A 115,343-nucleotide genomic window follows, 5' to 3' on the forward strand; every position below is an offset into this window, starting at 1 on the left:
ACAGGTAATTTCGATATTTTTTAAAACTTATTTTCTAAACCACCTTATCATCAAATTCATCACTTAAAGCAACCAACTTAATCACAAGTAACTGTTTTTCAACAAGTTTCTATCTGCATCACCGCCGATGGATGTGCATTATAGAGGATTATTAACCCTTTGCAATACCTTTCTCATATTCTATTATTCAAGCGGTCACTTTTTGTGCTTTTTCGCCATATTTCTATATTATTTGACCAATTTTACATTGATAATAGGTTATCGCTTCTGTATTAAAATATATCTCTATCCAACTGCATATTATAGATAGCCTGGCTAGCGGTTAAGGAATTATATGAATTATTCTAATTTACTATTATCGAGCTTATTAACTGTTGGTATTTATACATCAGCACACGCTCAAGAAAATCTTACTGAAGGATCTACCGCGAGTTCGGAAGATGTCGCTTCGACAGAGGCTCAGCAGAGCCGCCCCCGCTCACAAATTATTAAAGACTTGAAAGGTCTAAAAGCTAAAGATTTAAAAATCAATGCAAACGCTGCTCAACCTGACACAGTAAAAGATCCATTACAGTCATTAAACCGCCCGATTTATTCTTTTAATGACATGCTAGATCGCAATTTTTTACGTCCCGTTGCAGTTCAATATAACGAAAAAACACCAGAAGATGTTCGCGGCTCTTATCGCCAGTTCCGCAAAAACCTGGGTGAGCCATGGAATGCTGTTAACCAACTCATTCAAGGTCGCCCTGGTCGCGCAGTAAAAACCCTAGGCCGATTTACTGTAAACACCTTAACAACTTTAGGTTTAGCTGACCCTGCTAGTCGCTTAGGGCTTCCACCTGAAGACGAAAGTTTTGGCGTAACTCTTGGTTACTATGGTGTTCCTTCAGGACCCTTCCTAATGCTACCTTTCTTTGGCCCAAGTACTTTACGTGATGGTTTAGGCTTAGCTGTAGACTCTCAAGCTCGTCCACAAAAGTATATTATGGATAACCAAGATGGTTTGTATTGGTCAACCAACGTCTTACAAGCTGTTGATACACGTGCCCAGTATTTAGATTTGGATCAAACGATACAAGGCGATCAATATGCGATGATTCGCGATTTGTATCTTCAACGTAAGGCGTTCCAGATTGCCGAGAAAAAGGGTAATTCAGCAGACGTATCTTTCATCGATGATGACGAATCTGAAGATGCTCCAGATGATAGCCAACCTAAAAGCAAGAAATAATTAAAGAAGAAATCAAGGTATTGTATCTACTATATAGAAAGGCAATACCTTGATTTTGATTATACATCCTCTATGATGGATAAAATGATCTTGAAAAAGGACAATCATATCTTCTATGTATTTTATTAAACCGACACGCTCTATCCCTTTCTTAGAGCAAGCTCTGGAATCACTTCCAGACTTACAAGTCATTCACATAGATGATCTCGATTTATACGATCCAACAATTATCGCAATTGCTGATGTACAAGATTTCCTGACTTATAAATGGCGTTTACCTACCATTGTGATTGCTTTCGAACATGAAGGTAGTGCATTAGCTCAGGCATGGGAGGCAGGTGCTCTTGCTGGATGGGTATGGAACCAGTTACCTCAAGATCTGAATAAAGCATTAACAAGAATTGATGCTCAATATAAACGCAATCAAGATAGTCGCGACTTACCTTCGGCAGCAGAATTACAAAAACGTTTACTACCGAATCCTATTGATTTATTAAATTATGAAGTTGAAACTTTTTTCCAACCTTCCGCATATCTATCAGGTGACTGGTATGACTATTGGAAATTAAACGATAAAGAAGTTTTATTTTATCTTGCAGATGTATCAGGACACGGTGTAACAAGCAGTTTATTAACTTCTTGGATGGCCGCCTTTCATGGCCGTTCAAAAACACCCCGACAGTTGATCAAAAAATTAAATGGAATGCTCGTTCAAGAAAATATTGAAAAACATATTACGATCGTGGTCGGTATTTTAAATCTTGAAACGCATAATCTTCGCTGGTCTAGTGCAGGTCACTACCCTCCTCCAATTATTTTTGAACCTAATCAACCCCCCAAAATTTTAACGACTAGTAGTTTCCCTTTGGGTTTAACAGATGAATTGGAAGTTGAAGAACATGTTTGCACATTAAATCGTCATGCGCGTTTTATTGTTTGCTCAGATGGAGCACTAGAACCATTTGATGGCGGATTGAATGATCAGTTTCAACAATTGGTCCAACATTTGCAAAATCAATCATTCCAAGCCCCTGATCATGTTGCTGATGACATCGCGATTTTTAGTCTTTGTCGAATGAATTAATTTAAAAATCAATCAATTAAAAAATATACGACTTAAGGACTCTTGAGTCTGAGATGGCACTATGTGATAATTTTTCTATCCTTCTCTGAAAATGGCATTTATATGTCAACAGGTCATGTTGAATATGCAAGCTTAAATGGAACGCATATTTTCAAACTTATTGGTGAAGTGCGAGCCCATTCTTGTATAAGTCTAGACAAACTTTTAAACAGAATTGAACAGCAAGAGAATGTTGTTGGTGCAATCGTTGATTTAACCCAAACAACATTTATTGATAGTACTGTATTAGGCATCTTAGCTAAGCTAGGCTTAAAACTGAAACAGACTCATCATATTCAAGCTGTGATGCTATCTACCAATCCAGATATCACAACCTTAGCCAACAGCATGGGGCTAGGGCAGGTTTTTGTCATTTTGAATTATTGTGGCGATCCTAACGTTTGTACTTTGACGCTAACGGATGAACACATTACTCATAATGCAATGCTAAGAACCGTGCTGGATGCACACAAGACATTGATGAAACTTAATGCAAACAATCAGAATATGTTTGAGCCACTTGTTAAGCAATTGCAGAAAGAACAAGACACGCTTGAACAAGTATCTGATAAGCAAAATGCCTAAATTTTATTGCTAATCTGGATTTGTATATGACTCTTGTTTCAGTTGTTCAAATGAATTCTCAAGATGACATTGAAAGCAACTTTCAAATAATCGAGTCATTGATTCAGCAAAGCAAAGCTCAAAATGCCAGCTTAATTGTTTTTCCAGAAAACTTTGTATGTTTCGCTGCTGGTAAACAGCGTGAAACAGCTGAGCAATTTGAATCAATTCAGCAAAGACTTGAGAAACTTGCGCATCAATATCAAATTTGGATTGTTGCTGGCACTTTACCGTGCCCATTTCGTCCAGATGGTTCTATCATACAAGATGGCCGTGTGCGCACAGTAAGCTTATGTATTAGTCCAGAAAGGACAGAAGCACGTTACGACAAAATACATTTATTTGATGTTCAAGTTGGCGATGCTGTCGGTGGATATCAAGAATCTCGCTTCTTTGAACCTGGAACAGACGTTGTAGTCACATCTACCCCTTTTGGCAATATCGGGCTAATGGTATGTTATGACTTGCGTTTTCCTGAGTTAGCTTTAACCTTGAGACAACAAGGTGCTCATCTATTGACTGCACCAGCAGCATTTACCTATACAACAGGGCAAATGCACTGGCAGCTTTTATTACAAGCACGTGCGATGGATAGTCAATGTTATGTTTTAGGGGCAGCACAGCAAGGTTGGCATGGAGAAAAACGTCAAACTTGGGGACATGCAGGAGCAACTGATAGCCGTGGACAAGTTTTAAGTATGATTGAACATGAAGGTAATGGTTTAATTACTGTACCTTTTGATTTAACTGCTCAAGAGCTTGTCCGTACATCAATGCCTTTAATGACGCATCGTAAATTAATTCACTATTAAAAGCTTAATTATTCATGTGGAAATATTTAATTAGCATTTTTTGCTTAGGGGCAAATATTCACTGTTATGCAGCTGAGTTTGGTGCAACGAATCATTTTGTTTCTCCAAATTTGCAGCTGAAACAAGATGTTCTTCCACCAACTCCAAAAAACATTCCTCTGCCTGCTTTTGGTCAGCGGATTATTGGTTGGGGAACGGGTGCTGAAGGCGCAAGACAACGTTTAGAAAATATTCAACCTGCTGATGTTTCTATGATTAAAAAACAAGGAACAACTTTAGAAATGATTACAGCTTGGCAAGATTTCTATGAACAAGAGCAACAACGTAATGAAAATAACCCAACTGCAAAATATCGTGCTCGTTTAATGAAGAAAATTGCCGATCTCTGGTAACTGTTCCAAATTCATATTTTCAAGTCATAGGGTAATTTTTCGATTACTCTTTTTTTTGCGTTATCTCATTTTTATCAATAGCTCAGAATTATGAGCATTTAAGAAATTAAACATAAAGCGATATACTACAAAAGCATCTATTAGTTTTCTGAGAAATATATGGACCAAGACTGTCAAAATTTAAAGCTTGAGAATCAGTTATGTTTCCTCATTTATTCAACAAATTTAGCTCTGAATCAGCTTTATAGAAAACTTTTGACTCCATTAGGCATTACTTATCCTCAATATTTGGTAATGTTAGTTCTATGGGAAAAAGATGAGATTACCGTTTCAGAGATTGGCAACAAACTATTTTTAGAATCATCGACCTTAACTCCCATTTTAAAAAAGTTAGAAGCAATTCAACTCGTAAATCGCACTCGTTCAAAAGAAGATGAACGTCAAGTAATTATTACACTAAGTGAAAAAGGTAAAGAACTTAAGCAACAAGCTGTGAATATTCCAGCTCATATTTTGGAAGCAAGTTCTTGTGACATGACCACCCTACTTAGTTTGAAAGATCAACTAACACAACTTCGTACAAATATAGCCAAATAATCATCAATTTTTTTACAAATTTGGCTTGTTAAAATAATTAAGTTGTGTACGATATATTTGTATTCAATTTAATTTAGGAATAATAAGATGTCTTTAGAAAAAGTTGTATATCGTGCAAAAGCTAAAGCAACTGGTGGCCGTGATGGTCGTGCAACGTCTTCAGACGGCGTATTAGACGTACAACTCGGTGTACCTAAAGAAATGGGCGGAGCTGGTGGTGCTGTAACTAACCCAGAACAATTATTTGCAGCTGGTTACTCAGCGTGCTTTTTGGGTGCTTTAAAGTTTGTTGCAAACCGCGATAAATTTAATATTAGCAAAGATGCTTATGTTGAAGGCGAAGTCGGTATTGGTCCAATTCCTACAGGTTTTAGTATTGAAGTAACGTTAAATGTTTACTTAATCGGTATGGACCGTGAAGAAGCTGAAAAATTAGTGGAGGCAGCTCATATTGTTTGTCCATATTCAAATGCGACTCGCAATAATATTGATGTGACTTTTAATATTGTGACTGAATAAGTTTTGATATTTCAAAAATGCCCGAATCAAATCGGGCATTTTTTATATCTTCCAAATTATGCTTCACTTGCCTCATTGGTTACTCGAAGCACTTCTTCAAGTGTAGTTTTACCCGAAAGCACTTTACGCAAGCCATCATCACGAATTGAACCTGAATACTGACGAGCATGGTTTTCTAATTCATATTCAGCGGCATTGCCATGAATAAGGCGACGCATAGGTTCATCAACAGGTACAATTTCATAAATAGCCGTACGACCATTAAACCCTAAATGTGAGCAATGATCACACCCTTTGGCTTCAGGTAACTTTAAAGCTGGCTCATGCGAGATATGTTGAAAAACCTGCTTTTCAAAAGTATCGGCTTCACGCCATGTCATACAATGTGGACATAAAGTACGAACCAAACGTTGAGCAACCACCCCAATTAAAGAGCTTGATAATAAGAAGGGTTCAATCCCCATATCTTTAAGCCGAGTAACCGCTCCAATAGCAGTGTTGGTATGTAGTGTAGATAAAACCAAATGACCTGTTAACGAGGCTTGTACTGCAATTTCAGCAGTTTCTAAGTCACGAATCTCGCCCACCATCACCACATCAGGATCTTGACGTAACATTGCTTTTAAAGCACGAGCAAATGTCATATCCACTTTGGTATTCACTTGGGTTTGACCAATACCTTCGAGTTGATATTCGATAGGATCCTCGGCAGTTAAGATATTTCGGGTATTGTCATTTAGATCAGATAGAGCTGCATATAAAGTTGTTGTTTTACCTGAACCCGTAGGCCCTGTGACTAAAATAATGCCGTGTGGACGATGTACCAATTGCGTTAAACGTTCATAATCATTTGACATTAAGCCCAAGTGAGTCATATTGAGTCGACCCGCTTGTTTATCGAGTAAACGCATAACAACCCTTTCACCATGTGACGATGGCAAAGTTGAAACACGGACATCAACTTCACGGCCAGCAAGACGTAAAGAAATACGTCCATCTTGCGGTACACGCTTTTCAGCAATATCGAGTTTCGCCATAACTTTAATACGTGAAACAAGTAATGGAGCTAGTTCACGGCGTGGCTGTACAATTTCACGCAATTGACCATCTACCCGTAAACGAACAGATAATTTCTTTTCGAAAGCTTCAATATGAATATCTGAAGCCCCTACCCGAATTGCCTCTGAAAGTAATGCATTGATCAGACGGACAATAGGCGCGTCATCTTCTTGATCCATTAAGTCTTCTGTTTCAGGAACTTGATCGGCAAGACTCAATAAATCTGGATGATCTTCTAAACCAGCCGCAACTTGTTGCGACTCCCCAGTGTCGCCTGCGTAACTCGTACTTAATAGACTATTAAACTCTTGTTCAGTACATAACTGATAATGTGCAGGCTTCCCCAAAATTCGTCTTGCTTCCTGCAATGCAATTTTTTCTGTATTTTGACGTCTAACAATAAAAACTTGATCACCGTCATAACGAAATAAAACACCATGACGCTTGGCAAAACTATATGGAACTTGTATTTGTTTCAATATTTGCATCACAATTTATAATGATGAGTAAGATGATTTTGAGTGTACTCTAAGCAGATTACAGCGTGAAGTCTGTTTAACAACTCGGTAGAGGAATTTTACGTCTTGTTTGAAAATAATGAATATCAGCCTCGCCCCCAAAATTCTTTAAAATGGTGGGGTGAACAGCACTTTGAAATTAACCAATCCAAAGCATGGCAATTTGGTTCAATGCTCTTTCGTTTAACGCGTGGCATAAAAGAATGGCGTATCGAATATTATCGTCCTTCTCTTCAAGATGATAATGAGCAAGATTGGCATCCAGTTGCCGACCCACATTTTGCTTTTCCACATAATGTTCAAGTCGAACGTTATATGTTTCGAAAGACCAATTCAGAATTTTTACTGATGCCACGTCTGGCAGATCGTTCTGTGGTTATTAAACCTGTTGATCCGATTTATATTCCAGCAGGTCAGCGAGGAACTCTTTATATTAGTACGCCTCTCTGGATTGCTGGTTTAGTTGAAAGTCAGCATGAGCCTTTATTTGAAATTCCTGTAATTCAGCCTAAAGATACATGGTTTGGGCCTAATGCGCAGCAAGGTGAAATTTGCTATGCAACCTCTGTTGATGGACGTACTGATTTAAACTTGTTAACACCACGTGCGTTTCGTGCAGTTACACCCATTGATTTTCACAATACCAGTAACCATCAATTACGCTTTGATCGTATGAATGTACCAGTAACTGCACTACCTCTTTTTTATAGTGAAAGTACTGGTCGTTTATGGACTTCTCAAATTAAAGTTTATTATGAGGGCTCTGACCGTCCTGCCCGTATTCGTATTGAAAACCGTACACCACCTCTTGCTGGTGAAGTGACTTATGTTCATCCCCCGCGGTCACCTGGTGGTGCACTATTTAATATGTTTGATTCATTCTTTTAAGGGGGTTATATGGCTGATACAAGTATTCCGAAAGAAATCGCTTATAGTCTCAAAAGTATATTTACCAATATTAATACCGAACGTATTAGTGAAATTTTAGTCGGTGTTGTGCTTTGCTTTATTGGTTTTGTTCTTGCACGCATTATTTCAAATACATTTATTAGAACTATTGGCTCACGCTTTAATGCTCATCAACGTTTAGTGTGGCGTCGTGGTATTTTTTATTTTATTTTCTTACTCTTCATTATGACGAGTTTGAAAGAGGCAGGATTTAAACTTAGTGTATTCCTTGGAGCGGCAGGGATTTTAACAGTAGCACTTGGTTTTGCTTCACAAACATCAGCCAGTAACTTAATTAGTGGTCTATTTTTGATTGGGGAAGGTTCATTTGAAGTCGGTGATACCATTCAAATTACCCTCATTCGTGGCAATACCATCGAAGGTGAAGTCATTTCAATTGACCTACTCTCGGTTAAGCTACTCACGCTCGACAATGTTTATATTCGTTTGCCGAATGAACAACTTATTCGTGCGCCTGTACACAACTTATCTAAATATCCGATACGGCGTATTCCAATTACACTCGCCATTAACTTTCACGAAGACATTATTAAAGTTCGCGAAGTGTTACTAAATGTGGCAGCGAATTATCCACTCGTATTAGATGACCCAAAACCTGCGGTAACTGTAACTGCATTTAGGGAATCATCGATTGAGCTTTTATTTGCAATGTGGTGCCGCCAAGAAAATTCTTTAAAAGTTCGAGATGAAATGCAAGAACGTATCCGAAATGGCTTTTTAGATAACCAAATTGAAATTCCTGTTCCTAAAATGGGATTAATTGATCGTCCATCTACTGTTTTTGCTGAAGATGATATTGATCAATACAGCAACCAGAAAGAGTTAAAACGAGAGCCTAAAGCTTAGGCTCTTGATTCTTCTGCACAGAGGATGATGGTGGTAATGGTGCAAGATAAGCAATTATCAACATTACCCCACCTGCTCCAATAAATGAAATAACTCGAGTTAATGTTGCACTTTGCGATAGATCAAGCAAAATCAACTTTAATACAACAATCCCTAAAAGTGCTGCACCTACAAACCAGAGTTGACGAATCATTTTCCGACTAGAGTATGTGGTCAATACAAATGCCAAAATAACCCAAAGTAGTGTCAGGCTTAATTGGACTATTCCATTTGTCCAAATTGCCACGCTCCATAGTGGTGTAGCCCAGTAGTGGTGCAAGCCCCGAACGACCACACTACTGAACACTAACAGTCCCACTAAAATTGTTGTAATTTTAAAAGTCCACTCCAGTGACTTATCTTGATCAAAATCATGTTGATAAATAATAAAGAGTAGGCCTGCAAATCCCGTAATTGAAAGTAAGTCAGTTAAGTTAAATAAAGGAACAAAATATAGGTACTCGGCAGAATGAATATCAACACTCACCGCAAGCAACCACAATAAGCTCAAACACCACACCGGAATTTGATGCAACAACGTCGCTTTATGAGCTTTATATGCCCAAAGTGAATACCCCCCTGGAACAAAAGCCAAAGCCACAATTGGCATTTGCGGAAAAATAGCCACACCCACTATCGCTAATACTAACCAGCTTAAACCAGCCCAGACTTTTAAGTAGCTAGATTCCCCCGACTGCGGTTGAGCGATAATAAATAAACCACTAAGAAGAATAGTACTAACAAGGAAAGTAATTTGCTGTAATGAATCTACCCATTTAAACAACGTAAAAACTTGACTTGTAAAGGCTTCACCCAAAATTAGTAACAGTAACAGACTAATTAAAAGTAACTGTAAACTTTCCCATTGGACGCGAAGCTTATAATGAATAACTGCACTAAATATTGCGATTAGGGCTATGGCAAACATCAAATATGGGCTTAAGGCATGATGATGCCATGCCATTATTTCTACACCTGCTACAGCACCCGCATACATACCTAGACATAAGAAAATGCCGCTAAACATGCTTGCACTGAAATAGCGTTGTTCTTTACTGTTGTATTGCAGTAAATAAAAGGCCGAAATGAATTGAGCAATTGCATAAATGCTAGTGCTTAGCGTTGGAAACTCTTCATTTGCCCAAACCTGATAAAACAGTGCAAGTGAGCTAAGTAAAACTAAAATCACCCCAATATATCGGCTTAAACGGTAGCGTTCAGTTACTCCCCATACAATGAGGGCCGTACCTTGAGCAACCCAACCAATAGCAGTCCAATGTGCCCCTTTCGCGAGTGGAAAAATTAAGGCAAAAAAAGCAACGGAAAGAATGAAAAAGCTTTTGGCAAGAACTGAAAGTTCTGGATGGGATTTTTTAATCCAATAAGTTAATACCGCATAAGTACCCGCTAATACAGCAGCACCAATCGTCAAAGCTTGGGTCGACTCATGAACTAAATAGGCATGAAGCGTAAAGCCTAATACAGGAACACTAAAAATAAGACCAACATCTAACAGTGGAGGTAAACGAATACCTACTTGTTTATCATGTTCTGAAACCCGCGATATATTTTGGCTATAACGAACACTTAACCAAATAAACAAAGCAATATGACACCATAAGATCCAGTCTAATGTGTCAAACTTTGCGGGTTCTGCATAAAATGCGATTGCACTACCACCAATAAACATTGTGGCAAAGAAAGCAATCTGATTTAGGATTTTCCAAGGCTGAATAAAATTAACAGCAGCCACTGCAAGATTAATGACGAAGTAATAACTAAATAGGCAAATCACATCTGGGCGATATTGCGGAATAACTAAAGGTGCCGCATAAGCCATACCGAGTGCTAATATTGCCAAATAAATTGCTTGTTGTTTTAAGCTCAGGAATACTGTAATTGCTAATAAAATAGCAAATAAAATACTCGCTGTAGTGAGATTAGCAATCACACCAAAATGATGTGAGAACACCAGCGTCAAAAATACAACTGCAAGTCCTACACCCTGCAATGCCACAGCAAAAAGTTGATTTTTCTTTTGCAAGGTATACCCAAATGCTGTTAACACAGCTCCAGCAATTGCAATAAAACCAAGTTTTACACCTAAGCTTAACTGCCAGTGCTCACTTGCAAAACGTAATAACAACACTACTCCAACCATCAGCACAGCAACAGCAACTCTTAAGATTGGATTACCATGAACCATCCAATCGACTGCTGGTTGCCACCATGCGCTTTGTACATGAGCTATTTGTTGTTCTTGATTTAAAGCTATTGTTTCAGGTAGAGCTGGCTTGACTGGCTCAACGATATTTTTTGGATCAACTTGCTCTATCGCTGGAGTTATAGCTTCTGTTTGTAGAGTATCGTTTACACGAACAGTTTGTTTTGCTGACTCAAGGAACAATAGACGAGTATGAAATGCACTAATGATTTGAATCAAACATAATAATAAAACCAGTAATGCCCCACCAGCAATCCACATCCAATGATTAATATAAGCAACTAATGCAACCAAGGCGGCTGCATAAATTACTGTTCTTTGTATGTGTATAGAATAAAGTGGCGTTTTCTGCTGAGAAAACTGTTGTTCTAAATGAATTAAACGCTGATGCAAATTTGATAAAAATTGAACTAATATGACAGTGAGCGCAATAGATAAAGCAACAACGGCGCTTTGAAATTTAAAACCAATTGAAATGGCTAAAAACAAAGTCAAAGCGATCAAAACGACGATCATTCCCTGTTTGTCTTTTTTATACATGGGCTTAGCAATATAACAGCTTCATTACATGTCATATTACTTCAAGCCAATACAAGCGTATATTTATTCATACAAAATACTGCAAAAATCATAATCCTGCATTCATAGCCATTTTCACGTAAAATACCCCTAATTCAAATTAAGGAATTGTTCAATGCCACCATTTGTCTTGGTTGATGGGTCCTATTTTTTATTTCGTGCATATCATGCATTACCACCATTGACGACCTCTACAGGGTTACATACCAATGCAATACGTGGGGCAATTTCTGCCATTCAAAAATTAATGCGCCGTATGCAGCCAACACATATGGCTGTCATTTTTGATACGCCTGAGCCAACTTTCCGTCATAAGCTTTCACCTATTTATAAAGGTGATCGCCCAACCATGCCTGAAGAGCTATCTCAACAAATTCCATATTTGCATGCATTGATTAAAGCTCAAGGGATTCCTTTATATAGTCTTCCGGGTGCTGAAGCAGATGACATTATCGGTACACTTGCTAAACGTGCCGTACTCGAGGGCCATCATGTCCTTATCTCAACTGGAGATAAAGACATGGCTCAGCTCGTCAATGACCATGTAAAATTAGAAGATAGCTTTAAAGACCGTGTAATGGACAGCGACGGCGTATTTGAGAAGTTTGGCGTTTGGCCAAATCAGATTATCGACTATTTAACGCTAATGGGCGATGCATCTGACGGTATTATGGGCGTGCCTGGCGTGGGCGCAAAAACAGCAGCCAAGTTACTGACTGAATACGGCACATTGGACAATATCATTGCCAATGCTGATCAACTTAAAGGCAAGATTAGCCAAAATATTAAAGATAATTTAGATAATATTAAGCTTGATCACCAGTTAGCTAGCATTGTCTGTGATCTTCCTTTAGAACTCGACTGGCATGAATTAAAGCTTACTGATCCAAACGTAGAGGCTTTGCGTAATCTATACACTGAGCTTGAGTTTAGAAACCAATTACAATCGCTTGATCATCCAAACAACCCAAATAGTTCAAGCTACAAACAGCAAGCTTCACAGACTATTGTTCAAAATGAAGTTAAACCTGCTGAAACGATAGAAACCGAAGATCAAGCCAGCTTAACTAGTCAAGATGACCAGCTTGGAACTGCAAATTATCATACTGTTTTAACTCAAGAAGCTTGGGATCAACTCTGGCAACGCATGCAAAATGCTGATCATTTTGCTATTGATACAGAGACCACAAGTCTTGATTACCGTATTGCAGAAATGGTCGGTTTTTCAATCGCCTTTGATGCACAAGATGCCTACTATGTGCCTTTAGCGCATAACTATGAAAATGCACCACAACAACTGAACCGTGAACAAATTCTAGCTCAAATTAAGCCTGTGCTAGAAAATGAAGCAGTTAAAAAAATCGGTCATCACCTTAAATATGACGCCCATATTTTTGCAAACCACGGTATAGAGCTTAAAGGCTGGTATTTCGATAGCATGCTGGCATCGTATGTACTAAATGCAGCTGCTACTCGTCATGGTATGGATGATGTTGCTCGTGTCTACTTAAGTCACTTAACCACGACTTTTGAACAAATTGCTGGTAAAGGTGCTAAACAGAAGACTTTTAATCAAATTGAGATTGAAGTTGCTGCTCATTATGCAGCCGAAGATGCACATGTGACCTATCGTTTATATGAAGTCCTTTCAAATAAACTTAAAGCACATCCTGAGCTAGAAAATATTTTATATAACATTGAAATGCCAGTTGCCCGAATTTTGTCAGGCATGGAAGAAGATGGTATTCGTTTAGATCATGCTTTCTTAGACAAATTAAGTGTCGAGTTTGCAAAAACCATGGAAGGCCTTGAAAATCAGGCTATGGAAATTGCAGATGAAACTTTTAATATTGCTTCACCTAAGCAAGTAGGCGAAATCCTATTTGATAAATTAGGAATCAAAGGTGGTAAAAAAACTGCAACTGGACAATACAGCACCAGTGAAAGTGTTTTAGAAAAAATTGAACATCCTTTAGCGGAAATTATTCTAGAACATCGTGGGTTAGCAAAGCTAAAAAGTACCTATACTGACCGTTTAGTTGAGCAATCTCATAACGATACCCATCGCGTACATACGAGTTATCATCAAGCACTCACAGCGACAGGCCGTCTCTCCTCTTCTGATCCTAACTTACAGAATATTCCAATTCGTAGACAAATTGGCCGTCAAATTCGTAAGGCATTCATTGCACCAGAAGGACGAGTTCTATTGGCTGCCGATTACTCACAAATTGAACTTCGTTTAATGGCTCATTTTTCTCAAGATGAAGCATTGGTACACGCGTTCCAACATGGTCAAGACGTTCACCGTCGTACGGCAGCAGAAGTATTGGGTATTGCAATTGAAGATGTGACTAATGACCAACGCCGCCAAGCGAAAGCAGTTAACTTTGGTCTACTGTATGGTATGTCTGAGTTTGGCTTAATTCGTCAATTAGGCTTCACACGTCAAGAATCGCAAAATTATATTAAGCAATATTTCCAGCGCTATCCTGGCATTTATGAATATATGCAACGCACACGTCAGGTTGCATCAGAGCAAGGCTTTGTGGAAACCATTTTAGGTCGTCGTCTATATACACCAGATATTGATGCAAGAAATGTGATGGTACGTAAGGCTGCTGAACGTGCTGCAATTAATGCGCCTTTACAAGGTAGTGCGGCTGATATTATTAAACTTGCAATGATTGAAGTTGATAAAATCTTGCCAAAAGATCAAGCCAAACTACTACTTCAAGTACACGATGAATTAGTATTTGAAGCTAATCAAAATATTGCTGAGGAACTTTCAAAACAAATCGCAAAAGTCATGGAATCTGTTGTAGAAATTTCCGTGCCTTTAGTGGTTGAAGTAGGACAAGGACAAAACTGGGATGATGCCCATTAATTAATAGAAATAAAAAAGGGCTGTGAAATACAGCCCTTTTTATTGAGTTAGCTTAAAGACCAGTTAAGAGAACTTTAGCAACTTCATTCATTAAAATTTCGGCAATATACAGTGCCAAAAATGCCAAAATTGGCGATAAGTCAATCATTCCCATATTAGGCAATAAACGACGGAATGGCGCCAGTAATGGTTCAGCTAAATCTTGAATCACTTCAATATAAGGTGAACGAGATTGAGTGAACATAACCACCCAACTCAAAATGATTGTCGCAAAAATCAAATAACGGCAGAAACGAATCAAATCTTGAATCATGGTCACAAATGTCAGAATCACTAAATGAATCGGACTATTTGGCATTGAGCCAGAAAGATACATTACACCGAAAATTTTCAGTAAATATAAAATAATTAAAAGAACTAATGCGGCTAAATTGAATCGGCCTTTTGCGACCGTTGGAAAAATTCGGCCAAAAATATCAACAATTTTCGTCGCTTTTACTGTCGATAAAACCACAGGATTATAAGGACTTACTGCCGCCAATTGCATTAAAAAACGGAAAAAGACCAATAAAATCGCGACATTAATTAAAATTCCAAAAATTAGCGCAGAATTTGCACCCATAGTTGTCTTATCCTATTTAAGCTATTTTGCACTGTCACTCAGTTCTTGAGCCAACTCTTGACTACGCTTCTGTGCAGCAGCCAATGCAGATTGAATATTTTGGGAGATTTGTGCACGGTCAAAAACTTCAAGTGCAGCTTGTGTCGTACCATTTGGTGATGTCACATTCTTACGAAGTTCAGATGGAGTATTTGAACTCGTAATTGCCATTTGAGCTGCACCTAATGCCGTTTGAAGAGTTAAAGCAGTAGCAACTTTTTCATCAAGTCCTAAATTTTTACCAGCACGGATCATACTTTCCATGAGATAGAAAAAATATGCAGGACCTGAGCCAGAAACCGCTGTTACCGCATCAATTTGAGCTTCGGAGTTTACCCAAATTGTTAAGCCTGTGGCTGCTAAAATTTGACTCGTTAATTCACGATCCGCAGAACCCACCACATCATTTGCATAGATACCATGCGCACCAGTTTGAACGAGGGCTGGCGTATTTGGCATAACGCGAACAATTCGGTTGCTATCAATTAAGTTTGATATCGTTTGAATTTCAGCACCAGCAATAATTGATATAACCAATTTATCTGATAAAAATCCTTTTAGAGGACGCAAAACAGTTGCCAAAACTTGTGGTTTTACTGCCAATACAACGACATCAGCATTTTTAATTGCAGCCACATTATCTTGTGTTACATGAACTTCTTTTTCTTGTAATAAATGGCGGATTTGTTCAACTGGATCTGAAACGGTAATACGTGTTGGCGGTAAACCTCTTGAAATCAGGCCACCAATCAAGGCTTGGGCCATATTACCACCACCAATAAAACAGATATTACTATTTACTGCACTTGTCATAACCATATTCGCCATTTACCAGATCACAAGAATGAGAAATTAAATCTGGTTGCCATCCTCCTTGCTCACAATACGGAGACTGAGCCAACCAAAATCCTTTCGGTGTAAAAACCCCAAGCATAACATTATCTATGACTAATATTTGAATTGTATGACGAAGCCAAGGCAAAATATGTGCTTCTTGAATTGCTTTTTTTAACGGCCATTGCCCAACACGACCATATAAATGGACTTTTTCACCGCCTTGACGTCGAATTATTTTCAATTCTTTATTTAGTAAAGAATGACTCAAACCAATTTCTTTAGACAGAATATGAAAAAGTCCAGAAGCCCCCTGCCATTTTTCTTCTAATTTAAATACATGCTCGAGTTCAGCTTCAACCGGATTTAATGTTTCGGCAAGAAAATCTTGCTTACTTAATCTATAAAGGTAATTTTGATAACGAACATAGTAAAACTGATTCCAGTGCAAAGCGGCTTGTGCATCAGACTTTGAATTAATTACTTCACTCTTTAACCGCTCAACCATTTCAAATGCAGGCCGATATTGTCCATCACCTTTCATCCAAACAGAAAGTAATTGACGCTGACGTGCAGATGTCAACTCTAGTAATTTAGTTAAATCTAAACACTCAGCCGTGCCACAATGTTTTAAATCAACTTTTAAAACTTCTTCTAAAATTTCAGAAGCATCTTGCATGAGATAACTGGTTCGGCTTAAAGCCTGCTGCATTTTCGGAAATCGATTTTGTAAGAATGGCCAAAGCTCTTCACGTGACCATGCCCGATCATAATGAATATCATAATTTGTAGGATCATTTACATACTCAATTTCAAGTTGAGCGGTCCAAGCAGCAATTTGTTCACGAGTTAAATCTAAAAAAGGACGCCAAATCGCCATATCTACACGATAATCAATAGACTGCATAGCAGCAAGTCCATCAACACCAGCTCCCGACAACAATCTTAATATAACTGTTTCGGCTTGATCTTGTTGATGGTGTGCAAGCACTAAAGTTTCATTAGGTTGTAAATGCTGTAGATAAGCTTGATAACGTGCCTGACGTGCTTGAGCTTCCAAATTACCATCAGTAACTTGGACTTTTTGAATAATATAAGGGATATTTAAACTTATTGCTTGATTGGCAACTAGTTTCGACCATTCTGCACTTTGTTCTTGCAGTTGATGATCAATGTGAATTACTCGGATCTTTTGAGGGAAAATTTGAGACATCAAATGTAGCAGCAGCATTGAATCCATGCCGCCACTACATCCAATAAGAAAAGAGCTATTCTCTGAAAACTCTTGAGACTGCTTTAAGACGCTATGCCTAAATTTTCGCTGCCAAACTTCATTAAACGTTGATAACGTGCTTCGCATCGTTCATTTGCATCCATTGGTAGCAATTCATCTAAAGCTTGCTTCAAAACTACTTTTAGATTTTGCATAACACGCTCAGGGTCTAAATGAGCCCCTTCGCCTTCATCTACTACATATTCAACAATACCTAAAGATTGCAGCTTATCTGCTGTCAAACCTAAAGCTTCACTTGCTTGAGCCGCTTTTTCAGCAGTCTTCCACAAAATAGATGCACAGCCTTCTGGTGAAATAACAGAATAAATACTATGAGATAGCATAATTACTCGGTCAGCAACACCAATACCTAAAGCACCACCAGAACCGCCTTCACCGAGTACTGTTGCAACTACAGGAACTTTCAAACTTGAAAGTTGAGCAAGACTCGTTGCAATTGCTTCAGCTTGTCCACGCTCTTCAGCACCAACACCTGGGTAAGCGCCCATAGTATCAATAAATGTAAAGACTGGAAGATTAAAACGCTCAGCCATATCTAATAAACGCTGAGATTTACGGTAACCTTCTGGGTTCGCCATACCAAAGTTGTGCTTTAATTTTTCACGGGTACTACGACCACGGTGTTGTCCAATGACCATCACAGGTTGACCGTCAAAACGAGCAAGACCACCTACCATCGCACCATCGTCACCAAACAAACGATCACCATGCAAGGCATCAAACTCTGTAAAGATTTCACCGACATAATCTAGAAATTGCGGACGATCAGGATGACGTGCAATTTGAACCGTTGTCCACGCTTTGGACTGAGTAGCTTTTTTCATAGGTCGAATATTATCCCTTTAATCGATAAATTTTTCCGACTGAATATTCAATTCAATGTCCCAATGCTTAAACTGCTCTTGCTCATCATGCAAGTCGGCAACTAACAATGGCCATTGTTTGGCATCACCAGAAACACTAAGCTGCCATTGTTGATCATTTATGATGGTTAATTCAATGGCAGGAAGCATCTGATCACTGCGACTATGATTGAGTAAAACTGCAAGGCGAAGTAATAAACTTAGGTAAAGTAATTTATTACCGCCAGCCTTCAAAACTTCATTTTTTACATCATTACGTAATTTACGTCGATGGTGAGCAACTAAATGTGAAAGATGATTTTGATCAATTTGTGAGAAACCAGGAATATCAGAATGCTGTAATAAATAAGCACCATGACGATGATATCCACCGTGACTAATTGCTAAACCAATTTCATGCAAATAGGCTGCTCTACGTAGTAAGTCACTGTCTTCACTGGTTAAATTAAGTGATTTTGCAACACCATCAAATAAATGTTGGGCTGTATTTACGACACGTTCTGCTTGTTTAGGATCGGCGTTATAGCGCCCCATCAAGGCCTGTACACTACGATCCCGAATATCTTCATGCTTGAAACGACCTAACAGGTCATACATGACTCCTTCACGTAATGCACCATCAGAATATGCCAAACGTTCAATTTCTAAAACTTCGAAAACTGCGTACAAAATTGCCAATCCGGCTGGCAAAACTGCTCGTCGATCTTCTCGTAAACCTTCAAAATCAATTTCAGAAATATTTTTGAACTTAAGTAGTTTATCTTTAAGTTTATATAGGCCTTCTCGAGTGACATTTTCTTGCTCGTCACTTAACCCCATATTCACCATAATTTGACGGCAAGCTTTAATCGTTCCACTTGAGCCAACAACAGTATCCCAACCTTCCATCTTATAAGTCGTTGCGATTGCTGAAAGTTCTTTGCGGGCAGCAACTACAGCTTTATCAAATGCTTTTTGTGTGATTTCGCCATCAGCGAAATAAGCTTTTGTATACGCCACACATCCCATTTGTAATGATTCGGTATAAATTGGCTCAAACTCTTCGCCAATAATAAACTCGGTAGATCCCCCACCAATATCTACAACTAAACGACGTCCGCCATTAGCCATCGTGTGAGATACACCAAGATAAATCAAACGAGCTTCTTCACGACCCGCAATAATTTCAATAGGCTTAGGTAAAATTTCGGCCGCTTTTTGAATAAATTCATGACCATTTTTAGCTTGACGCAAAGCGTTCGTTGCCACAATTCTTAAACGATTGGGTTGAACCGAACTTAAACGTCCAACGAAACGAGCTAAACATGCTAATCCACGTTGTTGCGCTGCTTCTGTTAGGTTTTTATTTTCATCCAGACCAGCTGCAAGCTGTACTTTCTCTGACATTGAAGCCACTTTTTTAACTTCACCGTGATCTACCCGTGCAATCGCAAGGTGAAAACTGTTCGACCCCATATCTATGGCAGCAAGTAATTCTTCATCAATCAGAAAGTCAGACATTATTGAACTAAACCCATAACAATTCACGCCTAGAGTAATTCACAAGAATGCAATTGAAAAGCCATTTTCATCAACATTTATTAGCCATCGATATTTTTCTATTTGTTAAACGATTGTACAAGCCGATGATGAATATCGTGAGCATCCATTAGACAAATTTAGTTAAGCCTTGAATAATAGCATCAAACCCTTACATTGAACTAAGTAGCTATGTAATACTGATAGAGATTATATCCTCACACAGTGATAGCACTTTTTTCTAAAAATTGGAGCCGTACCATGTCTGCGACTATTGTAAATACAACTGATGATAACTTCCAAGCAGATGTCCTTGATGCTGAAACACCTGTACTTGTTGACTTCTGGGCAGGTTGGTGTGCGCCTTGTAAAGCCATTGCACCTGTTCTTGAAGATTTATCAAGTGAATATGCTGGTAAAGTAAAAATCGTTAAAGTTGACGTGACTTCTTGTGAAGATACTGCAGTAAAATACAATATCCGTAATATTCCTGCTCTATTACTTTTCAAAAATGGTGAAGTAGTAGCTCAACAAATCGGTGCTGTACCTCGTTCTAAACTCGTTAGCTTTATTGACGAAAACGTTTAAAACGAAACGTTATAGATGAAAATACGCTATACCTATATAGCGTATTTTTTTCGGCTATAAATTGACAAATTAGCTGATCTCACTTATATTGCATGCTCAAGAGGCACTGAAGGGAATCGTCTTCTGTCCGGCTTCTTACAAGACACAAACATAAAGATCGCCACTCGGCAACAGAAATTGTTTTTTCACATTTCTCTTCGAAACAGTTAATCAGACTTCTGAATTGTTATTGTGTAAATACAATTGCGATACTCTTTTTTGTATGCGAGCGATTTTTCTTCTTTTAAACCACACTCTACTCTTTCCTAATTCTGACCCTTATGAATTTAACTGAACTCAAGAAAAAACCAATCGGCGAACTAATTAAAATTGCTGAATTTATGGGCCTTGAAGGTATGGCTCGTAACCGAAAGCAAGATATTATCTTTGCCATCTTGAAACGCCATGCAATGAATGGCGAAGAAATTTTTGGTGACGGCGTTCTTGAAATTCTCTCTGATGGTTTTGGTTTTTTGCGCTCTGCCGCAGGTTCGTATTTAGCAGGTCCGGATGATATTTATGTGAGTCCTTCACAAATCCGACGCTTTAACTTGCGTACAGGTGATACCATCACAGGTACTATTCGCCCTCCAAAAGAAGGTGAGCGTTATTTTGCGTTGCTCAAAGTTAATCAAATTAACTATGACACGCCAGAAAATTCTCGAAATAAAATTTTATTTGAAAACTTAACTCCTCTTTTCCCAACCGAACAATTGGTTATGGAACTAGGTAATGGTACGACTGAAGACTTAACTGCTCGTGTTGTCGACTTAGTTGCCCCAATTGGTAAAGGTCAACGTTCAATTATTGTTGCACCGCCAAAAGCGGGTAAAACAATGTTACTTCAAAACATTGCGCAATCTATTGTTAGAAACAATCCGGAAGTATTCCTTATTGTTCTACTTATTGATGAGCGTCCAGAAGAAGTAACTGAAATGGAGCGTACTGTACGCGGTGAAGTTGTTGCCTCAACATTTGATGAAGCACCTGCCCGTCACGTACAAGTTGCAGAAATGGTGATTGAAAAAGCAAAACGTCTTGTTGAACATAAAAAAGATGTTGTGATTTTGCTTGACTCTATTACACGTTTAGCTCGTGCATACAACACTGTAATTCCTTCATCTGGCAAGGTACTAACAGGTGGTGTAGATGCTCACGCATTAGAACGTCCTAAACGTTTCTTTGGTGCTGCCCGTAACATCGAAGAAGGTGGTTCTTTAACGATCATTTCTACTGCGCTTATTGAAACTGGCAGTAAAATGGACGATGTAATTTACGAAGAATTCAAAGGTACTGGTAACCAAGAAATTACACTTGATCGCCGTATTGCTGAAAAACGTGTCTTCCCTGCCATGAATATCAAAAAGTCTGGCACACGTCGCGAAGAACGTTTAATGGATGAAGATAAATTACGTAAAGTCTGGATTCTCCGCAAACTTCTTCACCCTATGGATGAGTTGGCTGCTATGGAATTCTTACTTGATCGTATGAAAGAAACTAAAACAAATGATGATTTCTTTGATCAAATGAAACGTAAAGCTTCAACTTAATCAATTTTACTATCATTGAGAAAAGCTACTCTATTGAGTAGCTTTTTTATTTGGTTGACAAGCTTTACACAAAAATACATTTTGTTGTTTTCTATGTAAGAATATATTTAAGTTTTTGAAAACAAATATTTTTAGTATAAAAAAATTAGGTTTTTTAGTAGCTTACTTATACCTTTTCCAATATGTTTAATCTAATTGATTGTTTTTTTCTGTTAAAAAACAGCCTGTTTTTTCGTTTTTTCTACGCTTTTTTGACAGGTGACAGTAGTATTTCAACATTCGCAGTGATAGCATAGCGGCAGACCAGTTAGACTGCTCCATGCGTTGTTACCTAGCTACGTTTAGGAATAATAAAAGCAAAACAGCCTAACTTAGGTTTTTTTAATCTCAAATTTTTTTTGTGAGAGTGATGCCATGTTATTCAAAAAATTCGCTGTTGCTGCTGCTGTTGCCGCTACTTTAGCTTTCGTTGGTTGTTCTAAGAAAGAAGAAGCTCCAGCTGCTGCTGCTGCATCTGAAGCTGTAGCTGCTGCTTCTGAAGCTACTGCTGCTGCTTCTGAAGCTGCTGTTGCTGTTGACGCTGCTGCTTCTGAAACTGCTGCTGCTTCTGACGCTGCTGCTTCTGCTTCTGACGCTGCTGCTGCTGCTACTGACGCTGCTGCTTCTGCTGCACACTAATCTATACTCTAGATTAGATAAAAAAGAGGACTTTATGTCCTCTTTTTTTATGCTTAAATTTTATAATTTAAACAATAGCTACGTTATATATTATTTAAATAATATTTATCACCTATAAAATATACTTTATTCCAAACCATTAAAAATTATAAATAAAAAAAAGCAGATCAATCGATCTGCTCATTTCCAACACGTTGTCTAAATTTCTGACCTGCTCTAAAGGTCACTACTCGGCGAGCAGAAATTGGAATTTCTTCGCCTGTTTTAGGATTGCGTCCTGGACGTTCGCGTTTATCTCTAAGTTCGAAATTACCAAAACCAGAAAGCTTAACCTGCTCACCCGCAATCAGCGCTTGGCTAATTTCGTCAAAGAACAACTCGACCATTTGTTTTGCTTCACGGCGATTTAAGCTGGTTAACTCACTTAAATGATCAGCCATGTCTGCTTTAGTTAGTGCTGTCATGAGGCCCTCAATGTCGCTTGATAAGTGTTTTCCAACACTTGGATTATATTGTCCATACCAGATTTAATTTCAGCATCTTCAAGCGTACGTGAAGGATGTTGCCATAGTAGTGCAAACGCTAATGAACGTTTACCTTCTTCGACACCCTGCCCCGTATACACATCGAATAACCAAGTAGAGTCTAAAAGCTCTCCACCAGTTTTTTCGATTAACTGCTGAATATCTCTAACATTTATATTATCAGAGATTAAAAGCGCAATATCACGTCTAACCGAAGGAAAACGTGATAATTCTGTAAAATTAGATACATAAGATTGCAAAACTGCTGCCTGATCAAGCTCAGCAACCCAAGTTGTGCTCAAATCGAGCTCATTTTCTAAAGATGGGTGCAAACGGCCTAGGTAACCAATTGATTTACCATCAACTAAAATTTCAGCTGATTGTCCCGGATGTAACCAAGCACGCTCTGAGCGTACATATTCAACTTTGACACGTCCAGCAGCTAAAACTTCTTCTACTTCACCTTTGAAGTCGAAGAAATCCATTGGCTGTAGCTTAGCATGCCATGATTCTGGTTCACGAGAACCTACAGCAATTAAAGCTAATGTCGGGATTTGCTTTAAGTCTTGAATAGTCGTAGCATTTTGATAATCAAAACGTAAGCCCAACTCAAAGAAACGCACACGGCTTTGCTGACGGTTTAAATTATATTGTACACAAGGAATTAAGCTAGAAAGCAAAGTGCTACGCATTACTGCCAAATCACTTGAGATTGGATTTGTAAGCATTAATGGATTTACTTGTGGGTTCAATTGCTTTTCAAGTTTTGCATCAGCAAAGCTAAAACTAATTGCTTCTTGGTAGCCCAAAGTAACTACTGTTTGGCGTAACTGTGCAATTTCAAAACGATCTTGGTACTTAGCAAGCTGAACATCCATGCTTGGTAGACTAATCTGGATATTGTCATAACCATCAATACGTGCAACTTCCTCAATCAAATCTTGATAAATTGCCATATCGTAACGATGTGATGGAGGAATAACGCTCCACTCACCTTCAGCTTTAACAGTTACTTTACAACCTAGTCGAGTTAAAGCATCTGTGATGAACTCAGCAGCAACTTGATATCCCAATAATTGGTCTACTTGAGCTTGCTTAAGTTCGATCGCTTCACGTTTTGGAAGTAAATCCGTTTTTTCAGCTACAGTGATAGGACCAAACTCACCACCCGCTAATTCTTTAATGAGCTGAGAAGCACGATTCATCGCAATTAATGGCAATTCAAAATCTACACCGCGTTCATAACGTTGCGAAGAATCTGTATGTAAACCAAAACGGCGAGCACGCCCAGCAATCGCAAGTGGAGCGAAGAATGCGCTCTCCAAGAAGATATCAGCTGTATCATCAGTTACACTTGATGCTAGACCGCCCATAATACCAGCGATTGCTAATGCTTTCTGGTCATCTGCAATCACCATTATATCTTCTTGCAACTCAACTTCTTGATCATTCAAAAGTTGTAACTTTTCTTGTGGCTTAGCATGGCGAACGTGCACAGTTCCTTCGATTTTAGATAAATCGAAAGCATGCATTGGCTGACCCAATTCCATAAGGACGTAGTTCGTTACATCAACCAAAATACTGTGAGTACGAATTCCTGAACGTGCTAAAGCTTGTTCCATCCACTCTGGAGTCGCAGCTTTTACATTCACGTTTTTAACTACACGTCCTAAGTAGCGTGGAGCACCATCCGTGCTAATCACTACTTTTTTCTCATCAGTGATTGTCGCATCAACTGATTTGATTTCAGGCTCATTCATTTGCAGTTGGTTAATTACCGCAATCTCACGTGCGATACCACGGATACTGAAACAGTCACCACGGTTTGGTGTAATACTGATATCGATGACGTTATCATCAAGTTTCAAATATTCACGAATGTTTACCCCTACTGGAGCATCGGCAGGTAATTCAAGTAAACCATCGATTTTATCTTCAAGGTCAATTTCAGAAGCACCGCACAGCATACCTTGTGACTCAACGCCACGAAGCTTACCTTTTTTGATTTTAAAATCACCTGGTAATACTGCACCAATAGTTGCTACAGGTGCTTTCATTCCAACACGAACGTTAGGAGCACCACATACAATTTGCAGCGGTTCACCTGAACCAATATTCACTGTTGTGACTCGTAGACGGTCTGCATCTGGATGTTGTTCAACTGTTAGAACTTCACCAACCACAACCCCAGTAAATGGCTTAGCAACAGGCGCTAGTTCATCTACCTCAAGACCAAGCATAGTCAACTGATCAGATAATGTATCACTATCAATGGCTGGGTTAATCCATGTGCGTAACCAATTTTCGCTAATCTTCATCTTTATAAACCTTATTTAATCCTGAAAAAATGTTAGGCAAATTGGCGTAAGAAACGCACATCATTTTGATAGAACATACGTAAGTCATTGATGCCATAACGCAACATTGCAAAACGCTCTACCCCTAAACCAAAAGCAAAGCCTTTGTATTTATCAGGATCAATACCCGCAGCACGCAATACATTTGGATGTACCATGCCACAGCCTAATACTTCTAACCAACGTCCACGCTCATCCATGATATCCACTTCTGCACTAGGCTCTGTAAATGGGAAATATGATGGGCGGAAACGTACTTTTAAATCTTTCTCAAAAAATTCATTCAGTAGGTTAATTAATAAACCTTTTAATTCAGCAAAGCTGGTGTTCTCAGCAACGTACAAGCCTTCGATTTGATGGAACATTGGCGAATGCGTTTGGTCTGAGTCACAGCGATATACACGGCCCGGACATACAATACGAATTGGCGGCTGGCTTGTTTCCATGGTACGAATTTGCACACCAGAAGTATGCGTACGCAACAAATGGTTTGCATCGAAATAGAAAGTATCGTGCATGGCACGTGCAGGATGGTGCCCAGGAATATTTAATGCTTCAAAGTTATGATAGTCATCTTCAACTTCCGGTCCTGTTGCAACTGTAAAACCAGCTTTAGTAAAGAACTGGCAAATACGTTCTTGTACTTGAGTAACAGGATGAACTGTACCAATGCGCTGTCCACGACCTGGTAAAGTAATATCAATGGTCTCATTTGCTAGTTTTTGCGCTAGCGCAGCTTGTTGTAATGCCGTTTGACGCTCAGTTAAAGCGCTATTAATTGTTTCTCGAACAGCATGAATCGCAGCACCTTGTACTTTGCGTTCTTCAGGGTCCATTTTCCCTAATGCTTTCGATTGTTCTGCAAGCTGGCTTTTTTTCCCTGTAAATTGCACACGCACCTGATCAAGTGCAACAAGGTCTTGAGCTGCTGCAATGGCAGCAAGCGCTTCTGTGGTCAGGGCTTCCAGTGACATATTAACTCTCAAAGCAACAAATTTAAAAATATAATAAAACACTGCATTCTAACAGTTTTTCACCGTATTGATGAAGTTTATCCATCATGAAAAATGTATTAGGCAACAAAAAGATAAAACGTATAAAATAATACTATCGTCAATGAGATCAATTATTATGGCGCTCAATCAGATTTGGAAACAACAACTTACACTTGTGACCTACGGTAATGAATACCTTCGCCAGAATTTAAGCTTCAACCAATGGCGACAACATCATATTTTTGACCAACATAGTTTTCAGTTTCGTGACTTAATTTCACAGCATTTACTTGCTCAACATTTCCAAGTTTGGCTAGAAGCACTCAAAAAACAGGGAACAACCCAAATCTCTCTTCACTTATCAACCATCTTAAATGAAGAGCAGAATCCAAATAATAATGTAGAACTTTTACCTTATACCCATTTTATTGTGAGCCATCAAAATAATAAAAAAATCGCATGGATTTTTGGCCATGAGCTTGCCGAATGGTATAGCAGCGATAACGAGTTTGAACCACCTTTAAATCAGCGTAGTGATTTACGCTTAGAAACTTTCTGGCGTTTTGAGCTGAACGAAAAATTATCTAAGAAAGTTGATGCTGACTTAAAATCACCTCAATGGGATGAAATTGCTGACTTTATGGAAACTGAGTTATTTCGAAGTAAGTATGCAGCAGGTTTTGCAGAACCAGAATTTCAGAAAAAATATTTTGATGGATCAAATGATCGAATCTCTATAGATAAACAACCAACTCTTGCCCTTATTCCTGAAAACTACCCAGCAGATTGTGCACACCAACTCCTCTACCGCACCCAAGCTTTATCAGATTATTTGGAGCAAAAGAAACGCGCCGCAAATGATCCTTTAGGGGAAGACTTAGACCAAGAACAAATTATTAACTTAAGAAATTTTACCCATAAAACTGATGATCTATTCGCAAAGCTGATTGTGAAAGCAGCAAATCATTATCAAACAGCTCAATTAAAACCTGTTGAGAAACCCTCTCCTTTTGATGCAACAAATGAGTCCGTAACTCATTTAAAAGCACCTCATCATAAAACTGGTGGAACAGGTGTAATCAAGCTCATTATTTTAACCGTTATTATTTGTGCCTTAGCTTATTATTTTGGGCTTTAATCTTGATTAAAGTTCCCATTGATAAAGCAACTCTGTTATTCCGAAGCCGAACTCTGGTAGTTCGGCTTCACCAATTAACTTTGCTCCTATTTTTTCATAGAAGAAGCGACTCGGATTTTTATTAAAAACATCTAAACGAATAAAAGCATAACCTTGATTTAAAGCGCATTGATAGAACTTTTGGAATAACTCACGGCCTATGCCTTGCTTTTGAACTTCTTTTAAAAGATAAAAAGCAAGAATTTCAGCAATATTACTTTCTGGGTTTAAATAACCATCAAGAAAGCCTTTTACTACTCCATTTTCAGTATAGATAAATAACTTATGATCAGAACTTCTGCTTATCTCTTTCCATAACTGTTCTTTATCTAGTGCGTTAAGCTCATCTAATATTTCTTGCTTAACCATACCGGTATAGGTTTCTTTCCAAGCTTGCACATGTACTTCTGCAATAGATAATGCATCCTTAAATGAGGCTATACGAATATCTGTGTCATTTAATGGTTTCAATTCACTCCCCTCACGTCACTACTTTTTAGAATGAAGTATTGATTAGTCTCACACGTACCTACTCAGTTAAAAACTGCTCTCGAACATGCATTAAAGCAAATCCCAACAAATTTAGACCTTGCCATAGAGATGGATCTTCGATATCTGGATGGTCTTGAGCCATACCAATACCCCAAATTTTATCGACAGGAGATGCTTCAACCAAAATACGGTCTTTCGTTGCCAATAAGAATTTTTTCAATTCAGGATGCTGTGAAAATTTAGCAAAATTCGCCTGCACCACGATGTCAAAACGATTTTCTTGCCATATCTGTTCATCATAATTACGCACTTTACGGCCGAGTTGCTTCGCTTCATTCGGATGTTTAACCTGCAAAATTCGTGCAAAAATTTCTTCATCATTAAATAATTTTGCTTTTTGCGCCATCATATAGTGCTCAGCAGTAAAGTACTCGACACCTTCTACCTTAAATTGCGCTGAGAACCACTGGCTAAAACAGCTTTTATCAACAAGGTCAGCTTGTTTAGGAGTATGTCCCCAGAAATATAAGTATTTATACTGGTGACCTTGCTGCACTTTTTGAATTAAATCATTTAGAAATTTTTCGTCTTTCATCATTTATCTCTGATTATTTTATCTTTTAAAAATAGAACCGCTAAAAATAAAAAAGACCGCTAAAAAGCGGTCTTTCTTTGAATCTCTAAGCTTATGCAGCTAATGCGCCTTTAGCTTTTTCAGCTAAAGCAGCAAATGCTACTGCATCATGCATAGCGATGTCAGCTAATACGCGACGGTCGATGATCACTTGAGCTTTTTTCAAGCCATCGATCATACGGCTGTAAGACAAACCGTTTTGACGAGCACCAGCATTGATACGCGCAATCCATAGAGCACGGAATTGACGTTTCTTTTGACGGCGGTCACGGTAAGCGTATTGACCAGCTTTGATTACCGCTTGGAACGCTACGCGGTAAACGCGTGAACGAGCACCATAGTAACCTTTAGCGCGAGCAAGAATTTTTTTGTGACGACGATGAGCCACTACACCACGTTTTACACGAGCCATTTATAATCTCCTTAGATGTATGGGCACATACGACGAACTGAATTCATGTCAGAAACATGAACCATTACACAGCCGCGTAATTGACGGATACGTTTAGCAGATTTTTTGGTCAAGATGTGGCGCTTGAACGCTTGTTTACGCTTAAAACCGTTTGCAGTCGCTTTGAAGCGTTTAGCTGCACCACGGCGAGTTTTTAACTTAGCCATAGTAACCTCTTTTAGGCACCTGTTCGGCGCGATCGCACCATTGCAAAATCGACCTGCAGGTAAGGAAGCGCGTATTTTATAGCATGCTGACTAAAATTAAAACTACTCTTAGCATTTTTTTGGATTACCAACTTAACAAACTAAAAAATTCATATCATTTTTTTAGAAGGTAGTCATTGCTAATAAATTCAGCATCGTGGCTTATTTCACTCTATAATATGTTCAAATTATCAACATACGATATTTCAAATGCAGAAACATGATGCATTCGCTGCACTGCGCTATAGAGATTTCTCTATTGTTACCATTAATCAATTTTGCTTAACGTTAGCAATTTTGATTCAAGAAATTATTGTTGCTTATTCACTTTATCAAATTACCAAAGACCCTCTAACTTTAGGCTTAATTGGATTAGCAGAAGCCATTCCATTTATTGCCCTATCGCTTTGGGGTGGCTATTTTGCTGATAAATTTAATAAACAGGTCATTATGAAAATCTGTTTATTTTTCTCAGTGCCTCTACCTTTAGTTTTGTGGCTGTTGTTTCATTTACATGGTTTAGGCCATATCAGCGTAAATTTCCTTTCTTGGGGTATTTATGCAGTGATTTTTGGCTTAGGTACCATACGTGGTTTTTACAATCCCTCTGCCACATCATTGAAACCATTCTTAATTCCACGCGAACTTTATGCCAATGGCGCAACATGGACAACGATTGGTTGGCAAAGTGGCGTGATTATTGGGCCTATGCTAGGTGGGTTTATGCTTGCTTACTTAGGCAGAGAAACCAGTCTTTTTAGTGTTGCAGCCCTACTTAGCATCTGTTTTATTCTCATTAATTTATTACAAAAAAGAAGCTTTCCTAAAATTGAAACTACCAATGTATTAGAAAGCTTAGGTGATGGTTTCCGCTTTATATGGAAAACCAAAATAGTTCTCTGGGCTATTTCTCTAGACCTTGCCTCTGTTTTATTTGGAGGTGTGATTGCCCTATTGCCTATCTTTGCAGAAGATATTTTAAAAGTGGGACCAGAAGGCTTAGGTTATTTACGTGCAGCCCCATCTATTGGTGCCCTCATTACCATGATTGCTTTGACTCGTTTTCCTCCAAATCAACACGCATGGCGTAACATGCTATTAGCAGTTGCCGGGTTTGGTGTATTTACGATCCTTTTCGCTTTCTCAAACAATATGTGGTTATCCCTATTTGCACTGGCGATGACAGGTGCTTGTGACAGTATTTCAGTTGTGGTTAGACAAACCATTTTGCAAATTTTCCCGCCAGAAAATATGCGTGGTCGCGTTGCGGCTGTAAATGGAATGTTCGTTTCATCTAGTAATGAATTGGGTGCATTTGAATCAGGCCTAGCAGCTAAATATTTGGGAACGATTGCCGCGACTATTTTTGGTGGTTGTATGACACTTGCAGTGGTCACGTTCTGTTGGTTAAAAACCAACGACCTATTTAAAGTCGACATTACCAAAAGCTCAGAAGACTAATTAAATCCTTTTAATAAAAGCATCTTCGGATGCTTTTACTTTAAATAAAGTCTGTAATTACCCAATAAATGAAAATATAACGCCCAGCCTTAGCAATAAGAACCGTAAATAAAAAACGCCAAAAATTTTCTTTGAATAAGCCAGCAACCAAAGTAATAGGGTCACCAATCACAGGTGTCCAACTTAAAAGCAGCGAATAAAAGCCATACTTATGATAAAAACGTTGAGCTTGTTCTAAACGTTTTTCAGAAACTGGGAACCATTTTTTATGTTTAAACTGTTCTATTTTTAAACCAAGCCACCAGTTCACACATGAACCGAGTACATTTCCGAAAGTAGCAATCGAAATAAGAAGAAATGCAGAATGTTGATTTTTTAATAATAAAGCAGCGAGTACAGCTTCTGATTGTAGCGGTAATAATGTAGCCGCCCCAAAAGCACTCAAAAAAAGTAAAAAGTAACTTAGCATATTAAATTAAAACCAAACTACCTTTCACTTTATTCATTACCTATCAAGTAAAATTAGATAACTTTAATTGATAATGCTTTTTGTACAGCTGGACGTGCTGTTAAGCGAACAATGTATTCTTGTACATATGGGTAATCCTCTAATTGAATACCTTGCCATTCATAGCGCAAAATCCAAGGTAAAATTGCCATATCCGCAATTGAGTATTCGCCTGCAACAAACTTTTGCCCTATAAGCTGTTTGTTTAATACACCATATAGACGTTTAGTTTCATTCAAATAACGCTCTATGGCGTAAGGAATTTTCTCTGGTGCAAAGCGATTGAAGTGATGATTTTGTCCTAACATCGGGCCTAAACCACCCATTTGCCACATGAGCCATTGTTCTACTTCAACTCGCTCTTGCTCGTCAGTTGGATAGAACAAGCCAGTTTTTCGACCTAAATATTGTAAGATTGCCCCTGATTCAAATACTGAAATTGGCTCACCACGTGGACCATCCTGATCAACAATTGCAGGAATTTTATTATTTGGAGAGATTCTCAGGAAGTCGGGTTGAAATTGATCATTTTCTAAAATATTAATTGGATAAAGAGTGTAATCCAGTCCCATTTCTTCTAAGGCAATTGTGATTTTATGTCCATTGGGTGTACCCCAATAATATAGATCAATCATTCTATTTTCCTATTCATCGTTATCATGACTGCGTCTTGCGTTATATCATGTTTTGGGTAATACAATAATATTTCCAACACCAAAAAACACATAAAATTTGAGAATAACTTTGGTTCAAAAAGTTATTAAATCGCACTTTAAAGGAACTAAACCACAAAATGACAAGCAAAAAAAAGCACTGCTTTTGCAGTGCTTTTTTTGAGTATTACTTTTTCTTTTTAGGTCCAAGTAACATACCCATTTGTCGACCTTCCATTTTCGGAGCTTGCTCTACAACCCCAAACTCAGCTACATCTGCTTCAATTTTTTGTAATTGAGCTAAACCAAGTTGTTGGTGAGCCATTTCACGACCACGGAAACGTAAGGTGATTTTGACTTTGTTGCCTTCTTCAAGGAACTTCAAAATAGCACGAAGCTTAACTTGATAATCACCTACATCAGTTGCTGGGCGTAGTTTGATTTCCTTCACTTGCACTTGATGCTGTTTTTTCTTGGCATCTTTTTGCTTCTGTTTCAGGTCAAACAAGTGCTTGTTGTAATCCATGATTTTACAAACAGGCGGCTCAGCGTTTGCGACAATCTCAACAAGGTCAAGATCTGCATCCTCAGCAGCACGCAGTGCTTCATTTAATGAAACAATTCCTTTTTGCTCACCATCAGCAGCGACGAGGCGTACTTCTTTTGCACGGATCTCATCGTTAATTGCTGGACGGTTACTCTTTGCACCTTGTTGTTGGTTACGGTCAGGCTGTTTAATCTTTCTTACTCCACAATATACCGGCCACGTTCGGCGACGGCAGATTTCACTAAGTCAATGAAAGCATCCACTGACATAGTACCTAAATTTTTTCCTGAGCGAGTACGTACATTCACTGTACCTTCTTCAACTTCTCGATCACCAAGAACTAACAGGTAAGGAATGCGCTCTAGAGTACGCTCACGAATCTTAAATCCGATTTTTTCATTTCTCAAGTCAGAAATAGCGCGAAGGCCATTTTCCTTGAGTTTTGCCACAACTTGCTCACTTGCTTCAGCTTGAGCATCGGTAATGTTCATGACACATGCTTGTACAGGTGATAACCAAGGCGGCATAAAACCAGCGTAGTGTTCAATTAGTATACCAATAAAACGCTCAAAACTACCAAGAATTGCACGGTGCAACATTACAGGCTGATCACGTTCATTTTCTTCAGTTACATAAGAAGCGTCTAAACGAACTGGCAAGTTGAAGTCACACTGAATGGTACCACATTGCCATACACGACCAAGACAGTCTTTTAAAGAGAACTCAATCTTTGGACCATAGAATGCGCCTTCACCCGGCTGCAACTCCCATTTAAGACCAGCTTCATCTAAAGCATCTGCTAAAGATTTTTCAGCTAAATCCCAAAGTGCGTCATCACCTACACGCTTTTCCGGACGAGTAGACAACTTCATTTGAACTTCTTCAAAGCCAAAGTCTTTATAAACATCTAAAGTGAGTTTAATAAAGTCTGCAACCTCTTTTCCGATCTGTTCTTTAGTACAGAAGATATGTGCATCATCTTGGGTAAAGCCACGAACACGCATAATACCGTGTAAAGAACCAGATGGTTCATTACGGTGACAAGAACCAAACTCAGCTAAACGAATTGGTAAATCACGGTAAGATTTCAAGCCTTGGTTGAACACTTGAACGTGACAAGGACAGTTCATTGGTTTTACAGCATAGTTACGACTTTCTGAATGAGTCGTAAACATATTTTCTGCATAGTTTGCTGCATGGCCAGATTTCTCCCAAAGCGTAAAGTCTACGATTTGTGGAGTTTTAATTTCTTGGTAACCATTATCTTGCTGAACTTTACGCATGTACTGCTCTAGTACTTGATAAATAGTCCAACCGTTTGCATGCCAGAACACCATACCCGGTGCTTCTTCTTGCATATGGAACAAGTCTAACGCTTTACCAATTTTACGATGGTCACGCTTTTCAGCTTCTTCAATACGCTTGATATAAGCTGCTAACTGTTTTTTATCAGCCCAAGCAGTACCATAAATACGTTGAAGCTGTTCATTCTTCGCATCACCACGCCAGTAAGCGCCAGAGATTTTTGTAAGTTTGAATGATTTTAAAAATTTAGTATTTGGTACGTGCGGACCACGACACATATCTAAATAATCTTGATGGTAGTACAAGCCCATTTGTGTTTCTTCAGGCATGTCTGCAATCAAGCGTAATTTATATTCTTCACCGCGTGCAGTAAATTCAGCAATGACTTCATCACGTGGCGTCATTTTTTTAACAACATCGTAATCTTGGTCGATGAGCTTTTTCATACGCTCTTCGATCGCTGCCATGTCATCTAATGTGAAAGGACGTGGCATCCAGATATCGTAATAAAAACCTTCTTCGATGACTGGACCAATCACCATTTTAGCTTCAGGGAAAAGCTGCTTTACAGCATGCCCTACAAGGTGTGCACAAGAATGGCGAATGATCTCAAGACCTTCTTCATCTTTTGGAGTGATAATTTGTAAGGTCGAGTCTTCGGTAATTAAGTCACATGCATCAACTAGGCGATCATTTACTCGTCCAGCAACGGTGTTTTTTGCTAAACCAGGCCCAATACTTTGAGCGACTTCCATAACAGATACAGGGTGATCAAAACTTTTTTGATCGCCATTTGGCAATGTGATAATTGGCATAAAAAAATCCTTAAGGAGTGATGCCCTATACGAAGGAGCATTTCACCGCGAGATTATGATCGAGGCGAACCTCAAAATATAAAAACGGTGTAAATCAAAATTAAAAACCAGAAAGATTTTACACTTGTTCACGCCAAGTGAAAACCTTTGTGCTCATAAAATCATAAATAGATGTTGATTATACCGTAAACAGCAATAAGTGACTTTCGTAAGTGTTTCTCATAAATTTTAAGAAATACATAAATAGGATAATTATTCATCAGAACTGATTTAACATGATGGAAATAGCATTTGTGCTCATTTTCTGACTGAGGGGTATTTCTGTTTAAGACTAAAGCATTAATGCTTTGATTAATATTAAGTCATATTTTCAAAGAATGAATTAAAAAATAGAACATGGAGTTGTTTCACATGGTTAGTGCATACGATGAATTACCACGTACACAAGCAAACTTTGTTGCGTTATCCCCTTTGCGGTATTTAGAACGGGCAGCTTATATATATCCAGATCAGGCTTCGATTATTCATGGCAACCGTCAAATTTCGTGGAAAGAAACTTATCAGCGTTGTCGGCAATTTGCCTCTCAGCTTCAACAATTAGGTATTACTAAAAATGATACTGTTTCTGTATTATTGCCCAATATACCCGCAATGATCGAAGCACATTTTGCTGTACCTATGGCTGGTGCTGTTCTTAATACATTAAATACTCGTTTAGATGCTAAAACCATCGCCTTTATGCTAGAGCATGCTGAAACTAAAGTACTTTTAGTTGACCCAGAGTTTGTTAATTTAGCCAGAGAAGCCCTCTCACTGATTCCTAACCAACGTATTATTGTGATTGATGTAGCTGATGAAGAATATGAGGGAGAAAATCAATTTCTTGGTTCATTTGAATATGAAGAATGGATTGCTCAAGGTGATGCTAATTTTGAATGGCATTTGCCGCAAGATGAGTGGGATGCGATTAGCTTAAATTACACCTCTGGGACAACAGGCAACCCTAAGGGAGTGGTTTATCACCACCGTGGGGCTTACTTAAATGCAGCGAGCAATATTCTAGCCTGTGGCATGAAACCTCGAGCCGTTTATTTATGGACGCTTCCTCTGTTCCATTGTAATGGCTGGTGCTTTGCATGGAGTATTGCAGCCAGTGGTGGAACCAATATTTGCTTACGCAAAGTTGACCCTGAACTGGCTATGCAGCTTATTGCAAAACATAAAGTTGATTATTTCTGCGGTGCTCCAATTGTGCTGTCCATGATTATTAATCTACCTAAAGAAAAACAGCCGAACTTAGAACATCATGTAGAAGTTATGGTTGCGGGAGCAGCACCTCCTGTCGCCGTGATTGAAGGTATGCGAAATATTGGAATTAATGTAAACCACGTTTATGGTTTAACTGAAACTTATGGACCATCCGCGCTTTGTGCCTCTCAAGCAGGATGGAGCGATCTTTCTATTACAGAGCAAGCACAACTACATTCACGTCAGGGCGTGCCTTACCCACTTCAGGACAGTATGCGAGTGCTAGACCCTGAAACGATGCAACCTGTACCAAATGACGGTGAAACCATGGGAGAAATTATGTTCCGTGGCAATATTGTGATGAAGGGATATTTAAAAAATCCAAAAGCAACTGAAGAGGCATTTGCAGGTGGTTGGTTCCACACTGGAGATTTGGCAGTTTGTCATCCAGATGGTTATGCAAAAATTACGGATCGTTCCAAAGATATTATTATTTCCGGTGGAGAGAATATTTCATCTTTAGAAGTTGAGGACGTCTTATATAAGCATCCCGCAGTTTTAACAGCTGCTGTTGTGGCAAAACCCGATGAACGTTGGCAAGAAGTACCATGTGCATTTATTGAATTAAAAACAGGTGCTACAGCAACTCCTGAAGAAATTATTGCACACTGTCAAAAAGAGCTTGCTCGCTTTAAAGTTCCTAAGGATGTGGTCATTACTGAAATACCAAAAACCTCAACAGGCAAATTACAAAAATTTATCTTGCGTGAATGGGCAAAGGAGCGCGTTTAAATATTTTCAAATAAAAAAGCGACGTATTGAACGTCGCTTTTTTTTATTTGAAAGGTATTAGCCTTGATCTGACAATAAAGCAATTTGTTGCACGTAGTTAATAAACTTCTTTTTAGATGCTTCAAGATCTGCTTCTGCAACTTGCTGAGTTTTATCACGGTTAATTCTTAACACATGTTGACGCAAAGTATGACGCTCTGATGCATTATAAATTTTGCTAAACTCATTGATTGCAGGATCACCCTGTTCAATCATACGATCTACCCAACGCATAAGTTGAGCTTGCTTTTTCGCACCTTGTTGAGGTGTCAAATAAGACAAAATGACTGTCTCATCTTCATTACGCAAGAGTTTACCAACACGCTGAAACTGGCGACGGCGTGCTTCAAACGAACTAATATTCTGGACTTCTAAAAGAGCATCAATTAAACGCTCATCAACCGGAAGTTTTTGAATCTGTTTGATAGAAAGTTGTGCTAACTGCTCGCCTAAAGCAGCCATACGTTGAACTGCTTTTTTCTGTTCGGTTTTACTTGCACGTCCTTCTAAAGAATCAAAATCTTCTTCAGTATAACGCTGGGGACGACGTGCCACGATTAATCTGCCTCATAAAATTTTGCGGCGAATAACGCCTGTACTTCGTTTAATGCCTGTTCTTCGTCAGCGCCATCAATGACCAAACGTAAAGTGGTCCCTTTACCTGCACCTAACATCAGTAACGACATAATATTCTTTGCATCTACCAAATGATCGCCCTTACCAATCTGAATTGACGAACGAAACTTCGTAGTGACCTCTATCAGTTTTCCTGATGCACGTGCATGTAAACCGAGTTTATTAATTACATCAACAGTTGTGTCTATCATGACCAGTGCTTCATTTCTCTGTGTAAGACCTGAACAGTCCATTCTGCCTCAAGTGCTTGTTTTAGTCTATCTACCATATAGACTGAACGATGCTGGCCGCCTGTGCAACCTATTGAAATCGTCATATAGTGACGATGCCCTTCAGCAAATGCAGGCAACCATTTTTTTAAGAAGTGGTGTATGTCCTCAAACATTTCATTTGCTTGCGGACTTGCTTCTAAAAACTGTCTTACTGGCTCATCTAAACCAGAAAAACGGCGTAATTCTAAATCCCAATGTGGATTTGGTAAATGCCGTACGTCAAAAACATAGTCAGCATCTAAAGGAATGCCATGTTTATAACCAAATGACTGCAATATAACAATCAGGTTATCCGACTGCCCTAATTTTGACAGCAAGATATGTTTTAAATCATGAACACTTTTATCTGTAGTATCAATATGAACAGTGGCACGGAACTGAATTGGAATCAGCAACTGCTTTTCTTCATGAATACACTGTAAAAGGCTTTTGAAACGGTTCGCCAACGGATGCGGGCGACGTGAAGCACTAAATCGAGCAATTAAATCTTGATCTTGTGTCGTCAGGTAAATCACATCAACCGTACCATGCTTTTGTAGTTGCTCAAAAACATGATCGAACTCCTGCATATCTGCCCGTGTACTTCGGACATCTACACCTAAAGCGAGTTGTTCAAGATTATTTTCATGATCTAGCTTTGCCACAATTTCAGGCAGCAATGCCAAAGGTAAATTATCAATACAGTAATAGCCCAAATCTTCCAACACTTGAAGAGCTGAAGATTTTCCTGAACCAGACTGTCCTGTCACGATAAGTATACGCTTCATGGCATGGCTGTCCTTTTATGTATTATTGAGGTGTAAAGGCAACTTGTAAATTATCAATTAAACGTGTCCCACCCAACTTAGCCGCAACAAACAACACAATATTACGATCAAATTGAGTAACAGGTAACAGATTTGACTGACGAGCTTCCACATAATCCACAACAAAACCATTGTCTGTCAACAACGTTTTTAAATCTGCCAAGACTTGTTGCAAATCCTTACCTTGATGTAATTGTTCTTCAGCTTGCTTTAGACCTTGATAGATGACTGGTGCCGTTTGACGCTGTTCAGGCGTCAAATAACCATTACGCGAACTCAATGCCAGACCATCTGCGGCACGAACAATAGGCACACCAATAACTTCCAACGGAATATTTAAGTCTTGAACAAACTGGCGAATTACAGCTAACTGTTGATAATCTTTTTGACCAAAGAAAGCATAGTTTGGCTGCACAATATTAAAGAGTTTTGTGACAACCAGCGCTACACCGTCAAAATGTCCTGGGCGTGAACTACCACACAAGTCATCCGTAATTTGACTAACACTAATGTTAGTTAAACGAGGTTGTGTACCGTACATTTGCTCGACTGAAGGTGCGAAAACGATGTCACAACCAACATCTGCAAGTAGACGGCTATCTTGCTCCAAAGTACGTGGATAGTTATCAAAATCTTCACCCGGACCAAATTGGGTCGGATTCACAAAGATACTTACAACCACAACATCACATAACTTCTTTGCTTCACGAACAAGTGTGAGATGGCCTTCATGTAGATTTCCCATAGTTGGGACAAAACCAATGATTTTACGTGCAGCTCTAGCAGGATTTAAAGAAGCAGCTAAGCCTTGTATAGTGGTTTCTGTTTTCATGAATTACAGCTCAACATTGAAAGTATGTTCTTTGGCAGGGAACGACTGATCTTGTACAGCAGCATGAAAAGATTTAAAAGCATCTAAAATAGCTGTTTCACCAGACTGTTCTTTCATGAAGTTACGCACAAAACGTGCAACCTTACCAAACGTCAAACCTAACATGTCCTGTACAACCAATACCTGACCGTCAGTCGCATTACCTGCCCCAATACCAATCACTGGAGTATTTGGGAATAGCTCAGCAATTTCTTGGCCTAGTTGCGCAGGAACACATTCAAGCAATAGTACCGCTGCTCCAGCTTCAACCACAGCCGTACAGTCAGCAATCAGTTGATCCGCAGCTTCACGTGTTCTAGCTTGCAACTTATAACCACCAAACACATGCACAGATTGAGGTGTTAAACCTAAATGAACACATACAGGTACACCATTACGCGTTAACACTTGTACTGTTTCACTTAGCCATGCACCGCCTTCGATTTTGATCATCTGGGCACCAGCTTGCATAACTGTTTTCGCATTCTGCAAAGCATCGTTTAAAGTGGCATAACTCATAAATGGTAAATCAGTCATAATCAATGCATGCTGGTTACCACGGCGCACCGCTGCCGTATGATAAGCCATGTCTTCAACAGTTACAGGTAACGTTGAATCACGACCTTGAATTGCCATTCCAAGAGAATCACCAATTAAGATAGTATCAATTTCAGCAAGTTCCATTGCTTTTGCCATACTTGCATCGTAACAAGTTAGACAAGAGAACTTACGTCCTTCGGCTTTAAATTTTCTTAAGTCACTAAGACTAATCATGATGGTATCCTCTACAGGAGTTTGCAGAACGTATAAGTCAGGCTTAAGCCCAAGACTCATCAGCAAGTACAGTCAGCGTCGGCTGCTGTAAGAGTTCTAAATTTTTAAGTGGCTGATCATTAATATGTAAATCAGCATCTAAATCTAATAAAGGAATCACAACAAAATCTCTTTGCAGTATTCCTACATGCGGCACAGTTAAGCGCTCATTTTGTATTTTTTCATTGCCATAAATCAGTAGATCAAGATCTAAAGTTCGCTCACCCCAATGACGTAGTCTCACACGTCCAGCTTCCTGTTCAAAGCGCTGGAGCTGGTCAAGTAAGTCAAGCGGAAGTAACTCGGTTTGTAGCTGAGCGACTGCATTTAGATAGTTCGGTTGATCTTGAGGACCCATGGGTGGGCTTTGATACAGTTTGGAGACCTTCACTTCACCAATAGATTTAAGCTTAGCTATTGCTTCAGACAAAATCTGGCGTGAGTCACCTAGGTTACTTCCTAAGCCAATATATGTGGTTACTGTCATTGTGTAGGCCCAAAAATAACTTGGCTCAAATCACGTTGTACCCGCTTGCGCTTTAAAATTGGGTGATCACTCGTCATGTTAGCTTGTGATGCAGAAGATTTTTCCATAAAGCGATCAACAGACTGCTCTTGTCGTGAGCGTTCTTTCTTACCACGACGGCTTCGAGGTTCTGGAACGTCTACCAAAGGCTCAATTTCTACATCAAATCTGTTGCTTTCAATCGGTTCAGCAGCAACCTTACGACGACTTTTCGCTTTTTGACGATTATATTGGCTAATCGCGGCTTCTTTTTCGTCATTTGACATTTCTTGGTAAGCATCCCACCAACTCCCCATTCCTTGCGTTGTGTCATCACCTGACTTTTCACGAAGTAATAAGAAGTCAAAACCTGCACGGAAACGCGCATGGCTTGCCAATGCTTCAATTTGCTGTGGCTTTGGATTCAGCAATCGGGTTTGCATTTCCCAAACTTCACGAATAAAAGTTTCAGCAAAACGAGGAATGACTGTACGTGTGGCTTGACGTTTTAAAACATCTAAACCGGCCTGCGCACGAGCTTCTGCTGGAACCACACCTTTTGTTAAATAAAAATCACAGCGTTCTAAAAATGGCTGCCACAATAAAACCGCATAGAAAAATGCTGGGTTAATGGTTTTACCAATTTGAATACGTTGATCTGTATTTTTTGCAGCGCGTTGAATAAATGGCGTCAGATCTGGACGAATATCAGCAAAAAGCTGCTTCCACACGCCAAATTCAATTAGCATTGGTAATACACGTGCCAAATGACCCATTGTGAAAAGCTTCTGAGACTCATCATATAAACGGTGCGGAGAAACATCACGAAGTAACTGTGTCATCTCAACATCAAAAATATCGAGAATATTTGAATCAATCTTGAAATTTAGCTTCGCTGCAAAACGTAATGTCCGTAGCATACGCACCGGATCTTCTTCAAAACGTTGTGCAGGATCACCCAATAAACGTAAAGTCTTATTTTTGACATCATCAATTGCTTTACAAAAATCGAGCACAATACCCTTACGTGGTTGGTAGTAAAGCGTATTGATAGAAAAATCGCGTCGAGCAAAGTCCTGCTCTATTGTTCCCCAGTTATTGTCACGCAAAATCATGCCTGAAGCATTGGTGACTGCTTTTTTAGGAGGAGCACGGAAAGTCGCAACTTCGATTAGCTCACGCCCTGAATAGACATGTGCCAATTCAAATCGACGACCAATAATTCGGCATCGACGACCAAAAACTTCTTTAATTTGAGAAGGTGTTGCATTGGTGACTGCATCGAAATCTTTAGGATTGAGTCCTAGCATTAAATCACGGACACCACCCCCAACAATATAAGCCTCATAGCCTGCTTTGTTCAGACTATCGATCACATCTAAAATCGAAGAAGGAAGTTGGGCTGTGGACAAACCACATTTTGACGCTCGCAAGGTTTGCAAAAGACGCTGTCTCCTACGTCAGGACGTAAATAACAAGTTGTCGCTAATCATAGCTCTAACACACACAAAGGGCAATTTGATTCTCTTTAGATTGCGCAGGAAATGATAATTGACGAACAGAACTTTTATAAGGCTAAACGCGATTTATTTTTTTCAAAAATAGCGGGGCCGATTCCTTTGACGTTTTTAATTTCGTCAATATTTTTAAAACTTCCGTTCTTCTGTCTATATTCTACAATCGCTTGCGCCTTTTTCTCACCTACGCCTTTTAACTGCTGAAACTCATTTACAGTGGCCTGATTCAAGTGAATTTGCCCTGTAGAGTCATTAGAACTCTTAGTATGAGAATTTTTAGAACCATATGAATGAGAAGGCTTAGAGACGTTTAACTTTTGGTCGTACATCTGCTGTTTAGCCTTCCATTCCTGAAAGTTTTGATCAAAAGATTGAGCAAAAACCGAAGGTGAAATTACCCCTAAGCACAACATCATTAAAATAAAACAATTATTTTTCCAAATTCTCATGCTGTATCGCATGTCGTTTTTCCCCTGAATGTAATTGTCGTTTTGCTTGGTTCCACAATTCATCCATCTCGGACAAAGTCATGTCTTCTAATGTTCTTTGCTGTTTTATGGCTTGCTCTTCAATAAAAGCAAAACGACTTCTAAATTTATGTATGGTTGATAAAAGTGAAGTTTCACTTGAAATGTTAAGTTTACGTCCTACATTGACTAATGAAAACAGACAATCTCCAAATTCGTCTTGAATTTCATCAATATTTTGATTTTTGAGCGCCTCTTTGAACTCACCGAGCTCTTCTTCTAGTTTTGCATAAGCATCTTCTACTGTTTCGAAATCAAATCCGACTTTTGCAACATTCTTTTGAATTTCGTGTGCTTGAAACAGTGCAGGACCATGTTTAATTTCATCTAATCTTGATTGCGGCTTGCCTTGCTTTTCTTGATGTTTAATTTGTTTCCATAGCTCACTGACTTGTTCGGGTGTTAAGTTATTAAATTGATCAGCTTGAAACACATGTGGATGACGTCTTATCAATTTTTCACTAATTGCCTCAACTACATCTTGAAAATTAAACGCCCCTTGTTCGCTAAACATTTGCGATTGAAATACAACTTGTAGTAACAAATCACCTAACTCATTTCGAATCTCATCAATATCGCCCTGACGAATGGCAGCTTCGACTTCATATGCTTCTTCAATCGCATATTTAGTCAATGACATTGGGGTTTGCTGTTGATCCCACGGACATTTTTCACGTAGCTCTTGCATAATTTTAAGCAATTTATCCATGGTAACCCTCAAGTTAAAAAAGTCGGTCAGTAAATTTAAAATTTTAATTTGCTATGATCAAAATTAAAGCGGCAAATCATTCGTCATATTGTAACGATAAAGAGAAAAAAGATGAAAAATAGCATCCTGATTAGTGGCGCAGCTCAAGGTATTGGCGCAGAAATTGCGCGAGTATTTTATAAACAAGGATATAAAGTAGGCATTTATGATATTAACGAATCACTTGCTCAAAGCTTAGCAACAGAGTTAGGACCTAATGCATGCGCTGGCTATTTAGATGTTAGTGATTACAGCCAGTGGCAACATATATTAAAAGAATTTACCGACTGGGCTGGCGAGCTTAATATTTTGGTGAATAACGCAGGCATATTATATTCTGGGGCCTTTGAACACATCGATATCAATTCACACCAAAGAACAATCAATATTAATGTAAATGGCGTAATCAACGGCTGCCATGCTGCACTGCCCTATTTAAAGCAAGCTTCTTTTGCACGAGTCATCAACCTCTCATCAGCTTCTGCAATTTACGGACAAGCTGATCTCATTTCATATTCGGCCAGTAAGTTTGCAGTTAGAGGAATTACCGAAGGTTTAGATGTGGAATGGAAAAAATATGGTATTCGTGTTTTAGATGTGATGCCGTTATTTGTACAAACTGCGATGGTCAATAATATGGATGCTGGCAGTATTCAAAACATGGGGGTTGACTTAACACCAAATGATATCGCTCAACAGGTGCTTTCACTTGTCGAGAAAAAAGCTCATTTCTGGACACCTACGCACACGCCAGTTGGTATAAAAACCAAATTACTTTATCAACTCTCAACAATAAGCCCACAGTTTTTAAATCGGTTAACTAATATTTATTTATCTAGAAAGTAGCTTATAAAAAAGGCCGTCAATTGACGGCCTTTTTTATAGATTATTTATTTAGATAAATTGTATTAATTAAAAAACCTTCCAATGTTTAAAAAGTAGACTAATTAAAAATAACAATTTCATGAATTTAATAACTATTCTGCTTTATGAAATTATTTAAAATTATGATGCATAAAAAATAGACTTTCATTTTCTTTGATTTACATAAAATTATTTTACTTAGTTTGTTTTACAAACAAATAAATCATTAAAAAATATTTTTAAAATAGAACTCAAAGCTATATCCCATAAGACTTTATAAATAATTTCATTAGAAAAATAAAAATTTAATAATAAAGAAAATGATTGAAATGGTTAGTTTATAAAATTATATTGCGTTTATTTTTGTAAACTTATAGGTGTTTTTTGTGAAAATTATTCCCAAAAAAGGACATTTTAAACTCCATAAAACACTTCTTAATATTTTTTTACTCACTCCCCTTGCTTCAATCACACACGCTGGCTTTTTTGATGACTACAACCAAACCGCACAAAATTTTCGTGCAAATGTCACACAACCAATTACAGAAGAAACGCTCAAATTCTTAGATAAAAAAGCGAAAGGAAGTGATGCTGCACTTTACTTACTTGAAAAAGCCCGATTACAACAGACAAACCATCAATATGAAGAAAGTGAAAAATCTTTTGAAGCTGCATTTGTCTTATTAGAACAGCGCAATAATAAAGCGAAAATAAGCGCCTCTGAACTTGGATTCAAAGCTCTTTCAATTGTGAGCAATGACAGTGTGATTCCTTATAAAATTCCAGAGTATGAACAAGTACTAGCACATGTCTATCAGGCAATTAATTTTATAGCACTGAATAATACCGAGAGTGCAGGAGTTGAAATGCGTATTGCTCAACGTATTCAACGAGAAATTGAACTTGCCCATACCAAAGAAACAGAAAAAGCTAAACAGAAAGCTGGAACAGATACTTCCGAGAGTCTAGATGAAGCTTTCGCTGGATTAGATACAATTGCTGGGAAAGTTAAAAACACCTATCAAAATGCTTACGCCTTTTATATGGCTGCGACACTTTGGGAAGCTTTGGGAGAAGAAAATGATGCTCTCGTCGATTTCAAAAAAGCTTATGAATTACAACCCAATGAATTTATTAAAAATGATGTTAAACGTTTAGATTCAGCTTCTAATAAAAAATCTGGACAGTATCCCGTTGTTATTTTTCTAGAACAGGGTTTAGTACCGCAAAAAATCTCGAATACTCTTGCTCTCCCAACTCCAGATGGTTTAGTCAATATTTCTTTTGCTAGTTACAACCCCTCTACTTATAGCAGTCCAGCAAGTCTTCAGGTTCTAGTAAATGGTAGATCTGTGACGAATACATCGACATTAACAGATATAGGTGCTTTAGCAGTAAAAACGCTAAAAGAAAACGTAGCAGCCAATATGGCTACGCAGATTACACGCACGACAGCAAAATATATGGTTCAAAAAGAACTCGGAAATCGTCTCGGCGCTATCGGTCAAATTGCTGGAAATATTTACAACACTGCTTCAGAAAAAGCCGATGTACGTGCGTGGAATACATTACCAGGTAATGCTCAATTTGCTCGCCTCACATTACCCGCAGGTACACATACTATCCAGCTTAGAAATGCTTATACGGTTCAAGAAATCAGCATTGATGTTAAACCAAATCAAACCGTCTTTATTCATGGCATTGATGCAAATCAAGAAATTTTAACAGATAGTTTTTCCATTACTCATTAATTATTAAAGGATTCTCAAAATGAAAAAGACCATAATTTGTTTGAGTCTATTCACAATTACATCTGTACTTTTTACAGGTTGTACAGCTCCTAATGCTATGCAAACAAAAACTGACCCTACTACAGGTAATAGTGCGGTACGCACCCAAACTAATAATCCTATTTTAGCTACGCGTATTGGCGTTAGTCGAGTCAACATGACGACTCTAGGTGATATTAAACGAGCATCTCTTGCCCTAAAGAATGGTTGGTTCTATGCGCAAAGTTTCCAATACAAAATTGTATGGTTTGATGCAGAAGGAACGGAGATCAATCCAGAAGGTGCTATTTGGAAACCTATTTCATTACAAGGTCGCGAAGTTAAAACAGTCCAATCGGTTGCTCCTAATCCTGGTGCAGTTGATGTTTTGATTTATATGAAAAAAGACTAACCCCCATGGGAAATTAAACTTTTATCCTTAATTTCCCTGCACAAAATTCACAATATTGTTTGAAATATAGAGACAGGATATTTAAATGAAATTTAAATCACTACTACTGATTACGACCATCAGCAGTGCTGCACTTTTTTCAGGCTGTGCGTCACAAAGTGTTAGTTATGGCGATGCGCAATCTGTTGAAACGTTAACTAAAGATTTTGGTTCTACAGACTTACAGCAAATTTCCACAAAAATGGTGGATGACATGCTGGCTTTCCCACCAATTATTGATATGACGAAAAATCGTCGTCCAGTTTTATTCGTTGATAAGATCAAGAATAAATCCCAAGAACATATCGATACTGAATCTATTACCGATACCATTCAAAACCGTTTAATTAATTCTGGCAAATTCCGTTTTGTAGATATGACTTCTGTAGGTGCTGTTGCAGATCAAATGGCTTATCAACAACGTAGTGGAATGGTAGATAAACGCACAGCTGTACAAGCTGGCTCACAGATTGGTGCTGAATATATGCTAAATGGTAATTTATCTAGCATTGTAAAAAATTCAGGTGGAAAAAGTGATGTTTACTACAAATTTACTTTAAAACTACTGAATTTAAAAACTGGTATTGTGGAGTGGACCAGTGAAAAAGAAATCCGTAAATCTGCAAAGAAATCAACTTTCGGCTTATAAGCATTTCTAGTTAATTACTTTCTAGCATGGCACTTTTCTACCTGTTGCCATGCTATATGAATAAAAAGAGCTTTTATGAGAACAATATTTTGTGCAGTTCTACTAAGTCTAACTGCAACCTCAAGTTTTGCTGCTTTACAAGAAGTTATGAAAGAAGCTTCTGGTAGTGGACCAACACAACAACAAGCTATTGCAGAAGCTTTACTCACCGCAGCCCAATCTGTAAATGGAACCAAAGTCAGCCCACAAGTAGGAATGGCCGAAGAGGTTAATATGGTCATGACAAATCAGCATTGGTCATATCAAGGTAAAAGCTCACCTGTTTTTAGTGTTCAAACAGAATCATCCGGCGCTATCAATCGCTTTCAAGTTCTCAGCGTTTCAGGTTCAGGTAAAAACTACAAAGCCCGGGTTCGAGCTTATATTGCTAAATATCAATCAAGTGTAGCTGATCAACATTTACGTAGAATTGCTGTTTTTCCATTTCAAGTTGTTGAGTCAAAATTTAATTTAGCCTCAGAGGAAAATCCATATGAGTTCGTGCAAGAAGTAGCGGACCTCATTGGCACACAAATGGTAAATTCAAAACAGCTCAGCTTAGTGAGTCGGGACTATGTTGATGAAATGGCAACAGAAAATGCATTCCTTGCATGGGATGGTGCTCCAGCAGAAATGGCAAGATTGGCTCAAAAAGTAGGTGCGGACTATATCCTTGTAGGTAGAATTAATGAGGCTCGTACTGTACAAGGTCAATCTTTCTACGGTGCAGTTTCCGCTGAACGAGATGCGATCAAACTCAATTGGCGTGTAATCGAAGTAAATACAGGTAAAATTGCAGCAGCTGGTTCTATCAAGCAACCACTTCACACAAATATCGGTAATTTAGTTACCCAAGAAACCCCTCCATCTAGTGCAGAAATTTTTGCAGATCAAGTGGTTAACGATGTATTACGTGGTTTATCTTTAAGACCGAACTTTTCTCAGAATCCAGATAGTTTTGATAATCAAGTAAATTCTTCTCCTTTATCAGATGCTGATCTTCCTTCTGGTTCTAGCGAAAAACCAATTCATTGGTAAATAAAAAAGACCGTCAATTGACGGTCTTTTTTAATTTAATTAAACACCTTGAATCATGCGTCGTGCGCTGATAATCCCCGGTTGCTGCTCTAAACGAGCCAACAACCGTGAAAGCTGAGCCAAACCTTTCACCTCAATCAGCAACTTCATATTGGCAATACCATCAGCCTCAGAAATTGTATTTACCTGACGGATATTAATTTGGTCAGAGAAAATCACTTGAGTTAAGTCTTTGAGTAAACCACGACGATCATAAGCTTCAACTACAATTTGAACACTTTGACCACGAGTTGGCTGCATTTCCCAATCAGCTTCAACAGCACGCTCTGGCTCTTGCTTGATCATACGTTGATAATCAGAACACAAAACTTTGTGAATACTTACGCCACGATTCAATGTGATATAGCCAGCAATTGACTCGCCATGGACTGGTTGGCAACACTGTGCAATATGTAGCTCTACATTGTCTAAACCATCAATCAAAATACCATGTGCAGACAAAGTATGACTAGCACGCGGGTTTAATGTTGGCTTAAGTACCAGTTCAGGCTCATCCTGATCAAGATGCATTTGACGATTAATCTGGTTAATCAAGGCATGTAGGCTTATATCGCCGCTAACCAGATTAACCAAAATATCATCGCCTGTTTTCACATTAAAATGTGATGAATAGTCGTTGAGATCGATACTCTTCGGGTGAATCGCCAATCGAGACAATTCTTTGTTCAGCAACTCACGACCGACTTCAAGATTCTTGCTACGATCTTGCTGCCTGAACCAGTGACGTAGCTTGTCACGTGCACGAGATGTCTTGATATAACCTAAAGAATTCACCAACCAGTCACGGTTTGGTTCACGGTCTTTCTTGGTTAAAATCTCAACCTGCTCACCTGTTTTTAGCGTATAGGTTAATGGCACGTAGCGCTGGTTAACACGCGCTGCATAACATTTATTCCCTACCTCTGTATGTACATGATAAGCAAAGTCTAAAACAGTTGAACCACGTGGTAATTCTTTAATATCACCATCACGACTAAAGACATAAATCTTTTCAAAACCTTCAAAGTCTTGAAGCTGATCAAAGCCTTCTGTCTCGTCTTCATTTTGATGTACTGTGGTTTCATTACGTTCTTGGTAATGTTCCAAAACAGCACGAAGCGAATGTAAACGATGGTTAAAAGAATGGTCGGTATTCTTTGAACCTTCTTTATAGTTAAAGTGCGAACATACACCTAATTCTGCTTCATCATGCATCTCATGAGTACGGATTTGTACTTCTAAAGATTTATTTTCAGCAATTACAGCAGTATGTAATGAGCGATAACCATTTGCTTTCGGGTTGGTAATATAGTCATCAAACTGGTGTGGAATATGACGCCAAATTTGATGAACAATACCTAATGAGTGATAACACTCTGGTACGCTATTCACTAACACACGTAAGGCACGAATATCATAAAGCTGATCGAAACTCAGGTTTTTACTTTTCATTTTTCGATAAATCGAATAAATGTGCTTTGCTCGACCTGTAATTTCAGCTTCAATACCGTAAGACGCCAACTCATTTTTTAAGCGATCAATCACGAACTGAATATAATGTTCACGTTCTAAACGTTTTTCATTAAGTAAAGAAGCAATCTCTTTATAACGGTCTGGTGCCAAATAGCGGAAAGCTAAATCTTCGAGTTCCCACTTAAGCTGTGCAATTCCTAAACGGTGCGCTAATGGAGAATAAATAGTTAGAATTTCACGTGCGACACGCTCTTGACGCTCACGTGATGAGTTTGCAAGCTCTCGTAAAGAATAAGTACGCTCGGCTAACTTAATTAAAACAACACGAACATCTTCGGTCACAGAAATCAGCATTTTATAAATGCCGCTTAAATGTTCCCGCTGGTTATTATTAAAATGGTCTTCTAGTCGTTTATTTTTTTCAATGAGCTCTGAAAGCTTACCCATTGCCAAAGTGCCTTTGACAAGGTTATAGACTTGCTCACCAAATTTGCGCCTCACTTCTTCTATATCAGTAATGTCCTCACGAACACTACGATAAAGCATCGCAGCAGATAAAGTATCTTCATCTACATGTAAATGCGCCAGAATATCAGCCATTCCAACACCAGTAGCAAATGTATTGGAACGATGATTAACCGTTGAATCTAACTCTTTTTGCAGGGTTAAATGCGCAACCTCTTCGAGTTGTTTAAGCTCTGCCCCATCTAATATTTCACGAACCCGATCCAACCATGAGGCTAAACCGACTTGTGTTTCGGCGGCATGCTCTACAGTCGTTTCCTCTGACAACTCAGTTAGTTGTTCAGGTAACTGTTCACGTACTGTGACCATACCATTCTCCTAGATATGTAACTCATGTTTTTAATCGTTTATCTCTTGAATTTTTTCAAATAAAGCAATTGATTCAACATGTTCTGTATGCGTAAACATGTCCATAACCGCTGCTTTTTTTAACTGGTACCCATGTTGAACCAAAACACCAGCATCCCTTGCTAGTGTTGCTGGATTACATGATACATAAACGATTCTTTTTGCTCCAAAGTTTGGTACATACTGCATAATTTCATATGCACCGGCACGAGGAGGATCAATCAATAATGCATCAAATCCTTGATTTGCCCAAGAATGATGCGAAAAATCTTTTGTTAAATCTTGTGAAAAGAAGGTTGCTTGCACCAAATTATTGCATTTTGCATTGTCTGCTGCTCGCTGCACCATTTCTTCACTAGCTTCCACACCAACAACCTGACCATTTGCACCAACACATCGTGCAAGTGGAAGCGAAAAATTACCTAATCCACAAAACAGATCTAGCACCCTTTCACCGTCTTGTAATTGAAGCAATTCACATGCCAATTGTACCATTTGTTCATTTACTGTCGCATTGACCTGCGTAAAATCCAATGGCGAAAAAGCAAAATTTACCTCAAATGCATTTAAAGCATAATGTAAGCGCATAGCACCTTGCTCTTCATCAATACGACGAAGACTTTCAGGGCCTTTAGATTGTAAATACAATTGCCAGCCTTTGTGTAACGCAAATTGTCTTAATTGGTTGACATCAGAATTATTTAATTTTTCTACATGACGAACCAATAAAGACGTTTCATCATCACCTTTTGCTAATTCTACATGACCAATATGTGCTTTGCCCTTTAGACTTTGGAGTAAATTACGCAACTCTGGCAGACTATCTGATAACTTTTTATCCAAAACATTACAAGTATGGATAGAAGTTAAGCGATTACTATGATGCTCGCGAAACCCTAAAATCAAACGGTCTGGTTTTGGCAAATATCGCACACCAATACGCGCTCGACGACGATAATCACTTTGTAAAGATCGAATTGGCTCTAACCACTGTTCAGGTTGAATACCCGCAAAGTGTTGTAAATGTGATTGGAGTACATTTTGCTTTAAGCGAATTTGCTCATCTGGATGGATATGCTGCATGCTACAACCACCACAAATACCATAATGAGGGCAAACTGCCTCTACACGATTTGGTGAAGGTTCAGCTAAAAGCTCAATCATTTCAGCTTCTTCAAGACGTTTAGCTTCATGCGTGATTTGAGCCTTTACCATTTCTCCAGGCAACGCATAACGAATAAACACTTTTTTACCATGCTTATCTGCCGGATGATCTGGATGAGAACCATAGTGCGCAATTCCTCGCCCCTCATGAGAAAGAGTTTCAACCTGAAAAATATATTCTGGTTGTTGAGCTTTGCGAGATTTGGCTTGCTGTTTCAAAGAATGAACCTAAAAATCTAAAGGATTAAAATAGTGGGATGTAAATTCAGTGTATTTCGAAGTACGTTGCCACACTTCAAGAAAATCTGCCTGCTGAGGCATAGTTTGTAAATATTCAATACTCGAACTAATCCAGTGATTATGTTCATCTGCATTTAATTGGCCTTTTAGTACTAGCCAACGCAAATAAATGAACCATGTATTGAGTACATCACCTTCACAATAACTGGTTAATTTTAACCACTGTTGATTACGAACATATTCAGGAACATGATAACCCGATTCACCACGCTTACCCGGCAAACCTAAAATACAGGCGATATCGTCAAGCTTTTGGAAATTACGACCATTAAACATTGCCATAACATCCATTAAATCAATATGACGATGGTGATAACGGTTTTGGTAATTATTAAAACGTTTTTGACTATCAAGCTCACCTTGATCAAACAAGCCCGGCGCAGAAAGACCATGATACATGGCACGGAACAAAATAACTGGCAAATCAAATTGTGAACCATTCCAACTTACTAAAGTCGGGTGGCGCTTATCAAAAATAGATAAAAACTTCTGTAAAATTTCAGCTTCTGAATAGTGCTCTCGACTAAAAGAAAACAGTCTAAAACCTGATTCATCAATCCATAGTCCAGAAATACAAACAATTTCATGCAATGGCAAACGCTGAAAATCCATACCTGATTCTTGGCGACGGATTTTTGTGAGTGCCTGTTCAACATCTGCCTCTGGCAAATCAAGATGATATAAATGCGCTCCCGCTTTTAAATCAGTTAAAGTTTCAATGTCAAAAACTAAAGTTGGGAAACGCATTCTTTCTCTCAATTATGAGTTATCGTCCTGTACTGAGAACAGACCTGTAGACAAGTAGCGATCGCCACGGTCACAGATAATGCACACAATAACAGCATCCGGATTTTCTTCTGCAATCTTAATTGATGCCCAAACCGCACCACCTGAAGATGTACCAGCACTAATACCTTCCATACGCGCTAATTTACGCATGGTTTTTTCAGCTTCAATTTGAGGAATATCAATAATTCGGTCTACACGACTGCTATCAAAAATTGTAGGTAAATATTCTTTTGGCCAACGACGAATACCCGCAATGCTTGATCCGTCTGATGGTTGTAAACCCACAATCTGAATGTCTGGATTTTGTTCTTTTAAATACTTAGAAACACCCATAATGGTACCTGTTGTACCCATTGAGCTTACAAAGTGAGTAATTTTACCACCCGTTTGTTTCCAGATTTCAGGGCCTGTCGTAAGGTAATGAGCCTCGACATTATCAGGATTACCAAACTGATTTAGAACATGACCTTTGCCGTCTTTTTCCATTTGCAAAGCTAAATCGCGTGCGCCTTCCATACCTTGTTGGGGAGTCACTTCAATCAGTTCTGCACCATAGGCCAGCATCGCATCTTTGCGTTCTTGGCTCATGTTATTCGGCATAATGAGTTTCATTTTATAGCCACGCATTGCCGCAACCATAGCCAGCGCAATACCTGTATTACCGCTAGTTGCCTCAATTAACGTATCGCCCGGTTTAATTTGACCACGCTTTTCTGCCTGCATAATCATGTTGTAGGCGGGACGATCTTTTACAGAACCTGCTGGATTATTACCTTCCAATTTTGCTAAAACCGTTGCTTGCGTATGACAAGCCAAGCGCTGCAAACGGACTAGAGGTGTTTTACCTACATAGTGATCTAACAAAAATTCGTCGGCTAAAAAATCAGGTTGTGTATTACTCATGATCAACACCTAAATCGGGGTGGCACTATTGTATGAAAAAATGATCGGTACTGCACCCATTTCACTATGCTTTTTAATAAAAGTGATTAAAGCACGGTCAGTTATAAAATGCCGTCTGTTTTAAAATAAAGCGTGATAATATGCCCTACAGAGAGATCAATCTGATGTAGCCATGTCTAATTTCAATAAAACCTTATCGAAACGCTTACGTCTGAATCATGCATATGGGCAGTTGATTGCTCTTATTTTTGTGCCCATGATGATTTTAACAGGGGTTGGCGCATTTCTGGTTTTAACTGAAACATCTCATTCGGCCAAACAACAGCAGCTCCATCACGCTTCGGCTATTTTGGCTCGTTATAATGAAATCGCCAAAAATCTCTACACATTGGTAGAGCTAAAACCTGATGAATATGATCATGCACAAAACATTATGCAAAGCATGTTCAGTGAAAAAGATTTAAAGCGTGCTGCTTTAATTGATAGTAATGGTCAAACATACTTAAGTGTGGGTTATCGAGATAATCGTTACTGGCCCAACTTTACACAAAGCAGTAGTTTCTTCGGCCCTATTTCTTACAACCATAACAATATCTATGGTATTCGAGTCACTAATACCACAGGAAAAACTCCTGTTTGGCTTGTGATTGAAATGGACAATCAGCCATTAGAGCTAGCACGCTATCGTATTTTGATCGCTTTAGTCATTACCAGCTTAATGACGCTACTCTTGCTTTTGCTCTGCCTAAATTTCTTCTCTCGCCGCTGGGTTGCACCGATGTACGAAATTCGAATGCAATTACAACGACTTAATGCAGACACTTTAGATCAGCACATGATCATTAACAGTACAGGCGAATTACGATTACTCCAACGTGATATTGCAAACGTAGTAAAACGTTTACATTTTAGTTTTTTAGAGCTTAAAGAACATACAGAACAAACCGAAGAAGACTTACGCAGAACATTAGACACTTTAGAAGTTCAAAACATTACTTACCGTCAGGCACGTGACCAAGCCATTTCATCAAATCAGGCAAAATCCGTTTTCCTTGCCAATATTAGTCATGAGCTTCGTACGCCGCTTAACAGTATTGATGGTTTTATTCATTTATTGCTTCGCCAACAAAACCTGAGTAACGAACAAAATCTCTATCTACAAACTATTCGAAAATCTTCTGCCCACTTATTAGCATTAATTAATGATGTATTAGATTTCTCGAAGATTGATGCAGGTAAACTAGAACTTGAAACAGCACCGTTTGATTTAGAAGAAGCTATTTTCGATGTCATGGACATGTTGTCACCTTTGGCTGCCCAAAAGCATATTGCCATGGCATTTTATTATGCAGACAACATTCCTCAAGAAGTCATTGGGGATGCTTTACGCTTTAAACAAATTTTGACCAACCTAATTTCAAATGCAATCAAGTTCACTCCAGATGGCGAAATTATTGTTCGTGTCCGTATGGAACATGACGATATTGGTCAATGCTTACTTCATTTTAGCGTTCAAGATAGTGGTATTGGTTTAAGCGGTACAGACCGTAAAAAATTATTTGAGTCGTTTTCGCAAGGCGATGCATCTGTTACACGTCAATTTGGTGGTACAGGCTTAGGTCTCGCGATCTCCAAACAACTGGTTCACCTCATGCATGGTCAAATTGGTTTTGAAGATAACCAAGAACGTGCGCCAACAGAAAAAGGTTCAACATTCTGGTTTACTGCACAGTTTGCTGTAGATGAAGAACATGAGATAGAACATCCTCACTTCGAACATTTACAAGTCGTGTCTTATTTAGCACATCCAGCAACGGCAAGTGTTTTACGCTACTATCTTGAAAATTATCAAGTTCCACATATCGAAACTCAATCGATTTTGGACTTATTTAGCCGCTTAAAACACCTCGACCAGAAAGACAACACATGGCTTGTTGTTGATCATAGCGGTGACACAGAAGCCCTACTTAAAGAAATTCGTAGCCGTTATCAAGGTAACCTAGCAGTTTACGGCTACCAAATGACACTTGAGCCAAATATGCTCACCGAATATCGCGCTCGCCCACTTTATCAACCGTTAAGCCGCAGTGGACTTATTCAATTATTAAGTGACCAACCTATTTTTGAAGAGGAACAACAAGACTTTAATGGTCAGGGCTTACATATTTTAGCGGTCGATGACCATTTACCGAACTTAATTGTTTTAGAGGCACTATTAGGCGAGTTAAATGTTAAAACCACTAAAGCCTTAAGTGGACAAGAAGCGCTGAATATCATCCAAGAACGCATTGATCAAAAGCTCAAACCGTTTGATTTGGTGTTTATGGACATTCAAATGCCAGTTATGTCAGGCATTGATACTAGTCGCGCGATCCGCTCGCTAGAGTCAACGCTAGATGGAGAAATGCAGCTTCCAATTATTGCATTAACAGCTCACGCGCTTGCTGATGAAAAACAAAAGCTTCTGAAAGTGGGTATGAATGACTATGTCACCAAGCCAATTCAAATGGAGCAAATCATTCAGATTTTAACGCAATGGACCAAAAACAATTTCACTGCACAAGCCTTAGATAAAGATCATCATGTTGTTGCCGAGGCACTAGACCCAGAAATATTAAACTGGCAGCAAAGCCTACAATTGGCAGCAAACAAAGAAGACCTTGCCCAAGACTTGCTTAAAATGTTGGTGGACAGTTTCCCAACCGAGCTAGATGAAATGCAGCAGCTCATTGAACTTGAAGACTTCCCTCAACTTGAGCATGTATTACACCGCCTCTATGGTGCAACTCGATATGTTGGCACACCAAAACTTCAACAAGTTACAGGTGACTTTGAACAATTTGTTTCTAAGTTGCGCAAAGAGCGCCGTAGAGCTGACGATGGATTTATTGAAGAAGTTACACAGCGCTTCAATGAATTAGGACTTGTGATTAAAGAAGTAGAGAGTGCAGCTCACCAAATTTTAGTGATACCGGACTAAAAAGAACCTGTAAAAAAAGGCATGACTGACCTGTCATGTTTCCAATTTCAAGCCATGTTATGCTCCGCTTATCGATAAAAAATAAGCGGGAATTTCATGGCACTTTTACGTATTGAAAAGAATAATGGCATAGCGACAGTTTATCTAAACCGTCCGGATAAACGTAATGCCATGAGTTTCGCTCTCCTCAAAGAACTTGTTTCAACGGCTAAAGCAATACAAAAAGACCGAGAGATCCGCTGTGTAATTTTGACTGGCGAAGCACAAGTATTTAGTGCCGGAATTGATTTATCTGACCTCAACAATCCTAAAAATTCTGCATTTGCGATTTGGGAGCTTGTAAAACCAGGACAAAGCCTTTTCCAAAAAGCATTTTTGATTTGGCAAAACTTGCCTGTACCTGTGATTGCAGCGATTGAAGGTTATTGCTTTGGCGCGGGAATGCAACTTGCGTTGGCTGCCGATATCCGTATTGCCCATCCAGAAACCAAAATGTCGATTATGGAAAGCCGCTGGGGATTAGTACCCGACATGGGGCTTTCCCGCTCACTTAAAGGTTTGATTGGTGTAGACCTTGCCAAAGAACTGACCTTAACTGCGCGTGTGTTTGACGGAAATTACGCAAAAGATATTGGCCTTGTAACGCACTTAAACGAAAATCCATTACAAAAAGCGAATGCAGTTGCCTCAGAAATGCTGCAACGCTCACCAGATGCATTGACTGCTGCAAAACGTGTATTAGATGCAATGGAACATCAACCAGAAAAATCATTGCGTCTAGAAAAAATCTGGCAACTTAAACTATTACTTGGTAAAAATAGCAAACTCGCTCGTAAAAAAGATAAACATCCGGAAGTTAAATTTTTACCACGCCAATATAGATAAGAGCTTTGAAGATGAATTTTGATCGTAATACACCGATTGCCTTTTTAGGCATAGGGCTTATGGGAAGCCGTATGGCTAGCCGTCTTATTCAAGCAGGTTTTCAAGTTGCTGTCTGGAACAGAACAGCATCTGCTTGTGAAGAACTTATCGATATCGGCGCACACGCTCTCGATCTTTCAAACATCGGACAATACCCTATAGTTTTAACTTGTTTAGCTGACGATAAAGCTGTGCAAACTGTATTTGAACAAATTCAACCTCACTTAAAAGCTGGTCAAGTTATTGTGGACTTCTCAAGTCTGTCTGTTGCTGCAACAAAAGCACTCGCTCAAGCTACTGCTTCACAACACGTGACATGGATTGACTCTCCTGTTTCAGGCGGTACAGCTGGTGCTGAACAAGGCACACTTGTCATTTTTGCAGGTGGAGATGCTCAAACTATTGAAGCTTTAAGCCCTGTTTATAATGTACTTTCCCAACGTGTAACACGAATGGGGGATACTGGTACCGGCCAAGCCACTAAAATTTGCAATCAACTCATTGTGGCAGCAAATAGCGCTCTTATCGCTGAAGCTGTAGCACTAGCAGACCGCGCAGGTGTAGACACGACATTACTCGCTCCCGCGCTAGCTGGTGGATTTGCCGACTCAAAACCTTTTCAAATACTTGCGCCACGCATGGCAACTCATACATTCGAGCCTATTCAGTGGAAAGTTCAAACATTATCTAAAGATCTTAACAACGCGGTAACATTAGCTAAGAATGTTAATTTAGACATCCCTGTTGCACAAAAAGCTCTATTACAGCTACAAACTCACCAAAAAAATGGCTTTGCTGAGAAAGATTTAGCTACTATGATTCAAGTAGTAGAGCAATAATAAACGGAGTTTGCATATGGGTCGTCTTGCCGTTAACTTATCCATGATTTTTACCGAAGTTTCTTTAATTGAACGCTTTGCATTAGCCCATGCAGAGGGCTTTGAACATGTAGAAATCCAATTCCCATATGAACTTACCATTTCCAATATTCAAGACCAACTTGAACGCTATAACCTCAGTTTATGCTTAATTAATGTTCCTGCTGGCGACCTTATGCAAGGTGGAAATGGTTTGGCAGGTGTACCAGGCCAAGAAAAAGCATTTCGTGAAGCATTAGAATTAGCTATTCGTTATGCCACCGCTTTAAAAGTACCACGTGTCAATATCTTGGCAGGTAAGCAACCTCAAGATTCAGATTTACTTCCTTGCCTTAAAACTCTTGCAAGCAACTTAAAGCTGGCCTGTGACTTACTCACAGAACACGATATTGAACCTGTATTTGAGATGATTAATGGCACAGATATGCCACGTTTTTTAGTACAGAACATTGCTCAAGCTCAAGAAATGCTAGAAGCAGTCAATCACACTGCTTTAAAAATGCAATATGACTGTTACCACATGGCGATGATGGGTGAAGATGTACTTGAAGGGTTACAAGAAAATATTCACCAGATTGGCCATATTCAGTTCGCAGATTGTCCGGGACGCCATGAACCCGATACAGCCCAGATTCCTTACGAACAAATATTTTCTTGGATCAAACAAAGTGCTTATATGGGCTACATTGCGGCAGAATACAAACCTAAAAACGGGTCAAATCAGTCATTTACATGGAAAAACAAATATTTTTCCGATGATGTAAATATATAAACTGTTACTAGTTTCGTTTGAAATTCTGAGTGAAAACCACTATATTAGATAGTGAGTAATTGTCAGGAAAATATACCCTATATGAATTTAGAACCATCGCCCAGCGTGTCTAATTCTCACGATTTCGCAATGAACACCTCAAATAAAGACGTACAAGCTTGTCTCAAAGTCGTCCATGACGCTTTAGTTGATGTAAAAGCAAAAGATATTCTACAGTTAGATGTTAGCTCTATTAGCAACGTTGCTGATGCTATTGTTATTGCGAGTGGTACTTCTACTCGTCACGTCAAAGCACTTGCTGATAATGTTGCAGAAGAAGCTCGAAAAGCTGGTTTCCGCCCGATTGGCGTTGAAGGCGAAAGAGATGCCGAATGGATCTTAATTGATCTTGGCTTTGTTGTAGTACACGTGATGCTACCGACAGCCCGCAAATTCTATGATTTAGAAAGCTTATGGCGTACTGCCCCAGAGTCAGTCGCATAAAATTTTTGCTTTTAAAAAAAGCGGCTCTTTTGAGCCGCTTTTTTAGTTATTGAAGGTGATGTTTTTCATTACTACCTAAAGTTTATTGTGTATCAACTTTTCTTTCTTCTCGAATAACTTTAAGCATTTCCTCAGTCATATTTATCTTCATTTTCTTTACAATATCACTTTGTAGCTCAGAAATTAGCTTGAGTTGCTCCTCACTTATATTTTTATAATCATCACCCGCCAATTTTTTTATATCAGTTACCCCCATCCATTCCTTTTCCTCTTGTCTACATTTATAGAAAGCATCTTCAACAATATCATTTTCATCTTTGTTCATTTTTATTTGAGACCCAACTTGTCCCATCAAACAATTTGCATATTTTTCACTTACTTCCTCAAGAGGCTCTGCCAAAGTTACCGATGAAAAGAAAAAACTGATAAATGAAATTAAAAAGAATATTATTTTTTTAACCACTTAAATTCCTTAAATAATTACTATATATCAATCAAATATTATCATTCTTAGCATCCAGTTAAAGTAAAAAATAGCCAATATAACCTCTACATCACATTAAATAAAAATAAATACCTCCATTTTTTGATTATAGAGATTAAGTGAAAGTCTCAAAGCTGTCAGTCATCACCAATTTTTAAATTTGACATGACAAATTGTCAAAATTACAGCACTATAACTCTTCTTAAAGTCTCATCAATAAATAGCATAACTGGAGCACTAAAAAGTGAAGATACTCATTACAGGCGCCAACACAGGGATTGGTTTTGCCACAGCAGAACAACTTGTAAAACAAGGGCAACATGTCATTTTGGCGTGTCGAAATCCTCAAAAAGCTCAAGAAGCACAAAACAAACTGCGCTCACTTGACCAAGGGCAAGTCGATATCGTTTCTCTTGATTTGAACAGTCTTGAGTTAACTAAAAAAGCTGCAGATGAAGTTGCAGATAAATATGGCAATCTTGATGTACTTATTAATAATGCTGGGTTATTTGCAAGAACAAAACAGCTCACAGCAGATGGTTTTGAGCAACAATTTGGCGTTAATTATTTAGGCCATTTCTTACTTACTCAAAAGTTACTCCCAGTTTTACAACAATCTCCTCAAGCACGTATTGTTCATCTTGCTTCTATTGCTCATTGGGTTGGCTCAATTAAACCTAATAAATTTCGTGCAGAAGGTTTTTACAATCCCCTGTTCTATTATGGACAATCCAAGCTTGCAAACTTACTCTTGAGCAATGCACTAGCTGAACGACTAGCAGACAGTTCAATTACCAATAATGCACTACACCCCGGCGGTGTTGCTTCTGATATTTATCGTGATTTACCAAAACCAGTTTATGCAGCCATGAAAATAGGCTTAGTACCAACCTCAGTTCCTGCAAAACTTATTACAGAAATGGCAATTGGAGACTCATGGCAAAGCCGCAATGGCGAATATGTCAGCGCACATATGCCTGACTGGAAATCGTCACATGCTAAAAACCAGCAACTGGCACGTGATCTCTACCAACAATCAATGGATCTGGTCGAAAAGTTTCTTTAAATCCTAAAAAGCAAAAAAAACCACCCGAAGGTGGTTTTTTATTTCAAAGTAATTTAGTGACCTGTACCATTAATTGATTTAGTCATATCTTCAACAACTTTCTTAGCATCACCAAAGATCATCATTGTTTTTTCGTTATAGAACAAATCGTTGTCTAGACCTGCATAACCTGTTGCCATAGAACGCTTAATCACCATGATTGTACGTGCTTTATGCGCTTCAAGAATCGGCATACCATAAATCGGCGAGCTTGGATCATCTTTCGCAGCAGGGTTTACAACGTCGTTTGCACCAATGACAAGCACTACGTCAGTTGCAGGGAAGTCTGAGTTAATCTCATCCATTTCCAAGATGTCTTCATATGCTACGTCTGCCTCAGCAAGCAACACGTTCATATGACCAGGCATACGGCCTGCAACCGGGTGAATTGCGAAACGAACACGAACACCCTGCTCTTTTAGAATTTCACACAACTCTTTTACAGCATTTTGTGCACGACCTTGCGCCATACCATAACCCGGTACAATTACAACGCTGTCTGCATTTGACATTAAGAAGCCAGCATCATCAGCAGAACCTGAACGGTAGTTACGTTGAACTTGTTCACCTTTAGCAGCTGTAGAAACTGCTGCACCACCCATTGCACCACCAAACAATACGTTGATGATTGAACGGTTCATTGCTTTACACATAATGTACGAAAGAATCGCACCAGATGAACCTACGAGAGAACCCGCAACGATCAACATGTTGTTTTCAAGGGTAAAACCAATACCTGCTGCTGCCCAACCAGAGAACGAGTTAAGAAGCGATACCACCACAGGCATGTCACCACCACCTACCGGTGCAATCCACACCCAGCCAAATGCAAGTGCAAGTGCTGTCATTGCCCAGAAAGCAGTCATGTTGCCAGTTGTGAAGAAGTAGAAACCACAAGCCAACATCGCAACAAAGATAAGTGCTTGAACAGGTTTAACCCATGCACCAGAAATTGTTTTAGCCCATTTTTTCGCAGCCAATTTACCATATGCGAATACAGATGCAGTAAAGGTAATCGCACCAACGAAACACCCCACAAACAATTCAAATAGATGAACCTTGCTCATGTGTGCATGTTGTACGCCAGCTGCAGTCAACGCCGCCTCATTTTGAGCAAACAGTGCAGTTAATTGGTTGTTATGTAAAATTGCAGCTATTGCAATAAGGACAGCAGCCAAACCAACCAAAGAGTGCATAAGCGCAACCGTTTCAGGCATTTGTGTCATTGGCACTGTGCGTGCACGTGCAATACCCACGATTGCGCCTAACACCATCGCCCCAACGATCATCCAGATGACTGGGTTGTTGGCAACAAAGAAGGTCGTTATAACAGCAATCGCCATTGCGATCATACCGTAACGGTTACCTTGAATTGCTGTTTTAGGGCCAGACAAGCCACGAAGCGTCAAGATAAAGAGGATTGCGCCTACAAGGTACAACCAGTTTGCATTTGCTTGAATAAATTCCATGTCAAAGCCCTCTTATTTCTTTTGCTTAGGCTTGAACATTTCCAGCATGCGCGCAGTTACTGCGAAGCCACCGAAAATATTAATGCTTGCTAAAAATACTGCAATTGCACCGAGTACACTCACCACATTCACACTTTGAAATGCAACATTCGCATCTACACCTAAAACAGGTAGACCTACAGTTTGCAACATCGCACCAACAACAATAATTGATGATAATGCATTAGTTACTGCCATAAGTGGCGTATGCAAAGCTGGTGTAACACCCCAAACAACGTAATAACCTACGAAGATGGCAAGGACGAAAATTGTAATAGTTTCAACCATGAGAAATCTCCTTAACCACGCTTAAGCAGCACTTGACCGCCATGAGTGACCAATAGGGCTTTTTGGATTTCGTCTTCTTGATTAATCGCAAAGTTTTTCTCTTTGTCGAATAAAGTTTCTACGAAATTAAAAACGTTACGTGCATATAAAGCAGAAGCTTCTGTTGCTACAGTTGCTGGAATATTTGGAACACCCAAAATTTTCACGCCATTTTCTGTAAAAACAGTCTCGCCAACTTTAGAACCTTCAACATTACCGCCAGTTTCAACTGCCATATCCAAAATGACAGAACCTGGTTTCATCTTGGCAACAGTTTCAGCTTTAATCAGACGCGGCGCATCACGACCTGGCAACAATGCGGTTGTAATCACGATATCGGCATTAGAAACAGCTTTATCTACAATCGCAGCTTGGTCTTTAATGTATTGCTCACCCGGCATCCAGCCATAACCATTTTTTGCTGCATCTGCCGCACGTTGTTGCTCTTCTTCAGACATTGGTACGTCTAACCATTTACCACCTAAAGACTCAACTTGATCTTTAGCTGTAGGACGTAAGTCTGTTGCTTCAACAACTGCACCCAAACGTTTTGCAGTAGCAATCGCCTGAAGGCCTGCAACCCCAACTCCCATAATCACAACACGTGCAGGTTTCACAGTACCAGCAGCAGTCATAAGCATTGGGAACATGCGTTGATATTCGGCAGCAGCAAGCAAAACTGATTTATAACCAGCCAAGTTTGCCTGAGAAGACAACACATCCATGTTTTGTGCACGAGAAAGCGTACGAGGAAGCAATTCCAGAGCAAAAGCAGATACTTGCTGATTGGCAAATTGATCTAGCTCGGTATTACGATAAGGATCAAACATTGCTACAACAGCTGTATTTGCTGCAAGTTTTTGAATTTCCCCGCCTTGAGGCGCACGAACTTTCAAAATAATTTGACTACCCGTATAGGCATCATCCGTAATGGTTGCACCGACCTGTTCATAAGCACTGTCAATATACGCAGCCTTTACACCAGCACCACGTTCAATCACAACGCTATGACCAGCGCTAATCAACTTCTTTACTGTCTCTGGCGTAGCAGCTACACGATTTTCACCGACGACAGTTTCGGTTGGGATTCCGATCTGCATGAGCGTTCCTCAAGCTAATTTCTCATTGTCAAAAACATTGCAAACTGCAATGTTTCCCCCATGTGTATTCTTTGTACAGAATTTGGATTCTAATTGAACTTTTTGAAAATACCACCCACTATTTATTTAATAAATACCCATATTTTGAACTGATGATTCACGATATTTGACTTGGAGTGTAATATAGGAAGATTTTTCTTTTTTTGCAGACAATAGTCTCTCTTATACAGTCCTGTATATGAAAATTTCTTTATCTTCGTTTCAAATTGGGTCTTTTTTTGCGCTTTGTTCTGCTTTTCTATTCAGCACAAAAGCAATCTTTATTAAACAGACTTATGCCCTTTCTCCATTAGTAGACGGTACAGTCCTGATGGCTTTACGCATATTAAGCGCTTTACCGTTCTTTCTACTCATTTGCTGGTTCAATAGGCATCATAATCAGGGCATAAAAAAGAAGGATTGGCTAATTTTAATTTTTGCTGGTCTATTAGGCTACTACTTCGCTAGTTGGCTCGATTTCATGGGTCTCATGTTTATTAGCGCCTCTTTAGAGCGGATTATCTTATTTTTATATCCAACACTTACCGTGATCGCATCAAGCCTGCTCTACAAACAAAAATTAGATGTAAAAAGTTTATTCGCCATTTTTCTTAGTTATGGTGGAACCGTATTGGTGATGCTTCAAGAGCACAACAATGCACCAATTCAGGGCAACTTTTGGTTAGGGACAAGTTTTGTATTTGCAAGTGCTGTAGCCTTTGCTGGTTATTTACTGCTGACTCCACCATTAATTAAAAAGTTTGGTTCTTGGAATTTCACAGGATTAGCGCTTACTATCGCCTGTATTGGTGCATTAACGCATTACGCTTTGAGTACACCTCACCCTATTCAGCTTATATTACAACTTCCCTCAAGCGTCATTTGGTATGGGGTCGGCTTAGGCTTTTTAGTCACCGTATTACCCACCGTTATGCTCATACAAAGCATTGAACGTCTGGGCGCATCACAATCTGCAATGATCGCTTCGATTGGACCGGTTTTAACAATTTTACTTGCCGTTCTTTTCTTAAATGAACATCTTAATATGTGGCAATGGGTCGGCTGCCTACTCAATATTGTAGGTGTCATGATGATTACGCTTAGAAAGAAAAGACTAAAACACTAAATCTGCTTGACCTCAACTTAAGTTGAGGTTGGATACTCATCTAAATTTTACTGAACGGTTGAGTTCCAATGAATAAAGAAACTTTTAAAATCATAAATCCCTCTACTTTATATAATCCAACACCGAATGCTTACAGTCATGTTGCCGTAGTCCAAAATTTTAACAACATTATTCATGTTGCGGGTCAAGGTGGTGAAGATTCAAAAGGTGAGCTGAGCTCAAGTTTTCAAGAACAAGCCACTCAAGTTTTTAATAACATTCAACATGCTTTAACTGCGGCAGATGCAAAAATTTCTGATATTGCGGTTTTAAGAGTTTTAATTGTTGACCACTCGGATGAAAAACACCAAATTTTAATTAAAATCATGCAAAATCTATGGAAAAATCATCCTTTTCCAGCCTGCACGCTCATTCCTGTACCACGCCTTGCATTAGAACGCATGCTTATTGAAGTTGAAGCAACGGCATATACTTAATAAAACTGAGAGAACATCATGTCTACCCCTGAAGATATCAGTCAAAATAAACCTTTGCTTTGGTTGATGGCAGCAGCATGTGGCTTATGTGCAGGTGTGAATTATTACTGTCAGCCACTAATTCACTCTATTCAGCAAGAGTTTGCAGTAACTCAAGCGCAAGCCGCTTTAACAGTAACATTTGCTCAAGTGTCTTATGCCCTCGGTTTGCTCTTTATTGTTCCGATGGGTGACATCGTCAATAAAGCTAAGGCTATTCCATTTTTAATGGTGCTTTGCGCAGTTGGCTTATTTACTTCTGCGTTTGCTGTTAACTTGCCTATGCTCTGGATCGGTACAATTTTGGCAGGCTTGTTTTCTGTTGCTGCCCAAGTTCTTATCCCACTTGCAACTATGACGGTAAAACCTGAAAAAACGGGTGAGATTATTGGCTTTTTAATGAGCGGCTTATTGGTCGGGATTCTACTCTCTACCAGTCTAGCTGGCTTATTTTCCAATCTTTTTCATTGGAAAGTCGTTTATGTAGTAAGCGGTATATTAATGCTGCTATTGGCATTTACTTTAAAAAGTCGCCTGCCTTATGTATTGCGCATGAAAATGAACTATGGGCAAATCTTTGTTTCTATGGCTCAGCTTTTAAAGCAAGAGAAGCGATTATTATTAAGAGCGCTTACTGGTGCCTTCGCATTTGCAGCAGTCAGTATTTTGTATTCCACTATCGCACTACTACTCACCTCGGCACACGATTTGCCAGATCTATTTATCGGACTCGTTCCTCTAGTTGGTATTTTTGGTGCATTATCAACCCGCTATATTGGTAAATATGCCGATCAAGGCTATACAAAATTACTTACATGGATGGGCTGCGGGCTATTTTTAGTCAGCTGGATCTGCTTCTACTTCGGACAAACTCTACTCTTCGCTTATGTTATCGGATTTGCTTTAATTCAATTAGCACTCGCACTTGTTCACACCAGTAACCAAAGTATTATTTTCCGTTTACGTCCAGATGCTAAATCTCGTATTAATGCTATTTATATGACCACTTACTTTATTGGTGGCGCAGCTGGTTCAGCATTAGGAATTTTTGCATGGAATCATGGTGGGTGGAGCATGACATGCCTTGCTGGCGTGGGACTCGTTGTGTTTTGTATTTTGTTTAGCGTGATTGATGCTTTCTTACAAAAAAAGCAGCTGGCTCAGTCATAACCTAACTTGTTAAAAATCATCTTTCTATCCCCAACTCAAGGTCGGTTATAAATTATACGGCTAAAAGCCTCTGTCGATTCAAGGCTAAACCCCGTATAATGCTGCCCTTTCTTTAATTTAGCGACTTTTGGGTCTATTGATTATGCAATCACTTCAATCGTTACAACCTCGTATTTCAGTTGCCCCAATGATGGACTGGACTACAAAGGATTACCGATTCTTTGCAAGGTTGTTTAACCCAAACGTTGTGCTGTATACCGAAATGGTAACGACAGGCGCGATTTTATTTGGCGATGCAAAACGCCACTTGGACTATAACGCTCAAGAACACCCAATCGTCCTGCAACTCGGTGGTTCAAACCCACAAGAACTTGCCACTTGTACAAAAATGGCTGAAGACTGGGGGTATGACGAAGTCAACCTGAATGTAGGTTGCCCAAGTGACCGTGTACAGAATAATAAAATCGGTGCATGTTTAATGGCAGAACCAGACTTGGTCGCTGAATGTATTCATAGCATGCAAAAAGCGGTGAATATTCCAGTAACGGTAAAGCACCGTATCGGTATTGATGACATGCAGTCTTATGAAGAAATGCTGCACTTTGTAGATACTGTTGCGGCAACGGGCTGCACACACTTTGTCGTCCATGCCCGTATTGCCATATTGAAAGGTTTGTCTCCGAAAGAAAACCGCGAAGTACCACCTCTACGCTATGAAGATGTTTACCGTTTAAAGCAAGAACGCCCACATCTAACTATTGAAATTAATGGTGGTATTAAAACTTTTGCTGAAACTCAAGCTCATTTACAGCATGTTGACGGCGTGATGATTGGCCGTGAAGCCTATCACAACCCTTACCTACTTGCTGAGCTCGGCCAACTCTGGAACTTAGAAGCACCAGACCGTTTCGATATTATGGAACAAATGCTGCCTTATATTGAGCAACGTATGGCTGAGGGTGCACCACTGTCTATCATTACCCGTCATATTTTAGGTTTATTTCAAAACTTACCGGGTGCACGTAAATGGCGTCAGGCATTGAGCGGTGGAAATGCGAAAACTTTAGCTGATGTAGAGAATGCAATTCGAAACATGCAAGCTGCCATCATTCGTACTGAAGAATATGTAAAAGAGCATCAGGTTTAAGCGCGCTCAGCGCCCTTAAATTGTAAGAAAATGTGGCATTTTAAATCAGAGACTTAGATTTTGAGTATATTCGCAAATGTCGGCTCAAAATATTCAAATTTAAGCTCTGATTAATTATTTAAAATGAATAATATCAAGTAATTAAATTTCACTGCTTTTAGCCACTCTTTTAAGTAGGCTTTTTTTCTCAGTCAGAAATAAAAACTGGAAAAAAGATACGTTATTACATAACATAAACAAAACTTTTAAGTTTGGGCAATTAGTATCTCTGAACGCCACAGGTAGGTGGTGATTTTCTAAATACGGATATAGGTAGTACGGGTAGAGATTTCACGATGATTATTTATGACGGACAAGTAGCTGATAACTATATGTATCAGGATTCAAATCAGGCAGCGATTATTGTATCGCACAGCACACCAAGCCTTCCTTATCCCTTCACCATGAAACCCAATAATCACCGCACTGAAAGCAACACCCCTCCAGCCATAGATGTAGAAAAATTCGTAGCAAAATTAGAAAGTGTTACCTCTAGACGCAGTAAAGCTCGTTGTGCACGTAGCATTCGTCTTGCACTTGAGTCTGCTGGTGCCGATGTTGAAAACCATCCAATTGCAGCATCTGATTGGGGTGATACCCTGAAAAAGATCGGCTATAAAGAAATTGATCCAGCTTTTGATGAGCCACAAGAAGGCGACATTTACATCATTCATAGAACCCGCAATCACGTTTATGGGCATATTGCTGGTTACACAGGTAGTGAATGGGTTTCTGACTTTAAACAAAGCAGTTATGACGTCTATAAAGATGATAGCGTTACTTATACTTACTACAGATTAGGCTAATTCATTTTTAAGATAAAACATTTGATGAATTTGCTCGGCACAGCGTTGAATCATTTCATCATGATCTTTTCTATAGACCAACTGAACTTCTGAAAGTGACAAATAATCTGCCAAAGGTAAGAGCTTGACCTGATGGGGCAATATTTTCTCAAACTCTTGGGGAACAATACTAATTCCCAAATTTGCAGAAACCAATTGTAGCTGCGAAACCTTACGAGACTGAATTGGGGCTTTTTGTGGAGTAAATCCTGCAGCTAGACACAGATTTGCCACCAAATAACTTAAGCCCCCTCTTTCCGCATAAGGTGTAGCTACAAAATGCTCATTTTTTAAGTCTTTTAAATAAACCTTTTCTTCTTTAGTAAACTTAGAATGATCAATATGGACAGCTACCATTAAAGGCTCTTCATATAATTTAAGAACATTCATGTCTTCTAAGGTGCGCCGAACGGGCGGCCGAATAAAACCAATATCAATTTCTCCACTCATTAACGCTAGAATTTGATGTTCAGACGACAAAGTATTTATCTCAAAATTTATATGATTAGCTAAGCTAATTTCTTTTAATATATGAATCTTTCTCTCATCCATAATAATACTGCTCGAGTGAGCAATTTTAATCTGGCGATTTTTTCCTTCAGCAATATTCTTAGAAACTCCAATGATTTCATTTAAATAGTGCATATTATTTTTTATTTTTTTATAGAAGACCTCTCCTGCCGTTGTAAGCTTTACTTTCTTATCAGTGCGATCAAATAACTGAAAATCAATTTCTTCTTCCAATAGCTTCATTTGTCGACTTAAAGCAGACTGAGCAATAAAGAGCTTTTCTGAAGCAGCAGTAAAACTCCCTTCTTCTACAATTTTTATAAAATATTGGAATTGTTTTAATGTGGGCATCACCATCTCAAAATTAGATTATTAGGTCTATTTTCTATATTAGATTAGATAGATTGCCTTCGCTAGAATTTTATCAAGACTACTCACTTGATTGAATTATTCATGAAGTATTTTAAAGGTTTCACCATCTTTACTGTCGTTGTTCTACTTTTATGGTGTTTTAAATTTTACGATCAGCAGCTTCCAACACAGCCCAAACACGACACTATAGAGCTATATGATTAAATCGTTTTTCTCAAAAACAAAAGGCATGCTCTCCAACATAAGAGCATGCCTTTTCAATATTTAAATTAGGCTTTCTTTAAATCGAGCTTTTTCAAAACTTCAGCCACAGCAATCATAGCAAAACTTGAAGTCACCACTACTGCGGAACCATAACCACCACAGCGGAGGCCAGCTGATGGGCAGACATCAGCACTTGAAAATGGATTATCAGTTGAATAAACACAGGTAATACCAAATTTCTCTTTTGGCTTTTTACAGATGCCGCGAGCACGAAGTTGACTACGTAGCTTCGCTAACATTGGGTCTTGTTCTGTTTTTGATAAATCAGCCACACGAATTTTAAGAGGATCAAGCTTACCACCAGCCCCACCTGAAACAATCAAAGGTATTTTATTAAAACGACAATGCAGCATTAAAGCCAGTTTTGCTTTAACATCATCGATGCAGTCCAACACAATGTCTGGTACAGGGTTTAAAAGCTCTGTGACATTTTCAGGTGTTAAGAAGTCATCAATAATATTAACTTTAATACGTGGGTTAATTTGGCGACAACGCTCAGCCATAATTTCAACTTTTTCACAGCCCAGTGTAGATGACATTGCAGGTAGCTGACGGTTTACATTTGATGCTGCAACCACGTCCATATCTACCAGCGTGATCTCGCCAATACCTGTACGTGCTAAAGCTTCTACCGCCCAACTGCCGACTCCACCAATACCAATCACCATCACATGACTTTTTTCATAGTGCTGGAAAGATGAATCACCATAAATTTTGGCTACACCTGCAAAACGGCGGTCATATTCATCATTTTGTGGTAAATCGGACATGGAACTGGCTTTCTCTGAAAAATCAAACCACATATTTTACTGGTTTTTACGTAGAGCGTCTTGCCGCTCTTACAAATAAAAATACCCAGTGAAATTGAATTAATTCAATTCACCCAACTTACTTTTATTTCAAAGCAAAAATGAAGTTGATTTCAACAGATGCATTTTTTGGAAGTTGGCACACACTGACCGATGTACGTGTATGCCGTCCTGTATCTGTACCCAAAATTTCATAAAGAATTTCAGATCCTCCATCAGCAACTTCGCTTTGATGTATAAATGATGATGTTGAATGAACAAATACATTCATTTGTAAAACTTTTCCAATAACATCTAAAGTCCCATAGTGTTGTTTTAAAATTGCTAAAGCTCTCATGGTACTAATACTTGCAGCAAGTTGTGCATCTGATAAATCGACATCTAATCCAACTTTTCCACAAATCTGTATGGTGTCTCCCACTCTTGGAATTTGACCGCTAATAAATACAAGTCCAGCGTGTTCAATTAATGAGGTATATTTACCTCCTATTTTTATATCCCCTGAAAAATCATATCCCAATCGAGATTCTACTTTTAAAAATATTGTATCCCTATCCATAACTACTTCTTCTTATAACAAAAATTATTGCCTTTATATTTAGCTTATCCGTTAAACAAAGACAATAAAAAAAGCCTCATGAATATGAGGCTTTTTTTATGTAACTCTTGAAAGATAGTCTTTTTATGAAGCAATCAAATTCCGCAGTACATAGTGCAAAATACCACCAGCCTTAAAGTACTCCACCTCATTTAACGTATCAATTCGACATAACACATTAAAATGGCTGGCTACTCCATTTGGCCCTTTCACATCAACTTCAAGAATTTCATGAGGCTGAATACCATCCGATAACCCACGAATTGAAATAACCTCATGACCAGTTAAATTGAGGGACTGTCTGGTTTGACCATCAACAAACTGGAGTGGCAACACGCCCATACCCACCAAGTTTGAACGGTGAATACGTTCAAAACTTTCGGCAATGACAGCTTTTACGCCTAATAAGTTCGTACCTTTGGCAGCCCAGTCACGTGAAGAACCCGTTCCATATTCTTTACCAGCAATAATCACAAGCGGCGTATGCTCTTGTTGGTAACGCATTGCTGCATCATAAATGGCAAGCTTCTCACCACTTGGTACATGAATAGTATTACCGCCTTCTTCACCGCCGAGCATTTCATTTTTAATACGAATGTTGGCAAAGGTACCTCGCATCATGACTTCATGATTACCACGTCGCGAACCATAAGAGTTGAAGTCTTTTGGCTCAACACCTTGCTCTTGTAAATATCGGCCTGCCGGACTGTCTTTTTTGATATTACCTGCTGGCGAAATATGGTCGGTGGTTACCGAGTCACCAAGCACTGCCAAAATACGTGCCTGTTCAATATTCTCAATTGGTTTTGGCGGTTCACCAATTCCTTCAAAGAACGGCGGATGGCGAATATAAGTCGAGTCATTAGCCCATTCGTAAGTTTTACTTTTTGGAATCTGAATCGCTTGCCAACTTTCATCACCATCAAATACTGCAGCATATTCTTTGTGGAACATGTCGGTATTTACTTTTTGCAGCACTTCATCAATTTCTGCTTGGCTTGGCCAGATATCTTTTAAGTAAACAGGTTGTCCATCTTTACCTTCCCCGATGGGTTGCGTCGTTAAGTCGGTACGAATATTACCAACTAAACCGTAAGCAACTACCAAAGGTGGCGAAGCAAGCCAGTTTGTTTTAACTAATGGGTGTACACGCCCTTCAAAGTTACGGTTACCCGAAAGTACAGACGCTACGTTTAAATCATGGCACTGAATTGCATCTTCAATAGGTTCTGGTAGAGGACCTGAGTTACCAATACATGTTGTACAACCATAACCCACCAAGTTATAGCCCAACTCATCTAAATATGGCGTAAGCCCAGCAGCCAACAAATAGTCCGTCACGACTTTAGAGCCAGGTGCAAGTGAACTTTTTACCCATGGTTTACGCTGCAAGCCTTTTTCAATGGCTTTTTTAGCAAGTAGACCTGCTGCCAGCATGACACTTGGATTAGAAGTATTGGTACATGAAGTAATTGCTGAAATGACGACATCGCCATGATTTAAAGGATACTTTTCTCCGTCAATTACACAAGATGGGCTTTCATGCTGAATATTGGATTTGGTCGCTTGTACAGCCGTACCGCCGCCACCTTCATTTTCCAAACGCTCTTTAGCTTCTTTTACAGGCTTTAGATTTAACTCCATTAAGGCATTAAACGTTTTAGGCACATCTGACAACAGTACACGGTCTTGTGGGCGTTTTGGACCAGCTAGACTCGCCTGCACCGTACTCATATCTAAACTTAACGTATCGGTGAAAACTGGTTCATCGCCAGCATTACGCCATAAGCCTTGCGCTTTGCTGTACGCTTCAACCAATTCAATACGGTCACTTTGACGACCAGTAAGCTTCAAATACCCCAAAGTTACTTCATCGATTGGGAAGAAACCACAAGTCGCACCATATTCAGGTGCCATATTGGCAATAGTTGCGCGGTCAGCAAGTGGTAAGTCGGCTAAACCGTCTCCATAAAATTCTACAAATTTACCCACCACACCTTTTTGGCGAAGCATTTGAGTAATAGTGAGCACCAAGTCGGTCGCTGTAATCCCTTCTTGTAATTTACCTGTGAGTTTAAATCCAATCACCTCAGGAATAAGCATAGAAATAGGTTGGCCTAGCATGGCAGCTTCTGCTTCAATACCACCAACGCCCCAACCCAATACACCCAAACCATTAATCATCGTGGTATGCGAGTCTGTACCGACCAAGGTGTCAGGGAAAGCAAAAGTTTGGCCGTTATCTTCACCGAGCCATACTGCTTGAGCTAAATATTCTAAATTGACCTGATGACAAATACCCGTACCCGGAGGCACGACACTAAAGTTATTAAATGCAGATTGTCCCCAACGCAAAAATTGATATCGCTCGCCATTACGTTGCATTTCAATTTGAACGTTTTCTTCAAAAGCCTGATCATCGGCAAAATGGTCAACCATCACAGAGTGGTCAATGACTAAGTCTACAGGCGATAACGGATTAATTTTTTCTGGGTCTCCACCCGCTTGTGCCATTGCTGCACGCATGGCAGCCAAGTCAACCACAGCCGGAACACCAGTAAAATCCTGCATTAAAACCCGTGCAGGTCGGTACTGAATTTCTTGATCTGAACTACGGGTTTTTAACCACTCTGCTAAAGCATGAATGTGTTCTGTTTTAACGCTATGCTGATCTTCAAACCGTAATAAGTTTTCCAACAGTACTTTTAATGATTTCGGCAGTTTGGCAATGTCACCTAGCTTTTTCTCGGCTTGGCTTAAGCTAAAAATCTGATAATTGCTGGAACCTACTGTTAGCGTCTGTAGAGCATTAAAACTATTGATATTGCTATACTTAGCCATTGGGTTATCCTCCCATGTCTGGCAATGTTATTTTTCACGTTTTTACATGTTGTTTTCTTACTTTAAGCTTCTTTTCTAATCGCTGTGTTTTGTTTTAGTTAATATTTTTAATCTTTGATTTTTATTACGATAATTTCAAAGCAGATAGAGAGTTTTTCCACAGTTTTTCGGCTAAATCTGACTCAGCCATATTTAAATTTTCGGCCAAACTTTTGAGTACAAACGGTAAGTTTACAGGAGTATTGCGAGTACGCTGCTCAGCAGAGGTTTGACAGCAAAGTGGCGTCATATCTGGGCAGTCCGTTTCTATTACCAAATGCTCGGCACCTATAGCTTGCACAACGGTATGAAGCTTTTTCGCATTTGGGTTAGTCACTTGCCCCGTTACACCAATTTTAAAACCGAGTTTAATTAGCCCTTTTGCCTCTTCTACACCACCACTAAAGGCATGTGCAATTCCGCCCAATTTAAACTTATGCGCTTTTAATAATGCAAGCACATCGCCATGTGCTTTTCGAATATGAAGCAGCACTGGTTTTTGGTATTGCGTTGCCAGTTCTAACTGGTCAGCAAAATACTGCTTTTGCTTAGCATATATATCGGGCTGCTTATGTTCTTTCAAGAAAGTATCTAAGCCAATTTCACCTACGGCTACACACTCTTCTTGCTGTAAAATTTGTTCAAGATGAAAAAGATGCTCTGGCTTGTGCTGCTCAATATAAAATGGATGCAACCCCGGTGCTAAATAAGAGGTCGGTACATTATCCCACTGCTTAAGCTGGTGATGGGTTTGCAATAATTCATCAAAGCGTGACTGCAAAAAGCCAATTAACACCAAAGCATCTACACCCACTTTCTTAGCCTCAAGGGCTAACTGTTGCCGATCTTCATCAAAATCGGCAACATCAAAATGAGTATGGGTATCAAACAAATGCATTAGCTAGTACTTTTTGCAACGGGAGCCGAAGCTGGTTTGGCTTTAGGCTGTGGCAAATATTCTTCTTTCAACACATCTTGCAACTGGTCATATGGAATGACTAAACGAGGCAACCCAACCACGTAAGGCCCAATTTCGTACTCACCATATTGAAGAATCAAACCCTGATCACCTAACAAGAAGTTCTCGGTAAGTTTAAATGGCCAAGCTTGTTCATATTCACTCACACTATTAGCAAGCTTTGAGTCGGTCACCCAAGCTTTAAATACTTCATGTGCTAACTTTTCTAAAGCCGCTTTTTTCTGCGGGCGTAATAAGTCTTCAAGTTTGATGTGCTTTTGTTCTTTTAAATCAAAATTATAATATTGCTGTGCTGCCGAACCATGTGCACCACCTAAATAGCTACTGCTATTGACGACAACGGTTACCACTTTACCTTGTGACTGTATAATTTTAGGTTTCACTAAAAGGTTAATTTGATGATTATTACTTAGCGCTTTTAATTCGTTGTCTAAGCCAACAAATGAATTTGCATAGCGCTGAACTTCAACATCAAAACTATCTTGTTGATTAGCAGCAGCAACTGCAGAGGCCTCTGTATTTTTATCAGTTTTTCCTGCTTTTTGATCTGGCTTCGCAATTTCAAGAATCTGACCAAGTGCTTTTAAAACTTGTTGGTCAATAATCTTATCAATGAAAGGATAGTTACTTTGCAGGCGCTCTACTCTAAAGTCTGGGCAAGTTTTACCACTACAGTCTGGCAAAACCACCTTACTAGGAACTGTTTCCCCTTTTAAAGTCAGTTCTACTGGCTTTTGCTCAACCACTGCGGGTTTTTGCTGATCTTCCGATTCTTTAGGATCACTTTTAGGCTGACATGCCACTAAAAATAACGCAGAAGCAAGTAGCGTTAAACGGAACGAGGCCTTAGAAGTTAACATCATATTTTGCCTTTATTCTGAGAAGATTATGCATAACTGATATGAAGTTAGCGCATCTATAAGTAGGTTGCAAATTCTGCTACCAACTTAGAACATTTGTTCATAAACCTCAGGTTGTAATATTTTTTTAGTTTGCTCTGTCGTTAAATAAATATCGAGCTGAGGAGCATCTTTGGTAATCTGATTTGCCTGATAATGCAAACCTACACCTTCACCATCAAAGAACCAGTCTGCTTGTCCCCAATATAAGGTTTTTGGAGCGTCTTTTTTGACGTCAGCGCTTTGCTTTTTGAGCCAGTCTTGATAAGCAGTTTGCACGATTTGATGCACAGTGGTTTGTTGGTCTTTTTGAAGTACATCAAGCAAAGTTAAACTTTTATGCAATTTACGGTCAGCCACAAAAAAATAATAACGATCTTTTATCGTGACTTCTTCCTGTTTACTGTCCAACCCTAATTGCAATAAAACATACTGATTACGCTGCGAAGCAATGCGCGTATGAATGTGTAACTCATAGGCACGGTTTTTAGAATATTTATCTTGCCATTCATCAGACTTTTTGACGTAAGCATCTACTGCTTGTTGCAAGCTCAAATCTTTTTTCAAATCAATTTGAGTCTGAATGACTTTCGCCTGATTTTTTTCAATCCAGCTATTTAACCAAGTATCTTGAGTTTTTATCGTTTGAATATCGACATCAATACAGTTTTTCTTTTCACAAAAAGGCACTGCATAATTCGCTTTAGTTTCGGTCAAATTTAAATAAGGTAGTACCTCTGCTTTCTCAGCAGAGTGATCTTTAGCAGAAGCTACATTTTTTTGAGAGGATGATGAGGACTGAGTACCCTTCCAGACAAATACAGAAATAGCAGAAATTAATGCTATGGCTGTAACTACAAGCGCAATAATTGCTTTTTTACTCAAATTCATTTCATCATCCTTTCTTATTTTTCAAAACAAAACAGCTTCTATTCGAAGCTGTTTGTTATGTTTACATGATTAGTGTTCACGAGTGTTACGGAACTGAATGTCAGGCCAACGCTCTTGCATAATCTGCAAGTTCACTCGGCTTGGAGCAAGATACGTCAAGTGACCGCCACCATCAATTGAAAGCTGGTCGTGTGCTTTTTTCTTGAACTCATTAAGAATCTTGTCATCATCACAATGAATCCAACGCACAGTATTTACACTTACCGGCTCGTAAACACAGTCAACTTTATATTCTTCTTTCAAGCGGTAAGCAACAACGTCGAACTGAAGTACACCAACTGCACCCACAATCAAATCATTGCTAATTTGCGGCATAAACACCTGAGTTGCACCTTCTTCAGACAACTCTTTCAAACCCTTTTGCAACTGTTTTGACTTTAATGGGTCTTTCAAACGTACACGGCGGAACATTTCTGGCGCGAAGTGTGGAATACCAGTGAAGTGCAAGTTTTCGCCACTAGTGAAAGTATCACCAATCTGGATTGTACCGTGGTTATGTAAACCAATAATATCCCCCGGCCATGCTTCTTCTAAATGCTCACGCTCACCAGCCAAGAAAGTCAATGCATCACTAATGCGGACTTCTTTACCAATACGCACATGGTTCATTTTCAGACCTTTCTCGTATTTACCTGAACAAATACGCATGAACGCAATACGGTCACGGTGTTTAGGGTCCATGTTGGCTTGGATTTTAAATACAAAACCAGAGAAACCTTCTTCTTTCGCTTCAACCACACGCTCTTGCGTTGGGTGAGCTTTAGGTTCAGGTGCCCAGTGCATAAATGCATCTAGAACGTGGTCAACACCAAAGTTACCTAATGCTGTACCAAATAGAACAGGTGTTTGTTTACCTTGTAAGAAAAGTTCGCGGTCTAATGGCTCATTTGCCATTTGTACAAGCTCAAGCGACTCTTCAAATGAAGCCCAAGCTAACTCACCTACTTTTTCACGAATATCGGCATGGTCATAACCATCACGCACTTCAATATCTGTAATCGTTGAACCAAAACCTGCTTTGTACACATACAATTTATTTTCAAGAATATTGTATACACCAGCAAAGTCACGACCCATACCAAGTGGCCATGTAATTGGTACACAACGAATGTTTAAAACGTTTTCGATTTCGTCTAACAACTCAAGTGGCTCACGAATTTCGCGGTCCATTTTGTTGACGAAAGAAATAATTGGTGTGTCACGCATACGACACACTTCCATCAATTTGATGGTACGCTCTTCGACACCTTTTGCACCGTCAATTACCATGAGTGCAGAGTCAACCGCGGTAAGCGTACGATAAGTATCTTCCGAGAAGTCTTCGTGCCCCGGTGTATCGAGTAAGTTAATCGTGTGACCTTTATATGGGAACTGCATAACAGACGTGGTGATCGAAATACCACGTTCTTTTTCCATTTCCATCCAGTCAGATGTAGCTGCACGGTCAGATTTACGGCTTTTTACCATCCCTGCAACCTGAATCGCTTTACCCCATAACAACAGTTTTTCTGTCATGGTGGTTTTACCGGCATCGGGGTGGGAAATAATAGCAAATGTGCGTCGTTGAGCGACCTGTGCCGCTAACTCATCTTTAAAACTCATGAAATACACCTACTGCGGAGATTGCAGTGCCAAAGATCTAAAGTCGATCAAAATAAAAATTGGCGTAATTGTAGCAGATTTATAGGTACTGTTTAGAGATTGTTGAGTTGTCTGCCCGTGTTTTCATGTCAGGAATATTTTTCGTGAAGCCCTAAAGAACTCATGGCATTCACCATTAAAAAAGCCTGTTCAATATAAACAGGCTTTTTATGAATAAACTTAGAAACTTATGCCAATTTCTTTTCCTCAATAAATTGAACATCGGCAATTTGGGCATCCCAAAATTCAGTCCACAATGCACAATAATCAAGACATAGTTTTGTTAAACTTTCATAGTCACTTGGAGTAATCGCTTGTGCTAATGCAAACCACAAGTCGTCTTGATGGTCATCATCAGCAGCTTCAGCCGTTTCATCTGTTGAAACACCATGTACGTGATAATAACCCCCACCCTCAACATCAATATTTACAAACTTGGTTGCTTGTCTTAATGGTGGGCTAAAAAGAATGACTTCTTCTTCTGCTACGGCCAATAAAGCCACAACTTTCATATAGCTATCATAAGAATCTTCTAAGAATGTTCTTACCTGATCTGAAATTTTAGAAGGTTTATAATTACGGCGGTCTGCCTCAGTCAAACCATAATCATTTAATAAATCTTCATATAAAGGATAATGTGCATATTCAGGGTTCCCTAAATAATAATTATCTTTACCTAAACCCGGTCTAAAACCGAATTCATCCAATATATTTAAGCTTAATAACACCCTAGGAAACATTTTAGCGCCAGAGTGAAGCTTTGGTTCCAATTGCTTCGTGAGAAACTGCGCCTGTAATAAAGCATCAGTAAAAATTTGTACGATGGCATGACGATATTCTAAATGAATACGTGTCAGGGTTTGTTTATCAAGATAACCATTATTTAATATTTCAATGGCTGGATGATGACTTACTGGTAAATGTGCAATTCTATTCCTTAATTGTTTGAGAAATTGTAAGTTTTCTTCCCACTGTTGGGCAGAAATACTGTTTTTCATACCTTGTAATGCTTTTTGTCTTGGATTATCAAAGTCTTCAAATTTTTTTGACATAATCATTCTCAATAAAAAGTTTTTCTTATAGTTAAGCTATGGGTCATCCCTCTATTTCCATTTTGCACTCATTTGCTAAAAGGATAAATTCCGCATACCCATACTTAACGATCCGATATTATGTTCATTATCTCAACAAATCAATGGATTAATTAATATTATTTAAAAAAGTAAACTATTGACAATAAAATATAAAAATTCATAATTTTTAAAATAAACCAAACTATTGAATAAATATGATTTTTTAAATATCATAAAATAAGTTTTATTTAAGCTTTCATACTTTACAATAGCAAAGTTAATCAAAAAATATCTATGACGGGGCAACCAATGTCAAAAAGAGAAACGATTATAACAACAGCAATGACCCTTTTTAATCAAAAAAGTTATACCTCTATTGGTATTGACAAAATTATTGCTGAATCCAATGTTGCAAAAATGACGTTCTATAAGTACTTCTCTTCTAAAGAGATTTTAATTGAAGAATGTCTTCAACGACGGATTTTAGAGGTTCAGGCGTCTTTATTAGACAAAATTAACAGTGTAAGCAACCCATTAAATAAACTTAAAAGTGTTTTTAATTGGTATATCGACTGGATTAATACTGAAGATTTTAATGGATGCTTATTTAAAAAAGCGACCATTGAAGTACTACAAATGTATCCATCTGTTAAAGTTCAAGTTAATAAATACCGAAACTGGATTTACAATGTAGTTTTTGAAATATTTTCAGATTTAGAAATTGAAGATCCAAAAGTTCTAAGTAGCCTTTTTCTTAATATTATAGATGGACTTATTATTGATGCCACTATTAATAAACCAGAAATTAACCCTGAAGAAACATGGTCTTATATAAACAAACTAATTGAACTCGAAACAACTCTGAGATGTGCAGCTGCTTAAATAAACTTAATAATTTAGTTTATTTATATAAGCAGACTTGCTTCTTCTCTTAATCAATATAAATTAGGCCAATATGTACTCGCTACATAACGGCCTTAACTTTATATAATTTTAATCCTTTAAATATTCCTTAATAAAAATATAGTGTTAGGTAAGCTTATTTATTTAAATTAATTAATCACTCATAAAAATACTCTTTAAAATATACACCAGTAACATATCTCGTGTATCTCCCCTGTTTGCATCGAGTAATTGCATAATCGCCCCATCGATTACAAACAAAAACATATAAGCATCTTGTTGGGTGGCTTCTTTCTTTAGGGTTAAAAGCAAATTACAGATTTCATTAATGAGCCAATATCTATACTGCACCACCACTTGATAAGCTGACGGGTAAATTTTTTCAATTTCAAAAATAGCTCTAAATAATAAGTAATAGTTGCCATTTAAATTGGTATGTAAAAAGAAAATCTTCTTGAGCTTTTCACGTAAGGCTAAATCTTTTTGTATGTAAATGATTGAGTGTACTTGCTCTTTTAAGGCATCTTTTTGAAAGTTTAGGCACATTTCAACCAGCCGCTGTTTAGAGTGGAAATAGTTATAAAATGAGGCTTTCGGGACCTCTGCCTCTCTCGCAAGTCGATCGACACCGACGTTGTGAAAACCATGTTGACTAAAAAGATAGCGACACTTATGCAGCGCACTTAACGCGCGAAATGAGAGATCTGAATATGGCATATATGTACCGTTATAAATTAATTTGTTGTTGTGTCTAAATCAGAGAAAACGGCTGCAACTTTTGCTTTAGGCAAAAAAAGCATGCAAAGGCTCCAAAGATGGCCCTAACGCATCTCAAGTTTTATTGTTCATATGATTTTTTAGTCGTGACGAACTAAAGTCTGAAAACTCAAAAGTAATCAAACCTTGTTAAAGACTAATCTGGTGGGATAAAAAAGTATGCATAGCCAACTCCTTATATTTGGAGTTCTGCCAAAGCATGAATTTAGAATTATGGTGGCAGAACGAGCAAGGGTTCGCAGACTGATAGTAAAGAATCAGCACACCCGAAGGTGTCCCTCACTCGTCCTACCGCAACGAGCGAGGGACGATTGTACACACAAGACTACTCCTCAGAGGGAATAATCTGATGCCTTTACTAATCGGTCTGCGACGACCGGCTGGCAATGTAGGCCAGCAGGCAAAGGATAATCTGAGAGTTTAGAAGTGTCAATGTGGAATTTATGCCAAGATTTTAAATTTCTTATTGTTTTTCATTAGATTAAATAAATTATTACTTTAGATATTATATATACAAGTATTTTTTTAATTTTAAGCTAATGTCGAGATTAAACAAAATGAGCGCCTTGTGACTGGATCAGTTGCCCTACATTTACAGGCATACCCAACAAATAACCTTGGAACTGCTGACAGCCTAAACGCGTTAAAATTTCGACTTGCTGCTGAGTTTCTACTCCTTCGGCTGTTACGGTTAAACCTAACTTTTTTGCCAAGTGAATAATACTTTCTAAAATGACTTCTTCTTTTGAACCCGGTTTTAAATCGACAATAAAACCACGGTCAATTTTAAGCTCATCGACTGGTAAGTCTTTTAAATATAAGAAGCTTGAATGCCCTGTTCCAAAGTCATCAATTGCCACTCGAATACCCATATCACGTAGTCGCTCACAAGCACGAATACTTAAGTCGATATGTCGCATTGCAGTTGATTCGGTAATTTCAACAGTAAGGTGATGAGGCTTAATTTGGTATTTTTTTAACAGGCTTTCGAGGGTACTAAAGAGCTTTTTATTTTCAAACTGTAAGGCCGATAAATTGACTGCAACTGGATAAAAATGAGTATTATTGCGTTCCCATTCCTGAATTTGCTGGCAAGCTTGTTCAAGCGCCCAATATCCCATTGGAATAATTAAACCTGTCTTTTCCGCACCGCCAATAAACATGTGTGGCGTAAGCATACCCAACGTTGGATGGTTCCAGCGAATAAGCGCTTCTACCCCACAAATTTCAAGATTGGTATTAAACTTCGGCTGGTAATAAAGAACAAATTGCTTTTCGTCGACTGCTTTATATAAATCGTTGATCAGTTTTGACTGACTTCTTGTTTCTTGTTGATGAGTAGAATAACTAAAGACGGTATAAGTGTTGCGGCCTTGCTCTTTAGACATCAGCATTGCTGCATCGGCATTCATAAGTAAGTCTTGAACATTTTGCCCATGTTCAGGAAACAGTGCGATACCAAGACTCGCTGAAATGTTAATTTCTTTACCGGAAATTTGATAACTTTCTTGAATGAGCTGCAATACTTTTTCAGCTAAATACACAGCTCCATCAGTATCGGTATTTTCAGCTATTAATAAAAACTCATCACCACCAATTCTCAGCAACTTGCATTTTTCACTAAGTTGCCAATGTAAACGGTTCGCCATCTGAATAAGGAGCTGATCTCCAATATGATGACCAAACGCATCATTTACCGATTTAAAACGATCTAAATCTATATAAAGAAAAGCAATTTTTTGGTCTTTATAACGATGGTCTGAAAGGAGAACTTCGGCGTAGTCAACTAAATATAGTCTGTTTGGTAGCTTAGTCAGATTATCTTGAATAGAGAGATTGGCGAGTTCTTTATTGGCTTTTCGGAGTTCTAAATTGCGCTGATTGAGTCGTTGTTCCAGTACAGCAACAATAAAACTCGCGACCAGCACCAAACAGGTGACTAAAATAATGGTAAACAGCAGCAAATCATGTTCAGCCTGATACTGGCTTACAAATTTATCGGTAATATTTGTCGCAATAAGTGCCGTATAGTGCATTCCCATAATGCTTAAAGTCATCATGACTGCAAAAGCTAGTTTTAAACTTACGCGATTACGGTCACTTTCTTTTAACTTATAGGCTAGTAAGAAAGCCAAGCCCGAGCCACTCATGGCAATTAATACAGAAAATAGAATTAAGAATGAGGTGTAATCTTTCTTATAAAGATCGATATTCCAACCCAACATACTCACATAGTACGAAGCGGAAATACCAATTCCCATAATGACTGAGCTTAAAATCAGTCTCACTAAAGGTAAAGTATAACGAGAAGTCAGCCAAATTGAGATACACGAAAGTAAGGCACTAATACCGTAAGAAAGTGTAATTAATGGAACATTCGAGGCTGAAGTTTCAAATATGTGGTAAGCATTCATACCAACAATATGGACAATACTAATGGCTGCTCCAAGCAATAAACCATTCAGTATTAAAATAAGAGGCTCAACTTTTCTATAAGCTTGCTTAAATATTAACTGCTCCATGGAAATCACAATATAGCAAATAACGCCAGCCGCAATAAAAGAGCCGACGATCAATGTGCTATCGTAATCAACATGACCCATACTGGACTTCCATGATTATTCAATACTTTTTTTTATTTTGTTCAATTCATTGCACAAAATACAATTAAACACGTTAAAGAAATATTAGTAAATTTGACTTTTTTAGTCAGTTATAAACAATAATATTATCTAACATTTGGTCAAGTATTTTTTACTTTAGAAATCAATAAACTAAACAAAAATTAAGCATCCAATTATATGAAAAATATAGGATTTCTTGAGTCTAGGTCAGCTGACCTTAATGATGATTTTTTAAGCTTGGTTTTAGCTGAATTAAAATAAAAAACCCTGCATTAAGCAGGGTTTTTTAGAAACACTAGAAAAGAGACTTAGTTTTTCTCTTTATCTACGATTTTGTTCGCTTGAATCCTGAGTAGGAATCAAGAAAGCAGCGCTTTCTTCCTACGCAAGAAGCGAGGACTAGCAGAGCACCGCTCTGCCCGAGTGCAAGAGCGAAGTTTTACTTCGCTAACGCACTTTTAAAGCTAAAGAAAAAACTTAGTTTTTCTCTTTATCTACGATTTTGTTTGCTTGAATCCAAGGCATCATCGCACGTAACTTATTACCAGTTACTTCAATACCATGTGCAGCATTTTGACGACGACGAGCTGTCATAGATGGGTAGTTCAATGCACCTTCTTGAATGAACATCTTCGCGTATTCACCAGATTGAATACGTTTTAATGCATTACGCATTGCTTCACGAGATTGTTCGTTAATTACTTCAACGCCAGTTACGTATTCACCATATTCAGCGTTGTTAGACACTGAGTAGTTCATGTCAGCGATACCGCCTTCGAACATCAAGTCAACGATTAACTTAAGTTCGTGTAAGCACTCGAAGTAAGCCATTTCAGGAGCATAACCAGCTTCAACTAAAGTTTCGAAGCCCATTTTAACAAGTTCAACTGCACCACCACAAAGAACTGCTTGCTCACCGAATAAGTCAGTTTCAGTTTCTTCACGGAATGAAGTTTCGATAATACCTGTACGACCACCACCTACGCCAGAAGCGTAAGAAAGCGCAACGTTACGCGCATTACCAGAAGCGTCTTGGTGAATTGCGATTAAGTCAGGAACACCTGAACCACGTTGGAATTCTGAACGTACTGTGTGACCAGGAGCTTTAGGCGCAACCATGATTACGTCTAAGTCTTTACGTGGAACAACTTGGTTATATAGAACAGAGAAACCATGAGCAAATGCTAAAGTCGCGCCTTCTTTGATGTTTGGCTCAATCACGTCACGGTAAAGTTGTGATTGGAATTCATCTGGAGTCAAAATCATTACGAGGTCAGCTTGCTTAACTGCTGCTGGAACTTCAGCAACTTTAAGACCCGCATTTTCAGCTTTCTTCCAAGAAGCTGAACCAGCACGTAAACCTACAGTTACGTCTACGCCTGAGTCTTTAAGGTTAAGTGCATGTGCATGACCTTGAGAACCGTAACCAATAATCGCTACTTTCTTGCCTTGGATGATTGATAAGTCACAGTCTTTGTCGTAAAAAATTTGCATTTGTGTTCTCCGCTAAAATACTTTTTAAAAAATTAAATGGCTAAAACTTTTTCGCCACGGGCGATACCAGATACCCCTGAACGAACGACTTCTAGAATGGTGTTTTCTGAAAGCGCATCAATAAAACCATCTAATTTTTCAGTTGTCCCTGCTATTTGAATGGTATAGGTTGTTGATGTCACGTCTACAATTTGCGCACGGAAAATATCCGCTGTACGCTTAATTTCAGCACGTGAAGCACCTAACGCTTTTACTTTAATCAACATCAGTTCACGCTCAATGTGTGAACCTTCTGATAAATCTACTACTTTTACAACTTCAACAAGTTTGTTGAGTTGCTTCGTAATCTGTTCAATTTTATGGTCATCACCATAAGTGGTTAACGTTAAACGTGATAACGTAGGATCTTCGGTTGGGGCAACATTCAACGTCTCAATGTTGTAGTTACGTTGACTGAATAAACCCACCAAACGAGAAAGCGCACCAGCTTCGTTTTCAACGAGTACAGAAATAATATGTCTCATTATGTACGCTCCCCTTTACCTAACCACATATCCTTCATGGACTGACCTGCGATCAACATTGGATATACATGTTCTGTGCGATCAACCATAACGTTGATGAATACACATTTATCATTAATCGCCATTGCTTCAGCAAGCTTTGACTCTAATTCATCAGCATGATCAATTTGAATACCAACATGGCCATAAGCTTCCATCAACTTGCCAAAATCAGGCAATGATTCAACATATGAGCTTGAATGACGGCCTTCGTAGTTCATATCTTGCCACTGTTTAACCATACCTAAAGCACGGTTATTCAAGCATAAGATCTTCACATTCATGCCGTATTGCTTACAAGTTGAAAGCTCTTGAATACACATTTGAATTGAAGCTTCACCCGTAATACAAACAACTTGTTGATCTGGGAAAGCAAGCTTCGCAGCCATGGCATAAGGTAAACCAACACCCATGGTGCCAAGACCACCAGAGTTGATCCATTGACGTGGACGTTTGTACTTGTAGTACAACGCACCAAACATTTGATGCTGACCAACGTCTGAAGTAATGATGGCATCACCATTCGTTACTTTATATAAAGCTTCAACAACTTGCTGAGGCTTCATTGTGCCATCAGTCGGTGTTTCAAACTTCAAGCCATGAACTTTACGCCATTCATTAATTTGATCCCACCATGCAGCAATCGCTTCAGGGTTTGGCTTAGACACATTCAATTGTTTCAACTGGGTCAACATTTCCTGAAGTACAGGCTCAACTGCCCCTACAATTGGAATGTGCGCCATAATTGTTTTTGAAATGCTTGCCGGATCAATATCAATATGAATAACTTTGGCATTTAAACAGAATTTTGCAGGATTATTAGTTACTCGGTCATCAAAACGAGCACCTACCGCAAGAATGACATCAGCATTATGCATTGTCATATTTGCTTCATAAGTACCATGCATACCTAACATACCCACGAACTGTGGATCATCACCCGGGAAGCCACCAAGGCCCATAAGCGTGTTAGTTACCGGATAACCTAATAAATGAGCGAGTTCAGTTAATAATGCTGATGCATTACCTTGAACAACACCACCACCCGTATAAATGATAGGGCGCTTTGCACTTAAAAGTTCATCAATCGCTTTACGAATTTGACCAGAGTGACCACGTGAAGGTGGTTGATAAGAACGCATCTTCACTTTTTCAGGATATTCGTATGCAAATTTTTCTGCTGGATTAGTCGCATCTTTAGGAATATCGACTACAACTGGACCAGGGCGACCACTTGATGCGATATAAAATGCTTTTTTGATAATTGCAGGAATTTCACTTGCGTGACGAACTTGGAAACTGTGTTTCACGATAGGACGTGAAATACCGACCATATCAGTTTCTTGGAAAGCGTCTTCACCAATAAGATGTGATGCAACTTGGCCAGACAAAATCACCATTGGGATTGAGTCCATATAAGCTGTTGCAATAGGAGTTACTGTATTGGTTGCGCCAGGTCCTGAAGTGACCAGTACTACACCAGTCTTACCTGTAGCACGTGAGTAAGCATCTGCCATATGACCGGCAGCTTGTTCATGACGTACGAGGTAATGATTGATTTTGTCTTGTTGAAATAGCGCATCATAAATATGTAATACAGCGCCGCCTGGATAACCAAAAACATGTTCAACGCCTTCGTCCGCAAGAGCACGAACGAGCATTTCACCACCAGATAAAAGTTCCAACGTGATTCACCCTAAATTCTTTATCACTATTTATGGAAGGCACAAATAGTGTTTCATTCATTGAATTGTCTGCACTGTTATAGCACACATATTGTCTAGTTTTCGTTGCAATAGAAAAATTTCTGTTTTTCAGCCGTATAAGCTTTTTTAACATTAATAAAGCATGTCTGGATATACATACTTTAGTAAAATCAATCTCTCGGCTAGAGAGAATGTCTATTACAAAACATGACGGTTATTCGAAGGGTGATCAAATAATCGCATATAAAACTAAAGAAAGCATTTTTGTTGTTTAATTCACTAAAGTCAAGATTAAAGGAAAGGTTTTTCCATAAAAAAAACTAGCTGACGTTTTTTTAATCTAATATCGAATCGTAAATTTGATCACCCTGCCCCATTATTTATATAAAAAACACTCTTTTTGATATAAAACCACTCATTCTAAATTGCTTATTTATGAACTTTATTTAAATATAGTCAGTATTTTTTGGGGAACATCTAACATGAACTTATCTTATTTAAAAACAAGCTTATATACAGCATTCACAACAGCGATTTTAGTTTGCTCAAGTCAGAGTCAGGCAGAGCAATATTACAAATGGGTAGATAAAAGTGGCTCGACACACTACACCACGACACCACCGCCTAAAGGCGCGAAACATTTGAACACAGTTTCGACTTATGGCACCCAGCCACCTGTAAAGAATTCGACACCAACCCCAGAACAACAAACTCAAGATAAAACAGATAAAGCCGTACCAGCAGCTAACGCTGTACAGGAAAAAAATACAACCGTAGCAGCAGCTCCATCTGCAGCACCGGCTCCATCTGCTACAGCACCACGTTAAGTAAAAGAAGAGTGGTGAATACTTTCACCACTCTTCCATGATTTAAAATAAAGAAGAATGGGTTGGGAAATTTTTATAGCTCATATTAAAAGATAAAATCGTGATCTAAAAACTGACATTTTCCTGTATTTTGCGCTATGCTGTGCAGCAATCTTTCATTTCAATTTTCGTTGTATAGCTTACGTCTATGACTATTTCTCACATTGACCCAGAATATCAAGCAAACACGATTGAACCATCAGTCCAACAAGATTGGGAAAATCGTAAAGTCTTTAAAGTTGCCGACACTGTCGAAGGTAAACATCGTTACATCCTGTCAATGTTCCCTTACCCAAGTGGCAAACTGCACATGGGTCATGTGCGTAACTATACAATTGGCGATGTAATTAGCCGTTTTTACCGTCTAAAAGGCGAAACCGTACTACAACCAATGGGTTGGGACGCATTTGGTTTACCTGCGGAAAACGCTGCAATTGCCCATAAAGTTGCTCCGGCAAAATGGACATTTGAAAACATCGCTTACATGCGTGACCAATTAAAAAAATTAGGTCTATCTGTAGATTGGGACCGTGAATTTGCAACTTGTACACCAGAGTACTACCACTGGGAACAATGGTTGTTCGTTCAACTTTATAAAAAAGGCTTAATCTACCGTAAACTTTCAACAGTAAACTGGGACCCGGTTGACCAAACAGTTTTAGCTAACGAACAAGTTGAAAATGGTCGCGGATGGCGTTCTGGTGCATTGGTTGAAAAACGCGATATTCCAATGTACTACTTCCGTATTACGGACTATGCACAAGAATTATTAGACGACCTAGACACTTTACAAGACGGCTGGCCTCAACAAGTGTTGACCATGCAACGTAACTGGATTGGTCGCTCTACTGGTATGGAAATTACTTTCCCATCTGCCAATACCGAAATTTATGCTGACGGCTTAACTGTTTATACAACACGTGCTGACACGCTGATGGGCGTGACATATGTTGCTGTTGCAGCAGAACACCCTCTTGCGCTTAAAGCTGCTGAAAACAACCCTGAATTGGCTGCATTTATTGAAGAATGCCGCATGGGTTCAGTTGCAGAAGCTGACTTGGCAACAGCCGAGAAAAAAGGCATGGCAACAGGCTTGTTTGTAAAACACCCTGTAACTGGTGAACAGCTTCCTGTCTGGATCGCAAACTACGTATTAATGTCTTATGGTTCTGGCGCAGTGATGGCTGTACCAGCACATGACGAACGTGACTTTGAATTTGCGAATAAGTTCAGCTTACCAATTAAGCAAGTGATTGATGCCAAAGGCGCTGACGATGCAGACTACTCTGCAACTGAGTGGCAAGAATGGTACGGTTCTAAAGAAGGTAAACTTGTTAACTCTGGCGAGTTTGATGGTTTAGAATTCCAAGCTGCGTTTGACGCATTCCTTGCGAAATTAGAACCACAAGGTTTAGCAAACTCTAAAGTTCAATTCCGTTTACGTGACTGGGGTGTTTCTCGTCAACGTTACTGGGGTTGTCCAATTCCAATGATTAACTGTGATACTTGTGGTCAAGTCACAGTTCCAGAAGACCAACTTCCAGTTGTATTACCAACTGACGTTGTTCCAGATGGTTCAGGTAACCCGCTTAATAAAATGCCTGAGTTCTATGAAACGAAATGTCCTTGCTGTGGTGGCGATGCACGTCGTGAAACAGATACATTGGATACATTCGTAGAGTCATCTTGGTACTACGCACGCTATGCGTCTCCAGACTTCACTGGCGGTATGGTCAAACCTGAAGCTGCTCAAAACTGGCTTCCTGTAAACCAATACATTGGTGGTGTGGAACACGCGATTCTTCACTTACTTTATGCACGTTTCTTCCACAAATTAATGCGTGATGAAGGCGTTGTACAAGGTAATGAACCATTTACTAACTTGTTAACTCAAGGCATGGTGCTTGCAGATACATTCTATCGTGAAGCGGAAAATGGCAAGAAAACTTGGTTCAACCCTGCTGACATCGAATTAGAACGTGATGAAAAAGGTCGTATTCTTTCTGCAAAATATTCAGGTGACGGTCAAGAAGTGATTATCGGCGGACAAGAGAAAATGTCTAAGTCGAAAAATAACGGTATTGACCCACAAGCAATTATTGATCAATACGGTGCAGATACCGCACGTGTATTTATGATGTTTGCTGCTCCACCAGATCAATCTTTAGAATGGTCTGATGCAGGTGTTGAAGGTGCTAACCGTTTCTTGAAACGTGTATGGCGTCTGGTAGCAAGCTTCCTTGAAAAAGGAAACGCTGCAACTGCAATCGATACAGCAAACTTGTCTAAAGATGCTCAAGATTTACGTCGTAAGACTCACGAAACGATTCAAAAAGTGAGTGATGATATTGAACGTCGTCATGCATTCAATACTGCAATTGCTGCTTTGATGGAATTGTTAAACGCAAGCAACAAGTTTGAAGCAAAAGATGACAATGATGTTGCTGTAGAACGTGAAGCAATCACCACATTGTTAACGTTACTTGCTCCATTTGCACCGCATTTAAGTCAAACTTTATTGACTCAGTTTGGTACGGACTTAACAGCAGCAATCTTCCCTGAGGTTGATGCTTCTGCATTAACACGTAATGCCCAAACGATTGTTGTACAAGTAAATGGTAAACTTCGCGGTAAACTTGAAGTTTCTGTCGATATTTCTAAAGATGACTTATTAGCTCAGGCTAAAGCATTACCAGAAGTTCAACAGTTCTTAACAGGACCAACCAAAAAAGAAATTGTGGTTCCAAACAAATTGGTTAACCTCGTGGTTTAATTACAGGTATTAATGAGAGGATCAAGCATGCACTTAGCCAAACGTTTAGCCGCTGTTGTTTTAACCTTAGGCCTTAGTGCAGGCTTAGTCGGGTGTGGTTTCCATTTAAAAGGAACTAACCCGACTGCGACTCCACTTGTTTATAAAAAGTTAAGCCTTGAGTTACCGGCAAAAACCGATGACCTAGAAACACAATTAAAAGTGTATTTAGCTGCAAATGGCGTTCAGTTCAGCAATGACAATGATGCGTATGTTCTTCATGTTTTAGAGTACACGCCGCGTCGTCAACTTCTAAATGGTAAGCTTACAGAAGTGTTATTACGCTTAACTGTGACTTTCCAAATTGAAGACCGTCAAGGTAATAAAATTACCGAGCCACGTACTTTAACTGCATCTCGTAGTTATCAATACGACTTGGCAACGGTTAACACTGAGAACCAGCAAGAAGGTTACTTACAACGTATTGTGATTGATGACATTGCACAGCAAATTACTCGTCAAATTTCAGCAAACCGCTTACCAAAAGCTCAACCATAAGATTTAATTGTTCTTAAGTAATGAAACTTGACTATTTACAAGCTCTTAAACGCATTCCGGAAGCTCGGGGTGCGTGGATTCTGCATGGACAGGAACCATTACTTGAACAAAACTTATTAGATACTTTCCGCAAAAGCTGGCAGCAGCAAGACATTGAAAGACAGCGCTATGACATTAGTAGTGTAAGTGACTGGAAAAATGTTTTTAATGCACTGAACAGCTTGTCTTTATTTTCGCAGCAACTTGCGATTGAAGTGCATGGCAATATCAAGCCTGATGCAAATGGTCTAAAACAGCTTAAAAGCTATATTCAGCACAATGAAACTAACCTGCTGTTAATTGTTTTACCTAAACAAGACAGTAGCAGTTTAAAGTCTGCTTTTTTCCAAGTTGTTGAAGCAAACGGCGTTGTGGTTGCACTAACTGCCAACTACCCGCAAGACCGTCAAAGAATTTTAACTGCCGAAGCAGACAAGCTTGAAATTCAACTCGACAATGATGCTTGGCAGTGGCTCATGCAGCATCATGAGCACAACTTACTCGCTGCTAAAAATAGCTTAATGCGTGTACGAGATACTTTCCCAGACCAAAAGCTGATTCAAATTGAACAGTTATATGCATGTCTACAAGATCAATCTCGTTACACCACTTACGATTTAAGTGATGCTTTATTAGAAGGTAATCTTGCCCAGTCGATTAAGATTTTCCAGTATTTAATTGGTTCTGGTGAACCTGAAAGCCTGATCTTATGGACATTAAGTAAAGAAATGCGTTTACTCATGCAGTTGTTTGAACAACCGCATAATGCATTGCAACTAGGAATCTGGAAAACAAAAGTTAGCTTATATCAACAAGCTTTAAGAAGACTCAATCCACAACAGTTTTTAGGCTGGTCTACTCTACTCTTGCAAATCGATGCTGCGATCAAAGGCATGTCGAATGAAAATGCCGAACATTTAATGCAACAGGCCATTGCCGAGCTTTGTGGGAAAACATTATTTATACAATAGCGCTTATAAATTGGGCGGCTGCTTTTGTTGAAATATCATAAAAATTCACGTTTTATCCTCATTTGACTCTTATACTAAGTGAAATTTTAGACTTTTCGACCTCTTGCCATGCCAAAAATAAAGCCAATTAAACTCGTTATTATTGTCGTCTGTATAGCCGTTATTGCTGCGCTAGCTTGGAAATTTTTAAAGCCTAAACAGCAGCAGCCTCAATATATTACAGCAGAGGTAACTCGCGGAGACATTGAAAATAATGTACTTGCCACAGGTACACTTGATGCAACCAAACTGATTAGTGTCGGTGCTCAGGTGTCTGGTCAGGTTAAAAAAATGTATGTACAACTTGGTGATCATGTAAAACAAGGCCAACTGATTGCACAAATTGACTCGACTACCCAAGAAAACAGTTTAAAAACATCTGATGCCAACATTAAAAACTTAGAAGCTCAGCGACTTCAACAAGTGGCATCTTTAAATGAAAAACAACTTGAGTATCGTCGTCAGCAACAAATGTATGCTCAAGATGCGACACCTCGTGCCGACTTAGAATCAGCTGAAGCTGCTTATAAAACAGCTCAGGCACAAGTTAAAGCATTAGATGCACAAATTGAGTCTGCGAAAGTTACTCGTTCAACAGCACAAACAAATATTGGCTATACACGTATTGTTGCGCCAACTGACGGTACGGTTGTTGCGATTGTGACTGAAGAAGGTCAAACCGTAAACGCAAACCAAAGTGCTCCAACGATCGTTAAAATTGCAAAACTACAAAATATGACGATTAAAGCACAGGTGAGTGAAGCCGATATTATGCGAGTAGAAAAAGGCCAACAAGTCTACTTCACTACTCTAGGCGATGAAACTAAACGCTATGCGACATTGCGTCAGATTGAACCAGCTCCAGATTCAATTTCTAGTGAGACAACAAGTACGACAAGCTCAACTACAAGTTCAGCCGTTTATTACAACGCTTTATTTGACGTTCCAAATACAGATGGCAAATTACGTATTGATATGACTGCTCAAGTTTATATCGTACTAGATTCAGCAAAGAATGCTTTACTGGTTCCATCTTCTGCTTTAAGTAATAAACAATTTTCTGGTCAGAAAAAATCTGGTCAGGCTACAGACAAAGCTGCTTCAACTCCAAGTGCGGAAAGAAAACAGACAGGTAATGGTGCTCGTTTAGAACGCTTAAATTTAACTGCTGAACAAAAACAACTGGTTGAACAAGGTAAGGCAACGCTCAGTGTAGTGCGTATTTTACAAGCAGATGGAACAACTAAACCGACTCAAATATTGATAGGTATTAACAACCGTGTAAATGCTCAAGTACTTGCCGGATTAAAACAAGGTGACCAAGTTGTCATTGCCGACAGCTCAGATACTTCTGCAGCTTCGGCCTCAAAAAATAATCGTCCCCGTGGTCCAGGTCCAATGGGAATGTAAGCATGACAAAACTAGCTCTACTCGAAATTCACAATCTTATACGTGAGTTCCCAGCTGGCGAAAGCACAATACAAATTTTAAAAGGCATTGACCTGACCATTTATGAAGGTGAACTGGTTGCCATTGTCGGTCAATCTGGTTCTGGTAAATCGACCCTCATGAATATTCTGGGTTGTTTGGACCGACCTACGAGTGGTAGTTACAAGGTTAATGGTCAAGAAACCGGTAAACTTGAACCCGACCAGTTAGCGCAGTTACGCCGTGAATATTTTGGTTTTATTTTCCAGCGTTATCATTTACTCGGTGACTTGTCAGCCGAAGGTAACGTTGAAGTTCCAGCTGTTTATGCAGGTGTTACCCCTTCCGAGCGTAAACAACGTGCAACCGCTCTACTCACTGAATTAGGGTTGGGCACAAAAACACTCAATAGACCAAGCCAACTTTCTGGTGGTCAGCAGCAACGTGTTTCTATTGCCCGTGCCCTCATGAATGGCGGTGACGTTATTCTGGCAGATGAACCAACAGGGGCACTTGACTCTCATAGTGGTGTTGAGGTGATGCGTATTTTGCGTGAACTTAATGCCGCTGGCCATACCATTATTTTGGTTACACACGATATGCAAGTTGCAAAAAATGCAACGCGTATTATTGAAATTAGTGACGGGGAAATTATTAGTGACCGTCCTAATGCTCCAGACCAATCTACAGAAGAAGTTAAATCTGACCCAGATGCAGCCCCTGCTCTACAAAACAAGCAGAAAAAAGGTAAAAGTATTTCGGCTTGGCGCTCAACTTTAGACCGCTTATCTGAAGCTTTCCAAATGGCTTTACTGTCCATGAATGCCCACCGTATGCGTACCTTCCTCACCATGTTAGGTATTATTATCGGGATTGCTTCCGTGGTAACGGTTGTCGCACTGGGGAATGGCTCGCAAAAGCAGATTTTAGAAAATATTAGCGGTCTCGGTACCAATACCATTACAGTTTTTCAGGGTAAAGGTTTTGGTGACAACTCCAAAACAGCCAGTTTTAAAACTTTGGTTCCTGCCGATGCTGATGCATTAATGACCCAGCCTTATGTAAGTGCAGTCAGCCCAATCGTCAGCACATCCAAAACCATGCGTTACCAACAAAATGAAGCTAATGCAACCATTAATGGTGTAAGTAATGACTATTTCGATGTGAAAGGTTTGATCTTTAAAGATGGACAAACTTTTGATCAACGTAGTGTACGTGATCGCTCACAGAATGTGGTTATTGATACTAATACTCAAAAACAATTCTTTAGTGATGGTACCAACCCTATCGGTCAAGTCGTATTACTCGGCAGTGTACCTGCCCGTATTATTGGCGTTGTAGAACCACAAAACAGTGCAATGGGCTCAGATAGTACTCTTAACGTATATATGCCTTATACAACCGTAATGAGCCGTATGTTGGGGCAAACCCATGTTCGCAATATTGTTGTGCGGGTTAATGACAAATATTCAACTGCTGCCGCAGAAAATGCGATTGTAAATCTATTAACCCTACGTCATGGTGCACAAGATATTTTCACCATGAACAGTGACAGTATTCGTCAAACCATTGAGAAAACAACCAGCACCATGACGCTTCTGGTCTCAGCAATTGCCGTAATTTCTCTGGTGGTTGGTGGTATCGGTGTAATGAATATTATGTTGGTTTCGGTGACTGAACGTACACAAGAAATTGGGGTACGTATGGCTGTCGGCGCTCGACAAAGTGATATTTTGCAGCAGTTCCTAATCGAAGCAATTTTAGTATGTTTAATTGGTGGTGTACTTGGCGTATTACTTTCGCTCGGCCTAGGACAACTCATTAATAAAGTAGCCGCAGGTAATTTTGTAGTGGCATATTCGACGACTTCTATTGTGGCTGCATTTGTTTGCTCAACATTAATTGGTGTCGTATTCGGTTTCTTGCCTGCCAAAAATGCCGCAAAACTCGACCCTGTTGCAGCACTATCACGAGAATAAGGAAAATTGCATGTCTTTTTCAATGACTAAACTTAGCGCAGCACTTCTCCTCACCAGTTCTCTTGTGGGTTGTGCAGCGATGGTTAAAACACCTTACCAAGCCCCTTCTGTACAGGTTCCGGGTAGCTTTCAGTACGACAATCCAACTAAAACAAAAACAGCATCAGTCGAGCAATATTCTGACCGTTGGTGGACGCTTTTTAACGATGCTCAGCTCAACCAGCTTGTAAGTAACGTGTTACAACGCAATAGCGATTTGGCTGTTGCAGGAATCACCTTAAAGCAAGCTCGTTTAAAAGCTGATTTAACTGCAAATCAACAAGGGCTTCGTGTTACAAACACGGGAATCTCAACAGGCCATTCTTTCGATTTAAATTCTGGAGATGATAATTCTAGCGGATTATCAGTTAAAGGAGGTGTAAGTTATGAGCTTGATTTGTTTGGCAAGCTTGCTCGTCAAACCGAAGCAAGCAAATGGGAAGCCTTAGCAACTGAACAAGATTTGCAGTCTACAGGGCAAAGTCTGATTGCTACTACAGCTAAACTCTACTGGCAACTCGGCTATTTAAATGAACGTTATGCAACTGCGCAGCAAAGCTTAGCCACTTCACAAAAGCTTTATCAGTTGGTTCAAACCCAATATAAAGCTGGCGCAGTTTCAGGCTTAGACCTCACACAAGCTGAACAGTCTGTTCAAAGCCAGAAAGCAAGTTTAAGTCAAATTGAACAACAGCTGGTTGAAACCCGTACAGCCATTGCAGTGTTATTGCATGAACCTGTACAACAGCTCAACATTCAAGAACCACAACGTTTACCACGTACTGCACTTCCTGCTATTGGTGCTGGTTTACCAGCGGATATTTTGTCACGTCGTCCAGACTTGCAAGCAGCCGAGCTTCGCTTACGAGAAACTCTAGCAACCAAAGATGCTACAAAAGCAAGCTACTATCCATCAATTAGCTTAACCAGTAGTTTAGGTTCAAGTAGCACGTCGTTAACGGAGTTATTACGTAACCCTGCCCTTACACTTGGGGCGAGTTTAAGCTTACCATTTTTGCAATATAACGATATGAAAAAAAATATTGCGATTAGTGACCTAGACTATGAAAAAGCGATTATTCAATATCGCCAAACGCTTTATCAAGCTTTTGCTGATGTAGAAAATGCGTTATCAAGTCGTACTGAACTCGACAAACAAGTAGAGTTTCAAGCACGTAATGTTGAACTTGCAGAAAAAACCGAACGTTTAACTGAAGTGCGTTATCGTTATGGTGCTGTTGCATTGAAAACACTTCTCGATGCTCAGCAAACTACACGTACTGCGCGCTTGAGTCTTGTTGAAACCAAGCAAAGCCAATACAACGCTTATGTTACCCTTATGCAGGCGTTAGGTGGTTCGCCTGTAAAAGAGTTGCCGCAATAACTTGCGCCCACAAAAAAAGCCGTAGTCCTTCAACTACGGCTTTTTTATGTCTGAATAAATTTTAAAACTTATTCATCATCCATCATAGATTGGCTCATACCTACAGTATTGAAACCACCATCTACATATAGAATTTCACCAGTAATACCTGAAGCCCAAGGTGAGCATAGGAATAACGCGGCATTACCTACTTCTTCAATCGTTACGTTACGCTTTAATGGTGCGACTTTTTCGTTAGCATCTAACATTTTACGGAAAGATTTAATACCAGAAGCAGCTAAAGTACGGATTGGACCTGCAGAAATCGCGTTTACACGGATACCATCAACACCTAAGCTTGATGCCAAGTAACGAACACCAGCTTCTAAAGATGCTTTCGCCATACCCATTACGTTGTAGTTAGGCATAACGCGCTCAGAACCTTGGTAAGTCAAAGTTAATAAACAACCTTGGCGAGCTTGTAATAAAGGTTTTGCAGCACGTGCCATTGCAACAAAGCTGTATGCGCTAATGTCATGAGCAATTTTAAAACCGTCACGGTCAGTCACGTCAGTGAAGTCACCGTCAAGTGTGTGTGCAGGAGCAAAGCCGATTGAGTGCACAACACCGTCTAGGCCATCCCAATGTTTTGCAAGTTCCGCAAATGCATTATCAATTTCAGCATCAACGGCAACATCACATGGAAACACAAGCTTAGAACCGAATTGCTCAGCAAACTCATCTACACGTTTTTTTAATTTTTCGTTCGGATAAGTAAATGCAAGCTCAGCACCTTCACGGTGTAATGCTTGGGCAATACCAAAAGCAATTGATAATTTACTAGCAACGCCTGCGATCAAAAAGCGCTTACCTGCTAAAAGTCCTTGTGTCATGCCGATCTCACTCAAAACAATTTTCAGCATAATGCCAATATTCAGCAGTTTTCGAAATTGCATAATGCATCTTTTTTCAAAAATCGCACGAAAAAAAATCGCCCCTATAGAGGAGCGACTTTTTATGATCTAAATTTTAGTCATCAGACAATAAGCCAATTAGACGTAAGAACGAGATATACATCCAGACTAAAGTTGCAAGCAACGCAATACCACACAACCATTCCATGAATTTTGGAGCACGGTATGCCGCATTGGTTTCAATTAAATCAAAATCTAAAATTAGGTTAAGTGAGGCAATAACTGCAACGAATGCAGCAAAACCAATTCCTAACCAGTTACTTTCAAAAATATAAGGAACGCTTGAGCCAAACGCTAAGCGCATCACCATCTGCACGATAAATACAATAAAGATCGCTAAAGATGCAGAGATGACAACTGATTTGAACTTTTCAGTAGCGCGTATAATTTGAAACTTATATAAGCCAAACATCACTAAAGTGGTTACGAAGGTTGCCAATAAAGCTTGAAGAGGAACTCCAGGGTATTTCAACTGGAAAGTAAACGAAATACCACCTAGAAATGCCCCTTCAAATAAGGCATACGGAATTGCCAATGTTGGCGCAGTTGTTGGTTTAAACGTTGTAATTAAAGCTAAAACCAAGCCACCAATTGCACCCACAATTGATGCTGCGTAAGCAATACCAACATTTGCAGTAAAGGCTGCATAGAAAAATAAAGCGACACCCACTGCGGCAGCAATGATGGTCAACATCACAGATTTTTGAATCGCACCTTGCACGGTCATCGGTTGACTATAGTCACTGACCGTTTCAACGCGAGTCAGTATCGGGTTATTACTTTGCATAAATGCTCTCTTTTTATAATAAATAAACTTAAAACATCATTTTAAGCAAAATGAATATGAAAGCCAAATTAGCCCTTGGCATTATTGTAACAATGTCCTTTAAACAATAAAAAAGGGAGCTTTAGCCCCCTTTTCATTTTTACTTGAACAACGTCATTAATCTTTACCATCAGTATTCATAATGAAAAAGTATTCACGGTAATATTTAAGTTCAGAAATTGAGTCACGAATATCATCCATTGCCAAATGCGATGCATTCTTTTTCAGGCCGCTCATAATTTCAGGGCGCCAGCGTTTTGAGAGTTCTTTGATCGTAGATACATCAAGATTACGATAGTGGAAATACTGCTCAAGCTCAGGCATTAAACGATGTAAGAAACGGCGATCCTGACAAATCGAGTTACCACACATTGGTGAAATTTTGGGATTGACCCATTTTTTTAGGAATTCTAAAGTCTGTAACTCAGCATCACGGGCGGTCAACTTACTACGACGAACTCGTTCAATTAAACCTGACTGGCCATGCTGGCGAGTGTTCCACTCATCCATTGCATTTAAAATACGATCAGGTTGATGAATAGCCAAAACCGGACCTTCGGCAAGTACATTTAAATGATCATCTGTAATAATTGTTGCGATTTCAATAATCTGGTCGTTGTCGGTATCTAAACCGGTCATTTCCAGATCAATCCAAATTAATCGTGTATTTAAAGTACTGCTCATGTATGTACGTTCTAAAATGCCGTAAAAACATCAATAGTAGCAAATTTCTTGCTTCTGCGCTGTAATTCCATACCAGCTTCGTGCTATTTTTGCGGTCTTCAAACAATGGTTTTTTTGGGATATGAATGGCTCTAATTCGTAAGCGTCGTTTAACTGAGCAACAGCAACGTCGTATTGAAAAACAGCATAAAACTCGCCAAGAAGAAGTCGATACTTCACAAGATCTAGATGGGCTGGTTGTACAGCACTATGGCCGTCAACTTGAAGTACAGGCACTTTCTGTACCCGAGCATCACCCAGAAAAACCTCAAGTTGCCGAAGGCGAACCAGAACCATTTTGGAAACCGATTGAGCTCAAAAGCGTATGGCGCTGTCATACCCGTACTAATCTTGAGTTACTTGTAACTGGTGATCGTGTTAAATGGCAGGCAGACCCTAACACAGGCTTAGGAATTATTACTGCAATTCACCCACGTACTTCATTGCTTACTCGTCCAGATCGCTATCACAAAGTAAAACCTGTGGCAGCCAATATCAGTTTAATCGTTATTGTTTTTGCTCCACTTCCAGAACCAGCACCTACTTTGATTGACCGCTACTTAGTGGCATGTGCAGATGCAAATATTCCTGCCCTTCTAGTGCTGAATAAATCAGATCTACTCACTGAAAACGATCCGATTCTCGACATGCTCAAAGAGTATGAAGATTTAGGTTATGAAAGCATGATTTGTCATTCTAAAGGTGATATTTCAACATTATCTCAACGACTTGATGGTGAAACTGTTGCTTTTGTTGGTCAGTCAGGGGTTGGTAAAAGCTCGCTTATTAATGTGCTTATTCCAGATGCCGAGCAGAAAACCAATATTATTTCTGAAAACTCTGCACTTGGTCAACACACCACGACTTCTACGCGCTTAATCAACTTTGGTAAAAATGGTGCCTTAATTGATTCGCCAGGAATTCGTGAGTTTGGGCTTTGGCATCTCGATTTAGAAAAAATTCGTATGGGTTTTCCTGAAATTGAAGCGCATTTAGGCTCATGTCAGTTCCGTAATTGCACGCATACTCATGAAAAGAACTGTGGCTTAAAACAGGCTGTTGAAGCAGGTGAAATTTTGCCACGACGCTTAGACAGCTTCTTACGTTTAATCGATGAGATTCAAGAAGCGCAGCAAAAAAACTAATTTTCTATCCCTTTTGCCCTTGAAGTGGTGATTTTGATCACCATCTATATACGCTATACTCTAGGTCAATTTTGTTTTTAATTTTTTTAGGTGACTTGTGGAACGCTGGTTAGAGTTTATGGGGAATCACCCCATTTTGTTTGGTACACTCGGAGTCTTGATCGTATTGTTCTTCATTTTTGAAGGTCAACGTAACGGTCGTAAAATTTCTCCACAGTCGCTTGGTATTTTAGTGAAAGCGAAGAATGCTATTTTAATTGACTTACGCGATAGCAAAGACTTCCGCGAAGGTCACATTAGTGGTAGCCGCAATATTCCTTATAGCCAAATTGCAAGTCATGCTGATGAATTAAAAGCAAGTGACCGTCCATTGGTATTTATTTGCAACCTAGGGCAAGTTGCTGGTAGTGCTTTACAGAAAGTCGCTCACCATGACAGCTATCGCCTCGATGGTGGTATCAGTAACTGGAAAGCTCAAGGCTTACCTCTCGTTAAAAGCAAACCAAAAGCTTAAGGAGAATTGTTATGGCAGCAAATGTCATTGTTTACTCAACTTCTGTATGCCCATATTGCGTTCGCGCGAAACAATTACTTGAGCGTAAAGGTGTTGCTTACAAAGAAGTAAATCTTTCTGTTGAAGCACCAGAAGTACGTGTTGAATTAATGCAACGTACCAACCACCGTACTGTTCCACAAATTTTTATTAATGATCAGTTTATCGGTGGTTTTGACCAACTTTATGCTTTAGAGCGTGAAGGTAAACTCGACGAATTATTGGCTTAACCTCGCATCCATATTAAGGAAAAAACAATGAGCGAAGAACAACAAGTTCAACCACAATTAGCTTTAGAACGTATTTATACAAAAGATATTTCTTTTGAGGTTCCAGGGGCACAAGTTTTTACTAAACAATGGCAACCTGAACTTAACATCAATCTTTCTTCTGCTGCAGAAAAGATTGACCCAACTCACTTTGAAGTATCTTTAAAAGTTGTGGTTGAAGCCAATAATGACAATGAAACAGCGTTCATCGTAGATGTAACTCAATCTGGTATTTTCTTAATCGATAACATCGAAGAAGATCGCTTACCTTACATTTTGGGTGCATACTGCCCGAACATTTTGTTCCCGTTCTTACGTGAAGCTGTAAATGACTTAGTCACTAAGGGTAGCTTCCCTCAATTACTTCTTACTCCTATCAATTTTGATGCAGAGTTCGAAGCAAATATGGAACGTGCTCAAGCTGCTGCCGCTGAAGGTCAAGCTTAATTTATAGCTTGCTCTAAACAAAAAAACCGCGTAATTCGCGGTTTTTTTATATCTACTGTTTCGTTTGTTAGCCATCAAGCGAATGAAGCTGAATAGAAGGAAACTGAAACCCACGACAAGACTGCTCGGAACGCCATGCGACCGTTAAAATCATGTTACCTAAGATAAAGTTTTGATAAGCAAACGTTCCAATAAGTTCATGCGAGCATAATCCACCATGATTGGTAGGATGCACTTGAGTATTTAAAGTATTTAAATCCAAACGTATACCAAGACCTGAAGCTTTTAAAACAGCTTCTTTAGTGGTCCAAACTTTAAACCAAAACTCTCTATCTTGTTCTAGAGTTTGCCATGTTGCATATTCATCAGGATGAAAGGCATGTTGTGCCAGACTATCTAAACGGACTTTACGATCCAGTTCTTCAACATCTATACCAATATCTTTAACACGTTCACTTAGCGCCAAAGCATAATATTGCTGACTATGCGAATGGTTAAAATGCAAAGTATGGTCCAATAAATAAGGTTTGCCATATTCATGTTTTGCAAATTGCAAATCTGTTGGGTTTACACTTAACTTTTGAGCTAATAACTTATTTTTAATGTGCTGTATTTGCTGCTTTTTATAATCATTAAATTTACGAAAGTCGGGAAAGTCTTGTTTCGACTTTAAAAGAAGTTGAGATAATGCCTGTGTATAAACATCTATAATATGCTCAGACATTATCTCGATCCTATTTACCAAATAAATTAAAATTTAACGATGTCGCCTTTAAGCGTTACGCCAGCCATCATTGTGCCTTTATAACAGTCATAAGTCGTCGTACTACGCGTTTCATTGGACTTAAAATAACTCACAATATTGGTCACTGCATTTGCACCTTGTGCTTTAGCATTGTTTTGCATTTGAATAAGCGCTGAACGTAAAACCCAATCACATGAAGCTTCTGCTGATTTAGCAAAACCATTAGTCTTTTTATTGGTTACCACATCTTTTTGAATGACTTTACCACCCGACTTTGTACCACTTAAATAAAATTTTACAGAGCCATCCAAAGTTCCATCTGCTACGGCACGGTCTACAGCTTCTTTAAAGTTTAAATGATGTACTTCATCAGCGGCCTGAACGGTAGCAGTAAAACCAGCACTCAGCATTGCTACCAATAAAAGTTTCTTATTTAACATTGTTGTGTTCCTTATTGTTTAACACGTTTAAAAATAAGTGAAGTATTAATCCCACCAAAAGCAAAATTGTTACTCATAATAATGTCTGCATCGAGCGCTTTAGGTTGCTGAACGATATAATCTAGATCTCCACAAAGTGGGTCAATTTCATCTAGATTTAATGTCGGAATAAAGCAATTACGGTTCATCATTTCAATACTGAGCCAAGCTTCAATAGCACCACAAGCCCCCAGCGTATGCCCAAAATAACTTTTTAATGAACTAATTGGCTTACGTCCTAAAACTTTTGCTGTCGCCTGACTTTCTGCTATATCCCCTTGATCGGTCGATGTGCCATGTGCGTTTACATAACCAATATCACTAGCCTGCAAAGATGCATCTTTAAGCGCCAGCTCCATACAACGCCCCATCATCTCAGCGTCAGGTTTAGTTACATGCTGTCCATCAGTATTGCTTCCATATCCAATAAGTTCAGCATAGATATGTGCACCACGCGCTTTGGCATGTTCGTATTCTTCTAAAATTAAACAGCCTGCACCTTCCCCAATGACTAAACCATCTCGTTTTGCATCAAATGGACGTGGTGTTTTTTCTGGTTGATCATTCATATTACTTGTGGCAAATAGAACATCAAAAACAGCCGCGCCCGCAGCACTAAGCTCTTCTGCACCACCCGCAATCATGACCAGTTGTTTGCCATATTTAATTGCTTCATAAGCTTGACCAATGGCCATAGAGCCAGAAGTACAAGCACTAGACGTAGGTAAAGTTAAGCCTTTTAAGCCAAAATATACGGTCATATTGACAGCACTTGTATGGGCCATCATACGTATATAAGTGGTTGCATTAATCTTACTCATGCTCTGATGAAGCAACATGTTTGCAAACTCACCTACAGCCTCTACGCTCCCCGCAGAAGAACCAAATGCAACGCCTGTTTCACCACTGGACAAAATTTCGTGCCCAAGTAAACCAGCATTTTGCAAAGCTGTTTCAGCACATACCACAGACATGAGCGCAACACGCCCCATACCACGGGTCACTTTACGGTTAAAGTGCTTAGGAACATGAAATGTTTCAACTGGACCACCTAGCTTAGTCCGAAGGTCAACATATTGCTCCCATTCAGGCATATAGCGGATGCCACTTTTTGCTGCATTAAATTGAGAAAAAATTTCGTCGGAAGTTTCACCTAAAGAGGTAATCCCTGCCATTCCTGTTACAACAACGCGCTTCATCAGATGAGTCCTCCATTTACAGAGATCACCTGTCGGGTTACATAAGAGGCTTCATCTGAACATAAAAATTTCACTACGCTTGCCACTTCACCGACCTGTCCCATGCGCTGTAACGGAATCATTTTAAGTGCATGTTCTTTAACTTCATCGGTGACCATTTCGGTTTCAATCAGTCCCGGTGCAACACAGTTCACGGTAATTTTTCGCTTCGCCAACTCGAGTGCCAAGGCTTTGGTCGCACCAATTAAACCTGCTTTTGCAGCGCTATAGTTCACTTGACCACGGTTACCCATAATTCCAGAAACAGAAGATAAAGTGACAATACGCCCGCCCTTGCGTAAGTGAATCATTGGCATAATGAGCGGTTTTAAAACGTTATAGAAGCCATCTAATGAGGTCGAAATCACCTCATCCCAGTCTTGATCGGTGAGTGCAGGAAAAGCACCATCATGGGTAAGCCCAGCATTGAGAACCACGCCATAAAAAGCACCATGCTGCTCGACATCTTGTTCTAAAATTTGCTGAACCGTACTGCGCTCATTTACATCAAACATTAAATAATGGCTATTTTGTCCTAATGCCTGAATCTCTTGTACGACTTGCTCGGCCTCTGCCTGACGCGAACGTGCATGTACCGTTACATCAAAACCAGCCTTTGCCAGTTGTAATGCAATCGCCTTCCCAATTCCTCGACTTGAACCCGTTACTAAAATTCGTCTTGTCACAATGTATTCCTAATTCTTTGTGGTTATTCAAATGGTGATTCTGTTGGCTCAAATACACTTAACGTTGCTTGAATGCAGTGTTCAGCATATTGAATTTCACAGGAAAATTGCCCAAGTCCTTCATGAAAATATTGTTGTTCTATTTGAATGATCAATCGAGAACCCAAGGCGAAATAAGGAATAGGTAAATGTAATTTACGTGTTCCCAATAAAAATCCGACTTTTGGTGCTTGTTTTGACTGTTGGCCTTGCCAGCCTGAGTAAGCACTAATGGTTTGCGCCATAATTTCAATACTTGCCCATGTCGGTAAACCTTCTGCTTCACAAAACATAAGCTCAGGTGTAATGGTTAGCTCAGCTTGTGCTCGCCCTTCTGCAACCTCAGTTAAATGGTCTATAAACACCATTGGTTGCTCATGAGGAATATATTGAATTGCCTCCAGTTTCATTAGGGCTTCACTCCAAAAACAAGACTAATATTACTTCCCCCAAAAGCGAAAGAATTACTCATCACATAACGGATGGGCTGTTTTAGTTCGGCATTTTGCACATAGTTTTGATCAGCTAAATCCGGATCAATCTCAACATTTCGATGCAATGGTAGCCAGCTCTGATCTTTTAAAATCTGCTCACAAATAAACGCTTCTATAGCACCCGCAGCACCAAGACAATGTCCAGTTTTATGCTTGGTACTACTTAAAGCAACTTGATAATCGCCAAAGACTTGTCGTACAGCCTTTATTTCCATGGCATCGTTTTGTGGAGTTGCAGTTCCATGAAGATTTAAATATCCAATATCTTGTGCAGATATATTTGCCATTTCCAATGCGCGCTTCATAGCGATAGCTGCACCTTTACCTTCCGGATGCGGAGCAGAAATATGCCATGCATCCATTGATTCTCCTGCGCCCATTAACATGACAGGTGTTTGTTCTTTAGTGAGCAAAAAGAAGGCTGCGGCTTCACCAATATTAATACCATCACGTCCGGCTCCACATGGCTGACAAATATCGCTAGATAAACTCTCTAGGCTATTAAATCCATTGAGTGTGAGTTGGCACAAAGTATCGACACCACCGACCAGTACTGCATCAGCTAAATCGGCTTGTAGCAAACGCTGACCCGCAGCCAATGCTTTAGCACTTGAGGAACAAGCAGTAGAGATGGTATATGCTGGCCCTTCCCAATTTAAATACTGTTGTAAGGCTTTTGCTAAACAACTCATTTCCTGACGTCGGTGAGAAATGAGTTGCTGAGTTTGTCCTTCAAAATATTGCTTAAGCAATAATTCACTATCAGAAATACCAGAAGTAGAGGTTCCAACCACAATCGCTAAACGTTTTGATGGAAACTTCTCTGTATAACTTTTTAGTTCGGTTTCAATTTTTGCTAAAGCAGTCAGAGCAAATCTTAAATTACGAGAATCGACAGACTGTAAGGCATCGGGCACACTCGAACACAATGAGTGCGTATATTGTCCCACCCAAACATTACGATCAACGATTAAATCATCACGCAAAGTTAAGGTTTGCTGCGGCTGTTGTAATGCTTGTTTGATTTGATCAGGTTCACAACCTAATGCAGATAAACCTACACTGAACTGTATGCCGACTGCCATTTGAGCAGAATTATTTATAGATGAAACGCTCATGGTGTACTGCTTTTTTGAGGCTGCAAGGTATTTTCAATCGAACTTAGCGTCATGCTATAAGGAACTTGTTGATTAAGTAACTCGATACTTCCCTGACCTTTCTTGATGTGTAATACAGGCTGTTTATCAATATAAATATCCTGATTATCAGCCTGTTGCTTCATTTCTACAACTTGTTGTCCCAAGCTTGAAAATTTTGGGTAGGTCGCAAATAAAAGATCACGTACCACAAATTCAAAAGGTAATAAGCGCATTTGGTCAATACGCTGCTCTACATGAACTCGTTGCCCATCAAACTGTAATTTAAACAGCTGTTGTCCAGTCAAGCTCAAAGCGACCATATCCAGTACAGTTCCGTGCTGTTGCTGATAAAGCAAAAAACTAAAACTTTGCTGTTTCCACTGAACTTCAACCTGATCCTGTCTTTGATAAGCTTGAGTTTTCCATAAGGGACTTTGTAAACCTTTCGCATGTGGCATCACTTGGCAGCCCGTAAAACATAGGCAACCACCAAGTAATATCATCATCCATTTGCGCTGCATGCTTATACCTCTAATACCTGTTCTTGCGTTAAGCCTTCACGACAGTATTCTGCTAGGGTGCTAAGTCTACGTTTGGCATTTTTATGAATTGGGTTTTTTTCATCCCATGCATAACCCGCCAGTAATGAAGAAATCATACGGCGAATGCCATCATTCTGATTTTGTGAAAAAACGACGTCCTGAAATTCACCTTCATACCATGACTCAACATAGGCACGAAACACCTGAATGCCACGGCGCAGCGGTTTTTCATATTCTTGCAACCAGTCTACCTGTTCACCTTGCAAAACACGCTCAACCAAAGGAACCGCCAAGCTGGAAGATTTTAACGCGATAGTCACACCTGATGAAAACACTGGATCAAGAAACTCACCTGCATTTCCTAAAAGTGCATAGTTGCGGTCTGCCAAATGCTTAACATTGGCAGAGTAGCCCACCAAAGTACGTACTAGCGTATCAAACTTAGCTTGACGTAGTACCTCTGACAAGCTTGGTTCGTCAGCTAAAATGCGTTTGAACATTGCCTCTGGCTCATTATCGGCAGCATTTTCAACTGTGTATTTGTCAAAGAAATCTTGTTCAGCCACTACACCCAAAGAAGCTCGGCCATCAGCAAATGGAATTAGCCAATACCATGCACGGTGGTCTTTTTCATGTACAGTAATTAAAATTTTATTACGATCAAAATCAGGGGCATCGGCAATACCATCTTCAATATGAGTAAAAAATGCACGACGTACCGGAAAGTTTGATGGACTCTCTAAATCTAACAATTTTGGCAAAATTCGACCAAACCCACTTGCATCAAGTAAGAACTTGGTTTGAATTTGATAGCTTTGCTGATTTTCATCTAATACCGTAAGAATAGGCTGTTCTGCTGCTACGTCTACATCTAAAACTTCATGTCCAAAACGAAGGTCTGCCCCATAAGCCTGAGCTTGTTTAGCAAGTAAATTGTCAAAATCTGCACGGCGAACCTGCCAAGTCGTCCCCGGCCCATCGGTAAATTTTTCAGTAAAGTCATAAAAACTGCGTTGTTTACCCCGTAAAAAGGCCGCACCATTTTTAAATTGAAACGCATATTGCTCGACATGCTCGCGAACTGTTTCTAGTAAACCGGCCTCTTCTAAAAACGCCATAGATTGCGGTAGTAATGACTCACCAATTGAAAATCGTGGGAAATACTGCTTTTCCAAAACCGCAACTTTATAGCCTTTCTTGCGCAGAAGTGCCGCAGCAGAACTTCCTGATGGACCCGCCCCAATAATCACTACATCAATTTTTTCTAAAGTGCTCATAGCACAACTTTCCTTTTTAATTTATTCAAATTATGAATGGTCTTGTAAATTCACGATATGTTTTTCATCTGCCGGGGTAAGTAAAGTCGCATAGATGAATGAGAAAATAACCCCAAATAAAACCGTCAAACCAAAACAGTGAATTGCATACGTATGGCTAAATGAAAGTAATCCAAAGCCAAGTAAGGTCGACATCATACATAAAAATAACGCCATTCCAACTACTTGTGGATGATCATGCCCATGTCGATAAAAAATTGCATAGTCGACACCGATCCCAATGATCAGGAAAGTCGCCATAATACTAAACAAATTAATTTCTACACCTAACCACGCCTGAACAGCAAAAGTGCTCAATAACGCCAAACTCACAGGCAGAACCAAAGGCACAATCGAACTTAAGCCATAAATAATGGCTAAGCCTAGTGTTAATCCAATTAATGCATAAATCAGAAGATGCTGAGCCTGTACCCTATGCTCGGCAAACATTTGCGACATTGTTGCAATCGGTTGCTGAAAATGCACATATTGAGACTGTAACCCTCTTAAAACTTCTGGATGTTTTATTCCTGTCACCATAACCAAGCGTTCATTCGCTTGGAGCTGTAAAAAAGCTAGAGGATGATCTTTAAATACGGCGAAATCCAATAAGGGTTGTTTCGCGAGCTGCTGTTGCCATTGCAAAACATCAGCCACATTTAGCCCCATACTTTGTGCATATTCTTCTAAGGTGGAGCGTGGGATACTTTGTAATAGCTGCACATTATGTTGCTGTTGAACCAACGGTGGAATCCACTGTCCCAAAGCTTGAAATGCAGAAATTTCCCCTTTTGCCTGTAACTGCTGCAACTGTCCAATGAGTTGTTGTTCCTGTTGCTGCATTTCATTTGTAGAGGCGGCTTTTACCACAAAATAATCACTGCCTTGTTGTTGTCCAAATTGTTCACGTACAGTTTGATCTTGCTGCTTTAAGCTCGCATCCATACCTTGCAAATTACGAATATCATCGTTTGTTTTAAGGTAAAAAAGACTCACTGTACCCGCAACTAAAATAGTCGCGATCAAGCTATAACGTATTTTTGCACGTTGCTGAAACCACAGTCGTGTTTGTCCAATCCATGACAAAGCATGTATGGCTGGCTGGGCATTAAGTGCAGGTAGTCTTGGTAATAAAAGCACACTACTAATCCAAGCCGCAGTTAATCCGACAATTGAAAATACCGCAATCTGTCTAAACCCGGGAAATGGTGTAAAACTCAAAAAGACATAAGCCACCAAGGTGGTCATTAAACCCATAAATAAACTAGGCAATAAAGGTAATAAAATCTGGAAACCACCTAGCTTACGATGCTGAGATTGCATTGCCATAAAGTAAAAAGAAAAATCGACACAAACCCCAATTAGACTCGCACCAAATACTAAAGTAATGAGATGGATTTCCCCAAATATCCAGTGAGTCACTGCAAATGCAACAAAGCTTCCGGTCGAAACAGCAATAAATTCTGTCGCCATAGGACGTAATGAACGGAAACCAAACCATACCAGAAAAATAAGACCTAATGTCGAACCAACACCAATGGTCGAGATTTCCTCTTTAGCCGATTGAGTTCCAAAATTTGTAAATAAAATCGTTCCCGTCCAATGAGAATTTAGCCCCATTGCAGCTAATTTTTGTTTGGTCTGATCAATCCAGTTCGATACTTGTTCTTGATAATCAATATTGTATGGGCTTTGGGTTAACTGTAATACAAATAACCGTGAAAGCCCCTGATCATGATGAATAGTCGCAAAACCTTGTTCCATTTCAATATCTTGCTGGGATGGGTTTGCCAATTGCATGGCATAACGAGTAAACAAGAGTAATGGATCTTGCTTAAGTGATTCTTCTGTCACAGGTAGGCCTGGACTCATCATCTGCATTAAGCTTTGTTCGCTAAGTGCCGAGTAGTCTTTTTTTTGTAATAGCTCTTTATCTTGCTCACTCAATAAACCTACTCGATGTTGATAGAGCTGCTTTGCAAATTGATCAAAATCAAGTTGTGGTTTTAAAGGTTGCCATAATGGACTGCTAGCTTGTACCGTTAAAAACTCCGTCGCGTGTTGTATCTCAGACTCATCTTTAGCATCAACTACAACAAATACTTTGTTATTGAGTTGCTCATTCATATACTGCTGAGTACGTGCAAGCTGTGGGTCCTGCTGCATTTTTGGCAATAGCGCAAAAATATCCGTCTGAATATGGATATCTTTTTTAAGCCACGTTATACCCAACCCCACAGCCATGAGTAAGAGCGCGATTAGCCACAGTACAGTAAATTTATTCTGCCAATTGGAAAAGTGCATGCTCGGCAGCCATTAAAGTCGTCGGTTTAGAAGTCTGGTGACTAAAGCGAATTGTGGTCAAATTATTGGCTTTTTCAGTAATCACAATTTGGTTTACATACTGTTGACCTTGAGCATCTACACGCACAAACAGTTTTTTAAATAAGCTACTTTTTGGCGTTAAACTAATATTCCAGCCCGCTGGACTATAGTTTGCACTCACTACATTAAAGTTCTTTGCCAAGGCTTGTTCATTACCTGACATTAACTGCAAAAAGAGTGTTGCAACAGAACTATAAGGTGATTGATCAATTTGAATCTGGCTAAATGTTCGCTGAGTCTTTTGTACCAATTTAGTTGGAGTAACAATGAGATCCGCCTGTACCGGACGTTTAATTTGCCATGCCACACCATAAGATTTCGCAAATAGCAGAGAACCGTTGGATACAAAGGTTTTATTCAAAGACGGTAATTTCTTTTGCTGCTCGAAATCAGCACGGACTATCGGCGTTTGTGCCAACTGCTGAAAAATCTGTGTCACTTCTGTTGAGGCCGCATAAACGGCGCTCAAGCTGCCCATCCATACTGTGAGACCTATCCCTAAAGTTTTAACAAATTTAGACATCATGCTCCCCTCGTTGGTTGGAACCCAGACCACGCATTTAAACGTTCAAATAAAACCTGAGGTGACTGAAGGCACATTTCACGGTTTGCAATATTTACAGCAACCTGTGTGGTATAGCCCTTGGTTAAACGCTTTCCAGACTCGGCATCAAAAATCAAATAGTCTATTTTTAAACGGTTTTCCCATTCTTTTAAAATAGCCCGAACCCGAATCTTTTGTTCAAACTCAATACCATATGCATAACGGACGTGACTTTCTATCACAGGCCATGCATAACCAGATTCTTTCATTTGCATATAGTTGTAATGAAATTGATCAAGCAATTTACAGCGTGCAATTTCAAAATACTTTAAATAGTGTCCATGCCAAACCACATTCATGGTATCAACATCATGAAATGGAATCTCAATGATTACATCCGCATGCATTCGCTCACCTTATCCCATAAATTCTGGTTGATTAAACAATTCAAGTTGGTCTAAACGATCAACAATCTGTTGTAATTCGGTTTGTAATGGTCGATCTTCTTCGACAAATGCAAAGCTTTGTAAGGTCCATTGCATGAAGGCTTGTAATGTTGGGCTTAATTGTTCCGTTAAACCTTTCAAATGAATCGCCTGTACACTCGCACAGCATAGCGCTGCAATTACTTGCTGTGTCAAAGTAATCACACGGCTCGCATCACGTGCAGCAATCGTTCCCATACTGACTTTGTCTTGGTTATGGCATTCGGTTGAACGTGAAAAAATTGAAGCGGCTAAAGTGTTTTTTAGAGCCTCAGCTGTCCACGCGGATACCCCGATTTGTACAGCTTTAAAACCATGATTCAGTGGTAAACGTTCAGCCGTCGCACCTGTTAGATTACGTGGTAAACCATGATTCATTTTATGATCAACCAACTGTGCAATCTGTCTGTCCATCAAGTCAGCAATATTGGCAATCATAATTTTTAAGCTATCCATTGCCTGTGCAATATGTCCACCGTAGAAGTGACCACCATGCAACACACGCATGCCGACAGGATCAATCAATGGATTGTCATTACTCGAATTCAGCTCATTTTCAATAAACTGACGTAGCCATACTTTTGAGTCTTCAAACACGCCAATAATATGCGGCGCACAGCGTAATGAGTAACGATCTTGCAAGCGTGGACTCTGATGTGCGGTTTGTACTTCACTGTTCAGCCAATCACGTAATTGCTTGGCAATCTGTTGCTGCCCTGGATGCGGCTTTTGTGCAAACAGAACTTCATCGAAATGACTTGGATTTCCTTCCAATGCCAATACGTTCAGTGCAGTAATCAAAGTACTTGCAAAAGCAATCTGTTCTGCTTTTTTATAATTTAAACATGCAATTGCCGTCATCACGGCAGTACCATTCATAAGGGCCAAGCCCTCTTTCGGTCTGAGTGTTAAAGGCTGCAACCCTTTTTCGGCATACACTTGAGCAACCGGAACAATTCGTCCATCAACATAAACATCACGCTCACCAACTAAAGTTCCCGCGATGTAAGACAATGGCGTTAAATCACCGCTTGCCCCCACTGAACCTTCAGATGGAATAACCGGAATCACATTTTCATTGAGCAACCAAACTAAGCGTTCCAGCAAAGCGATCGACACACCTGAATAACCACGTGCCAATGAACATAAACGAGTAACAACGACTGCACGTGCAGTAATTACATCAAGGTTTTCACCTAAACCACAGCCATGAAAACGAGAAAGATGCAGCGGTAATTCATTGACCTGATGCAATGGAACTTCAACTAAACATGAGTCACCGTAACCCGTGGTCACACCATAGATAACTCCTTCTTCTTCAAGTAACTGATCGAGAAAATCAGCTCCTTTTTGAGTCAGTTCACGCCATTCAGAGGATGCAGGTAAAGCAACCTGACATTCGCCTCTGGCTACAGCAACAACATCTTCAATGCAAAGTGGTTGTTCCCCTACGGTTAACAAACGCATGTTATTTCGTCCAAAAATTATAAAAATTAAACCATTGATAAGGAGCTCGCATGCAATGCTGCTCTAATACATTTACATAGGTTCGGGTCACACTTTGCATACTTTCAATACGGTGAGCACGCGGTAAATTTACCTGCTCTGAAATGAGATGGATATGCACTTGAAATTGTTGCTGCATGCGATAACAAAATACTGCTATGACCGGCACTTTAAGCAAATTTGCCAAAATCCATGCGCCTTGTGGAAATGCAGCAGTTTCCCCTAAAAACTCTAGCTGCTGTACACGATCTGACTGTACAGGCACTCGGTCTGCCGCAACAATGACCCACTCACCTTGTTGCATTTTATCTTGTAGCAACATAGCCGTTTCAATACCGAGTTCATCGACCGATAAGAGACAAACATCTGCTTTATCATTTATTTTTTTGAGAAAATCATTAAATTTCGTTGCATGTTTTTGATAAACCAACACATTAATTTTCTGTGGATGGTCTGATTTTATTGCGCGAAGCAACTCAATATTACCAAAATGCGAAACAACTATTAGAGCGCCCTTTTGGTAGTGCTGATGAAAATACTCATGTCCAAAAATTTCCAGTTTTTGTTCTGGAATATTGCCTAGCCAGCCCTC

At 39.3% G+C, this 115,343-nt stretch carries 111 protein-coding genes and 1 pseudogene (1 of these 112 running past the window's edge); 45 read left to right on the forward strand and 67 right to left on the reverse strand.

Features of this window, described 5'->3' with window-relative positions; genetic code table 11:
• Nucleotides 1–334 precede the first annotated feature (334 nt).
• The 7 genes from AC056_RS02860 (at nt 335) to AC056_RS02890 (ending at nt 5,301) form a co-directional block, all read left to right on the forward strand.
• Entirely contained in the window at nt 335–1,234 is a 900-nt protein-coding gene (locus AC056_RS02860) for a VacJ family lipoprotein (protein WP_223850120.1), read from the forward strand.
• Between the two features lie 115 nt (nt 1,235–1,349).
• Nucleotides 1,350–2,318 (forward strand): RsbU family protein phosphatase GigA, encoded by a 969-nt coding sequence (gene gigA, locus AC056_RS02865; protein WP_077162695.1) that lies wholly within the window; start codon nt 1,350–1,352, stop codon nt 2,316–2,318.
• Nucleotides 2,319–2,420: 102 nt separating this feature from the next.
• The gene (gene gigB / locus AC056_RS02870; RefSeq protein ID WP_000103065.1) at nt 2,421–2,942 is read left to right on the forward strand and encodes an anti-anti-sigma factor GigB; all 522 of its coding nucleotides are present in this window, start codon (nt 2,421–2,423) and stop codon (nt 2,940–2,942) included.
• Nucleotides 2,943–2,968: 26 nt separating this feature from the next.
• The gene (locus AC056_RS02875) at nt 2,969–3,793 is read left to right on the forward strand and encodes a carbon-nitrogen hydrolase family protein (RefSeq protein ID WP_004698535.1); all 825 of its coding nucleotides are present in this window, start codon (nt 2,969–2,971) and stop codon (nt 3,791–3,793) included.
• Nucleotides 3,794–3,807: 14 nt separating this feature from the next.
• Nucleotides 3,808–4,185 (forward strand): DUF4951 domain-containing protein, encoded by a 378-nt coding sequence (locus tag AC056_RS02880; RefSeq protein WP_004698537.1) that lies wholly within the window; start codon nt 3,808–3,810, stop codon nt 4,183–4,185.
• 159 nt (nt 4,186–4,344) lie between these two features.
• Nucleotides 4,345–4,782: a MarR family winged helix-turn-helix transcriptional regulator gene (locus AC056_RS02885; protein WP_019456657.1), complete on the forward strand. Its 438-nt coding sequence runs from the start codon at nt 4,345–4,347 to the stop codon at nt 4,780–4,782.
• Nucleotides 4,783–4,869: 87 nt separating this feature from the next.
• A complete protein-coding gene (locus tag AC056_RS02890) occupies nt 4,870–5,301 on the forward strand; it encodes an organic hydroperoxide resistance protein (protein ID WP_004698547.1) in 432 nt (143 codons plus the stop codon).
• Between the two features lie 56 nt (nt 5,302–5,357).
• On the opposite strand, the gene gspE is transcribed toward AC056_RS02890, so the two are convergent.
• The gene (gene gspE, locus AC056_RS02895) at nt 5,358–6,848 is read right to left on the reverse strand and encodes a type II secretion system ATPase GspE (RefSeq protein ID WP_077162696.1); all 1,491 of its coding nucleotides are present in this window, start codon (nt 6,846–6,848) and stop codon (nt 5,358–5,360) included.
• Between the two features lie 96 nt (nt 6,849–6,944).
• On the opposite strand from gspE, the gene AC056_RS02900 reads away from it, so the two are divergent.
• A complete protein-coding gene (locus AC056_RS02900; RefSeq protein WP_077162697.1) occupies nt 6,945–7,766 on the forward strand; it encodes a hypothetical protein in 822 nt (273 codons plus the stop codon).
• Between the two features lie 9 nt (nt 7,767–7,775).
• The gene (locus AC056_RS02905; protein ID WP_039251156.1) at nt 7,776–8,693 is read left to right on the forward strand and encodes a mechanosensitive ion channel family protein; all 918 of its coding nucleotides are present in this window, start codon (nt 7,776–7,778) and stop codon (nt 8,691–8,693) included.
• Here the strand turns inward: AC056_RS02905 and AC056_RS02910 are convergent.
• Nucleotides 8,683–11,496 carry a DUF2339 domain-containing protein gene (locus tag AC056_RS02910; RefSeq protein WP_077162698.1) on the reverse strand — a complete coding sequence of 938 codons (2,814 nt, stop codon included), beginning with the start codon at nt 11,494–11,496 and terminating at the stop codon, nt 8,683–8,685. The genes AC056_RS02905 and AC056_RS02910 overlap by 11 nt on opposite strands.
• Nucleotides 11,497–11,650: 154 nt before the next feature.
• Here AC056_RS02910 and polA point away from each other — a divergent pair, with 154 nt between their 5' ends.
• A complete protein-coding gene (polA, locus tag AC056_RS02915; protein ID WP_077162699.1) occupies nt 11,651–14,422 on the forward strand; it encodes a DNA polymerase I in 2,772 nt (923 codons plus the stop codon).
• A gap of 52 nt (nt 14,423–14,474) precedes the next feature.
• On the opposite strand, the gene AC056_RS02920 is transcribed toward polA, so the two are convergent.
• The 5 genes from AC056_RS02920 to ppx are packed head-to-tail and all read right to left on the reverse strand — an operon-like array spanning nt 14,475 to nt 19,574.
• A complete protein-coding gene (locus AC056_RS02920; protein ID WP_002054582.1) occupies nt 14,475–15,044 on the reverse strand; it encodes a YggT family protein in 570 nt (189 codons plus the stop codon).
• Between the two features lie 21 nt (nt 15,045–15,065).
• Nucleotides 15,066–15,902 carry a pyrroline-5-carboxylate reductase gene (gene proC, locus AC056_RS02925; RefSeq protein WP_077162700.1) on the reverse strand — a complete coding sequence of 279 codons (837 nt, stop codon included), beginning with the start codon at nt 15,900–15,902 and terminating at the stop codon, nt 15,066–15,068.
• Entirely contained in the window at nt 15,877–17,277 is a 1,401-nt protein-coding gene (tilS, locus tag AC056_RS02930; protein ID WP_077162701.1) for a tRNA lysidine(34) synthetase TilS, read from the reverse strand. The genes proC and tilS overlap by 26 nt, the downstream gene beginning before the upstream one ends.
• A complete protein-coding gene (locus AC056_RS02935) occupies nt 17,214–18,035 on the reverse strand; it encodes an acetyl-CoA carboxylase carboxyltransferase subunit alpha (protein WP_004698563.1) in 822 nt (273 codons plus the stop codon). The genes tilS and AC056_RS02935 overlap by 64 nt, the downstream gene beginning before the upstream one ends.
• A gap of 18 nt (nt 18,036–18,053) precedes the next feature.
• Nucleotides 18,054–19,574 (reverse strand): exopolyphosphatase, encoded by a 1,521-nt coding sequence (ppx, locus tag AC056_RS02940; protein WP_004698565.1) that lies wholly within the window; start codon nt 19,572–19,574, stop codon nt 18,054–18,056.
• A 279-nt stretch (nt 19,575–19,853) separates the two neighbouring features.
• Between ppx and trxA the strand changes: the two genes are divergently transcribed.
• Nucleotides 19,854–20,180: a thioredoxin gene (gene trxA, locus AC056_RS02945; protein ID WP_002054512.1), complete on the forward strand. Its 327-nt coding sequence runs from the start codon at nt 19,854–19,856 to the stop codon at nt 20,178–20,180.
• A 320-nt stretch (nt 20,181–20,500) separates the two neighbouring features.
• Nucleotides 20,501–21,769, forward strand: a complete 1,269-nt coding sequence (rho, locus tag AC056_RS02950) for a transcription termination factor Rho (protein ID WP_001054522.1) — start codon at nt 20,501–20,503, stop codon at nt 21,767–21,769.
• 186 nt (nt 21,770–21,955) lie between these two features.
• On the opposite strand, the gene AC056_RS02955 is transcribed toward rho, so the two are convergent.
• The gene (locus AC056_RS02955) at nt 21,956–22,090 is read right to left on the reverse strand and encodes a hypothetical protein (RefSeq protein ID WP_077162702.1); all 135 of its coding nucleotides are present in this window, start codon (nt 22,088–22,090) and stop codon (nt 21,956–21,958) included.
• Nucleotides 22,091–22,183: 93 nt separating this feature from the next.
• Between AC056_RS02955 and AC056_RS02960 the strand changes: the two genes are divergently transcribed.
• A complete protein-coding gene (locus tag AC056_RS02960) occupies nt 22,184–22,447 on the forward strand; it encodes a hypothetical protein (RefSeq protein ID WP_004698569.1) in 264 nt (87 codons plus the stop codon).
• A 167-nt stretch (nt 22,448–22,614) separates the two neighbouring features.
• Here the strand turns inward: AC056_RS02960 and AC056_RS02965 are convergent, their stop codons facing one another.
• Genes AC056_RS02965 through pheS form a run of 3 tightly spaced genes read right to left on the reverse strand, consistent with a single transcriptional unit; the run spans nt 22,615 to nt 26,302 of the window.
• Nucleotides 22,615–22,911 carry an integration host factor subunit alpha gene (locus AC056_RS02965; RefSeq protein ID WP_000126166.1) on the reverse strand — a complete coding sequence of 99 codons (297 nt, stop codon included), beginning with the start codon at nt 22,909–22,911 and terminating at the stop codon, nt 22,615–22,617.
• Complete coding sequence (gene pheT, locus AC056_RS02970) at nt 22,908–25,289, reverse strand: phenylalanine--tRNA ligase subunit beta (protein ID WP_039251148.1); 2,382 nt, start codon at nt 25,287–25,289, stop codon at nt 22,908–22,910. The genes AC056_RS02965 and pheT overlap by 4 nt, the downstream gene beginning before the upstream one ends.
• A 32-nt stretch (nt 25,290–25,321) precedes the next feature.
• Nucleotides 25,322–26,302 (reverse strand): phenylalanine--tRNA ligase subunit alpha, encoded by a 981-nt coding sequence (pheS, locus tag AC056_RS02975; protein ID WP_002054514.1) that lies wholly within the window; start codon nt 26,300–26,302, stop codon nt 25,322–25,324.
• Nucleotides 26,303–26,459: 157 nt separating this feature from the next.
• Here pheS and AC056_RS02980 point away from each other — a divergent pair, with 157 nt between their 5' ends.
• Nucleotides 26,460–27,461 carry a hypothetical protein gene (locus tag AC056_RS02980; protein WP_077162703.1) on the forward strand — a complete coding sequence of 334 codons (1,002 nt, stop codon included), beginning with the start codon at nt 26,460–26,462 and terminating at the stop codon, nt 27,459–27,461.
• A gap of 6 nt (nt 27,462–27,467) precedes the next feature.
• On the opposite strand, the gene AC056_RS02985 is transcribed toward AC056_RS02980, so the two are convergent.
• The 5 genes and pseudogenes from AC056_RS02985 to AC056_RS19785 all read right to left on the reverse strand — a co-directional run.
• Complete coding sequence (locus tag AC056_RS02985; protein WP_077162704.1) at nt 27,468–27,971, reverse strand: GNAT family N-acetyltransferase; 504 nt, start codon at nt 27,969–27,971, stop codon at nt 27,468–27,470.
• 58 nt (nt 27,972–28,029) lie between these two features.
• On the reverse strand, nt 28,030–28,587 hold the full coding sequence (locus AC056_RS02990; RefSeq protein WP_077162705.1) for an NADAR family protein: 558 nt from the start codon (nt 28,585–28,587) through the stop codon (nt 28,030–28,032).
• A 91-nt stretch (nt 28,588–28,678) separates the two neighbouring features.
• Nucleotides 28,679–29,038, reverse strand: coding sequence for a 50S ribosomal protein L20 (gene rplT, locus AC056_RS02995; protein ID WP_000124858.1), 360 nt, complete (start codon nt 29,036–29,038; stop codon nt 28,679–28,681).
• An 11-nt stretch (nt 29,039–29,049) separates the two neighbouring features.
• A complete protein-coding gene (rpmI, locus tag AC056_RS03000; RefSeq protein ID WP_002054552.1) occupies nt 29,050–29,244 on the reverse strand; it encodes a 50S ribosomal protein L35 in 195 nt (64 codons plus the stop codon).
• Nucleotides 29,245–29,255: 11 nt separating this feature from the next.
• Nucleotides 29,256–29,354, reverse strand: a pseudogene (locus tag AC056_RS19785) (hypothetical protein); the annotation flags it as partial.
• A gap of 139 nt (nt 29,355–29,493) precedes the next feature.
• Between AC056_RS19785 and nreB the strand changes: the two are divergent.
• Nucleotides 29,494–30,744, forward strand: coding sequence for a nickel resistance MFS transporter NreB (nreB, locus tag AC056_RS03010; RefSeq protein ID WP_077162706.1), 1,251 nt, complete (start codon nt 29,494–29,496; stop codon nt 30,742–30,744).
• A 40-nt stretch (nt 30,745–30,784) separates the two neighbouring features.
• Here nreB and AC056_RS03015 read toward each other — a convergent pair whose 3' ends face one another.
• From AC056_RS03015 to thrS, 4 genes are all read right to left on the reverse strand, one after another.
• Nucleotides 30,785–31,213 carry a YqaA family protein gene (locus AC056_RS03015; protein ID WP_077162707.1) on the reverse strand — a complete coding sequence of 143 codons (429 nt, stop codon included), beginning with the start codon at nt 31,211–31,213 and terminating at the stop codon, nt 30,785–30,787.
• Between the two features lie 53 nt (nt 31,214–31,266).
• Nucleotides 31,267–31,887 (reverse strand): glutathione S-transferase N-terminal domain-containing protein, encoded by a 621-nt coding sequence (locus AC056_RS03020; protein ID WP_019456643.1) that lies wholly within the window; start codon nt 31,885–31,887, stop codon nt 31,267–31,269.
• Nucleotides 31,888–32,092: 205 nt separating this feature from the next.
• Entirely contained in the window at nt 32,093–32,644 is a 552-nt protein-coding gene (infC, locus tag AC056_RS03030; RefSeq protein WP_077162708.1) for a translation initiation factor IF-3, read from the reverse strand.
• A 5-nt stretch (nt 32,645–32,649) separates the two neighbouring features.
• On the reverse strand, nt 32,650–34,572 hold the full coding sequence (gene thrS, locus AC056_RS03035) for a threonine--tRNA ligase (protein ID WP_019456642.1): 1,923 nt from the start codon (nt 34,570–34,572) through the stop codon (nt 32,650–32,652).
• A gap of 411 nt (nt 34,573–34,983) precedes the next feature.
• On the opposite strand from thrS, the gene AC056_RS03040 reads away from it, so the two are divergent.
• Nucleotides 34,984–36,612 carry an acyl-CoA synthetase gene (locus tag AC056_RS03040; protein ID WP_077162709.1) on the forward strand — a complete coding sequence of 543 codons (1,629 nt, stop codon included), beginning with the start codon at nt 34,984–34,986 and terminating at the stop codon, nt 36,610–36,612.
• Between the two features lie 57 nt (nt 36,613–36,669).
• On the opposite strand, the gene yjgA is transcribed toward AC056_RS03040, so the two are convergent.
• From yjgA to mazG, 9 genes are all read right to left on the reverse strand, one after another.
• Nucleotides 36,670–37,206 carry a ribosome biogenesis factor YjgA gene (gene yjgA, locus AC056_RS03045; protein WP_004698595.1) on the reverse strand — a complete coding sequence of 179 codons (537 nt, stop codon included), beginning with the start codon at nt 37,204–37,206 and terminating at the stop codon, nt 36,670–36,672.
• A 2-nt stretch (nt 37,207–37,208) separates the two neighbouring features.
• Nucleotides 37,209–37,478 carry an HPr family phosphocarrier protein gene (locus tag AC056_RS03050; protein ID WP_019458135.1) on the reverse strand — a complete coding sequence of 90 codons (270 nt, stop codon included), beginning with the start codon at nt 37,476–37,478 and terminating at the stop codon, nt 37,209–37,211.
• Nucleotides 37,475–38,326, reverse strand: a complete 852-nt coding sequence (gene rapZ, locus AC056_RS03055; protein WP_019458134.1) for an RNase adapter RapZ — start codon at nt 38,324–38,326, stop codon at nt 37,475–37,477. The genes AC056_RS03050 and rapZ overlap by 4 nt, the downstream gene beginning before the upstream one ends.
• 22 nt (nt 38,327–38,348) lie before the next feature.
• Complete coding sequence (gene panC / locus AC056_RS03060) at nt 38,349–39,197, reverse strand: pantoate--beta-alanine ligase (protein WP_077162710.1); 849 nt, start codon at nt 39,195–39,197, stop codon at nt 38,349–38,351.
• Nucleotides 39,198–39,200: 3 nt separating this feature from the next.
• Nucleotides 39,201–40,010 carry a 3-methyl-2-oxobutanoate hydroxymethyltransferase gene (gene panB / locus AC056_RS03065; RefSeq protein WP_004698602.1) on the reverse strand — a complete coding sequence of 270 codons (810 nt, stop codon included), beginning with the start codon at nt 40,008–40,010 and terminating at the stop codon, nt 39,201–39,203.
• 43 nt (nt 40,011–40,053) lie between these two features.
• Nucleotides 40,054–40,536 carry a 2-amino-4-hydroxy-6-hydroxymethyldihydropteridine diphosphokinase gene (folK, locus tag AC056_RS03070; RefSeq protein WP_077162711.1) on the reverse strand — a complete coding sequence of 161 codons (483 nt, stop codon included), beginning with the start codon at nt 40,534–40,536 and terminating at the stop codon, nt 40,054–40,056.
• Nucleotides 40,533–41,996 carry a polynucleotide adenylyltransferase PcnB gene (gene pcnB / locus AC056_RS03075; RefSeq protein ID WP_077162712.1) on the reverse strand — a complete coding sequence of 488 codons (1,464 nt, stop codon included), beginning with the start codon at nt 41,994–41,996 and terminating at the stop codon, nt 40,533–40,535. Before pcnB ends, folK begins: the two co-directional genes overlap by 4 nt.
• Before the next feature lie 125 nt (nt 41,997–42,121).
• Complete coding sequence (locus AC056_RS03080; RefSeq protein WP_077162713.1) at nt 42,122–42,532, reverse strand: ComEA family DNA-binding protein; 411 nt, start codon at nt 42,530–42,532, stop codon at nt 42,122–42,124.
• Complete coding sequence (gene mazG / locus AC056_RS03085) at nt 42,501–43,307, reverse strand: nucleoside triphosphate pyrophosphohydrolase (RefSeq protein WP_077162714.1); 807 nt, start codon at nt 43,305–43,307, stop codon at nt 42,501–42,503. The genes AC056_RS03080 and mazG overlap by 32 nt, the downstream gene beginning before the upstream one ends.
• A gap of 111 nt (nt 43,308–43,418) precedes the next feature.
• Here mazG and AC056_RS03090 point away from each other — a divergent pair, with 111 nt between their 5' ends.
• From AC056_RS03090 to AC056_RS03110, 5 genes are all read left to right on the forward strand, one after another.
• Entirely contained in the window at nt 43,419–44,192 is a 774-nt protein-coding gene (locus AC056_RS03090; RefSeq protein WP_077162715.1) for an SDR family oxidoreductase, read from the forward strand.
• 458 nt (nt 44,193–44,650) lie between these two features.
• Complete coding sequence (locus tag AC056_RS03095) at nt 44,651–45,961, forward strand: COG3014 family protein (RefSeq protein ID WP_228144351.1); 1,311 nt, start codon at nt 44,651–44,653, stop codon at nt 45,959–45,961.
• 19 nt (nt 45,962–45,980) lie between these two features.
• On the forward strand, nt 45,981–46,391 hold the full coding sequence (locus AC056_RS03100) for a YcfL family protein (RefSeq protein WP_004698617.1): 411 nt from the start codon (nt 45,981–45,983) through the stop codon (nt 46,389–46,391).
• Between the two features lie 85 nt (nt 46,392–46,476).
• Nucleotides 46,477–47,079, forward strand: a complete 603-nt coding sequence (lpoB, locus tag AC056_RS03105; protein ID WP_039251132.1) for a penicillin-binding protein activator LpoB — start codon at nt 46,477–46,479, stop codon at nt 47,077–47,079.
• A gap of 75 nt (nt 47,080–47,154) precedes the next feature.
• Nucleotides 47,155–48,156, forward strand: a complete 1,002-nt coding sequence (locus AC056_RS03110) for a CsgG/HfaB family protein (protein WP_077162717.1) — start codon at nt 47,155–47,157, stop codon at nt 48,154–48,156.
• Nucleotides 48,157–48,195: 39 nt separating this feature from the next.
• Here the strand turns inward: AC056_RS03110 and AC056_RS03115 are convergent, their stop codons facing one another.
• The 4 genes from AC056_RS03115 to cysM are packed head-to-tail and all read right to left on the reverse strand — an operon-like array spanning nt 48,196 to nt 53,697.
• Nucleotides 48,196–50,502, reverse strand: a complete 2,307-nt coding sequence (locus tag AC056_RS03115; RefSeq protein WP_004698623.1) for a RelA/SpoT family protein — start codon at nt 50,500–50,502, stop codon at nt 48,196–48,198.
• Nucleotides 50,503–50,532: 30 nt separating this feature from the next.
• Entirely contained in the window at nt 50,533–51,924 is a 1,392-nt protein-coding gene (rlmD, locus tag AC056_RS03120; RefSeq protein WP_077162718.1) for a 23S rRNA (uracil(1939)-C(5))-methyltransferase RlmD, read from the reverse strand.
• Nucleotides 51,925–51,933: 9 nt separating this feature from the next.
• Complete coding sequence (locus AC056_RS03125; RefSeq protein WP_039251128.1) at nt 51,934–52,752, reverse strand: 3'-5' exonuclease; 819 nt, start codon at nt 52,750–52,752, stop codon at nt 51,934–51,936.
• Nucleotides 52,753–52,764: 12 nt separating this feature from the next.
• A complete protein-coding gene (gene cysM, locus AC056_RS03130; protein WP_068932614.1) occupies nt 52,765–53,697 on the reverse strand; it encodes a cysteine synthase CysM in 933 nt (310 codons plus the stop codon).
• 172 nt (nt 53,698–53,869) lie between these two features.
• Between cysM and AC056_RS03135 the strand changes: the two genes are divergently transcribed.
• The 5 genes from AC056_RS03135 to rsfS all read left to right on the forward strand — a co-directional run bounded on the left by AC056_RS03135 (nt 53,870) and on the right by rsfS (nt 59,734).
• Nucleotides 53,870–56,677, forward strand: coding sequence for an ATP-binding protein (locus tag AC056_RS03135; RefSeq protein WP_077162719.1), 2,808 nt, complete (start codon nt 53,870–53,872; stop codon nt 56,675–56,677).
• A gap of 96 nt (nt 56,678–56,773) precedes the next feature.
• Nucleotides 56,774–57,562: a crotonase/enoyl-CoA hydratase family protein gene (locus AC056_RS03140; protein WP_077162720.1), complete on the forward strand. Its 789-nt coding sequence runs from the start codon at nt 56,774–56,776 to the stop codon at nt 57,560–57,562.
• Nucleotides 57,563–57,573: 11 nt separating this feature from the next.
• Nucleotides 57,574–58,440, forward strand: a complete 867-nt coding sequence (locus tag AC056_RS03145; protein WP_077162721.1) for an NAD(P)-dependent oxidoreductase — start codon at nt 57,574–57,576, stop codon at nt 58,438–58,440.
• 16 nt (nt 58,441–58,456) lie between these two features.
• Nucleotides 58,457–59,251 carry a hydroxypyruvate isomerase family protein gene (locus AC056_RS03150; protein WP_077162722.1) on the forward strand — a complete coding sequence of 265 codons (795 nt, stop codon included), beginning with the start codon at nt 58,457–58,459 and terminating at the stop codon, nt 59,249–59,251.
• An 81-nt stretch (nt 59,252–59,332) separates the two neighbouring features.
• Nucleotides 59,333–59,734 (forward strand): ribosome silencing factor, encoded by a 402-nt coding sequence (rsfS, locus tag AC056_RS03155; RefSeq protein WP_001047580.1) that lies wholly within the window; start codon nt 59,333–59,335, stop codon nt 59,732–59,734.
• Between the two features lie 82 nt (nt 59,735–59,816).
• On the opposite strand, the gene AC056_RS03160 is transcribed toward rsfS, so the two are convergent.
• On the reverse strand, nt 59,817–60,197 hold the full coding sequence (locus AC056_RS03160; RefSeq protein WP_077162723.1) for a hypothetical protein: 381 nt from the start codon (nt 60,195–60,197) through the stop codon (nt 59,817–59,819).
• Between the two features lie 265 nt (nt 60,198–60,462).
• Between AC056_RS03160 and AC056_RS03165 the strand changes: the two genes are divergently transcribed.
• Nucleotides 60,463–61,284, forward strand: coding sequence for an SDR family NAD(P)-dependent oxidoreductase (locus AC056_RS03165; protein ID WP_077162724.1), 822 nt, complete (start codon nt 60,463–60,465; stop codon nt 61,282–61,284).
• Between the two features lie 53 nt (nt 61,285–61,337).
• On the opposite strand, the gene AC056_RS03170 is transcribed toward AC056_RS03165, so the two are convergent.
• Genes AC056_RS03170 through AC056_RS03180 form a run of 3 tightly spaced genes read right to left on the reverse strand, consistent with a single transcriptional unit; the run spans nt 61,338 to nt 64,258 of the window.
• On the reverse strand, nt 61,338–62,792 hold the full coding sequence (locus AC056_RS03170) for an NAD(P)(+) transhydrogenase (Re/Si-specific) subunit beta (RefSeq protein ID WP_039254926.1): 1,455 nt from the start codon (nt 62,790–62,792) through the stop codon (nt 61,338–61,340).
• Nucleotides 62,793–62,804: 12 nt separating this feature from the next.
• A complete protein-coding gene (locus AC056_RS03175; protein WP_000230434.1) occupies nt 62,805–63,119 on the reverse strand; it encodes a proton-translocating transhydrogenase family protein in 315 nt (104 codons plus the stop codon).
• An 11-nt stretch (nt 63,120–63,130) separates the two neighbouring features.
• Nucleotides 63,131–64,258 carry a Re/Si-specific NAD(P)(+) transhydrogenase subunit alpha gene (locus AC056_RS03180; protein ID WP_004698636.1) on the reverse strand — a complete coding sequence of 376 codons (1,128 nt, stop codon included), beginning with the start codon at nt 64,256–64,258 and terminating at the stop codon, nt 63,131–63,133.
• A gap of 238 nt (nt 64,259–64,496) precedes the next feature.
• On the opposite strand from AC056_RS03180, the gene AC056_RS03185 reads away from it, so the two are divergent.
• From AC056_RS03185 to AC056_RS03205, 5 genes are all read left to right on the forward strand, one after another.
• Nucleotides 64,497–65,423 (forward strand): DMT family transporter, encoded by a 927-nt coding sequence (locus AC056_RS03185; RefSeq protein WP_077162725.1) that lies wholly within the window; start codon nt 64,497–64,499, stop codon nt 65,421–65,423.
• A gap of 68 nt (nt 65,424–65,491) precedes the next feature.
• The gene (locus tag AC056_RS03190; RefSeq protein WP_077162726.1) at nt 65,492–65,899 is read left to right on the forward strand and encodes a RidA family protein; all 408 of its coding nucleotides are present in this window, start codon (nt 65,492–65,494) and stop codon (nt 65,897–65,899) included.
• 18 nt (nt 65,900–65,917) lie between these two features.
• Nucleotides 65,918–67,108, forward strand: coding sequence for an MFS transporter (locus AC056_RS03195; RefSeq protein ID WP_077162727.1), 1,191 nt, complete (start codon nt 65,918–65,920; stop codon nt 67,106–67,108).
• A 142-nt stretch (nt 67,109–67,250) separates the two neighbouring features.
• Nucleotides 67,251–68,255, forward strand: a complete 1,005-nt coding sequence (gene dusA, locus AC056_RS03200; RefSeq protein WP_019458105.1) for a tRNA dihydrouridine(20/20a) synthase DusA — start codon at nt 67,251–67,253, stop codon at nt 68,253–68,255.
• A 335-nt stretch (nt 68,256–68,590) separates the two neighbouring features.
• Nucleotides 68,591–69,100: a hypothetical protein gene (locus AC056_RS03205; protein ID WP_077162728.1), complete on the forward strand. Its 510-nt coding sequence runs from the start codon at nt 68,591–68,593 to the stop codon at nt 69,098–69,100.
• Here AC056_RS03205 and AC056_RS03210 read toward each other — a convergent pair.
• On the reverse strand, nt 69,092–70,006 hold the full coding sequence (locus AC056_RS03210) for a LysR family transcriptional regulator (protein WP_077162729.1): 915 nt from the start codon (nt 70,004–70,006) through the stop codon (nt 69,092–69,094). The two genes, AC056_RS03205 and AC056_RS03210, sit on opposite strands and share 9 nt — an antisense overlap.
• 133 nt (nt 70,007–70,139) lie before the next feature.
• Between AC056_RS03210 and AC056_RS20055 the strand changes: the two genes are divergently transcribed.
• A complete protein-coding gene (locus AC056_RS20055; protein ID WP_223848716.1) occupies nt 70,140–70,211 on the forward strand; it encodes a hypothetical protein in 72 nt (23 codons plus the stop codon).
• A 79-nt stretch (nt 70,212–70,290) separates the two neighbouring features.
• On the opposite strand, the gene AC056_RS03220 is transcribed toward AC056_RS20055, so the two are convergent.
• The 8 genes from AC056_RS03220 to AC056_RS03255 all read right to left on the reverse strand — a co-directional run bounded on the left by AC056_RS03220 (nt 70,291) and on the right by AC056_RS03255 (nt 80,094).
• The gene (locus AC056_RS03220) at nt 70,291–71,055 is read right to left on the reverse strand and encodes a ThiF family adenylyltransferase (RefSeq protein ID WP_077162856.1); all 765 of its coding nucleotides are present in this window, start codon (nt 71,053–71,055) and stop codon (nt 70,291–70,293) included.
• A gap of 124 nt (nt 71,056–71,179) precedes the next feature.
• A complete protein-coding gene (locus AC056_RS03225; protein WP_039254891.1) occupies nt 71,180–71,653 on the reverse strand; it encodes a RidA family protein in 474 nt (157 codons plus the stop codon).
• Between the two features lie 123 nt (nt 71,654–71,776).
• The gene (gene acnA / locus AC056_RS03230) at nt 71,777–74,533 is read right to left on the reverse strand and encodes an aconitate hydratase AcnA (RefSeq protein WP_077162731.1); all 2,757 of its coding nucleotides are present in this window, start codon (nt 74,531–74,533) and stop codon (nt 71,777–71,779) included.
• Nucleotides 74,534–74,657: 124 nt separating this feature from the next.
• Nucleotides 74,658–75,470: a TatD family hydrolase gene (locus tag AC056_RS03235; protein WP_077162732.1), complete on the reverse strand. Its 813-nt coding sequence runs from the start codon at nt 75,468–75,470 to the stop codon at nt 74,658–74,660.
• Nucleotides 75,470–76,411: an RsiV family protein gene (locus AC056_RS03240; protein WP_077162733.1), complete on the reverse strand. Its 942-nt coding sequence runs from the start codon at nt 76,409–76,411 to the stop codon at nt 75,470–75,472. Before AC056_RS03240 ends, AC056_RS03235 begins: the two co-directional genes overlap by 1 nt.
• Before the next feature lie 87 nt (nt 76,412–76,498).
• Entirely contained in the window at nt 76,499–77,341 is an 843-nt protein-coding gene (locus AC056_RS03245) for a hypothetical protein (protein ID WP_077162734.1), read from the reverse strand.
• Between the two features lie 69 nt (nt 77,342–77,410).
• Complete coding sequence (locus tag AC056_RS03250; protein ID WP_004698705.1) at nt 77,411–79,003, reverse strand: peptide chain release factor 3; 1,593 nt, start codon at nt 79,001–79,003, stop codon at nt 77,411–77,413.
• A gap of 227 nt (nt 79,004–79,230) precedes the next feature.
• Nucleotides 79,231–80,094: a hypothetical protein gene (locus AC056_RS03255; RefSeq protein ID WP_004698707.1), complete on the reverse strand. Its 864-nt coding sequence runs from the start codon at nt 80,092–80,094 to the stop codon at nt 79,231–79,233.
• Between the two features lie 330 nt (nt 80,095–80,424).
• On the opposite strand from AC056_RS03255, the gene AC056_RS03260 reads away from it, so the two are divergent.
• Nucleotides 80,425–80,997 carry a TetR/AcrR family transcriptional regulator gene (locus AC056_RS03260; RefSeq protein ID WP_077162735.1) on the forward strand — a complete coding sequence of 191 codons (573 nt, stop codon included), beginning with the start codon at nt 80,425–80,427 and terminating at the stop codon, nt 80,995–80,997.
• Nucleotides 80,998–81,171: 174 nt separating this feature from the next.
• On the opposite strand, the gene AC056_RS03265 is transcribed toward AC056_RS03260, so the two are convergent.
• The 5 genes from AC056_RS03265 to AC056_RS03290 form a co-directional block, all read right to left on the reverse strand.
• Nucleotides 81,172–81,735: a TetR/AcrR family transcriptional regulator gene (locus AC056_RS03265; RefSeq protein ID WP_077162736.1), complete on the reverse strand. Its 564-nt coding sequence runs from the start codon at nt 81,733–81,735 to the stop codon at nt 81,172–81,174.
• Nucleotides 81,736–82,343: 608 nt separating this feature from the next.
• Nucleotides 82,344–84,398 (reverse strand): GGDEF domain-containing phosphodiesterase, encoded by a 2,055-nt coding sequence (locus tag AC056_RS03275; RefSeq protein WP_068932569.1) that lies wholly within the window; start codon nt 84,396–84,398, stop codon nt 82,344–82,346.
• Between the two features lie 498 nt (nt 84,399–84,896).
• Nucleotides 84,897–85,913, reverse strand: a complete 1,017-nt coding sequence (gene ilvC / locus AC056_RS03280; RefSeq protein WP_004698717.1) for a ketol-acid reductoisomerase — start codon at nt 85,911–85,913, stop codon at nt 84,897–84,899.
• 32 nt (nt 85,914–85,945) lie between these two features.
• Entirely contained in the window at nt 85,946–86,437 is a 492-nt protein-coding gene (ilvN, locus tag AC056_RS03285) for an acetolactate synthase small subunit (RefSeq protein WP_004698718.1), read from the reverse strand.
• Complete coding sequence (locus AC056_RS03290) at nt 86,437–88,161, reverse strand: acetolactate synthase 3 large subunit (RefSeq protein ID WP_004698721.1); 1,725 nt, start codon at nt 88,159–88,161, stop codon at nt 86,437–86,439. Before AC056_RS03290 ends, ilvN begins: the two co-directional genes overlap by 1 nt.
• 503 nt (nt 88,162–88,664) lie before the next feature.
• Between AC056_RS03290 and AC056_RS03295 the strand changes: the two genes are divergently transcribed.
• The 7 genes from AC056_RS03295 (at nt 88,665) to AC056_RS03325 (ending at nt 98,237) form a co-directional block, all read left to right on the forward strand.
• Nucleotides 88,665–89,009 carry a DUF4124 domain-containing protein gene (locus AC056_RS03295; RefSeq protein ID WP_077162737.1) on the forward strand — a complete coding sequence of 115 codons (345 nt, stop codon included), beginning with the start codon at nt 88,665–88,667 and terminating at the stop codon, nt 89,007–89,009.
• 187 nt (nt 89,010–89,196) lie between these two features.
• Nucleotides 89,197–91,821: a leucine--tRNA ligase gene (gene leuS / locus AC056_RS03300; RefSeq protein WP_077162738.1), complete on the forward strand. Its 2,625-nt coding sequence runs from the start codon at nt 89,197–89,199 to the stop codon at nt 91,819–91,821.
• Nucleotides 91,822–91,848: 27 nt separating this feature from the next.
• Nucleotides 91,849–92,358, forward strand: coding sequence for an LPS assembly lipoprotein LptE (gene lptE, locus AC056_RS03305; protein WP_004698727.1), 510 nt, complete (start codon nt 91,849–91,851; stop codon nt 92,356–92,358).
• 20 nt (nt 92,359–92,378) lie between these two features.
• On the forward strand, nt 92,379–93,368 hold the full coding sequence (gene holA / locus AC056_RS03310; RefSeq protein WP_004698728.1) for a DNA polymerase III subunit delta: 990 nt from the start codon (nt 92,379–92,381) through the stop codon (nt 93,366–93,368).
• A gap of 108 nt (nt 93,369–93,476) precedes the next feature.
• On the forward strand, nt 93,477–94,817 hold the full coding sequence (locus AC056_RS03315) for a MacA family efflux pump subunit (RefSeq protein ID WP_077162739.1): 1,341 nt from the start codon (nt 93,477–93,479) through the stop codon (nt 94,815–94,817).
• Between the two features lie 2 nt (nt 94,818–94,819).
• Nucleotides 94,820–96,814 carry a MacB family efflux pump subunit gene (locus tag AC056_RS03320; RefSeq protein WP_077162740.1) on the forward strand — a complete coding sequence of 665 codons (1,995 nt, stop codon included), beginning with the start codon at nt 94,820–94,822 and terminating at the stop codon, nt 96,812–96,814.
• A 22-nt stretch (nt 96,815–96,836) separates the two neighbouring features.
• Nucleotides 96,837–98,237 (forward strand): efflux transporter outer membrane subunit, encoded by a 1,401-nt coding sequence (locus tag AC056_RS03325; protein WP_077162857.1) that lies wholly within the window; start codon nt 96,837–96,839, stop codon nt 98,235–98,237.
• A 68-nt stretch (nt 98,238–98,305) separates the two neighbouring features.
• On the opposite strand, the gene AC056_RS03330 is transcribed toward AC056_RS03325, so the two are convergent.
• The 3 genes from AC056_RS03330 to orn all read right to left on the reverse strand — a co-directional run bounded on the left by AC056_RS03330 (nt 98,306) and on the right by orn (nt 100,700).
• Nucleotides 98,306–99,109 carry an enoyl-ACP reductase FabI gene (locus tag AC056_RS03330; protein WP_004698737.1) on the reverse strand — a complete coding sequence of 268 codons (804 nt, stop codon included), beginning with the start codon at nt 99,107–99,109 and terminating at the stop codon, nt 98,306–98,308.
• A gap of 136 nt (nt 99,110–99,245) precedes the next feature.
• The gene (locus tag AC056_RS03335) at nt 99,246–99,977 is read right to left on the reverse strand and encodes a Bax inhibitor-1/YccA family membrane protein (protein WP_077162741.1); all 732 of its coding nucleotides are present in this window, start codon (nt 99,975–99,977) and stop codon (nt 99,246–99,248) included.
• A gap of 156 nt (nt 99,978–100,133) precedes the next feature.
• The gene (orn, locus tag AC056_RS03340) at nt 100,134–100,700 is read right to left on the reverse strand and encodes an oligoribonuclease (protein ID WP_004698740.1); all 567 of its coding nucleotides are present in this window, start codon (nt 100,698–100,700) and stop codon (nt 100,134–100,136) included.
• 125 nt (nt 100,701–100,825) lie between these two features.
• Between orn and rsgA the strand changes: the two genes are divergently transcribed.
• From rsgA to secB, 4 genes are all read left to right on the forward strand, one after another.
• Nucleotides 100,826–101,884, forward strand: coding sequence for a ribosome small subunit-dependent GTPase A (gene rsgA, locus AC056_RS03345; RefSeq protein ID WP_004698743.1), 1,059 nt, complete (start codon nt 100,826–100,828; stop codon nt 101,882–101,884).
• A 97-nt stretch (nt 101,885–101,981) separates the two neighbouring features.
• Nucleotides 101,982–102,398, forward strand: coding sequence for a rhodanese-like domain-containing protein (locus AC056_RS03350; protein ID WP_004698745.1), 417 nt, complete (start codon nt 101,982–101,984; stop codon nt 102,396–102,398).
• 11 nt (nt 102,399–102,409) lie between these two features.
• Complete coding sequence (gene grxC, locus AC056_RS03355; protein WP_002114715.1) at nt 102,410–102,667, forward strand: glutaredoxin 3; 258 nt, start codon at nt 102,410–102,412, stop codon at nt 102,665–102,667.
• Nucleotides 102,668–102,694: 27 nt separating this feature from the next.
• Nucleotides 102,695–103,153, forward strand: a complete 459-nt coding sequence (gene secB / locus AC056_RS03360) for a protein-export chaperone SecB (RefSeq protein WP_077162742.1) — start codon at nt 102,695–102,697, stop codon at nt 103,151–103,153.
• 67 nt (nt 103,154–103,220) lie between these two features.
• Here the strand turns inward: secB and AC056_RS03365 are convergent, their stop codons facing one another.
• The 13 genes in view from AC056_RS03365 to AC056_RS03425 are tightly spaced (at most 30 nt apart) and all read right to left on the reverse strand, a layout consistent with a single transcriptional unit that may run on beyond the window.
• The gene (locus tag AC056_RS03365) at nt 103,221–103,877 is read right to left on the reverse strand and encodes a 4'-phosphopantetheinyl transferase family protein (protein ID WP_077162743.1); all 657 of its coding nucleotides are present in this window, start codon (nt 103,875–103,877) and stop codon (nt 103,221–103,223) included.
• Nucleotides 103,878–103,903: 26 nt separating this feature from the next.
• Nucleotides 103,904–104,338 carry a hypothetical protein gene (locus AC056_RS03370; protein ID WP_033846462.1) on the reverse strand — a complete coding sequence of 145 codons (435 nt, stop codon included), beginning with the start codon at nt 104,336–104,338 and terminating at the stop codon, nt 103,904–103,906.
• An 11-nt stretch (nt 104,339–104,349) separates the two neighbouring features.
• On the reverse strand, nt 104,350–105,576 hold the full coding sequence (locus AC056_RS03375) for a beta-ketoacyl-ACP synthase (protein ID WP_077162744.1): 1,227 nt from the start codon (nt 105,574–105,576) through the stop codon (nt 104,350–104,352).
• Nucleotides 105,576–106,301, reverse strand: coding sequence for a 3-ketoacyl-ACP reductase FabG2 (locus AC056_RS03380; protein ID WP_077162745.1), 726 nt, complete (start codon nt 106,299–106,301; stop codon nt 105,576–105,578). Before AC056_RS03380 ends, AC056_RS03375 begins: the two co-directional genes overlap by 1 nt.
• Nucleotides 106,302–106,324: 23 nt before the next feature.
• Nucleotides 106,325–106,750, reverse strand: coding sequence for a 3-hydroxylacyl-ACP dehydratase (locus AC056_RS03385; protein WP_077162746.1), 426 nt, complete (start codon nt 106,748–106,750; stop codon nt 106,325–106,327).
• A complete protein-coding gene (locus AC056_RS03390) occupies nt 106,750–107,952 on the reverse strand; it encodes a beta-ketoacyl-[acyl-carrier-protein] synthase family protein (protein ID WP_077162747.1) in 1,203 nt (400 codons plus the stop codon). The genes AC056_RS03385 and AC056_RS03390 overlap by 1 nt, the downstream gene beginning before the upstream one ends.
• The gene (locus AC056_RS03395; protein ID WP_077162748.1) at nt 107,949–108,494 is read right to left on the reverse strand and encodes a DUF3261 domain-containing protein; all 546 of its coding nucleotides are present in this window, start codon (nt 108,492–108,494) and stop codon (nt 107,949–107,951) included. Before AC056_RS03395 ends, AC056_RS03390 begins: the two co-directional genes overlap by 4 nt.
• Nucleotides 108,495–108,496: 2 nt before the next feature.
• Entirely contained in the window at nt 108,497–109,792 is a 1,296-nt protein-coding gene (locus AC056_RS03400; RefSeq protein WP_077162749.1) for an NAD(P)/FAD-dependent oxidoreductase, read from the reverse strand.
• A 30-nt stretch (nt 109,793–109,822) separates the two neighbouring features.
• Complete coding sequence (locus AC056_RS03405) at nt 109,823–112,135, reverse strand: MMPL family transporter (RefSeq protein ID WP_265733976.1); 2,313 nt, start codon at nt 112,133–112,135, stop codon at nt 109,823–109,825.
• Entirely contained in the window at nt 112,110–112,739 is a 630-nt protein-coding gene (locus tag AC056_RS03410) for a LolA family protein (protein WP_077162750.1), read from the reverse strand. The genes AC056_RS03405 and AC056_RS03410 overlap by 26 nt, the downstream gene beginning before the upstream one ends.
• Complete coding sequence (locus tag AC056_RS03415) at nt 112,739–113,167, reverse strand: acyl-CoA thioesterase (protein WP_077162751.1); 429 nt, start codon at nt 113,165–113,167, stop codon at nt 112,739–112,741. The genes AC056_RS03410 and AC056_RS03415 overlap by 1 nt, the downstream gene beginning before the upstream one ends.
• Before the next feature lie 9 nt (nt 113,168–113,176).
• Entirely contained in the window at nt 113,177–114,712 is a 1,536-nt protein-coding gene (locus tag AC056_RS03420; RefSeq protein ID WP_077162752.1) for an HAL/PAL/TAL family ammonia-lyase, read from the reverse strand.
• Between the two features lies 1 nt (nt 114,713).
• Nucleotides 114,714–115,343, reverse strand: partial view of an acyltransferase gene (locus AC056_RS03425; protein WP_100290124.1) — the 3' portion only. 297 nt of this gene lie beyond the right edge of the window; only the last 630 of its 927 coding nucleotides appear in the window; its start codon lies off the right edge, out of view; the stop codon is at nt 114,714–114,716.

Origin of the sequence: Acinetobacter genomosp. 33YU (assembly GCF_001990725.1) — a bacterium.
Lineage (GTDB): Bacteria > Pseudomonadota > Gammaproteobacteria > Pseudomonadales > Moraxellaceae > Acinetobacter > Acinetobacter seifertii.

What these genes read in the sequence shown, in the direction of transcription:
- AC056_RS02910 (WP_077162698.1), bottom strand. Translation starts at nt 11,496, where the DNA reads ATGTATAAAAAAGACAAACAGGGAATGATCGTCGTTTTGATCGCTTTG.
- AC056_RS03365 (WP_077162743.1), bottom strand. Translation starts at nt 103,877, where the DNA reads ATGTCTGAGCATATTATAGATGTTTATACACAGGCATTATCTCAACTT.
- AC056_RS03220 (WP_077162856.1), bottom strand. Translation starts at nt 71,055, where the DNA reads ATGTCCGATTTACCACAAAATGATGAATATGACCGCCGTTTTGCAGGT.
- AC056_RS02885 (WP_019456657.1), top strand. Translation starts at nt 4,345, where the DNA reads ATGGACCAAGACTGTCAAAATTTAAAGCTTGAGAATCAGTTATGTTTC.
- AC056_RS03395 (WP_077162748.1), bottom strand. Translation starts at nt 108,494, where the DNA reads ATGCAGCGCAAATGGATGATGATATTACTTGGTGGTTGCCTATGTTTT.
- rplT (WP_000124858.1), bottom strand. Translation starts at nt 29,038, where the DNA reads ATGGCTCGTGTAAAACGTGGTGTAGTGGCTCATCGTCGTCACAAAAAA.
- AC056_RS03015 (WP_077162707.1), bottom strand. Translation starts at nt 31,213, where the DNA reads ATGCTAAGTTACTTTTTACTTTTTTTGAGTGCTTTTGGGGCGGCTACA.
- AC056_RS03295 (WP_077162737.1), top strand. Translation starts at nt 88,665, where the DNA reads ATGAACTTATCTTATTTAAAAACAAGCTTATATACAGCATTCACAACA.
- AC056_RS02960 (WP_004698569.1), top strand. Translation starts at nt 22,184, where the DNA reads ATGTTATTCAAAAAATTCGCTGTTGCTGCTGCTGTTGCCGCTACTTTA.
- AC056_RS03250 (WP_004698705.1), bottom strand. Translation starts at nt 79,003, where the DNA reads ATGAGTTTTAAAGATGAGTTAGCGGCACAGGTCGCTCAACGACGCACA.
- AC056_RS03190 (WP_077162726.1), top strand. Translation starts at nt 65,492, where the DNA reads ATGAATAAAGAAACTTTTAAAATCATAAATCCCTCTACTTTATATAAT.
- AC056_RS02875 (WP_004698535.1), top strand. Translation starts at nt 2,969, where the DNA reads ATGACTCTTGTTTCAGTTGTTCAAATGAATTCTCAAGATGACATTGAA.
- AC056_RS03195 (WP_077162727.1), top strand. Translation starts at nt 65,918, where the DNA reads ATGTCTACCCCTGAAGATATCAGTCAAAATAAACCTTTGCTTTGGTTG.
- AC056_RS03410 (WP_077162750.1), bottom strand. Translation starts at nt 112,739, where the DNA reads ATGTCTAAATTTGTTAAAACTTTAGGGATAGGTCTCACAGTATGGATG.
- AC056_RS03390 (WP_077162747.1), bottom strand. Translation starts at nt 107,952, where the DNA reads ATGAGCGTTTCATCTATAAATAATTCTGCTCAAATGGCAGTCGGCATA.
- holA (WP_004698728.1), top strand. Translation starts at nt 92,379, where the DNA reads ATGAAACTTGACTATTTACAAGCTCTTAAACGCATTCCGGAAGCTCGG.
- panC (WP_077162710.1), bottom strand. Translation starts at nt 39,197, where the DNA reads ATGAAAACAGAAACCACTATACAAGGCTTAGCTGCTTCTTTAAATCCT.
- pheT (WP_039251148.1), bottom strand. Translation starts at nt 25,289, where the DNA reads ATGAAGATTAGCGAAAATTGGTTACGCACATGGATTAACCCAGCCATT.
- dusA (WP_019458105.1), top strand. Translation starts at nt 67,251, where the DNA reads ATGCAATCACTTCAATCGTTACAACCTCGTATTTCAGTTGCCCCAATG.
- pheS (WP_002054514.1), bottom strand. Translation starts at nt 26,302, where the DNA reads ATGTCACTGGAAGCCCTGACCACAGAAGCGCTTGCTGCCATTGCAGCA.
- AC056_RS03370 (WP_033846462.1), bottom strand. Translation starts at nt 104,338, where the DNA reads ATGTTAAATAAGAAACTTTTATTGGTAGCAATGCTGAGTGCTGGTTTT.
- AC056_RS03050 (WP_019458135.1), bottom strand. Translation starts at nt 37,478, where the DNA reads ATGATAGACACAACTGTTGATGTAATTAATAAACTCGGTTTACATGCA.
- AC056_RS03385 (WP_077162746.1), bottom strand. Translation starts at nt 106,750, where the DNA reads ATGAAACTGGAGGCAATTCAATATATTCCTCATGAGCAACCAATGGTG.
- AC056_RS03080 (WP_077162713.1), bottom strand. Translation starts at nt 42,532, where the DNA reads ATGCGATACAGCATGAGAATTTGGAAAAATAATTGTTTTATTTTAATG.
- gigA (WP_077162695.1), top strand. Translation starts at nt 1,350, where the DNA reads ATGTATTTTATTAAACCGACACGCTCTATCCCTTTCTTAGAGCAAGCT.
- AC056_RS03405 (WP_265733976.1), bottom strand. Translation starts at nt 112,135, where the DNA reads ATGCACTTTTCCAATTGGCAGAATAAATTTACTGTACTGTGGCTAATC.
- leuS (WP_077162738.1), top strand. Translation starts at nt 89,197, where the DNA reads ATGACTATTTCTCACATTGACCCAGAATATCAAGCAAACACGATTGAA.
- AC056_RS03240 (WP_077162733.1), bottom strand. Translation starts at nt 76,411, where the DNA reads ATGTTAACTTCTAAGGCCTCGTTCCGTTTAACGCTACTTGCTTCTGCG.
- AC056_RS03100 (WP_004698617.1), top strand. Translation starts at nt 45,981, where the DNA reads ATGAAAAAGACCATAATTTGTTTGAGTCTATTCACAATTACATCTGTA.
- rsfS (WP_001047580.1), top strand. Translation starts at nt 59,333, where the DNA reads ATGAATTTAGAACCATCGCCCAGCGTGTCTAATTCTCACGATTTCGCA.
- ilvC (WP_004698717.1), bottom strand. Translation starts at nt 85,913, where the DNA reads ATGCAAATTTTTTACGACAAAGACTGTGACTTATCAATCATCCAAGGC.
- lpoB (WP_039251132.1), top strand. Translation starts at nt 46,477, where the DNA reads ATGAAATTTAAATCACTACTACTGATTACGACCATCAGCAGTGCTGCA.
- rapZ (WP_019458134.1), bottom strand. Translation starts at nt 38,326, where the DNA reads ATGAAGCGTATACTTATCGTGACAGGACAGTCTGGTTCAGGAAAATCT.
- AC056_RS03320 (WP_077162740.1), top strand. Translation starts at nt 94,820, where the DNA reads ATGACAAAACTAGCTCTACTCGAAATTCACAATCTTATACGTGAGTTC.
- ilvN (WP_004698718.1), bottom strand. Translation starts at nt 86,437, where the DNA reads ATGAGACATATTATTTCTGTACTCGTTGAAAACGAAGCTGGTGCGCTT.
- AC056_RS03145 (WP_077162721.1), top strand. Translation starts at nt 57,574, where the DNA reads ATGAATTTTGATCGTAATACACCGATTGCCTTTTTAGGCATAGGGCTT.
- AC056_RS03315 (WP_077162739.1), top strand. Translation starts at nt 93,477, where the DNA reads ATGCCAAAAATAAAGCCAATTAAACTCGTTATTATTGTCGTCTGTATA.
- AC056_RS03255 (WP_004698707.1), bottom strand. Translation starts at nt 80,094, where the DNA reads ATGTCAAAAAAATTTGAAGACTTTGATAATCCAAGACAAAAAGCATTA.
- mazG (WP_077162714.1), bottom strand. Translation starts at nt 43,307, where the DNA reads ATGGATAAATTGCTTAAAATTATGCAAGAGCTACGTGAAAAATGTCCG.
- AC056_RS02980 (WP_077162703.1), top strand. Translation starts at nt 26,460, where the DNA reads ATGGCGCTCAATCAGATTTGGAAACAACAACTTACACTTGTGACCTAC.
- AC056_RS02935 (WP_004698563.1), bottom strand. Translation starts at nt 18,035, where the DNA reads ATGAAAAAAGCTACTCAGTCCAAAGCGTGGACAACGGTTCAAATTGCA.
- AC056_RS03125 (WP_039251128.1), bottom strand. Translation starts at nt 52,752, where the DNA reads ATGCGTTTCCCAACTTTAGTTTTTGACATTGAAACTTTAACTGATTTA.
- AC056_RS03400 (WP_077162749.1), bottom strand. Translation starts at nt 109,792, where the DNA reads ATGAGCACTTTAGAAAAAATTGATGTAGTGATTATTGGGGCGGGTCCA.
- AC056_RS02905 (WP_039251156.1), top strand. Translation starts at nt 7,776, where the DNA reads ATGGCTGATACAAGTATTCCGAAAGAAATCGCTTATAGTCTCAAAAGT.
- secB (WP_077162742.1), top strand. Translation starts at nt 102,695, where the DNA reads ATGAGCGAAGAACAACAAGTTCAACCACAATTAGCTTTAGAACGTATT.
- AC056_RS03260 (WP_077162735.1), top strand. Translation starts at nt 80,425, where the DNA reads ATGTCAAAAAGAGAAACGATTATAACAACAGCAATGACCCTTTTTAAT.
- AC056_RS03185 (WP_077162725.1), top strand. Translation starts at nt 64,497, where the DNA reads ATGAAAATTTCTTTATCTTCGTTTCAAATTGGGTCTTTTTTTGCGCTT.
- grxC (WP_002114715.1), top strand. Translation starts at nt 102,410, where the DNA reads ATGGCAGCAAATGTCATTGTTTACTCAACTTCTGTATGCCCATATTGC.
- AC056_RS03150 (WP_077162722.1), top strand. Translation starts at nt 58,457, where the DNA reads ATGGGTCGTCTTGCCGTTAACTTATCCATGATTTTTACCGAAGTTTCT.
- AC056_RS03110 (WP_077162717.1), top strand. Translation starts at nt 47,155, where the DNA reads ATGAGAACAATATTTTGTGCAGTTCTACTAAGTCTAACTGCAACCTCA.
- AC056_RS03140 (WP_077162720.1), top strand. Translation starts at nt 56,774, where the DNA reads ATGGCACTTTTACGTATTGAAAAGAATAATGGCATAGCGACAGTTTAT.
- AC056_RS03335 (WP_077162741.1), bottom strand. Translation starts at nt 99,977, where the DNA reads ATGCAAAGTAATAACCCGATACTGACTCGCGTTGAAACGGTCAGTGAC.
- AC056_RS03375 (WP_077162744.1), bottom strand. Translation starts at nt 105,576, where the DNA reads ATGAAGCGCGTTGTTGTAACAGGAATGGCAGGGATTACCTCTTTAGGT.
- AC056_RS03420 (WP_077162752.1), bottom strand. Translation starts at nt 114,712, where the DNA reads ATGCGTTTGTTAACCGTAGGGGAACAACCACTTTGCATTGAAGATGTT.
- AC056_RS02860 (WP_223850120.1), top strand. Translation starts at nt 335, where the DNA reads ATGAATTATTCTAATTTACTATTATCGAGCTTATTAACTGTTGGTATT.
- AC056_RS03115 (WP_004698623.1), bottom strand. Translation starts at nt 50,502, where the DNA reads ATGGTCACAGTACGTGAACAGTTACCTGAACAACTAACTGAGTTGTCA.
- AC056_RS02920 (WP_002054582.1), bottom strand. Translation starts at nt 15,044, where the DNA reads ATGGGTGCAAATTCTGCGCTAATTTTTGGAATTTTAATTAATGTCGCG.
- AC056_RS03170 (WP_039254926.1), bottom strand. Translation starts at nt 62,792, where the DNA reads ATGGAATTTATTCAAGCAAATGCAAACTGGTTGTACCTTGTAGGCGCA.
- ppx (WP_004698565.1), bottom strand. Translation starts at nt 19,574, where the DNA reads ATGTCTGACTTTCTGATTGATGAAGAATTACTTGCTGCCATAGATATG.
- AC056_RS03090 (WP_077162715.1), top strand. Translation starts at nt 43,419, where the DNA reads ATGAAAAATAGCATCCTGATTAGTGGCGCAGCTCAAGGTATTGGCGCA.
- AC056_RS03225 (WP_039254891.1), bottom strand. Translation starts at nt 71,653, where the DNA reads ATGGATAGGGATACAATATTTTTAAAAGTAGAATCTCGATTGGGATAT.
- rpmI (WP_002054552.1), bottom strand. Translation starts at nt 29,244, where the DNA reads ATGGCTAAGTTAAAAACTCGCCGTGGTGCAGCTAAACGCTTCAAAGCG.
- AC056_RS03135 (WP_077162719.1), top strand. Translation starts at nt 53,870, where the DNA reads ATGTCTAATTTCAATAAAACCTTATCGAAACGCTTACGTCTGAATCAT.
- cysM (WP_068932614.1), bottom strand. Translation starts at nt 53,697, where the DNA reads ATGAGTAATACACAACCTGATTTTTTAGCCGACGAATTTTTGTTAGAT.
- panB (WP_004698602.1), bottom strand. Translation starts at nt 40,010, where the DNA reads ATGATTAGTCTTAGTGACTTAAGAAAATTTAAAGCCGAAGGACGTAAG.
- orn (WP_004698740.1), bottom strand. Translation starts at nt 100,700, where the DNA reads ATGAGCAGTACTTTAAATACACGATTAATTTGGATTGATCTGGAAATG.
- AC056_RS02955 (WP_077162702.1), bottom strand. Translation starts at nt 22,090, where the DNA reads ATGGAGCAGTCTAACTGGTCTGCCGCTATGCTATCACTGCGAATGTTG.
- AC056_RS03325 (WP_077162857.1), top strand. Translation starts at nt 96,837, where the DNA reads ATGACTAAACTTAGCGCAGCACTTCTCCTCACCAGTTCTCTTGTGGGT.
- rho (WP_001054522.1), top strand. Translation starts at nt 20,501, where the DNA reads ATGAATTTAACTGAACTCAAGAAAAAACCAATCGGCGAACTAATTAAA.
- acnA (WP_077162731.1), bottom strand. Translation starts at nt 74,533, where the DNA reads ATGGCTAAGTATAGCAATATCAATAGTTTTAATGCTCTACAGACGCTA.
- AC056_RS02890 (WP_004698547.1), top strand. Translation starts at nt 4,870, where the DNA reads ATGTCTTTAGAAAAAGTTGTATATCGTGCAAAAGCTAAAGCAACTGGT.
- proC (WP_077162700.1), bottom strand. Translation starts at nt 15,902, where the DNA reads ATGGTTATGACAAGTGCAGTAAATAGTAATATCTGTTTTATTGGTGGT.
- AC056_RS03415 (WP_077162751.1), bottom strand. Translation starts at nt 113,167, where the DNA reads ATGCATGCGGATGTAATCATTGAGATTCCATTTCATGATGTTGATACC.
- trxA (WP_002054512.1), top strand. Translation starts at nt 19,854, where the DNA reads ATGTCTGCGACTATTGTAAATACAACTGATGATAACTTCCAAGCAGAT.
- gigB (WP_000103065.1), top strand. Translation starts at nt 2,421, where the DNA reads ATGTCAACAGGTCATGTTGAATATGCAAGCTTAAATGGAACGCATATT.
- AC056_RS03245 (WP_077162734.1), bottom strand. Translation starts at nt 77,341, where the DNA reads ATGAATTTGAGTAAAAAAGCAATTATTGCGCTTGTAGTTACAGCCATA.
- AC056_RS03330 (WP_004698737.1), bottom strand. Translation starts at nt 99,109, where the DNA reads ATGACACAAGGACTTTTAGCAGGTAAGCGCTTTTTGATCGCAGGCGTT.
- AC056_RS03275 (WP_068932569.1), bottom strand. Translation starts at nt 84,398, where the DNA reads ATGGGTCATGTTGATTACGATAGCACATTGATCGTCGGCTCTTTTATT.
- AC056_RS03020 (WP_019456643.1), bottom strand. Translation starts at nt 31,887, where the DNA reads ATGATTGATCTATATTATTGGGGTACACCCAATGGACATAAAATCACA.
- nreB (WP_077162706.1), top strand. Translation starts at nt 29,494, where the DNA reads ATGCAGAAACATGATGCATTCGCTGCACTGCGCTATAGAGATTTCTCT.
- polA (WP_077162699.1), top strand. Translation starts at nt 11,651, where the DNA reads ATGCCACCATTTGTCTTGGTTGATGGGTCCTATTTTTTATTTCGTGCA.
- thrS (WP_019456642.1), bottom strand. Translation starts at nt 34,572, where the DNA reads ATGCCAATTATCACATTGCCAAATGGCGATCAAAAAAGTTTTGATCAC.
- AC056_RS03180 (WP_004698636.1), bottom strand. Translation starts at nt 64,258, where the DNA reads ATGCAGATCGGAATCCCAACCGAAACTGTCGTCGGTGAAAATCGTGTA.
- gspE (WP_077162696.1), bottom strand. Translation starts at nt 6,848, where the DNA reads ATGCAAATATTGAAACAAATACAAGTTCCATATAGTTTTGCCAAGCGT.
- AC056_RS03210 (WP_077162729.1), bottom strand. Translation starts at nt 70,006, where the DNA reads ATGGTGATGCCCACATTAAAACAATTCCAATATTTTATAAAAATTGTA.
- AC056_RS02965 (WP_000126166.1), bottom strand. Translation starts at nt 22,911, where the DNA reads ATGACAGCACTAACTAAAGCAGACATGGCTGATCATTTAAGTGAGTTA.
- AC056_RS03040 (WP_077162709.1), top strand. Translation starts at nt 34,984, where the DNA reads ATGGTTAGTGCATACGATGAATTACCACGTACACAAGCAAACTTTGTT.
- AC056_RS02880 (WP_004698537.1), top strand. Translation starts at nt 3,808, where the DNA reads ATGTGGAAATATTTAATTAGCATTTTTTGCTTAGGGGCAAATATTCAC.
- tilS (WP_077162701.1), bottom strand. Translation starts at nt 17,277, where the DNA reads ATGCGAAGCACGTTATCAACGTTTAATGAAGTTTGGCAGCGAAAATTT.
- AC056_RS03265 (WP_077162736.1), bottom strand. Translation starts at nt 81,735, where the DNA reads ATGCCATATTCAGATCTCTCATTTCGCGCGTTAAGTGCGCTGCATAAG.
- AC056_RS03175 (WP_000230434.1), bottom strand. Translation starts at nt 63,119, where the DNA reads ATGGTTGAAACTATTACAATTTTCGTCCTTGCCATCTTCGTAGGTTAT.
- folK (WP_077162711.1), bottom strand. Translation starts at nt 40,536, where the DNA reads ATGACAGTAACCACATATATTGGCTTAGGAAGTAACCTAGGTGACTCA.
- rsgA (WP_004698743.1), top strand. Translation starts at nt 100,826, where the DNA reads ATGGCTCTAATTCGTAAGCGTCGTTTAACTGAGCAACAGCAACGTCGT.
- AC056_RS03235 (WP_077162732.1), bottom strand. Translation starts at nt 75,470, where the DNA reads ATGCATTTGTTTGATACCCATACTCATTTTGATGTTGCCGATTTTGAT.
- AC056_RS02990 (WP_077162705.1), bottom strand. Translation starts at nt 28,587, where the DNA reads ATGAAAGACGAAAAATTTCTAAATGATTTAATTCAAAAAGTGCAGCAA.
- lptE (WP_004698727.1), top strand. Translation starts at nt 91,849, where the DNA reads ATGCACTTAGCCAAACGTTTAGCCGCTGTTGTTTTAACCTTAGGCCTT.
- AC056_RS03205 (WP_077162728.1), top strand. Translation starts at nt 68,591, where the DNA reads ATGATTATTTATGACGGACAAGTAGCTGATAACTATATGTATCAGGAT.